Here is a 99,445-nt window from a genome sequence, read left to right on the forward strand (position 1 = left end):
AAATCATTTTATTGAGTTACAGGAGGATGAGGAGGGATATCTGGGTATTATGATACATTCCGGAAGCCGTAATTTCGGAAAACAGGTATGCGATGCTTTTCATCAGAAGGCCAGAGAGCTGAACCAGAAATGGCACAGCCAGGTACCCGATGAATACCGCCTGGCTTTTCTGCCGGTGGATACCAAGGAGGGCAGAGAATACATTAACTGGATGAATCTCGCATTGGATTTTGCGGAGGAAAATAGGCTCCACATGATGCTTACGGTAAAAGCGATAATAGATAAATGGATTAGCAAATACACCGACCTGCACCTTGAATATACAATGGAAATTGACTGCCACCACAACTATGCGGCGCTGGAAAGCCATTTCGGCAAAGAGGTATGGGTTCACCGGAAGGGTGCAACAAGGGCACAGAAAGGTGAACTGGCGGTTATACCGGGAGCAATGGGTTCTTATAGCTATGTGGTAGAAGGACTGGGAAATGATATGAGCTTTCATTCCTCTTCCCATGGTGCAGGCAGAAAATATTCCAGAAAAGGTGCCATGGAAAACTTCACAACAGAGGAAGTTATGGTTGACTTGCAAAAACAGGGAGTCACATTAGGAAAGCTCAAGAAAAGTGACGTAGCCGAGGAAAGCCGCTTTGCCTATAAGGATATAGACGAAGTAATGGAGAACCAGAAGGATCTGGTAAAACCGGTAAAAAGACTGAAAACAGTCGGTGTTGTCAAAGGATAACGAATGGTATTTCGGCGTAAGCCTTAATATAGCCTGTCTGTTTTAGCGTAGGATTATAGTTCCTTGCGGCGCAGTAAGTTCTAGCTTGACTGTGTACCGGACAGACAGGAAAATGGTGGTGTCGGAGGTTCGACTCCTCCACTCTGAAAAGAGTTAGCTCAGTGGTAGAGCATACCTCAAATTCATGGGTTCAACTCCCATACCCGCCCAAGGGTTAGCCAAGTGGTTAAGGCAAGATTTAGGATCTGTGGTTCAACTCCACACAAATGCACCTGCAAAGTGTATAACATCCGGAAAGAGTGTAAATATCCTGCCGGCAGATTTCATAATACGGTACAGAAACCCTGTACTGCAGAATGAAATTCATATGCAGCACCAGGAGTCCAGGCTTGCAGTAAGGCGGATACCGCATTAAAAGCTTTGTCCCATGTTCATAGGATCTATGAAAGCCGGATAAGATAATTTGATGCTAAAACCCTACTCCCCCAAGAGTCCTGCGGGTATTTACACAAATTCCAAGTGTTTGTCCTGGAAAGGGGTCAAGATGAAAATTATTATCAATGAAAATGAGAGAGGTTTCTTGTTTAAGAACGGAAGGTTTAAGAAAATGCTGATACCCGGAAAGCACAGTGTAAGTCCGGTATTAGGTGAGACCTTTTTTAAAACAACGATATTTCGAATGGTGAATATAAAAGAAGTGGATATGAGTGTTCTTTTAAAGGATAAGAATTTCGCGGACAGCGTGATAAAAGCGGAAGTGCCGGATTCTTATTTAGCCTTGCATTACGAAGACGGAAGAATATTGGATACTTTAAGACCGGGTACATATTATTTCTGGAAGATATTCCATGAGCATACTTTTAAACTGATTGATATCAGCACACCGGCTGTCAATTTACCGAATGAAATAATGTCTGTTGTTCCCGGCAGCCTTTTTACCCAGATAGCCGTAGCGGAAGGGGAAACGGGACTATTATTCTTTGACGGTAAGTATAAAGAACAAATATTCTCCGGTAATTACTGCTTTTGGAACACTACGGTCAGAATATCCTGTCAGCTTGTAGATATACGTACGCAGCAATTGGATGTAAACAGCCAGGAAATTCTGACTGCGGATAAGGTGACCCTGCGTCTGAACTTTGTCTGTAACTTTAGGGTTACGGATGCGGTCAGTATCATAAATGTGCTGAAGGATTACAAAACCCAGATTTATGTTACAACACAGCTGGCACTAAGGGAGTATGTAGGCCGCTTAAAATTTGATGAGCTGTTGGAACAAAAGGACAGCCTGGCAAGCTTTGTGCTTGAGAAGTTAAGAGAAAAGCAGGATAGCCTATTTGTAGAATTTACAGATGCAGGCTTAAAGGACATTATACTGCCCGGCGAAATCAGGGATATTATGAATACGGTCTTGATTGCTGAGAAAAATGCCCAGGCTAATGTCATATCCAGAAGGGAAGAGGTCGCCTCTACAAGAAGCCTTTTAAATACAGCAAAGCTCATGGAGGAAAACACGACGCTGTATAAGCTGAAGGAGCTTGAATACCTTGAGAAGATATGTGATAAGGTAGGCAGTATATCAATCGGAAACGTGAATCTGTTAGGTCAGTTAAGTGAACTGATTAATACAAGAAGAGTATAGTAAAGCATATGGAGAATAACAGAGCCTCAAAGCAGTTCAAACTTACAAAAACAAGACGTGCATTTAATCATTAAGCCATTTCATGAAATAGGTCATGAAGTGGCTTTTTATTATGAGCGTAAGAGGAATATTTGATATTTAGGATATTTTATGTTATATTTTGTGTTAATCAATTTACAATTTACTAATATTTAGCAGATTGTAGGTAAAGGGGCTTTAGCACCCTTTGAATATAGGTTGAAAAGTGGGGAAAAGCAAAGATGAAAGATTTTGTACTGGAAGTCTGTGCAGATTCGGTGGAGTCTGTTCTGGCAGGTGAGCACGGCGGTGCTACAAGAATTGAACTATGCGGAAATCTTGTGATTGGAGGGACAACTCCCAGTCCCAAATTGATTGAGGAGATTCGAAAACATAGTCATATCCCGATTCATGTATTAATCCGTCCGCGGTATGGGGATTTCTGTTATACCGCTTATGAATATTCCATAATGAAGGAAGAGGTCAGGATGTTTCGGGAGCTGGGTGCCGAAGGGGTTGTGATTGGTGTCCTGAAACCGGAGGGGACATTGAATATGGAAGCAGTATATGGACTGATGGAAGAGGCTGAAGGGATGTCCGTTACGCTGCACCGGGCATTTGATATGAGCGCGGAGCCCTATGAGACCATGGAACAGGCTATCAGCCTGGAAATGGACACAATTCTTACCTCGGGGCAGAAAAATATATGTACGGAAGGAGCTCCGCTTCTGAAAAGCCTGAGGGAAAAGAGCCGGGGGCGGATTTGCATCCAGGCGGGAGGCGGTGTAAATGCTGCAGTAATACCTGGTGTATATCGGACTTCCGGGGTGACTGCCTATCATATGTCAGGAAAGGCGGCTTTGGACAGTGCAATGACTTACAGGAAAGAGGAAGTGAACATGGGATTGCCGTCCCTTAGCGAATATACGATTTACCGTACCAGAGAGGAAAGTATCCGGCAGGCAAGGCAGGTACTGGAGGAGATTTAAAATCTAATCCCTGTGCTTGTGATACTAATCAACGGAAATTTAAAAATGCAATGCAAAATAAAAGCTGCATAGTATTTAAACTACTGTTTTTCAGGATAAATAAGGAGATAATAAATGGATGAGAATAAAATAAGCGGACAGAGACAGTATGAATTTGTAGAACGGTTTAATTATATCCGGGAAGCGGGAACTTCCGGAGAGAAGAGGGCGTCGGAGAAAATTCTGGAAGAGCTTCGCAATATGGGACTGGACGGCCGCTCAGAGGAGTTCAGATTCACTGCATATGAGATTGAGGAAGAGCGCCTGGTGGTTACGGAACCCTATGAAAAGGAATACCGTGTGACCGGATACAAAAAATGCGGTAATACTCCGTCCGAAGGGGTAGAGGCGCCCTTTCTTTATATTGAGAATGGAGATGATATCAGCCTTTCCTTTGCCAAGGGAAAGATTGTCATGGTAAACGGCCCGGTTAAAAATGATATGTACCAAAAGCTTGTAAACGCGCAGGCTGCAGGGTTTGTGACGGTATCGGGTACGCCTGTTGATACAGGAGAAGATTTAAACCCTGCCGGGTATACGTTAAGAGGTGTAGAGGAAACTCCTATCCAGGGAGTTAGTCTGCATTATAAGGATGCAGCAGAGCTGGTGGAAAGGGGAGCTGGACAGGTCAGGGTGACTCTGCGCCAGAAAAAGGTGACACGGATTTCCCAAAATATTGCGGCCAGAATAGAAGGAAGTGATAAGGCAGAGGAGATATTGACACTAAGTGCCCATTATGATTCGGTTCCTCAGGGGCCGGGGGCTTATGACAATATGGCAGGAGCTGCTATTATTATGGAACTTGCCAGATATTTTGCAGAGAATCTTCCGCGGCGGACTATGGAATTTATCTGGTTTGGTGCGGAGGAAACGGGACTTTGCGGAAGCCTGGCCTATGTAAAGGAGCATGAGAAGGAGCTTTCCAGGCACCGGTTCAACATGAATGTGGATCTAGCGGGACAGCTGATTGGAGGAACGGTTATTGGGGTAACAGCAGATGCTGCTGTTTGCCAGATGCTGTCCTATGTGCTCCATGAAGCAGGAATGGGAGTTTCCTTTATCAATGGGATATGGGGCAGTGATTCCAATACCTTTGCCTGGAAGGGGATTCCCTCCATGACGCTCAACCGGGATGGATTCGGAATGCATACACGCCATGATACCATTGCTTTAATCTCTCCCTGGTCCTTAAAGAGGAGTGCCAATGTGCTTGGGTGCATTGCTCAAGGTTTAGCCCAGGCTGAGGTTATGCCGTTTAAAAGAGAGGTGCCGGAGGAATTTGAGAAAAAGCTGGATGCCTATTTTATAGAAGCATAGAAATGGAGTAAAAGGCTGCCGCAGAAAGCATATGAACTTTTTGCGGCAGCCTTTTTGACTTTTATGAAGTAATCTGGTCAGCAGATTATATACCAGTTATTTTTCAGAATCTCCGGTAGAACCCCGGAAAATAACCTTGGAGGTTATATAGATGACTTCGTAGGGAGCACTGGGGTATTTAATCCGGTATAGTATCTGCAGAGCCAGGCGAGAACCAATATTCTGATTGAATACCTGAACCGTGGTCAGACTTTCAGCCAGGGGATTTTCCGTGTTAGCATCAAAGCCGGTGAGAGCGACATCTTCAGGTATCCGGATTCCGCGTTTAAACAGTAATTGCATCAAAATACAGGCTACATAGTCATTGGCGCAGACAAAAGCATCTGGCATAAAGGGAAGGGTATCGAGAAAAGCTCCGATTTCTTCTTTATAGGTATCGACTCCTATGGAGCTTGTCAGATTCAGTTCCGGATTAACGGACAGGCCGTGCTGAAGCAGGGTTCTGGAAAAGCCCTCAAAGCGTTCATGGTTTGATTTGGCATAGTTGATATCGCCGATAAAACCAAAGGACATCCTGCCTTTTTCAATTAAGTGCTCCGTAATATTGGAAACACTGGTAGAGTTTTCTGTCATAATCACATCGCCGTTCAATTGTGAAGGAGGTACAGCGGTGGAGGTATCTAAAAACACCTTGGGAACAGTGGAGGCTGCCAGCAGCCGGAGCAGCTGTTCGTTGTATACGTTCATAATAATAATGCCGTGGGTACTGCCATTGGTTAGAGAGGCAGGGAGTGTGTAATTTCCGCTGACGGAGGAAGGCAGATAAGTATAAACCAGATTTACATTATGAAGGGAAAGCTCCTTGGCAATCTGGTGAATGATAGCCATCCAGAAAATAGAAGTCTCCGGGCGGCATACGGCAACAGCAATATTTGTAGGAGGCTCGGAAGCGGAAGTTTGAGAAAAGTTAAAATTTTCCGGAAAATTATAATTCATTTCCTGTGCTTTGGCGATAATCTTATTTCTAAGATCTTCAGAAACGCCTTCTTGACCGCTGAATACCTTCCAGACCGTGGTACGGGAAACGCCGAGAGTACTTGCAATTTTTTGTAAAGTAATCTTTTTCATTTTTACACCAATCTGCACGCTATTGTGCTTATATATAGTAAATCGTGGAAAACCCCTGACTGTACGGAAAAGGCTTTCAATACTGCCGGTTATATACCGCTTAAAGATGGCAGGGAAATTCCTGTGGCAGTTACCGGACGGGAACAGGTTATCACCTGATTTGTTGCTGTTATTATACCATTTTATACAAATTTTTTCAAATGCTAAATGAACAGAATGAACATTTTGTTTTCATTTTTTAATATACTGCTTTAATGCTATTCCAGAGCCGTACGGTGATTTTGAAAGCTAATCCCCATGCAAATCCCAAGCTTGATTGGGATACTGTGTAAATAGAAAGATTAAAAATGCAACTCATTTTTTAATCTATCTCACTTCTGTTTTTCCATTCGAATAAATCAGAACTTCTTTGTTTCCATCAGAAGACGGACAGGAAATTTCAAATGTGTGGGAGGTCGTCTCAATCCGGTAGGGCAGCGGTTTTACCCTGCGGTTAGCATTAATGGGAGCGTATTTTTCCAGAATATCTGTTAACTCCTCCAAATGCCTGCTGTATTGACCGTTCAAGTCCAGAAAAATCTGCTGGGCATAGTAAAGCTTTCTTAATTCCCATTTACGGTATTCGTCTTCCGGGATGGCCCAGGAAGAGCTTTCTTTTTCCGTGCCGGTAAAGAATACGAAGGCCCATAATTCGGGATAGTGGATATTGATGACTCCCGTAGGTGCCCATACCCAGTTGTCTTCCGGAAGAAACTGCCCGGTGGAAGGGTCTGTCCTTTTCTGGTATCTGTCGTCTTTCACATCGGTTTTCCATTGAACACGGGAGAAATTTATACGGTAATATTCTCCTTCTTTGGGAGAGCGTTTCTGGGGCAGGCATTCTGTGAGGGCGGCAAAGGGAATGACTACCTCCACAGACCAGCTCCGGTTGGCAGCAGAGGGCTGGTTGACAGTACCGTCTACGAACACAGCCGTGCGTAAGCCGTGGATATCATAACCGCTAAGGCCGCTGCCGTTGTCCCGGTATGCTGCAGGCAGAAATAAATCCCACAGGGTATTCAGAACGTTCATTTCAAATTCATAATACTGCTGGGTATCGGAATCCGGATCGATAAAGATTTCAAAATCATTGTCCTGAAAGATAATATCGTCCCGTTTGTCCACATAGCCCCAGATTTCATTGCCGTCAAGCTGGGCGCCAATATACAGATTCTCATCGTCCCAGAGCATCTTGGCACGGGTCGGAAAACGGGGGCTTGGCATATGCTCTCCTTCAATATCCAAAAAGGCGCTGGTAAAAGGTGCATCTTCCCAAAAGGGCTTGTCAAGTCTTCCGTCCAAAAGAAAAGGCTTTGCGGCCCGGTGGCAAGGGTAAGCAGGTGGGTTAAAATCTACTGCAGGGATTGGAATTCTTATAGGATTCATGTCATGCCTCATTTCTTCATGGAATTTGAATTCTCAGGAACATTTCTGTTCCTTAATAGAGTGCTGCACACACAACGTGTCACAGATACTGATATAGAAGTGATATGCATAGGTTTAATTTGATTATAGCATTGTGTACACTTTTTTACAATGTAAACTTAACAAATGTGAACAAAAATTATACTCCTTGTGGACAAAATGATAAATTTAATAGAAGGAAATAAAGCTTCGGGTGTCATAGGTAAATCTCAGCTTTTGTCTATTTATATTTGGAATATTAAAATGCAGCGTAATTCCAGCAGGTGAATTCTGCTATCTTTCATATACTGGCAGAAAAGAATATGGAAACAAATGTTAAATATTGTACATATTATTGGGATGCAAATGAACAAAAGAAGAAACTTATCGAAAAAGTTGCGATAGTAGAGCAATGCGTTACTGCAAAAAAGAGTACTAAATATATCTATTTTTTAGTAATTTATAATAAAAATATAGCCCAAAACATTGTTTTAATAATATAAAATTGTGAAACACTTAAAAAAGAGAACATTTTTAGAAAACATATTGACATTATTGTGAACAGATGTTAAAATCTAACCATCAAAAACACGGGTAAGTAATAAAAAACAGTTAAATTATTATGAATAATAGACAAATAAATTCTGTTAAAAAAAATTATGTTAAAAATGTTCAAAATGTCAAAGGATAACAAAAAATAAGACAAGTAAAAACATCAATTGGAAGAATCGCGGAGGAGAGAAACATGAAATCTAAGACAAAAAAGAAGAAAGGCCGTATATTGCAGGTACTGAAAAGAGATATGTCACTCTGGATGTTCTGCCTTCCGGGCATTGTTTTGACATTCATCTTCAGTTATGTTCCTATGTACGGAATCCAGCTGGCTTTCAGAAGGTATAACGGCAGAGCGGGCATATGGGGCAGCCCCTGGGTGGGCTTGTACTACTTCAAGAGATTCTTTGAGTCTCCCTACTTTGATTCAACCATCAGGAACACATTGATTTTGAGTCTTTACGGATTAATCGTGTCATTTCCGATTCCGATTATCCTGGCATTGATGCTGAACTCTTTCAGACATAAGAGATACCGCAAGGTAATTCAGACAGTTACATATGCCCCGAATTTTATCTCTACGGTTGTTATGTGCGGTATGATTATCCTGTTTTTGTCACCTTCCGTAGGTGTTATCAATAATATCATGCACTTTCTTGGCCTGGACCCTCTTAATTTTATGGCGAAGAAAGAATATTGGAGGCACATATATGTGTGGACCGGTGTCTGGCAAACGACAGGATGGAGCTCGGTCATTTACTTCGCGGCTTTATCCGGTATCAGTCCGGAGCTCCATGAAGCGGGCCGCTGTGATGGTGCGACTAAGCTGCAGCTGATACGGCACATAGACCTTCCTTCCATTTTACCTACGGCGACCATCCTGTTGATTTTGAGCTGCGGAAGTATTCTTTCCGTGGGCTTCGAAAAATCCTACCTGCTGCAAAATAATCTGAACCTGACGGTATCTGAGATTATTTCAACCTATGTATATAAGGTGGGTCTGATTAACAACGACATATCCTATTCGACGGCAATTGGCCTTTTCAATACATTAATTAACCTGGTTATGCTTGTGGCTGTAAATAAAGCAGCTGATAAACTTTCAGGCAACAGCTTATGGTAGGAGGAAAGAGAAAATGAAAAAAGAAAGGTCAGTTCAATCTTTCAGAAAAAAAAGAACAAAGCGTTGCAGGGAAGATGTAATTTTTGATACTGTGACATTCCTTGTTCTGTCAGTTATTTTAATTATTGTGGCATATCCCCTGTACTGGGTGGTCATTTCATCCATCAGCAGTCCCAGTGCTGTGTCCAGTGGTGATGTTTTATGGAAACCGATTGGATTTACGCTGAAGGGCTATGTGGAAGTATTTAAGAACAGTGCGGTCATGAGGGGATTTTTGAACTCCGTTATTTATACCGTCTGCGGAGTTCTTATTAACCTGGTTGTAACCCTTCCTACGGCCTACGCCCTGTCCAGAAATGTATTTGGAGGAAAGAAACCAATTACAATATTTTATATGATAACCATGTTCTTTGGCGGCGGCCTTATCCCTACTTATTTAGTCGTTAAGAACTTACATATGCTGAATTCCATGTGGGCACTGATTCTTCCGGGCTGCTTAAGCGTGTATAACATGATCGTGGCCAGAACCTTCTTCAAGTCGAATATTTCAGAAGAACTGTATGAGGCGGCCGAGATTGACGGCTGTTCCCAGGGAAAGTTTTTCTTTAAAATTGCACTTCCACTGTCGAAGGCCATCATTGCCATTCTTGTACTGTACTATGGTGTAGGACATTGGAACTCATACTTCTCAGCCCTGGTATATATCTCTGACAAGGATCATTATCCGCTGCAGCTGGTACTGCGAAATATACTGATTACCAATGAGACGGCGCTGTCACAGACGGCAACTACAAAGGCTGCCAGAGAAGCCCTTCGTGAAAAGCAGCAATTGATAGATGTTATGAAATATTCACTGATTATTATCAGCAGCATTCCGGTGCTGGTTCTCTACCCCTTTATCCAGAAACATTTTGTCAAGGGAGTAATGATTGGCTCTGTAAAAGGCTGAGAGGAACTCCAAAAGGAATCGTTTATTTGCCGGCAGTTTTTAAAACCCGGTGTATAAATAAATAAAAAGAGGAGGAATTTATTATGAAAAGAAAAGTGATTGCACTTTTACTGGCTATGGCCATGTGCACAACAACTCTTGCAGGCTGCGGCAACAAAGGAAATAATGGGGCAGACAGCAGCAAAACATCGGCACCTGATGCTACGGCAGACACAACCGATGAAAACGGAAAGGTAAACGGCCTGATGAATAAAGAGGGACTTCCCCTTGTAGACGAAGGCGCTTACGGCTTCTCCATCTTTGTGGATGACTCCAGTGAAACGGGAGAATTCTACATGATGGATGAACTGAAGAAACAAACAAATGTAGATGTAACCCTGAAACTTTTCCCCTATGAAACAGCTACGGAAAGACTGAATCTGGATTTGAACTCCGGTGATTATGCAGATGTAATCGGAGGCTGGACCTTAAATGACAGTATGATTCTGACCTATGGAGTAAAGCAGGGAATATTCATTCCCCTGGAGGATTATTTTAAGAAATACTGCCCCAATATCTCCGCAATTCTGGATTTACCGGGTGTAAGGGAAAAAATGACGGCTCCTGACGGACATATTTACACAATACCCTATGTAACAGGTGACACAACCGTCGGCTATACACCTTATATCAATGGCAAATGGCTGAAAAATGTGGGTATGGAAATGCCTACCAACACAGATGAATTCGAGGCAGTATTAAAAGCCTTCAAGGAAAAGGATGCCAATGGAAATGGTGATGCCGACGATGAAATTCCTTTTTCTGCTGACCCGAACAATAAGCACATCGAGGCTATGGCCGGATGGTTTGGTATGCCCATGGACAAATATGGTGTTGCTGTAAAGGATGATAAAGTGGTTTACGGCGGTGCCAGCGATGCTTACAGAAAATTTTTAAGCTGGTTTAACGGTCTTTACAAAGAGGGTCTGGTAGATATGGAACTCTTCACCCAGGACAGCTCCACTTGGGAAGGCAAGGGCAATAAGGATATGTACGGTGTATCCATTGCTTACGGAAGCAGTGAATTTTCAGGTATTGTACAGACATCAGAAAAGAGCGAATTTGATGTTCTTCCTGTGCTGAATACGGATAAGGGCGGCGTATGGCTGAGAGATACCAATGGCTTCAGCGTATACAGAACACAAGCAGTTATTACAGATAAGGCAAAGAACCCGGAAATTATCTGCCGCTGGTTTGATAATGCATTTGCACTGGAAAATGGTATCGGATGCAGCAAAGGCCCCGTAGGTACCGTTGTATTAAAAGAAGGTGAGGGATACCGTGCCATCGATACGACCACCCTGCCGGCAGACCAGCAGGAAAAGGTCAGCTGGAACAATCTGTGGCCTCAGGCACTTCCTAAATATTTACCTGTAGGATTTAAGTTTGTTGAAGACAAACCTCTGTATGACGAGAAAAAGGCCATGGAGAAAGTCTATGAACCGAATTTGACGAAAGATGTGATTCCTACTAATTGGATTGCCCTTGATGACATTGACAGATATTCTGATATCAGTACTGCTCTTACAAATTATTTCAATCAACAGCAGGCATTGTTTGTAACAGGTGAGCAGGATATTAATGATGATGCGCAGTGGAAAGCATATGTAGACGGTCTCAACTCCTTAGGACTGGAAGACTGGGCTAAGATGCGCGGTATTGAAACAATAGCAGAATAGCAGGAAGAATTTTACACCGCAAGGCGCCAAGGCTGGTGCTGAAGCGGTACCGGAGAAAAGCATATTACAGTTTTGCATAGTAATATGCTTTTCTTACTTTCCGATAAGAGGGGGTTTTTCTATGATGCAGGAATGGTTCAGGCAGGCGAAGCTGGGTATTTTTATCCATTATGGCATTTATGCAGTGGGGGATGTGTCGGAATCCTGGTCATTCCACAACGGCAATATCTCTTATGAGGACTATATGAAGCAGTGTGAAGGCTTTACAGCTTCCAGGTATAATCCGGGCAAGTGGGCTGAACTGTTTAAAAAGGCAGGAGCACAGTATGTGGTTATGACTTCAAAGCACCATGACGGCATGGCGTTATTTGACACAAAGTACAGTGATCTGAGTGTGGTAAAGAAAACGCCGGCGTCCAGGGATTTGGTGAAGGAATATATGGATGCAATGAGCGAAGCCGGGCTGAAGGTGGGGATTTATTATTCCCTGATTGACTGGTCGGATTCCCGTTACCGCAGTATTTATCCGGAAGGACTGAAAAAAGAGGAATGCCTGGGAGATATCTATGGTTCGCCGGCAGGCGGCGTAGAGGATTACGGGAAGTGGGAAGAATTTCTCGAATTTAATAAGGATCAGCTGAAAGAGCTGATGACCGGTTATAAGACCGTAGACCTTCTGTGGTTCGACGGTGACTGGGAAAGAAGTGCCGCCCAGTGGAAGATGCCGGAATTCCGTGAATACCTTCATACTCTGAACCCTAATGTGGTTTTGAATTCACGGATGCAGGGGTATGGTGATTATGAGACACCGGAACAGGGAATCCCCCTTTACGGACCGGAAGGGGAATGGGAGTTTTGCACCACAATTAACGATTCCTGGGGTTACCGTCCCTCTGACAATGCTTACAAGACCAGCGGGCAGATTGTGCGGATGTTCTGTGACTGCATTACTCTTGGAGGCAGGATGCTGCTGGACGTTGGCCCGAAGGAGGATGGTACCCTGGATGAACGTCAGGAAAAGGTGCTCCTGGACCTGGGAGACTGGATACGGGACCATGCAGAAGCAGTATATGGAACGGTCAGGGGTTTAAGCTACCAACAGTTCCTGGGTGGCAGCACCTTATCCGCTGATAATAGAACAATCTATCTGTTCGTATATGACAAGCCGGTGGAAGCACTGTGCGTGAAAGGCATTAAAACACCGGTTAAAAGGGTCAGTGTCCTTCACAGCCGGGAGGAAGTGAAATTTACCTATACGGGAGCATTGCCCTGGAGCGGAATTCCGGGTACTCTCTGGATTTGGGCAGGAGATATGGAATTACATCCTTTTGCTACCGTACTGAAAGTGGAGCTGGAAGGTGAGATTACCTACAATCTGGGACACGGAGAGGTTGTGACCAGTAACGACTGAGGGAAAAATGATATTTAAAATGACAGTGGTATATAATGGATCAGTATAAAAATGTGCTGAATTTCTAAAATTGCTATTGAAGCAGTATCGAAAGCAAGCTTTTAGATATTCACAAATAAGTTTGAAAATTACAGCTTTTGCATGAAAGATAAATACTAAAAGAAAGGGATAGGGTGCCGGATATGGAAAATGACTTACTAGATTCCGTGAAAATGGATGAGACAGAGAAAATAACAGCAGAAAATGGAACGGAGCAACCCAGGGAAGGGGAACAGCCCAGGAAAAAGGAATTGCCCCAGAAAAATAAATTGCTCAGGAAAGAGGAATTGTTCCAGGAAAAGGAAGTGTCCCAAGAACAGAAATTGCTCCAGGAACAGGAATTGCTCCAAGAGCAGGAGTTGCTCCAAGAACAGGAGTTGCTCCAAGAACAGGAGGTGCTCCAAGAACAGGAGTTGCTCCAAGAACAGGAGGTGCTCCAAGAACAGGAGGTGCTCCAAGAACAGGAGCAGGAAGAAAAGATACAGCAGGGAGTGCACAATTATAGTGGAGCCGACGAATATGTATGGCCGACAGATGAGAAGGTCCTTCAAAAGCTGGAATGGTTCCAGGACCAGAAGCTGGCCCTGATGATGCATTGGGGACCCTATTCCCAGCTTGGAGTCGTGGAGTCCTGGGCCCTTTCGGATGCAGATGCGGAATGGTCCAGAACGGGAATTGACTGGGAGCTCAGCGGAAAAGAATTCAAAGAACAGTATTTTGGACTGAACAAGACCTTTAACCCTATCCGCTTTGAGCCGGAAAAATGGGCAGATGTTGCGGCGGAGGCAGGCATCCGTTACCTGGTATTTACTACAAAGCACCATGACGGTTTTTGTATGTGGGATACGCAGTATTCGGACTATAAAATTACGGGAGAGGACTGCCCTTACCATACAAATCAATATGCCGATATATGCGGGCATTTATTTGAAGCCTTCCGGAAGAAGGGAATCGGCATAGCCGCTTATTTTTCCAAGGCAGACTGGCATATTGACAGCTACTGGGCCAAGGGATATCCGAGAGGGGACTATATGTGGAGAGGTCCTTCCTATGTGCCGGCAGAGCACCCGGAGGAATGGGAGAAATTCGTCCGGTTTACGGGGAATCAGATTAAGGAACTGGCCTCCCGTTACGGGAAGCTGGATATCATGTGGTTTGATGCCGGCTGGGTATGTGAGCAGACAGGCCAGGATATCCGCCTTGGGGAAGTAATCGATGAAATCAGGACCTGGCAGCCGGGAATGCTGTGTGCGGACAGAACCATCGGCGGGCCCTATGAGAATTATATTACACCGGAACAGTGTGTGCCGGAAGAACCCCTGGGAGTACCCTGGGAAAGCTGCATCACGCTGGGTACATCATTTTCCTTTGCCTATGAGGATACCTATAAATCTCCCAGAGAGGTAATCCATCTGCTGACGGACATCGTGGCAAAGGGCGGGAACCTGGCGATTAATGTTGGCCCCCAGCCGGACGGACGCCTTCCGAAGGGGGCAGTGGCTGCCTTAAAGGGAATGGGAGCATGGCTGAACGTATTCGGTGAGGCTATCTATGGCACCAGAGTCTGCGCACCCTACAAAAAAGAAAATATCGCTTTTACTAAAAAAGGGGAAAACGTATATGCCCTGGAGATGTTTTCGGAGGAGGATACGGCCGTTCCCGGTGAGGTATGGATTCCCTATGAAGGAAAAGTAAAGAATGTGACCATGCTGGATACCGGCGAGAAGGTTTTGTTTACCAGCAGTACAGGAGGCTTAACGGTAAAGCCGCCCTGCTATGACAAAACAGCAGCGCCTATTGCCAGAGTATATCAGCTGGAGGTGTGAGCAGAGATTTTAACAGCGTATAATCAGGTTTATAAGTTGAGTTGAGTTTTCTGATCTCTTTCAGGTATAAAAGTGCTACCAGTTTTTTTAACTGAAAGAAAAATAGCTGGAATAAATAGTATTTTACCTGGAAGAGAAAAAGTCAATTTATAATAGGAGGGAGGAATAGGAGATGTTTACTGCACATTTGCAGGAATATGCTTTGAATAAATATCAGGGAAGAAAAAAGTATTACACGGCCCTGTGGGAGGAAATAGAAGAAGCATTAAAAGGCTGTACGGAGGAAGAGGCGGTCCTGATGCGCTTCCTTTATGGGACAATGCCGGTACGGGATGCAGGAGAATATGATTTTTCAGTATTCTTAAGCTATGTACGGCATTCCCTCTGGCTCCGCAGGAATATGGAATGGTGCAGGGAACTGCCGGAGGATATTTTTGTCCACCATGTGCTGTATTACCGTATTAATTCGGAAGATATCAGTGACTGCCGGAAATTCTTCTATGAGCAGCTGAAAGGCAGAATTCAGGGAAGGAGCCTTGAAGAGGCCGTACTTGAAATCAATTACTGGTGTGCGGAAAATGCCGTGTATGAAGCAACGGATGAACGTACGGCTTCTCCTGTGACAATGTTCCGGTGCGGAAAGGGCCGCTGCGGGGAAGAATCGACGTTCACAGTTACGGCATACCGGAGTGTGGGAATTCCGGCCCGTCAGGTCTACACACCCAGATGGGCCCACTGTGACGATAATCATGCCTGGGTGGAAGTATATCTTCATGGAAAATGGTATTTCCTTGGAGCCTGTGAGCCGGAGGAGGTATTGAATAAAGGATGGTTTACTGTACCTGCCAACCGGGCTATTTTGATACACAGCCGTACATTTTCCGATTTTATGCCTAGTCCCTCCGAGGAATGCATTGGAAAAGAAGACCTGCTGACCTATTACAATAATACGTCTTATTACGCTAAGACCAGAGAGCTTGCCGTGACAGTAAAGGACCCTGTGGGACAGCCGGCGGAAGGAGCCTTTGTGGCCTTGGAAATCCTTAACATGGCGGAATATTTTCCTGCGGTTACCTTAATAACGGACAGCAGGGGAGAAGTACATGTCTCAGCCGGCCTTGGGGATGTCAGGGTAAGAGCCTGGAAGGGGGATGCCTTTGGGGAAAAGAAGGTATCCTTAAAAGTAACGGGGAAAGCAGAGCTGTTACTGGAGTGCAGCAGGGAAAAAACGGACTGGGTGACTGATAAATGGGAACGGACAGAAGTATCCGCACCTGAAGAGTGCCCGCTGCATCTGGAGAAGGAAACCCGGGAACAGAAGGAACGGAAGGAAAAACGTTTAAAAGAAGCTGGACAGATTCGGGAACAGCGCTTTGCAGCTTACTATGATGAGGAACTGGCCCGGGCATATACAGCGGAAGCAGGAATGCTGAGGGTATCAGGTGAAAATATCGGTGAAATCCTTGCCTTTCTTACAAGGGACGAAAATCCCGACAGAAAACCAATGCTTCACAGTCTGGCAGTAAAAGATTACAAGGATCTGAAAGCAGACATCCTGGAAGACCACCTGTGCTGTGAGCAGGGAAGCTTAGCAAGGGAGCTATATGAGAAGTATCTGCTTTGCCCAAGAATACACCGGGAGGAGCTGACACCTTACCGGAGCTTTATAAAGAAATATTTCACGGAGGAAGAGAAGGAGCGCTTTGTGCAGAACCCGGAGCAGATTTGGAGCTATATCAAAGCTGCCATCCGCTATGACACAGTGGTGGATTATAAGACAATCTGCGCCACTCCCATTGGATGCCTGAAAATGAAACAGGGCAGCCCTCTGGCACAGAACATCCTCTTTGCAGCAATCTGCCGGAGCCTGAATATTCCGGCAAGACTGAATCAGGTCACACTGGCTCCGGAATATCTGAACCAGGGCACCTTTACCGTACCGGAAGGCTTTACAAATGGACAGAAAGTAAAAAGCACCGCAAAAGAGGATGGGGCATCCCTTCTTCTGAAAGCAGCGGAAGGAAGCAAATGGAATTATTTCCAGACCTGGACCATTGGCAGGCTGGAAGGCGCACATTTTGATACGCTGAACTACGAAGGAGTTCCCTTTGAAAATAATGCCCTGGAGCTTGTGCTGGAGCCTGGAATTTACCGCCTTGTCACTTCACTGCGAATGCCGGATGGAGGCCAGCAGGCCTCCCAGAGGGTATTTTATTTAAAGCCCGGGGAGCAAAAATCCATAGAAATGATACTTTGGGAAAACAAAGCAGAGGATATACTGGTGAATTACCCTCTGAAGGATTTTAAACTCCAGGATAACACCGGAAAGGAATACAATATTTCCGAACTTAGGACAGAGGAGCCGGGGATTCTGGCATTCCTTGGGGTAGGGGCGGAGCCTACGGAGCATGTATTGAATGAACTGCTGGCATCGGCAGTCCATTGGAACGGGATAACTGCCAGAATGATTATGGTCCTTCGGGAACCGGGAGAACAAAAGAATGGGACCCTGCACAGGGTTTTAGAGAATCTCACCGGAATAGAACTGTATTATGACAAAGAAAGAAGCTGTGAAAGAGCGGCCGCTGCGATGCATGTGGATGCGGACAAACTACCTGTCCTTATTCTATTGCAAAAAGAGCTGACCGGCATTTATGCCTGCTCGGGATATAATGTCGGCAGTGTGGAGCTTATGCTGAAACTTCTGGAACAGCAGCAAATTAAAAGGAGGAAAACAAATGAGTAAAATTATTGGAAATTCCCTGCCGTCCATTCCCTGGCAGGATAAACCTGAGGGGTATAAAAAGCCGGTTTGGCGCTATAACAGTAATCCGATTATAAAAAGGGATGCCACTTCAATCTCCAACAGTATCTTTAACAGTGCGGTAATCCCCTATAAAGAAGGCTTTGCAGGGGTGTTCCGCTGTGACAGCAGAGCGGTGAGCATGGACATTTTTACGGGCTTCAGTGAAGACGGCATCCACTGGAATATTGAGGAGAAGCCCATTACCTTTTTGGGGGATGACCAGGAAATCCTGAAAAGAGAATACCGTTATGACCCAAGGGTGTGCTTTATCGAAGACAGGTATTACATTACCTGGTGCAACGGCTACCATGGGCCTACCATCGGCGTAGGCTATACCTTTGATTTTAAGACCTTTTATCAGCTGGAAAATGCATTTCTGCCCTATAACCGCAACGGTGTCCTGTTTCCCAGGAAAATCAACGGGAAGTACGCCATGCTGAGCAGGCCCAGTGATACGGGGCACACTCCTTTCGGAGATATATTTTACAGCCAGAGCAGTGACCTGGAATACTGGGGACACCACAGACATGTTATGTCCTCTTACAAAGGGGATGCATCCGCATGGCAGGGGACTAAGATTGGACCTGGCCCCATTCCCATAGAGACGGACGAGGGCTGGCTGCTGATCTACCATGGCGTTATCAATACCTGCAACGGCTTTGTATACCGTGTGGGCTCCGCCATACTGGACCTGGAGGAACCCTGGAAGGTAAAATACCGCTCCAGGTATTATATTCTGGGACCGGAAGAATACTATGAGTGCGTAGGCGATGTGCCCAATGTAGTATTTCCCTGTGCTGCCTTAACGGATAAGGATACCGGAAGGATCGCGCTCTATTATGGCTGTGCCGATACGGTAACGGGCCTGGCTTTTACTACGGTGGATGAATTGATTCAATTTACGAAGGAACATACATTTTAATTGCCGGGAAGGTTTGGAGGAAGGCTGCCATGGATTTTTTAGATAAAAGAGTAAGTGTTATCTGCAATGAACTGAAAAAGTTATCCGTCGTAAAGGCGGTACCGGTGGAAAACTGGCTTTATAAGAAGGGAAATTACATACATCCGGAGGAGGTGCAGAAGGCATCCCCGGAATGGGAGAGCTTTGACAGCAATACCATGCACTGGTATGGACCCGATGAACACTACTGGTTCCGCAGTGATTTTATGGTGCCGGAAGGCCTTGAGGGCAAATCCATATGGCTCAAGGTGAAGACCCAGATTGAGGAGTGGGATGACGGAAAGAACCCTCAGTTCCTGCTGTTTGTAGATGGTGCCGCAACCCAGGGAATTGATATGAACCATCGTCAGGTACTTTTAACAAAGGAGGCTGTAAAAGGCCGTACTTACCAGCTTGACCTGCAAGCCTATACGGGAACCCTGCATTCGGAATTCAATCTGATAGCAGAGATTCAGGAAGTGGACCCGAAGCTTCAAAAGCTCTATTATGATATCAGTGTACCCTTAAGTGCCTTTGCCCGTATGGAAAAGGACGACAGGGTACGGATGGATATTGAAAGAGTACTGAACGAGACAGTCAACTTACTGGACCTTCGGACCCCCTATTCCGGGGAATTCTATGCTTCCCTGGATGAGGCCGAAAGCTATATTGCAAAGGCTTTATATGAGGACATGGCAGGCTTTCAGGATGTCATTGCCACCTGCATCGGGCATACCCATATTGATGTGGCCTGGTGGTGGACTGTAGAGCAGACCAGGGAGAAGGTGGCAAGAAGCTTTGCCACCGTATTGAAGCTGATGGAGGAATATCCAAATTATAAATTCATGTCCAGCCAGCCCCAGTTATATTACTTTTTGAAGGAACGTTATCCCGAGCTGTATGCAAGGCTGAAGGAAAGAGTAAAGGAAGGACGCTGGGAGCCGGAAGGCGGCATGTGGGTAGAGGCGGACTGCAACCTTACCTCCGGGGAATCCCTGGTTCGGCAGTTCCTCCATGGAAAGAGGTTTTTCAAGGAGGAATTTGGAGTGGATAACCGTGTGCTCTGGCTGCCGGACGTATTCGGATATTCCGGTGCGCTGCCCCAGATAATGAAAAAAAGCGGTATTGATTATTTCATGACAACAAAGCTTGCCTGGAACCAGTTCAATAAGATTCCTTTTGATACCTTTGAATGGAAGGGAATTGACGGTACCAGGGTTCTGACTCATTTGATCACCACACTGGGAGTGGGACAGAGCAATAAGGAATTTTTCACTACCTATAACGGAATGCTGCATCCCGATGCCATCATGGGCGGCTGGACGCGCTACCAGAATAAGGATATCAACGAGGATATTCTGATTTCCTATGGTTACGGTGACGGCGGCGGCGGTCCTACCAGAGAAATGCTGGAAACCTCCCTGCGTATGGAAAAGGGAGTGAAGGGGATTCCAAAAGTGCGCCAGGAATTTTCCGGAACCTATTTTAAGGAGCTGGAAGAGAGGGTGAAAGGAAATAAGCGCCTTCCTCTCTGGGAAGGGGAGCTGTATTTTGAATACCACAGGGGAACCTATACCTCCATGGCCAGAAATAAACGTTCCAACCGAAAGAGCGAGCTGATGCTTATGGATTTGGAGCTGCTTTCTCTGCTGGCCGATGAAAAATGTGCCTATCCGGCGAAGGAGCTGGACCGTATGTGGAAAACGGTTCTGATCAACCAGTTCCATGACATCCTTCCCGGTTCCTCCATTAAGGAGGTTTATGAAGTAACCAGACAGGAATATGCTGAATTGAAGGATAAGGGAGAAGCTCTTATCGGAGAACGTCTGAGGGCATTGACCGGTGAGGATGGAAAGGATTGTATTACCCTTTATAATACCTTGGGCTTTGAGAGGGATGATGTGATTAATCTGGGGGATTTTGACGGGACTGCCTTAATAGAGGAAGACGGTACCAGGTATCCGGTCCAGAAAACATCCGGAGGAGCCCTTGCCTTTGTAAAAGGCCTGCCCTCCAAGGGGTGGAAAGCCTTTCAGACGGACAGGGAGAAAGAGGACATTGCTCAGAAACCACCTGGAAAGGGTAATCTGCCTTTCCGCCTGGAGGAGAATTGTCTGGAAACACCTTACTACCGTATCTGCTTTAATAAAAAGGGCCTGATTGTCTCCCTTTACGATAAGGAAAATGACAGGGAAGTCATACAGCAGGGCAAAGAGGCAAATTTATTCTGCATGTATGAGGATAAGCCCATGTATTATGATAACTGGGATATCGATATTTATTATACGGAAAAGAGTTGGGAGGTAACCGATGTTACCAGGCTGGAATGGACTCAGCTGGGAGAGGTATGCACCGTGCTGGAAATCGACCGTAAAGTCAGCAATTCCCTGATAAAACAGCAGATCCGCTTCTATGCACAGAGCAGGAGGATTGATTTCTCCACCTATGTGGACTGGAAGGAGCACCAGCACCTGTTAAAGGTTCATTTTCCGGTGGATATCCATACGGATGAGGCGGCCTTTGATATACAGTTCGGTAATGTAACAAGAAAAGTCCATGCCAATACCAGCTGGGATGCGGCAAGATTTGAAAGCTGCGGACAGAAATGGATGGACCTTTCGGAAGGGCATTATGGTGTCAGCTTGCTAAATGACTGCAAATACGGCCACTCCGTAAAGGAAGGCAATATGGCCCTTACCTTGATTAAATCGGGCATTGAACCGAATCCGACTACGGACCAGGAAGAACATTTCTTTACCTATGCCCTTTATCCCCATGCAGAAACCTGGCGCAACAGCGAAACGGTGCAGGAAGCCTATCAATTAAACCAGCCGGCCTATGCAGTAGCCGGCGGGGAAAAGGGAAGCCGGTATTCCCTTGCCTCCGTGGATAAAAAGAATGTCATGCTGGAGACCATAAAAGAGGCGGAGGACGGCAATGGTATAATCCTCCGTGCATATGAGTTCGAAAATGCTGCGGTGAAGGCATTTATCCGGCTGGAGCTTGGAGGCAAAAAATTTAGGGTTGCAGAGTGCAGCCTGATGGAGGAAAATATAACGGAGGCAGAAGTACAGGAGGATGGTTTCCCTATTAATATTAAGCCTTATGAAATAAAAACATACCGCATTCAGATAGTGCAGTAAATGCCCTATATGGGCATGTATATCTATCCGAAGGTACAAAGCTTTGAGAGCAGGACAGAGAGCGGACGGGCTGATGGATAAATGCCAGCAGTCCGTCTTTTAGGGAGCCGGAAAGAAAGGTTGGGCATCATGCAAGCAGCAGAAGAAAGAGCAAGAGCACTATTGGCTAAGATGACTCTAAAGGAAAAGATAGGGCAGGTAAATCAGAGGCTGTATGGTTTTGGAATTTACCAGAGGGTTCCCAGAGAAGGACAGGAGGATGATATCCTTCTGTCAGAGGAATTCAAAAAGGAAGTTGAAAAATTCAGCGGACTTGGTGTGCTTTATGGCTTATACCGGGCTGACCCCTGGTCCGGCAAAAATTTTGACAACGGCCTGACAGGAGCCTATGCCGCTAAGGCATATAATTTGGTGCAGCGATATGTGATAGAGCATTCCAGACTGGGAATTCCCATGCTGCTGAGCTCGGAGTGCCCTCATGGGCATCAGGCACTGGACGGATATCTTCTTCCGGTAAATCTGGCAGCAGGTGCCACCTTCCATACAGAGCTTCTGGAAAGGGCCTACCGGGTCTGCGGCAGGCAGCTGAAGGAAATGGGAGTGGATATGGCATTGATTTCCACCCTGGATATTCTGAGAGACCCAAGATGGGGAAGAAGTGAAGAATGCTACGGTGAAGACCCTTATCTTGCCGGGGAATTAGCAAAAGCCGCCGTAAAGGGTATCCAGTGCGAAGGCGTGGACGCAGTAGTGAAACATTTCTGTGCCCAGGGAGAAGGAACCGGAGGAATTAATGCCAGCGCCGCAAGAATCGGGGAAAGGGAGCTTCGGGAAATCCACCTGCCGGTGATGAAGGCCTGTGCCAAGGTTCATGCAAGGGGAGTGATGGCAGCCTATAATGAAATAGACGGGATTCCCTGCCATGCCAACAAAAAGCTCCTAACAGACATCTTAAGGGGAGAGATGGGCTTTCAGGGAATCGTAATGGCGGACGGAGTTGCCATAGACCAGCTGGATGTCATGACGGGAGACAATGTACTTTCGGGAGCACTGGCCTTAAGGGCAGGTGTGGATGTCGGTTTATGGGACCAGGCCTTTGGAAGGCTGGAGGAAGCGGTAGAAAGAGATGCCACCCTTACGGAGGAGCTTGACCGGGCTGTTTTAAGGGTGCTTACCGTAAAGTTTGAGAGAGGACTGTTCGATAATCCCTATAGAGAGGAAAGCTCCCAGGGTTCGATCTATAGCTATGAGAAGAACACGGAAAGCCTGGATTTAGCCAGGGAATCCCTTGTCCTGCTGGAAAACCGGAATAATATCCTTCCCCTTTCCCTTGACTGTCTTCAGTCTGTGGCGGTAATTGGGCCCAACAGCGATGCCTTATATAACCAGCTGGGTGACTACACACCGCCTGTAAGGGAAGAAGAGGGTGTAACGGTACTGGAGGGAATAAGGCAGGCAGTCAGAGACTATGAAGGACGGACCGGGCGGAAAATCAGGATAGACCATGTAAAGGGCTGCGGCCTTCTGAGCACCTCGGAGGACGATATCAGCAGGGCGGTAAAGGCAGCAAAAGAATCGGAGGCAGTCATTCTGGTACTGGGAGGCTCCTCCAGCCGTTTTGGGGAAGTTGTCTTTGATTCCAACGGTGCTGCCATATCCGGAGGCAAAGCAGATATGGACTGCGGAGAGGGAATGGATGTGCACAGCCTGGAGCTTCCAGGGCTGCAGAACCGGCTGGTCAGGGAAGTGCTCTCTGCCGGCGTTCCGGTAATTGCTGTCTGCATACAGGGAAGACCCTATGCAATAACAGAGCTTTCACAGAAAGCAGATGGTCTTCTTTGCTGCTTTTATCCGGGAATGAAAGGGGGCCAGGCAGTAGCGGAGGCTATCTTTGGAAAGCTTTCTCCCTCCGGCTGCCTTCCGGTATCCATTCCAAGGCATTCAGGGCAGCTGCCGGTCTATTATAACTACAAAGCTTCCTACCGTGCCATGAGTTACCGGGATTTGGATAATACTCCTCTTTATACCTTTGGTTACGGAAAAAGCTATACCTCATTCTCCTTCGGCAATATCCGGCTGGAAGTCCCGGAGGAAGGAAAAAGGACGGAGGAAATGCCGGCTATAACCGGAGAACAGCTAAAGTCTTCCGGAATCCGGCTCCACTTTACGGTTACCAATACCGGTAAAATGGATGGCTTTTGCGTGCCCCAGCTTTATATCCGTCAGGAAGCCTCAGGCACCATCCGGAGAGTGAAGGAATTAAAGGACTTTTGTAAGGTATGGGTTCCCATGGGAGAGACCAGGGAAGGTATGCTGGCACTGGATGAGGAGAAGCTTTCCGTCTGGAACGGAGAGATGGAGTTTAAGGCCGAGCCCGGCACCTTCCGGCTGTTATTACAGGATGGGGAAGGCCCGGTATGGGAAGGCGCCTTAGAGGTCACTTCGAATAGTAAGTAAGAGAATAAATTAAATGCCTGAAGAATTGCTCAGAAAAGGAGAAAATCATGTATATTTTACCGGTACCCCAGCAATGGGAAGAAAAAGAAGGCGTATTTTTACTGGATTACCATAGCAGAATTTCAGTGGCTGCTGCGGTTACGGAGCATAGCCATTATTATGCAAAGCTTTTACAGGAGGATTTACAAAAGCAATTGGGCTACGTGCCTGCCATAACCAGGGGAGAAAGAGAGGCAGGTGATATTCTGCTGGGACTTGACGCCTCCCTCCCGGAAGAAGCGTATCATCTGGATATCCGCAGTGACGGGATTCAACTGGCGGCCGGAAGTGAAAGGGGACTTTTATACGGCATACAGACCCTGCGCCAGATGGTCTCCCAGGCAGGAGCCCTGCTTCCCTGCTGTGAAATTAAGGATTATCCGGAAATAGCCAACCGGGGATATTATTTTGATGTTACCAGAGGACGGATTCCCACCATGGAAAGCCTTAAGGCTCTGGCGGACAAATTAAGCTATTATAAAATGAACCAGCTGCAGCTGTACATCGAGCACAGTTATCTTTTCCGGAATCAAAGTGAGGTCTGGAGGGATGATACGCCTCTGACAGCCCAGGATATTCTGGAGCTGGATGCCTATTGCCGGCGCCTGAATATTGAGCTGGTGCCTTCCGTGTCCACTTTCGGGCATCTGTACAAGGTATTGAGTACGAAAACCTATGGAAACTACTGTGAAGCACCCGAACAGGCAAAAGAAGAATTTTCTTTCCATGACCGGATGCATCATCACACCCTGGATGTATCCAATGAGGGGAGCATTGCATTTGCAAAGAAGCAAATCGAGGAATTCCTGCCTTTGTTTACCTCAGGACAATTTAATATTTGTGCCGATGAAACCTTTGATCTGGGCAAGGGAAAGAGCAGGGAGCTGGCCGAAAAGAAGGGAATTCAAAGGCTTTACCTGGACTTTGTGAAAGAACTGTGTGAATTTGTAATAGAAAAAGGAAAACGCCCTATGTTCTGGGGGGATATTATCGCAGGATTTCCGGAAGCTGTCCGCGAACTTCCGGAGGAGGTAATCTGTCTGAACTGGGGATATTCACCGGAGCAGAAGGAGAATGAGACAAAGGCCCTCCATGATGCCGGAGCAGTGCAGTATGTATGCCCGGGGGTAGGAGGCTGGAACCAGTTCATCAACCTGATAGACAGCTCCTATCAGAATATATCGAAGATGTGCTCCTATGCCCATAAATATCAGGCCCTGGGTGTCCTGAATACGGACTGGGGTGATTTTGGACATATCAACCACCCGGAATTTTCAACAACAGGACTTATATACGGAGCTGCTTTTTCCTGGAACCGGGAGCAGCTGGAATTTTCGGAAATCAACCGACAGGTATCCTGCATAGAGTATGGTGACTGCAGCGGAAAATTTGTGGACAGGGTTGCCGCAGCCTCCCAGAAATCCGTATTTGACTGGTGGCATGTGGTAATGTATAAAGAATTCGGAAATACGGAGTTTACGGAAAAGGAAACACTGGAGAAAATTCCTGCTGCCAATGGGGAATTGACAAAATTAAAACAGGAATTTTATGAGGGGCTCGTTTTCATGAAACCGGAAAAGAGAAGCCTGATAAAGGCTTACCTGGTAGCAGTGGATGGAATGATACTCTTTAACAATATCGGGGCTGCCATTGCCTGCGGGAAATACAAAGCAGCAGGGGAAGCAAAGAAAGGACTTGCCAGGGAGCTGGAATACTGGTTCTATGATTACAAGGAAGTCTGGAGGACGGTCAGCAGGGAATCAGAGCTTTACCGGCTGCAGGATATTATTATATGGTATGCGGATTTACTGAGGTGTCTGGATTAAAAAGAAGGATGCTCGAGGGGCAAATATCCCCCTGGTATTAATCTGCCAGACAGTTGAGGTTAATTTAATATATATAGCAAGATAAGAAGACGGGAAACCGGGGAGGATAAGGAAACGGATAATGGGTAAGTTAATCGGATATGTCGGCACCGGGGATTTAAACGAGGTGACTGCGGAGGATGTAAATAATCTGGATGTGATCAATATAGCTTTTGGGCACATCCGGCAGGGCCGGGCGGAATGGAACCATCCGGAATGCAAAGCTGCTTTATCACGGATAAAGTCCCGGAATCCTGATATAAAAATTCTTTTGTCGATAGGAGGCTGGAGTGCCTCTGGATTCTCAGAAGCTGCTATGACAGAGAAAAACAGAAAGCAGCTGGCTGCCTCCGCCTTGGATATTATAAAAGAATACAATTTGGACGGAGTCGATATTGATTGGGAATATCCCTGCTTTCGTGTTGCGGGAATCGACGGAAGTGAAAAAGACAGGGAAAACTTCACTTTGCTTCTGGAAGCCTTAAGAAGGACCTTGGACGAAGCAGGGGATAGAACATATCTGTTAACCATTGCAGCAGGAGGCGGGGATTATTTTACCTCCTGCACCGAGATGGATAAAGTACAGGGGTATCTGGATTATGTCCAGCTGATGACTTACGATTTAAAGGGAGGTTTTCAGACCTTTACCGGTCACCATACCAGCCTGTATTCCAACAAAAGGGATTTGTTTCCGGCCAGTACGGACAGGGCGGTGGAATGCTTTATCCAGGCTGGGGTACCCAAAGAAAAATTAGTAATCGGCGGGGCCTTTTATTCCAGGGAATGGAGAAATGTACCGGATGTTGAGCATGGGCTCCACCAGATGGCAGGAACAACAGGAGGATACGGCCCGGCTTACCATAGTCTTATACGGGATTATGTGGATAAGAACGGATATGTCCGGTATTGGGACGAGGAGGCAAAAGCGCCTTACCTGTTTAATGGAGAGACCTTCATAAGCTATGATGATAAGGAATCCTTAAAAAGAAAAGCAGAATATGCAGAGGAGAAGGGCTTGTTCGGGCTGATGTATTGGGAATACGGCTGTGATAAGACCCATACCCTGACCGGCTGGATGAGAAAACAGCTGGATTTGGCAGAGGCAGACCGTAAAAAAATGAAAATTGGTTTGGAACAGCGGCAGATTTAGTGATAAAGGGGAGCCCGTTGTCCGGATATCTTATAAAAGGCTGGATTTTAAACACCAGTCTTTTTTGATGGAAGGATTTATTAGGATTTATTATTTATTAAAAAAATAAATGAAAAAGGTAGAAAATGGAAGATAATGAGACAAAATGAGTTAAATAATGTAAGATAAAGTAAAATAAGTGGCGTAATTCAACATATGTGGATTTGCATAACTTTTATAGAGGGAGTATAACATAGGAGTCATTATTTTAATTTTTAAAGGGGGTATACTATGAGAACTTTTTTTCAAGATTTAAGGGACAATCTGGTTGACCAGTACTTGACCTGTCCTGCCTACATGTACCTGTGCGATAGCCAGGGCTTCAATCCCACCATTCATTTGAATTCCATAGCTGATGTGGAAGAGGCACCTTTTATTGCTACCACAATGTTCAAGAAGTCGGCGCAGATGTTTACAAATTTATTAAGGGTACCGTTGGAGTCCGTTGACAAATGGACAGTCTCAAGCAGTACAAGCGGAGATCCAAGCATCGTGGGGAGACGGGCTTGTGACCTCTTACAATTGCAGAAGTTTAATGAACTGGATCGAAGCGTGTTTCGCCCGGATACGGAGCAGGACATTGTTTTCTATCCGGAACCGGAGGTAATGAAAAAGTACAGAAGTGAGGTAATATATGGAATACATACAGAATCCTTTATCGGAAACGTCCTGGATATATATCACTTCAAAGAAAACACCGTATTTGTTATCAAACCGGAGGGGGACGACCTGACTATTGATATGGAGGGATTTATCAAAGCCCTGAAAGAACATGACGGACTTGACCATTACCTGTCAATAAGAGGCTCGACACCTTTGCTTTACAGTGCGGTAAAAGCCTTAAAAGATACAATGAATCCCTTTCACCTTGGAAGCCATGTACTGGTCCACACAGGCGGCGGCGGATGGGATGGCAAGAAAGGAACCGTAAGTGTTGGAACGGACATAAAAAAACAGGACTTTGTGGAATGTGTTTCAGATTTCTTAGGTATACCCGAAGAAAATTTCATCGACTCCTATTCCTTTACGGAAAACTGCTTCCTTGTGACAGGACATTACTCAAAAGAATATAAAGATTACCTGTACCATATTCCAAGCTGGGGAAAAGTAATGATCAGGGATATGAAGACCTTAAAGCCCCTGAGTAATCCGGGTGACAAGGGCTTTATCCAGATGCTGAATGCTTATGGAACAAGTACCTATGCCGGAGCCTCTGTTTTAGTTGACGATATAGGGGAAATCCTATCTATGGATGAATGCCCGGACTGTAAGAGTAATCTCATGACGATAAAAATAATCGGAAGAGTAAAAGGGGCAGAAGCAAAGGGCTGCGGTGCAACTCTGAACGTAAATAATAAAGGCTGAAGAAGGGGAGGATGAGAGGATGAAGATTGAATATACCTGTGGAAATACAGCTTTAGCAAGGAATATAAATGATATTAGTCTTGACCTTTTTTGCTCGGAAGAGGATGAAATAATTGCTGAAATAGAAAGGCTGAGAGCCAACAGGGCAAAGGCACATGAGCTTCCTTTGCAGTATACCCTGGACTTACTGGACCAATGCGGCAGGAGGTGGCTGGACAGAGACTATTCCAGGACCCATGTTGAGATTCTTTCCCACATATTAAACCAGAGTATGGAATTGGTAACCTATGAACTGGAAAGCTCCATGCAAATGCTATTAAAGGAGAATCTGGAAAAGATAGTAACAGAAGAGCTTGGAAACAGTGATATATTAGACAGCTGGGTCAGGACAAGCTACGGGGAAGTGCACAGGCAGCCAAGGGGAATGATGTTCCACAATATTTCCGGCAATGCCTTTGTGGTAGTACCGGTCAGCATATCCATGGGGCTGCTGTCGAAGAATTGTAATCTGGTCAAGGTATCGGGGGATGAGCCGTACTTTGCCTATGCTTTTTATAACAGCTTATGTGAGATAGACCCAAGTATAAAGGAACGCCTGTCCGTTCTCTATTTTGACAGCAGCAAGCAGGAATTATATGACACCATTGTAAGAAGTTCAGACTGTGTCATACATTGGGGCGGGGAATATTCCGGCAGAATTATGGCTGAGCTCTGTGCGAAATATAACAGTCATTTGATTATGCACGGAGCAAAGATCAGCTTTGAAGTAATCGACCAGGTGGAAGATATGAAAGCCACGGCAGAAGCCATTACAAAGGATATTATCTGCTGGGAACAGAAAGCATGCCTGTCCCCCAGAATCATATTTGTAAATAACAAAATAGATACCGGTGTTCTTGCAAAAGCAATCGGAGATATCTTAAAGAAATATACGGTGATTCTTCCAAAGGCCTATTTAAATCCCTGGAGTTCCATGAAGGTAATACAGGACAGGCAATATTGCCTGCTGAAATATGGGGTAAAGGAAAAGCAGGATGTTAAATTATATTCCTCCTATAACGCCGACTATACGGTTATATTAAACAGTAAAATGCCGGATAAGGAAGATATCGACCGCTGCTTTAACCGTTTTATTTTTGTATGCCCCTATGAGAGCAGTGATGAGGTGCATGATTACATAGAGGAAAACCTGAAGGCCTATCTGCAGACAATGGGTTACGGCGGAGAGGATGAAGGCTTCATAGAAAAGATGACATTATTAGGTGTCAGTATTGTAACCAGGCCCGGAGAAATGGCATTGCATCATCCGGGAACCTCACATGACGGCATGTACAATCTGAATGAAATGACGGTTGTAGTAAGCCGGCAATTATAAGGGAGGTGCGGCTTGTGAAGATTGATGGAAAGAATATCGTTTTGACAGGAGCATCATCGGGAATTGGAAAAGAGATTCTGAAAAGACTGCAGCAGTATGATGTCAAAATAATAGCTGTTTCGAGAACGATATCCAAAATACCCTGTAATGAAAAGGTAATTCCTTATTCCTGTGACGTATCCAAAAAGGAGGAAGTGGATAAGCTGTTTGAATATGCACAGGAAAAGCTGGGCAATATTGATATTTTTTTTGCAAATGCAGGTTTCGCATTTTGCGAGCAGATCAGGGAAGCTGACTGGGAGCATATGGAAGAAATTTTTCGTACCAATGTGTTCTCACCGATATATTCTGTGGAAAAAATGAGAGTGGCAAACGGTAAGAGAAAATATGCCGTTGTGATAACCTGTTCCGCGGTAAGCGAGGTCCCGCTGCCCGGTTATTCCCTCTATTGCTCTACAAAGCATGCGATAAACGGCTTTGGAAGGGTATTTCAATATGAGACAAGGAAAAATGAATTAATTTCCTTTGTTTATCCCATTGCAACTAAAACAAATTTCTTTACAAATGCAGCCCAAAAGGCTCCCGTACCGTGGCCGGTTCAGGCCCCGGACAAGGTGGCAAAAAGTGTTGTAAGGGGAGTTGAGAAGGACAGGCATTTTATCTATCCTTCAAAAGCATATGCTGTTATCCGAACCTTAAACCGGATTTTCCCCTTTAACAGCTCTGTTTATGCGAAGATACAAAGCAATAAATTTCACAGGTGGGCTCATTCGGCTTATGATCTGCATTCATAAGGAGGATTGGGAAACAGTGCCATATTAAGGATAGAGCTTAATGAAGAGCTTATAGAACCTGTATATGGTTTGCATAAGAAATTATATGGTTTGTATAAGGAATTAGAGTTACGCTGCACGGCAATCAGGCTGTGCAGCGTTCTTTTATTGATACTAATTTTACGTTTACTTACTTGTAAAGTATACCTTATTATGGTAGCATATCATAGAAATATTGTATGGAATAATCAGGCAGAAAGGATAAAGACTTACTTAGGAGGCAAGATGGAGTACAGAATCGGAAGAAGCAAGAAGAACCAGGGAAAAGAGGCAGTGAAGGAAGCGGTGGAAGGGCTTAAAAATCCCAAGTTGATACTATTTTTTTCAGAGACGGATAATTTCACCGAATATACCATTGAAATGAAAAGATTATTTCCCGAAAGCATAATAATCGGTTCCACCACTTTTGTGGGATTATGCAGGGAGGGAGCATATAAGGATACACTTCTGGTCCTTGGTATCGAGGAAGGAATCGAATGCTATGGGGATGTACTGGAGGAAGTGGACAAATACCCCTTAAAATACATAGACCGTGTTATGAACTGCGTAAACCGGTTTAAAAATACGGAAAATACCGTATGCTTTGAAGTATCCTCGGCGCTGATCAGCAGCGAGGAACTGATTCTGTCCACCTTTAATTCCGTACTGATGGATAAAGGGATTCCTTTGTTCGGAGGTTCTGCCGGTGACCGCGGAAATGCGGAAAAGACGATGATATCCTTTAACGGAAAGGTAATGGAGAAAGCCTGCGCCTTTGTAGTTCTCAAGAACTTAGGCGGCGGCATCAGGCTGTACCGTGAAAATATCTACAAGCCCACAAATCATTATTTTACCGCTACAAAGGTGGATATCAGGAATCGCACTGTCTACGAATACGACTATGAGCCGGCAGCACAGGTTATGGCAAAGGCTTTAAATACGGACATCAAAAACCTGCCCCAGTATCTGGACAGCTATCCCCTGGGAAGATTAATCGGCAGTGATATGTACATAACTGCTAACCAGGGCATTACGGACCATGGCGGCATGGCTTACCATGCCAGGGTCTATAATAATTCCCACATGGTGCTGCTGGAGCCCGATGATTACAAAGAGGTATTAAGGAGAACCAGAGAGCAGGTAAAAAAGGATGTACCCAACCCCTCTCTTACCATTATGATACACTGCCTGGCCAGGTCCTTACTTTTTGAAAAGGATGGTTACCTGAATGATTTTGCCAAAGAAATGGGCGGTACCCTCGGCAATTACGTTGGTTTTGCAGGTTACGGAGAACAGCTGAACCAACAGCATTTCAACCAGACCATGGTTCTGGCTGTATTTGAATAAGGGAGGGGATCGGGATGAAATTATTTCAGAAGAACAGGAAAAGAGATGCTATAAACACTGAAATTATAAATACTGATATCATAAACACAGATATCATAAATATAAAAGCAGCACATGATAAAGCAGCGCAAGGTAAAATAGCGGATGCCGGATTTGATTATAATAAATATCTAAATTATGGTGTTCTGCATATTGAAAGAAAAGTGGAAGAATTCATGAAGGAGGAGGTTGAGGTATCCCGTAATCTGGGATATATCAATTCCAGTTTCACTGAGTTCGACAGTATCAATCATACCATAGCAAAAGTGAATTCGGATTTTGAGGAGTTCAGCAGGTATGCCGGCCAAATCAATGAAATCATGGAGAAATCCGATAAAGCCGTAGAGGAAGCGGAAAATAAAATGAATATACTGGCAGGGCAGATAGAAGGAACCTGCGGTAAGCTGAATTCCATAACGGAAACCTTTCTTATGCTGAAAAAGGATTTTGACAGGATAAAAGATATGTCAAAGAGCATTACGGGCATAGCAAACAGCACAAATCTTTTGGCCCTGAATGCTTCCATTGAAGCCGCCAGAGCTGGAGAGGCCGGCAAGGGCTTTTCTGTTGTGGCAGATAGGATAAGGGAATTGTCAGCCTCTACGGCAGGCCTTGTAAAAGGAATCGATGAAAGCGTAAATTCTCTGTATCAGAGCATTGAAGCATTAAGCCGTGAGATAGAGGTATCCAAAAGCTCCATACAGGAGAACCTTTTATACGCAGAAAATGTCCGTGAGAATTTCAAACAGGTTTCGGACTGTACCGATGAGGTAAAGAACTTTAGCAGGCAGATTACAACGGGCATTGAAAATACCAGTAAAGACATTAACGGAACGGCAAAGGGTGTTCATTCCATTGTGAGCCTTATAACCTCCTTTGGGGATAAGCTGGCTGAATTAAATATAAAAATGAGCAAAAAATCCATTATCATTAGCGAAATCATAGATTTCCTGCAGCAGCTGGAAAATATGCTGAAGGATACCCTGCAAAAAGAGAAGCCATTGTAAGCTGCCATATCAGGAAAGATAAAGCTATTTTATAGAAGAAATTACAAAATTCAGGAATTGGATTATTTTGCCGATATATTCATATAGAAAGGTATACGAAGAAGTATATCAGTATCTCCGGGAGTTGAACAGATAGTTAGATGGTATTTGTAAACTCGGTAACTCTCATAATTAAGTCATTAAGTGATGGTATGAAGCACCTTATACACGCAGCAGTGTAGTGGGAGCGGAAAAGAGGTAGGTATGAATATAAGCTTAAAACCCTATAAAGACTATAAATCAGCAGAAGTAAAAAGTTCCAGAAGCACTATAAAAGAGGCCTTGGACAAGTACCGGGAAACCTTACAGGCTTCTCAGGCCAAAACGAAAGAGGCGAACAAAGACTATGAAGACAGGATTTATCAAAAGCTCAATGCAGGTAAAAGGTTAACTTCAAATGAGTTGGATTATCTTAGGACCAACAATCCTGAAATGTATATGAAGGCTATACGGCTCCAGATGAAACGGGATGCGGTCGAAAGCTGCCTGAAAAATTGTAAATCCAAGAAGGAAGTAGAAGATGTAGCAGGCTTACAGCTGGGAGCGATCAGTGAGAAGGACCCAGACCGGGAAGCTATGATAAATACGGTGAACGAGGCCATAAAGGAATTTAAGAAAACCGATCAATATAAGCGCCTTCCGGAAGATATCAAAGAAGAGGAAAAGGGGCAGGATAAACAGAAATCGGATGGATATGATTATCAGGGCGGTTTACTGAACAGTAATATCAGGGATTTTGATATTAAGTTGTAAGAGGATACTGTAAATATCTGATTACCCTTCGGCTCAGGCGAAGGGGTACTTGTTTTCGGACCTTTTTCTAAACATTATGATTAATCAGGGTATTACCTTCAATTGACAAATTATTTAGGTGATTTGTTTATTGAAGGTTTTTTTATTTATAAAATGTTTATATAAAGATATTTATATACCAAAAGAGAATACCTTGACAGTGGAAAAATTGGACTTATAATATAGGCAAAGAGATTTCGCTAAGACTGTTAAATACAGCGCTTAACCGAATTTCTCCGTTCTATATAAAGGAGGAATGCCATTGGAGAAAAAGGGTAATGTAGGTGAGCAGGCAGCAGCAAAAAATCCACCGATAAAACCTGTAAACAAGAATAAGAAAAAGAATAAAAAGAAAAGAAGATTAATTTATGAATATTTTATCTGTGTCCTTGCATTAGTTGGAACCGGACTTGCAGTTATTGATATAACCAGAGGATTAACTTACTGGCAAAGTTGGATGGACTGGACAATTTTAGGTATCTTAACCGTCGATTATTTTGTACGGCTGGTTCTTGCCAAAGACAAAAAAGTATTTTTTCGGGAGAATATATTTCACTTAATAGCAATCATCCCTTTTCATTCTGCCTTTCGGATTTTCCGCGCCGCTTCTTTAGCGAAGCTTTTAAGTCTTAGCATTGTGGGGGCTTTTCCCCGTAAGGCTTTTCGGAAGGTTAAAGTTTTCATAAACACCAATGGGCTGAAGAATGTCATTATCCTTACTGCTCTGGCTATTTTTCTTGGTGCCGTTGGTATCATGTATACAGAAAAGATGTCCTTTGAGGACGGTTTGTGGTGGGCTTTCGTAACGGCCACTACGGTAGGGTACGGAGATTTGTCCCCCTCTACCGATCTGGGCAGAATTATTGCGGCGGTGCTGATGATATTTGGTATCGGCTTGATTGGTTCCATTACCAGTACCATAACCAGTTATTTTCTAAGAGCTAATAACAAAGGAGTAAAGGAAGAAACCCTGGAAATGATAAAGGGCAGGATTGATAACATATCAAGCTTGTCCGATGAGGAAATTGATTCTATCTGTAAGATATTAAAGACCTTAAATAAATAAATTCTGCCGGAACATTATTTAACTGGATACATGAAACAGACACAAAAGGGGAGTGGAAGATGGACAGAAGCGAAAGGGCCGTATTTACTAATATGTGCATGATTTACGATAATAATGGGAAGGTATTAGTCCAGGACAGAAAAGACCCGGAATGGGGCGGAATTACATTTCCGGGAGGACATGTTGAAAAAGAGGAATCCTTTACAGATGCTGTTATAAGGGAAGTTTATGAAGAAACAGGTTTAACGGTGTTTCATCCCCAGTTATGCGGCATTAAACAGTTTATGCAATCTGACGGCTCACGGTATGTTGTTTTGTTCTATAAGACAAATAAATATATGGGTGATATTGTTTCTTCGGAGGAAGGAGATATTTACTGGACCAGGCTGGAGGAATTAAAGGATAAAAAGCTGGCAGATGGAATGGATAGAATGTTACAGGTATTTCTGGAAGAGGATATCAGTGAGCTTTATTGGTATAAGGCTGACGGCCTTTGGAAGAATGAATTAAAATAGCTGAATTTAGAATAATGAATTAAAAATAAATGAATTAAAATAAAAGATATTAAAGGTGCAGGAGTCCCCTCTAAGGAGGGGATTTTCCTGCATTGCAATTCTTGGAATAAAATTATTGTACCAGTATAACTATTTCTTTATCTAGGCTATAATCATTTCCATAAACCGATAAGGTGACTGCATTCCCATTCTCATTTTTAATGGCTACCTTGGCTTTCGTAATGGTTACCTTCAGCAAGCTTTCCCTGAACTTGATCTTGAAGGAAAAAGACTTCCAGGTGTCCGGTATGATAGGGTCAAAGTGCAGCTTTTCCTTTACCACCCTCATTCCGCCAAAGCCTTCCACCACTGACATCCAGGTTCCGGCCATACTTGTTATATGGCAGCCGTCTTCCGTATCATTATTGTAATTGTCTAGGTCCAGCCGGGCAGTTTTCAGATACATTTCATAGGCTTTATCCTTATCTTTCAGCTTTGCCGCCAGGATTGCATGAATACAGGGAGAAAGGGAGGATTCATGAACGGTTCTCGGTTCATAGAAATTAAAATTCCTCCGCAGGGTATCCAGGTCATATTTATCCTGCAGGAAATACAGCCCCTGCAGAACATCGGCCTGTTTAATAAAACAAGAACGCAGGATTCTGTCCCAGGACCAATGCTGGTTTAAGGGAAGGTTCTCCTTCTTCAGCTCCTTTACCAGGCACTGTTCCTTATCTAAATATCCGTCCTGCTGCAGAAATATATTTCTTTCCTCATCCACCGGATAATACATGCGCTTTATGATATCCATCCACTTGCTTATTTCTGTTTCCCTTAAGCCTGATTTGTCTTCCAGGTTTTTATAAGCGGGATAGTCCTTTTCTTTCATCCAGCTGATCACTTCCAGGGTATATTCCAGGGTCCAGGAAGCTATGCGGTTGGTATACCAGTTGTTATTTACATTGTTTTCATATTCATTAGGGCCTGTTACGCCTAAGATTACATAGCTGTTCTTACTCTCTGAAAAATTGACTCTTTCTTCCCAGAACCTTGAAAGCTCCAGGAGGACCTTAAGACCATACTCCTTCAGATAGTCCCAATCCCCCGTATAATTTACGTAATTATAGACAGCATAGGCAATGGCACCGTTCCGGTGAATTTCCTCAAAGGTTATTTCCCATTCATTATGGCATTCTTCTCCGTTCATTGTGACCATTGGATATAAGGCTCCCTTTGAGAAGCCCAGCTTGGCAGCATTTTCTCTGGCCTTCTCCAGCTGCTTATAGCGGTAAATCAGTAGATTTCTGGAGATTTTCTGGTCTGCGGTACTTAAATAGAAGGGCAGGCAATAGGCTTCCGTATCCCAGTAGGTGCTTCCGCCGTACTTTTCTCCCGTAAACCCCTTGGGGCCGATGTTCAGCCTTGCATCTTCGCCCGTATAGGTCTGGTTTAACTGGAAGATGTTAAACCTTATGGCCTGCTGGGCTGATAGGTCTCCTTCAATAACAATATCGCTCTCCTTCCATTTCTTATGCCAGGCGGCTGAATGCTCCTGAAGCATGGCATCAAAGCCTTTTTGACTGATTTCCTCCAGCCGGGTCCTGCCATAGGGTATCAGCTCATCTCTGGCCTTATCCCGGGAGGTAACATTAATAACATATTTATATAATACGGTCTCTTCGGATTGTTTTAACCTTAAGCTTATGTTACAGCCCACATATTTGTCCTTTTCAACCGGCTCTGTGCTGCACTGGATTTTCTTACCACCCTGGAGGATGTCATATTTCATCAGGGAGCCTGCATGAAAGTCCAGCTTCCTGGTCTTCACGGTTAAGGCTGCACCGTCCACGCTGTTTTCCTTATATATCTCTTCCCAGAACTTTTCATCATAATTGGAGTCCGTATTTTTTATGTCTCCGTCCAGATAAGGTGTAATAAGGCATTCTCCGTCAAAATTCAGAGGGGTGACGGAATACCGGATAAGCCCGGCTTCCTTTACGGCCATACTGACAAATCTTTTGGCATCTATCCGGATTTCCTTTTGACCGGACAGTCTTGCAATTAAAGTCCTTTGAAGATAGCCGTCCTTCATATTTAACACACGGCGGAATTCCTTTACCTCACATTTTGCCAGATCCAGAGTTTCTCCGTCAATGATTACGTTAATGCCAATCCAATTGGCAGCATTCAGTACCTTTGCAAAATACTCCGGATATCCGTTTTTCCACCAGCCGACCTTGGTTTTGTCGGTATAGTAAACACCTGCCATATAACTGCCCTGAAGGGATTCTCCGCTATACTGCTCCTCAAAGTTGGCTCTTTGTCCCATGTGCCCGTTTCCAATACTGAAAATGCTTTCCGACAGCAGCTGGTCCTCCGGATGAAAGCCTTCCTCAATAATATTCCATTCGTCTGTTTTAATATACTGTTTCATATGAAGTCCCCTTGGTATGAAATAAGTTGTTTAATGTATCTATTGAGATGTCCTTTAGTGCAGGAACTACGATATCTGCCTGATTCAGCCAGGCGGGATTTCCGATTCCCACACTGTGCATGCCTGCCTTTACTGCGGCTGCTATACCGGCCCTGGCATCTTCAAATACCACACACTCCTCCGGTTTTACCTTAAGCTGGCTGGCCGCCAGCAGAAAGACCTGAGGGTCAGGCTTGGCCTTGGTTATATTATTGCCGTCCACAATGGCATCGAATTGTGAAAGCAGATTTGTGTTCCTTAATATCGTCTCTGCATTTTTACTGGCAGAGCCCAGGGCAGTCTTAATACCATTGCTTTTAAGCTCCTTTAAAAGACTGGCAGCTCCGGGAAGGATTTCATCAGCCGTCATTTTTTCGATATATTCGCAATACCAGCGGTTCTTTTTATCCGCCAGCTTAAGCTTGGCAGCCTCATCAAAGACCAGGCCGCCCTCCGCCAGAAGTATTTCAAGGGACTGCATTCTGCTGATACCCTTCAGCCCTTCATTCTGCTCCTGGGTAAAATCAAATCCAAGCTCCAGGGCAAGCCTTTTCCAGGCCATATAATGGTATACGGCCGTATCTACCAGTACGCCGTCCAAATCGAATATACATGCTTTTATTAAATTATTCAAAGTAACTCCTATCTATGCACACTGTAAGCCTGTTTACACTACTGTTTATAAAGTAAAAATCAGCGAAATACAGCAGGTGGCTTTATCTGTCAGCCCTTCACTCCGCCGGTGGTTATGCCTGTTACAAAATATTTCTGGAAGGAAATGAATACAATCAATATCGGAATAAGGCTTAAGGCCGATAAAGCAAAAACATATCCCCACTGGGTGAACTGATGCTCTCCAAAGAAGCCGGAAATGGCAATAGGCAGGGTACGCTTTATGTTATCGTTAATGACCGTATTGGCCCAGGGGAATTCTTCCCATGCCGTTAAAAAATTAAAAATGGAAATAGAGGCAATACCGGGCTTTGCCAAGGGAAGGATGATTTGAAAAAACACCGTCAGGATACTGCCGCCATCCATGTGGACCGCCTCATCAAATTCCCTGGGGATATTCTCCACAAAGCCTTTTATCATAAAGGTCGAGTAGGGAATTACCCAGGCTACATAAAAAGGAACCAGCCCCAGAAGCTTGTTGATCACATTCAATTTAACGGCAAGTTCGTATTGGGGTACGATTAAGGTCATACCGGGTACAATCATTGTCAGTATAATGAAGGAAAAGAGAACATTTCTCCCAAAGAACTGAAACCTGCCGATGCAAAAGCCCAAAGCGGAAGCCGCAATAGCCGCAATAGATACCGTCAAAATGGAAATCAGGACACTGTTGAGAAAATTCATATAAAATTTCCCCTGATTAATAATATAAACATAGTTCTCCAGTGTAATTGATTTTAAAGTTGGAAAAAATTTCGGAGGATATTCATACAATGCCCCGTTAGGCTTTAAAGAGGTACTGATCAGGTATATCATGGGCAGTGTAAACAGGATTGCAAATGCAATCAGAACCAGATACAGTACTATTTGTAATGCAGTATTCTTTTTCATTTGACATTCACCTCCGTCAATTATTGTTTTTCATCAGCCTGAACTGCACTACCGCAAGCAGGGCTAAAACAAATGCCGTTATAAAGGAAAGAGCGGCAGAATAGCCAAAATCTCCGGTACTAAAGGCCTTGTAGTACATCCAGGACAGTATGGTATCCGTCTGATGGCTTGGAGCTCCTCCCGTTATCATTTTGATAGAGGTATATACGTTAAATCCCCCGATTGTTAACATTACCAGAGCAAACAGAATTGTTCCCTTAATACTGGGAAGCGTAATTTTAAAGAACCGGACCAGAGAACCCGCTCCGTCAATGGAAGCTGCTTCATATAGATCCAGGGAAACCGTTTGAAGGGCTGCCAGGAATACAATCATATTCCAGCCGATTCCCTTCCAGGAGCCTAAGATCATAGCTACCCCAAGGCCGCTCCATCTGGAATCAAGCCACCGGATGTTATGGTCTGCCAAATGCACCACATCCTTCAGGAAATAATTAAACAGGCCTTCCGTATTGAAAATATATTTAAAGACCAGGGATGCGATTACCCAGGAGGTAATGACCGGCAGATAGTATAATACACGAAAGCCCACTTTAAAATGACTTACATTATGTATTAAAAGAGCTGCCATCAATCCGAGAAACATCTGGGCCGGCACGGTAACAAGGGTATATACCAGTGTATTAACAAAGGTTGTTTGAAAATAGCCGTCCTTTAAGACCGCCTTATAGTTATCAAATCCTGCAAAGGATTGATTTAAGATAGAGCTGAAATCCCAATGAAAAAAGCTGATAACAAGCAGCTTAATAATGGGATAAATGGTAAAGAGCCCAAAAATCAGCATCCCAGGTAACAGTAGAACGGTAATTTGTAATTTGTTTTTTAAGGTTTTATATTTCATAAGCTGCCTCCATAAGCCGCCAACATTATCTTGATTAATATAACCGGATTTGTTATACTATACTATATTTTTGAAATGTTTTTATTGTGGGCAAAACAGATGGCAGCTACCCTGCAGCATCTGTTTTGTCCATGCTGTTTCCGCCTTTTAGACGGGTTTTAGTAATGTCTGGCAGACAAGGTTCCTATAACAGTGGTTATTTTCCTGCCAGTAAGCCGTCCACCTTCACTGCCAGCTGGTCCATTGCTTCCTGTGCAGTCTTTTCTCCGTTTATAACGGATGTTACCGCAGCTGATAATTCGCTGTCAATTTCAGACCAGCTTGCAACCGTCGGTCTTGACTTTGCGGTTTTTATAGCTTCGATGAAGGGTGCGAAATCGGAATTTTTCACCGTATCGCTTTCCAATGCGGTTTTATTTACCGGTATTTGACCGCACTTGGCCATTTCGGTCTGTGCAAATTCACCGGTCATAAATTTAGCAAATTTCCAGGCAGCTTCTTTTGCAGCATCATTACCGGAGGTGTTAAACAAGGAGATGTCTTCACCGCCCAGTACGGAGACGGAGCCGCCGTCACCGGCAGGTATGGGAGCAGTTGCATATTCAAAATCCGGATAAGCGCCTTTCATTTCGGCAATTTTCCAGGGACCTTCTAATATCATGCTATAGCGACCTGTTCCGAAGCCGTCCGTCATGGGAATATCACCGCTGTTCCAGCCGGTAATGGCCTTATCCTTATACAGACCGGCAAACATTTGAACTGCCGCAACGGTCTTTTCGCTGTTTATATAACCGCTGGCCTTGGTCTGTTCCGGATTCAGCAAATCACCGCCGTAGCTCCAGATGAAAGGGCAAAGATTCCATCCAGCCAGTGCAGGTTCATCATAACCCCATATCTGCTGGCCGTTCTCGTTGGTGCCGGATAATTTCTTCGTATCATTTATGAATTCCTCCATGGTCTGAGGCGGGGTTATTCCTGCAGCCTTGAAGGCCTTTACATTATAAAATAAGATTTTGGTATTGGTATTAAGTGCAAGGCCGTAATAATGGTCACCTATTTTTGCAGTGCTCATGGCACTGTCAAGTAATGCATGGGATACATCCTTAAAGTCGGATGTTTTTTCATCCAGTGATGTCAGGATGTCCGCTGCCTGAAATTCAGGAATCCATGCTGCATCCAATCGGGCAACATCAGGCAAGGTGCCGGACTGGGCACTGACCAGAATCTTGTTATGCAAGTCTGCCCATTCATGGGAGACTGCATTTACCTTAATACCGGGATTTTCACTTTCGAACTTCGGTATCAATACCTTTGTCAGAGTATCGTTTTCAGCGGATTGAGCACTGTAATGATGCCAGAAGTTAATTGTTACCTCTTTTGAGCCGGATACATCAGTATCCCCAGCTCCTTTTGTTGCTGATTCCCCGCTTTTGCCGGGTTCAGATTCTACTGGTGATTTGCTACAAGCTGTGAGAGCTGCCAGGCACATAACGGCTGATAGCAGGATTGCCAGTAATTTTTTTGCTTTGTTCATAATTTTACCTCCTCAAATTTTATTATCTTAACGGAATAAGGTTCCAGTTTTATTGGAAGGCTGTCCCCATTTTCCGAAAAGTTCCTGTAGTTTTGCTCACCCAAAGGAATTTCCTTTTGTATTGCCCCATTACCGGTTGATAAGTTGATTTCTGCCGGTTTCTCTGAATTGTTTATTAGAATTTTAATATGTATATTATCAAGGCTTCGTTCAAAGCCATATACATTATTTTCTTTCTCTGCCAGTATGGTCTTATAACTGCCCTGGCGGATGGCAGGTTCCTGATGGCGGATTTCGGATAACCGCCGGTACCAGGAGAGCAGTTCCTGATCCTGTTCCTCTTCTTCCCAAGGCATCGTTCTTCTGCAGTCGGGATCATTATCACCTGTTAATCCTATCTCATCCCCATAATAGACAGCAGGGGCACCCGGCATTAAAAACTGAAAGGCTGCGGCAAGCTTTAATTTATTCTTGTCTTCTCCGCAGGAAAAGAGGAATCTTGCAGTGTCATGGGAATCAAGGAGATTGTACATTGCATGGTTATATTCTTCATAATAGCCTGCCATCATATGGTTGAGCCTTTCATCAAGCTCCACGGAGTCAATCTTTTTATAAGCAATGAAATCCAGCATGGCATCCCGGAATACATAATTCATCACGCTGTCCATCTGGTCGCCTGAGAGCATTTTTCTTCCAAAGCTCCAGGTTTCACCCACCAGTAAAATATCCGGGTACTTTTCCTTAAGATACACTCTTGCAGTTCTCCATACATAGGGGTCAACTTCATCCGCTACATCCAGCCTCCACCCGTCAATGCCCGCATAGCTGATCCAGTATTCCATGACCTGAAGGATAAACCGGCATACCTCCTGATTGGAGGTACATAGCTTAGGCATCCATTTATAGGCACCTACACATTCATAATCCCTGTGTGTGATTCCTGCTGGGAAGCTTGTAATATGGAACCAATCCTTATACTTTGAATTCTCCTGATGCTCCATCACATCCAGAAAGGGCTCAAAGGAAGTCCCGCAGTGATTGAATACACCATCTAAAATGATCTTCATCCCACGGGCATGGCATTCATCCGCCAGCTCCTTCAGATCTTCATTTGTGCCGAAGCTTTCATCTATCCGGTAATAATCCGTCGTGGCATACTTGTGATTAAAATCCCCTTTAAATACAGGATTCAGATAAATACAGTCCGTACCCAGGCTTTGGATGTAATCCAGTTTCTGCAGGATACCTCTTAAATCCCCGCCCATATAATTTTCCCTGGTCGGTTTTTCTCCCCAGCCGGCACAGCCCGCAGGGTCATTGGAGGAATCTCCGTTTCGGAAGCGTTCCGGGAAAATCTGATAAAAGACCTGCCCCCTGGCCCATTCCGGGATATGAAGGACATCACCGGGATTGGCATATAAATATTCAAAGTAGCCATCTGCCGGGTATTCTTCCGTAAAGTCATATTCGGTATAATAAAAGCGTTTACCCTCCTGATCAATCAGCTCGAAAAAATATTTTGTATATCGTGCTGTCTTTGAAAATTCCATTTCGGCATAATAGTAATCCAGCATATTATCCCGGTACTGCAGTTCCATTTTTCTGCTCTTGCGCTTACGGGTATCACTCTCTGTTCTGGCCCAATAGATTAGTCTGCATTCTTGAAAGCTGCCCTTGGCTGTCTCCAGTTTCAATACCAGTTTGTTCCTTGCTTTGACATAGACATAATCCAGGGTGTTCTTATGAAGCACCACCGTTCTTATCATTGTTTTCTCTGTCTCCTTTCATTGATGATTCCCTTACAATGAGATTGGTCGGAATGTACATATGATTTCTGTCATTTGAATTATCCTGGATTTTACGAATCAGCTCCTTCGCTACCTGAATTCCCATACCATAGGTATCAACATCAACCGCCGTCATGGGAGGGTCTGTATACTCTGCAACAGGATAGTTGTCAAATGTGACGATTCCGATATCATCAGGAATCCTGTAATTTCTATTTTTTAATGTTTTTAACACATTAAAAGCTATGATGTTGTTTCCGCATAAAAAGGCATCCGGATGTCCGCTGCTTAAAGCCAGCTCTTCTATACGTTTATTATCTGCCGTTATATCCTGTCCATACTCCAGTATGAATTCCTGGTTGATTGGGATAGCATGCTGCTTCAGACAGGCCAGGTATCCTGCCAGACGTTTTTGGGAAAATACCGTATTGGGCTTTTCCGTAACCAGTGCAATTCTTGTATATCCCTGCTGGATCAGGTGCTCTACCGCCATGTGGCTTCCCAGCTCATTATCCACATCAATCCATGTGGCTTCCGATTTATACTTTTTGGGCTCCCCCATTACAATGAAGGGAAATCCTGCCTGATTCAGCTCCTTGATCAATTCCGGACGCATAACGGAGGAGGGCATGATAAGCCCGTCCACCTTCTTTTCAAGCATAAGGTTTTCTACGGTGGATTTGGCTCCCTTTTTCCTGTCATTTGTTATGATAAGACTGTAGCCATACTCCTGGATGACCTTCTCTATGGCAAAAACACTTCGGTTAAAAAATGCATTGGCAAAGGTATTCTCATCCCTTGCATCGATGATCAGGCCAATACAATAGGTCAATCCATTGGCAAAGTTCCTCGCCAGGCTGTTGGGATGATAGTCAAGCTCCTCCATTGCTTCCTGAATTTTCTTCGTGGTAATATCAGATATTCTGGAATTGCCGTTCAATGCTCTGGATACGGTGGACGGCGATACCCCTACTTTCTTAGCAATATCCTTGATTGTTGCGGTCATGTTATCTCTCCTTGTTGTGCAAACGTTTGCACAAATTTATTATAAAGCCTACTCCTTAAAAAGTCAATACAGGTGTGTATTATTTCACTTGACATATTCTTTACATTATTATTTCCACAATTTACATTTGATGGTATTTATTTTTACTTACAGAGATTATAGTATGTTTGCAATCAAATGAAATTAATAAAAAATAACAGGTAAGGAGAAGTATTATGAAAAAGTTAGTATCATTGGTTTTATCTTTCGCATTAGCAATTTCTGTTTTTAACTACCCTGCCACTACGGTATCTGCTTCATCGGCTGCCAGCGGAAATGTCGTATTATCCGGTTCGACCTCCGTTAATCCGCTTGTACAGGCGCTTGCAGAAGCCTTTATGAAAAAGAACCCCAGCATCAAAATCGTAGAACAAAATGTTACCGGTTCCGGAGCAGGTATTGCAGATGCAAAAAATGCTCAGAGCAATGTTGATTTTGGTATGTCCAGCAGAAATCTGACAAGCGATGAAGCTGCTGTCTTAGAAAAAGTACAGATATGTATGGATGGACTTGCTGTTGTTGTAAATAAGAAGAATCCCCTTAATGAGATTTCTCCCTCATTACTTTATAAAATCTATACCAGAGATTCTTCCGCACTGAATTGGAATCAGATCAGCGATTCTTATAAAACAAGCGTTAAGGTTGCTCCTTTCGGACGTGAAGCAGGCTCCGGTACAAGAAGCTGCTTTGAAGATTTCTTCAAGGCTGATTATGGCACAGCACTTCCCAGCGGCTATGATGTAAAGCTGGATGGCTCTCTTGCAAGCACAGGTGTTGTACAGACCTCCGTTCAGAATAATATCGGCGCTATCGGTTATATGTCACTTGGTGATATGGATGACAAAAAGGTTAAGCCATTAAAAGTTGAAGGAGTTGAACCCTCCAAATATACAGTAGCAGACGGTACATATGCAATTAAAAGACCCTTCTTACTTGTTTATAATAAAACGACAAAAGTATCTCCCGCAGCACAGGCATTCTTAGATTTTATCTCCAGCGCAGACGGACAGAGCATCATCGACAAGATGGGCTTTGTTAAGAATAATCTTGTAAGAACAAAGGCAGACGGCCTTACCTTAAGCAGTACTTCCCTTAATGTAAAGCCCGGTTCCAGTGCAACCTTAAAGGCAACTGTTACACCTGCTGATACAGATAACAAGAAAGTAACCTATTCTTCCTCCAACAGCGCGGTTGCTACCGTTTCTTCAACAGGCGTAGTAAAGGGCATCAAGGCCGGAACAGCAGCCATTACCGTTAAGACAACTGATGGAACAGACATCAGCAAGACCTGCCTGGTTACAGTAGAAAATCCTGTTGCAAGCGTAAAACTGAATAAGACCACTGCCAGCGTTAAGGTTGGAAAGACCGTAGCATTAAAGGCAGCCATCAATCCTTCCACCGCTTCCAACAAAACAGTTATCTGGAGCTCATCCAATCCTTCCGTTGCAACTGTTTCCGTAACAGGTGTTGTGACAGGCAAGAAGGCAGGAAAGGTAAAGATTACGGTTACAACAGTAAGCGGCAAAAAGACAGCAAGCTGCAAGGTTACTGTTACCAAATAAAGCTTAGAAATATTCTTGAAATTCTTAATAGAGAGAACTGACCTTGTCACTGCAATTTTGCAGTGGCAATATCAGTTTAAAGGAGAAGGATGAAGACACAAAAAGTTTATATCTATAACAATATTTTTAAGGCAATTGTCTTTTTCTTTGCTTTTATTACTGTGCTATCCGTTATTTTAATCGGAGTGTTCATGGTCATAAACGGCGGTCCCAGTATTGCCAGGGTGGGACTGAAGGACTTCCTGTTAGGCAAGGTCTGGAATTCGGCAAATGAACCTCCCCAATACGGCATATTGGCATTTATATTATCTTCTTTCTATTCCACTTTTTTTACGGTCTTAATAGCGGTCCCAATCTCTATTCTGGTAGCTCTGGCCATCGGCCAGCTTATGCCAAAAGGACTTGGAACAATTATCAGGTCAGTTATCAGCCTGCTTGCAGGAATTCCCTCGGTTATCTACGGCTTTCTCGGAATTATTTTCATTGTTCCCATTGTGCAGATGCTGTTCAATCTTTCGTCGGGCCTGACCATGCTTTCTTCTGTCATCGTCCTGATCATTATGACCCTTCCGACCATTATCAGCGTCAGTGAGACCAGTATCAATGCCGTGGACAAAGGCTATATGGAAGCTGCTTTTGCCCTGGGTGTCCGTAAGGAATATGCGTTATTTACCATTGTTTTACCTGCGGCGAAATCGGGAATTATGGCTGCGGTATTACTTGGTGTGGGCAGGGCAATCGGAGAAACCATGGCAGTTATGATGGTGGCCGGAAACATCCCACAGATGCCCTCCATGCTAAAGCCTGCACGCTTCCTGACAACTGCAATTGTGACGGAAATGTCCTATGCCACAGAACAAACCAGAGGAGTATTGATTGGAATAGGTCTGGTCCTGTTTGTATTTATTTTTATTATCAATTCCATCTTCCATATTTTTATGAAAAGGGCTGGTGCTCAAAATGGCTAATACTACCTATGAAAAACGCATAAGGCCGGGAATTATAGCCGTCAGGGCCTTGATTTATACGGTGACTGCAATTGTGGTCGCTTTAGTTGTTGCAATAATTGCCTATTTGATTATAAAGGGCTTACCCTATATTAACCGGGATTTTTTGTTTAAGGCGCCTTCCCGTCTGGATGAGACCTACGGGATAGCACCTATGATTATAAATACCCTGTATATTGTCCTGCTTTCCCTGATTGTCTCCATACCCCTTGGTATCGGAACGGCAATATACCTTGCTGAATATTCAAAGCCCGGTAAGATAATATCCGCTATCCGGTTCTCTATTGAAATTCTCGCAGGAATTCCTTCCATCGTATACGGCTTGTTTGGACTGGCATTTTTTATTAATGCATTAAAGGCCGGAAGCAGCGGCGGTTCTATGATAGCGGGAGCCCTGACCTGTACGCTGATTGTTCTTCCCACAATGATTCGTACCACGGAAGAAGCCCTGCTGCAGGTAAATCCGACCTACCGTGAAGCGGCATTTTCCCTGGGAGCCTCCAAGCTTCATATTATTCGTACGGTTTTGCTGCCCTGCGCACTTCCGGGCATTGTTGTTGCCATTATTTTAAGCATCGGCCGAATTGTCAGTGAGTCGGCGGCACTTCTCTATACGGCAGGTGTGGATTATACCATGCCTTCCAATGTGGTAAAGCACATAACAGAGCCGGGGGCAGGCCTTACGGTACAGCTGTACTTATATGCGACAGAGGGCGGATCTCCTGACTGGGTGCCCTATGCCATGGCTGCCGTATTAATGATTCTGGTATTTGTCATTAACCTCACGGCCAATATTATTGCAGGACTATTCAAAAAGAAAGTGAGCATCAACTAATGGGTATTATTACAACAAAGGATTTAAACCTCTATTACGGGGATAAACAGGCAATAAACAGTATCAACATGGATATCGAAAAGAATAAGATTACGGCCTTGATCGGTCCCTCCGGCTGCGGTAAGACCACCTTTTTAAAGACCTTGAACCGTATGAATGATACAATACCGAACTGCAAAATTACAGGGGAAGTAATTTATGACGGTATCAATATTTATGACAGTAAAATTGACCCCATGCTGATACGCAAAAAGATTGGCATGGTATTTCAAAAGCCCAATCCCTTTCCTATGAGTATTTATGATAACATCGCCTATGCTCCCAAATACCACGGAAAAAAGAAAAGAGAGCTGGATGAAATCGTAGAAAGCAGCTTAAAGGCGGCGGCCCTTTGGGATGAGGTGGGGGACCGTCTTAAAAAAAGTGCCCTGTCTCTTTCCGGCGGGCAGCAGCAGCGGCTTTGCATAGCCAGGACCATTGCCCTTAACCCGGAAGTGATACTGATGGATGAGGCCACCAGTGCTCTGGACCCTATATCCACCTATAAAATCGAGGACTTAATGGGAGAACTGAAAAAAACCTATACCGTTGTTATTGTTACCCATAATATGCAGCAGGCATCACGTATAGCGGATAAGACCGCCTTCTTTTTGCTGGGCGATCTGGTTGAGTATGATACCACGGAAAATATCTTTGTAAACCCCAAGAATAAGAAAACCTTGGATTACGTGAGCGGACATTTTGGTTGATGAAAGGTTTGATTTTTATTAAATGAATGCGTTAAAGCAAAAAAGTGTAAGAAGGAATTGATATGCCATACATAATAATGTATAATTATGTATGAGCGAGGCCAGGGGCAACTAAATTCTTTTGTTACCCTTTTAATTTTATGCAATGATATGCAATCCGGCTTTTAAGCTTAGGATGTATGAAAATATGACAGAGAGGGCCACAGATTCTTCATACAGCCTTATAGTGGCGGTACCGCAAAGGGGCGGTAAACGAGGAAGAAGCATGGATTATATAAATGAAGTGATAGAAATGGTAATTCGTAAAAATCCTTCCGAATATGAATTTCATCAGGCAGTAAAGGAGGTATTGGAATCCTTACGTCCAGTGGTGGAAGCCAACGAAGAAAAATATCGCAGAGAAGCATTATTGGAAAGGCTGGTTGAACCGGACAGGCAGATTATTTTCAGGGTACCCTGGGTGGATGATACCGGAAGGGTGCAGGTAAATACCGGCTACCGTGTTCAGTTCAACAATGCCATCGGACCCTATAAGGGCGGATTGAGACTTCATCCGTCAGTCAACAAGGGAATAATTAAGTTTCTTGGCTTTGAGCAGATATTAAAAAATTCCCTGACCGGACTTCCCATTGGCGGAGCCAAGGGTGGAGCGGATTTTGACCCCAAGGGAAAGTCTGACCGTGAAGTATTGGCTTTCTGCAAAAGCTTCATGACAGAGCTGTACAAATATATTGGTGCCGATACGGATGTGCCTGCCGGAGATATTGGAACAGGCGCCAGGGAAATCGGCTACCTCTATGGACAGTATAAGAAGATCAGAGGTACTTATGAGGGTGTACTTACAGGAAAGGGCCTGACCTACGGCGGTTCCCTTGTCCGAACAGAAGCAACAGGATTTGGACTTATATACCTTACCGAAGAAATGCTGAAGGCCCATGGGCATTCTTTGGCAGGGAAGACAGTGGCTGTTTCCGGTGCAGGTAATGTGGCAATTTATGCCGTGCAGAAGGCAGCGGAGCTGGGTGCCAGGGTCGTAACCGTAAGTGATTCCAATGGATGGATATATGATAAGGACGGAATTGATCTGGAAGTCCTAAAAGAAATCAAGGAAGTAAGAAGGGAAAGGCTGACGGAGTACGTTAAATTCCGCCCGGATGCAAAGTACACCCAGGGAAAGGGCCTTTGGACAGTAAAGTGTGATATCGCACTTCCCTGTGCCACCCAAAATGAATTACTGCTGGAGGATGCAAAGGCTTTGGCAGCTAATGGCTGTATTGCAGTTGCTGAAGGAGCCAATATGCCTACGGATCTGGAAGCCACAAAATACCTCCAGGAAAACGGTATTCTCTTCGCTCCCGGTAAAGCGGCCAATGCCGGAGGTGTTGCAACTTCCGCACTGGAGATGTCACAAAACAGTGAAAGGCTCAGCTGGAGCTTTGAAGAAGTGGACGAAAAGTTAAAGCGGATAATGAAAAATATTTTCCATAACATGTCGGAAGCGGCAAAGGAGTACCACGCAGAAGGAAATTATGTGCTGGGAGCCAATATTGCAGGCTTTTTAAAGGTTTCAGAGGCCATGATGGCTCAGGGAATCTGGTAAATGGGAAGGGGATACAGGGTCTGGTAAGGCCTTGTATCCTCTTCTTTTATTTTGGGGATATTCTAACAGTTCTCCGGATAGCTTACCCTTCTCATTTTATCCAAAAGTATTTAAGCAGTTATTATCCGATTTAGCTGTATATGTTGAATTTAGCTTTTTCCATTTCCAGGTATAAAAAGGCTTGAATATTTGGCTTTTTTATACCTGGAAGCGTTTTAAAAAACTTATTTCAACTTATATATTTACATCGTTCTATCTTATCAAATATAATGATAAAACAGAGCAGGTGTATCATAGGAAATACAAAAACGGGAGATGTATGATGAGAATTGCATTTTGTGATGACGAGAAAAGCCAGTCTATCTTTCTGAAAGACCTGACAGATAAATGGGAAAAGCTATCGGGAAAGAGCTGTGACATTACCGTGTATACCAGCGCAGAGGAAATGCTCTTTGAAAATACAGGGTCCTTTTCCTTTGATTTTATCATTCTGGATATTGAGCTGGACAGGATGAACGGAATTGATCTGGCAAGAGAGATTCGAAACACGGACAAGCAGGTAACCATAGCTTTTTTATCAAACAGCAGGGAGTATGTATTTGAAGGCTATGAAGTAGGGGCCGTCAGATACCTCATGAAGCCTCTGACAAAGCAGCAGCTTTTTCCCCTGCTTACGATGGTACAAAAATCCCTGGAGGAGGAGAAAAGCTATATTATTGTTGGAAATGAAAGAGAGAAACATAAGCTTTTGGTGAAGGATATCAGCTATGTGGAAGCTCTCGGGCATTATATTATAATCCATATGGCGGACAGAAGCCTTGAGGTAAAGAAAAATATGAATGAGATAGCAAAGGAGTTTGGCGGGGACTTTATCACGACTCACAGAAGCTATCTGGTAAATATAAGCTGGATAGAGCGGATAACCAGGACGGACTGTTTCCTAAGCGGTGGAGAGAAGGTCCCAATCAGCAGAAACTCCTATGAGTCAGTGAATCAGGCCTTTATCAGCTATTACAAAGGAGGAGAATTTTGATTTCAGTTTGTCTTGAAGTTTTCCCGGTGGTTATGATGGCCCTATTTCTCTTCCTAAGGCAGCTCAGAAATAAAAAGACCCTGTCATCTGTTCCGGTTATAACAGCAGGGATATGGTGGGGAATTGCTTATCTTTACAGCAAGGGTATCGCAAGTATCCTGACCCTGGTTATTTTAGAGCTGTTTTCTTTTGAGGTGCATCAGGTAAGAAACCGTAAGATGTCTTTTTTATATCATGGGCTCTTCTTTCTGGTAACTGCGGTTATCACGGTGAATGGGCTATTTATTCCAGGCAGCAGGGTATTCAGTGAATACACCCTTCTGCTGCTGGTTTTTTTAACGGAAAGCAGTGGATATTATCTGAGAAAGACCTATGAAGAAAGTGCAGTCCAGTTTCAGAACCAGCTCTTAACAAAACAGGTAAACGAAGTGCAGAATATCTATATGACTATGAGAGGATGGCGGCACGACTATCATAATCACCTGCAGACCCTGAAGGCACTTTTAAAAGTAAATCAGGCAGAGGAAGCTAGAGGGTATCTTGACAGGCTGGAAAATGACCTGGACAGCATCAATTATCTGATAGAATCGGGCAATGTCAATCTGGATGCCATTCTGAATTCTAAGCTTTCCCTTGCCCTAAAGGATGAGATAGAAATTCATTATAAGGCAGAGGTGCCCAAAGACCTGACTGTGTCAGATATTGACCTGTGCGTACTGATTGGAAATCTGATAGACAATGCGGTGGAATCCTGCGGTAAAATGGCAGAACAGGATGGAAAAAAATTTATCCGGCTTTATGTCGGAGTGCTGAAAAAGCAGCTTTATATTTCCGTTACCAATGCCACCAATGAAGTGATAAGAAAGCTGGACGAAGACTACATTACAACAAAGCGGGGAAATCACGGACACGGACTTAAACGCATTAATAACATTGTGGAAAAATATGAGGGATATATAAACAGAAAAAATGAACCGGGAGTATTTGTGACAGAAATCATGCTTCCTCTCTAAAGAGTCTACCACTCGTGCACGGAATATTGCTATTCGTGCACTTTTTTTAAACAAAGCGGCAAAAGGTGATATATTACTGACATTGATTATTCAAAGAAATTTTACAGGGAGCAGATTTTTCCTGAATTCAAAGGATTAGTAAAAGGAGTGTGTATATGAAAAAGGGGAAAGAAGTGCCCTACTCTTTAGGGGACAACTTCCATTTTATCTATGCAAATATGTGGGCATATGATAAATCATTGATTTTTTATGGTTTTGCTGAAATCATTTTTAATGTAATTCTGCCTCTTTGCACGGTTATTCTTCCGTCTGTTGTGGTAGGACTTTTAGAGAGGCAGGCGGGGATAGAGAAGTTTATTCAGACCATGGTACTTGTATTTTTAGTATACAGTATAGTGTCGGCAGTCCAGACTTTTTTGACATCAAGAAACAGAAACCAGTACATTGATATCCGATTGAATTTCTTTTCCATCATCCTCTTTGAAAAATGCTTTAGCATGGATTATGGACAATTGGAAAAGGAGAAGACACGGGAGGAGTTAAAAAAGTCGGGAGACAGTGTTTATGGCAACTGGCAGGGACTTGAGGGCTTTATGCACAGAAATGTCAGCCTGCTTACCAATGTATTGGGGCTTTTAACTTATGCCCTTGTAGTTGGATGGATTAATCCGGTTTTTCTGCTGCTTTTGCTGGTACTCTCAGTAATTCAGATACTGGTATTTCACCGTGCCAAACTATATGAGCACAAGCAGAAGAATGAAATGTCCGGCATTAGAGTTACACAGGGCTATTTACAGGAACAGGCCTTCGACCTGAAGGCTGGCAAAGATATCAGGCTCTATCAGCTGGATAAGCTTATCGGCAGGGTATACGCGGCAGCGAATAACCGGCTTAAGAAAATCAAAGGAAAGATAAGAGGGGTTTATTATGTCAATGATATCGTAGAAATCCTGTTAAAATTTCTTAGGGACGGCTTATGTTATGGGTATTTGATTTATTTGCTGATGCATGGCCTTCCGGTATCTGACTTTGTTCTTTACCTGGGTATCGTAGGCGGGTTGGCTGGCTGGATGATGAAGATTACGGAGGACCTCTCGGAAATTGGAAGATGCCATTATATGATTTGTGACTTCCGAAAATTCTGTGATATAAAAGATACCTTTTCCCATAAGAGCGGAAGGGAGCTGGAAGAAGAGGACATGGCCCTTGATATTGTATTTGACCATGTATCCTACCAGTACGAAGGCTCCTCCGATTATGTGCTGAAAGATATCAGCTTTCACATGGGCAAAGGGGATAAATTTGCGCTGGTGGGAGTAAACGGTGCGGGAAAGACAACTCTTGTAAAGCTGATGTGCGGTTTCTATCAGCCAACAGGTGGGCGGATACTAATCAATGGGATAGATATCGGAGAACTTAATATAGAAAATTACTTTAAGCAAATCGCGGTCGTCTTCCAGGATGCAGCAGTACTGTCTTTCACAATCGGAGAGAATATCAGCGGTGTGCCGGGAAGTAAAATCAACAGGGAAGAGCTTGATCATGCAATAGAGCTGTCAGGGCTAAAGGAGAAGATTGACGGCCTGCCCAAAGGAACCGGCACTTACTTAAACAAGGATATGGAAGAAAGCGGCATACAACTGTCAGGCGGTGAGCTGCAAAAACTGCTGCTTGCCAGGGCTCTATATAAGAAGGCAAAGCTTCTTCTGTTTGATGAACCTACTGCTGCCATGGATGCCATAGCAGAAAGTGAGTTATATGAGCAGTATCAGGATTTGCTTCGCGGAAGGACTGCCTTATTTATCTCCCACAGGCTGGCATCAACAAGATACTGTGACAATATCCTGTTTCTGGAAAATGGTAAAATCGCAGAAACGGGCAGCCATGAAAGCCTTATGAAATTGAACGGAAGATATGCTGAGATGTTTCAGGTGCAGAGTAAATATTATAAGGAGGAAGAGGATGAAACTGAAGAAAGTATGGCATGAATCTGTTTCCTTTATAAAATTGATCAAAGCAGACCATCCGAATATAATATGGATTGTTGTGATAGGTGGATTGGCAGGAGCTGCGGGGCCTTTTGTACAGCTGTTCTTTTATGCAAGAGTTTTAAATAAGGTATTAAAAGGACAATACAAAGAGTGTATCCTTGATGTCCTGATATTACTGATTACAGCTTTGATACTGAACCTGATTAAGAAGGCCTGTGACCAGTCTGTCATAGTGCTAAGGGAAACCTGTGCGGACACGATATATCTAAAGACCGCAAACAGGGCATTTACCATGGAATATGAAGAATTCGAAAGAACAGAGACGATGGATGCCATCAGAAGAGTGCAGGGAGGAGAGAACAGTTCGGGAGGAATCGGAGACCAGATACAAAGTATCTATGTTCTCGTTGAAAAAGGTTTTTCCATCCTGTTTTCACTTGCCTTTGTGATATCCCTTTTTACCCGTGTAGATGCGGACAGCAGGAATTTCTTTTGTTCCCAATGGTCTTCTCTTTTGATAATTGCTGTGTTCGCAATCGTTTTTCTTCTGTGCCTTAAGCTATCTGCCATATCCTATCAAAAATTCTACGAGGTGGAAAAGAAAAATGAACATCTGAATTCCATTGGTGAGTACATGCTTGCTATTATGCACAACTACCAGCATGGCAAGGATATCCGTATATATTCCATGCAGGGACTCCTGAAACATTATTTTATAAGCGTCATGAAGCCTGTCAATAGTGTTTTTTTGAAATGGTCCGTTACTGACGGAAAATATACGGGAGCAATTGTATTTCTGACCCAGTTAACTTCCGGATTGGTATATGTGGTATTGGGAGGAAAGGCAGTCTATGGTATTATCAGTATCGGAGAAGTGTTTATGTACGCCGGAGCCATCCTTGAGTTTACCGGAGCTGTCCGGAGTGAAATCGTAGAATACAATAGTTTTTATTACAGGATGGAATATCTGAATAACTATAATGAGTTTATCAATAAGCCCAATACCCGCTATACCGGAACGCTTCCTGTTGAAAAGCGCTTAGATGGTGAATATGAATTCACCTTTGAAAATGTCAGCTTTCAGTATCCCGGAACGGATAACCAAATATTAGACCACCTCAATCTTAAATTTGAAATAGGAAAAAAATACGCTATTGTAGGAAAAAACGGAGCCGGAAAAACGACTTTGATAAAGCTTTTGTGCAGGCTCTATGACCCGTCGGAGGGAAGAATCCTGTTAAATGGCATTGATATAAGGTATTATGATTACGATGAATATACAAAGGTATTCTCTATTGTATTTCAGGATTTTAAACTGCTGGCACTGCCCCTTGCCGATAATTTGACTTTAGGTGATAAAGCAGATGATAAAAGGCTGTGGGAGGTCTTAAAGCAGGCAGGCATGAAGAACAGGGTAGAAAAAATGCCGGGTAAGTTGGAAACAAACCTTTATAAAAACAATGGAGAGGGTATAGAAATCTCCGGAGGGGAAGCGCAGAAGCTTGCCATTGCAAGAGCTTTGTATAAGGATGGACCCTTTGTAATCCTGGATGAACCGACAGCCGCTCTTGATCCCATAGCAGAGGCCGAAATTTATGAGAATTTCAATACCATGGTAGAGGGCAAGACAGCTATCTATATTTCCCACCGAATGAGCAGCTGTAAATTCTGCAATGATATTATCGTAATAGACGGCGGTAAGATTGCAGAACGCGGCAGCCATGATAAACTGTTAAGGGAAAATGGAATTTATGCATCGCTCTATACCACACAGGCCCGGTATTATGCATAGAGTGTCATGGATTAAAAATGTTACAGTTCAGTCAATAAAGAACGAATCCGATAAAAGGAAATACCCTCTGGCAGCAAGCAAATTTTTGCTCGCTGCCAGAGGGTATTTATCATATCTGGAAACAAAGAACCCTGCTATGGCACTTATGTTTCCCTGCCGGTTCTATTTTATTTTAAATTCCCGTAATGCCTTTGAAGCTACTTCCTTTACGCCTGCATCCGTTTCCTTGGATAACAGAAGCTGCAAAAAGCTTCTGGCCTGTTCGGTTCCGGAGTTGGCAAATGCAACAATTGCTGCTTTTCTGATTTCCGGATTTTCATTATCTATCAGCTTGCTCAGCAGGTTAAAAGCTAGTTCATCCTGAATGATGCCAAGGCCTGCTATTGCTGCTTTAACGACTTCTACATCCTTATCGTGAAGGAATTTTTCAACCTTTTCCGTTTTTTTCTTTTCCGTCAGCTTCTGGATTTTCTCAATTTCTTTTTCTTCACTCATAATGTTGCTCCTTCTTTCTTATAGTTTGTAATCTTACAAAATATAAATATTAAGCTATTTGTTACCGCTTAATATTGTAAGGTCGCAACTTAACTATAGTCCTATTTCCTCCGCAGTGCAAGCAAACAGGGTAATTATTTTTAATTCTGAGCTACAGTTCGACCTGGTGGGTGAGCTGCAGCTCAGAAACAGTACAGAATTGTTTTTGAACTTGATTTAAGCTGCCGTTATGATATACTGTAAAAGATATTAACATAACGAAACAGCGGTGTTTAACACCTTAGAAGGGAATCCTTATGAAAGCTTTAAAAGCAATTGATAAAAAACTCACCTCCGCGCAGAGACCACAATTTCAGTAGTCGGCGATGCTTTGCTCGGAGGTCCGGTATTTAAAGTAGTCGGTGATAAGATATGGCATTGTCTGACCTCAATAGTTTATGGAGGTTTTGTTTGCATACTCTTTTCACTTTTCCTATTTTAAAGATTTGGATAAGGATTTGATAAAAATCTTAACTGCAGCGGGTACGTCCGCTGCAGTTTTTTATGGTCTTTGCTTCATCTGAACAGTAATTATGAAATTATGATTAGAGGAGCAAAGTATATGAAATATAAAAAAGCACAGGACGTACTGCCGGAAGAACTAGTAAGATTGCTGCAGAATTATGTAAGCGGTGATTATCTGTATATACCTCGTAAGGAGGGGGAAAAGAAATCCTGGGGAGAAAAAAGCGGTACAAGGGATTTATTAAAAGCAAGAAATATTGAAATTTATGATAAATACAGGGAGGGAGCAACGGTAGAAAAGCTCTCGGAGAAATATTTTCTATCCGAGCAGAGTGTCCGGCGCATTATAAGCCAGGTAAGAAAATATGCGTAAAATCCATACAGAATCATTTGTGCAATAGATTTCATTTCCGATTTCCGATATAGTGATATCAGAAGGTATCCCAAAGGGATTATTTCAGGATATGTTATATAGAAAGGAATGAATCATATGGCATTAAAACCCCATAGAGGCAAAACATTAAGAACCTTGCCGTCACGGGGCAGAGGTACCTGCCCGGTATGTAATACCAAAAGAATTAAAGTGCTTTATCCTCTGATAACAGGTGACGGAAATAAACTGACCGTATGTAAAAGATGCAGGAATAGGAAGATAGCCGCTCTTTAGCTGCCGTTTAAGCCGGATTCTTAACTGTCCGGCTGGCTGCCAAATACGCGATGCTCTTTTTAAACGCTGTAGCCGCAGCCATGCTGTTTCACGGCATAACGGTCCATCTATTTGAATATAGATACAAATTAATACAGCCGCTGCCAAAAGCCTGGTATCCGCAAATATTTATCATTGGACCACTGCTTAATGGCAGTGGTTTTTTTGGACGGTTTTATAGAAATTGAAAAACTGGAAAAGAATTGAAATTGTGTATAAATTATAAATATGGTAAGACAACTTTTTTGAATGAATGAAACTTAAGAAAATCAATAGTTGTAATGGATTTATATATTCAAGGTATAGTACCGGATTTACAATTGAAACTGCTTCAGACTATAACTGTAAAAAAACAGAAAGAAAATGTTTAGTTTTTACGCAAAATTTAGTACATAAAATTTGACTTATGAGCAAATTTGTGTATAATCAAATATATAAATCGACACGATATGTTAAAAATCTGGAAGTTTTCTAACATTGTAAAGTTGATGAAATCCATATAGAACTTTGTTTCATAATTATACTAACTTAAAAAAGGCAAACTTATCGAAAGGTAAGGACGCAAAGCCACGAGTCTAAGGCATATGCTAGGATAGTCGGGTTACTGTAGTTAATGTAGCCATCTGTGGGCGACTGCATTTGGCTTTTTTTTATGCAATAAATACAGATATAATACATTAGGAGGTCTAGATGTGGAGAGTCATAACGAAAGAAAAGTAATAAGGGGTGTAATGAACACCAACCTTGCTGTAATGCTTGTCTGCTTTGTTGTTTTAACGGCAGGAGCATTTTTAAGAGTGCAGCCTCTGATATTTATAGCAGTGGTATTGGAATTAGCAGCCCTTTGCCTTACGTTCGTGCTGAATGCCAGGCTGAATAAGGCAGCTCAGGCAAATGATACGGCAGTAAGAGCAGAAAGTAATTCCGTCTACAGCGAAAATAAGCCGGCGGTCAATACGGAGGAGAACATTAATGAATTCATTCAGCATGTGAAGGAATCTGTAGAAGTTATTACGTATTCCTCCGAAGAAATGAAACATTCCTCCGGTGAAATGAGTGACATTTCAAGCAAAGTCACCCTGTCCATATCCCAATTGGCAGAGGGTGCAACCCAGCAGGCAGAGTCAACGGAAAAGGGCAGCACCAGAATAAACAACATAACCGAAATGATTATTTGCATCGGCGAGGATATGGCTGCTTCCGATAAGGTTTCCGATGAAGCGATGGCAGCCATGGCAGATGTAAAAGAGTCCATTCGCTTCCAGGAAGAGAAAATGACGGAAAACAAGGTCATTACGGAAAATATGGAAGTTGCCATTACAGACCTTATGGAAAAGTCGAAGGAAATCGGTAAGATATTAGAGGTTATAAAGGGTGTGGCGCAGCAGACCAACCTGCTTGCTTTAAATGCTGCTATTGAAGCAGCAAGAGCCGGAGAGCACGGAAGGGGCTTTGCCGTTGTATCCGAGGAAATCCGTAAATTGGCGGAACAGTCCGCTGAATCCGGCAAGCAGATAACGGAAATCATCAACGATGTCCAGCAGGGTATCGAAAACACCGTTATGCAGATTAAGACGGCTAATACCCTTTCCCAGGAGCAGGGAAAAGCTTTTGAGCAGACAGTAAGCTCCATTTCCGATATTTCCGAAAAAGTATCCTCTATCGGTGTAAAGGTAAAAGCGGCAGCCGGTGCCACCAAGACTCTGACAGATGATGCAAGGGAAGCCGAAGATATGATTGCTACCATTGCAAGTATATCGGAGGAAACGGCAGCAGGGACACAGGAAGCCTCTTCTTCGGTTGAGGAACAGAACAATCTGATTCAATTGGTTGCAGAGTGCTCCAATGAGATGTCTAACATTGCACAAGTCCTCAAAGAGAAACTGGAAGCTTTCAATCTGGAATAAGTCAGAACATCCGATTGTCTTGGAGGTTTACTCCATTTCAAAATAAATTTTACTTAGGAGGAATTTGTTATGATGATAACACATCCAAGGGGTCTGTATTCCATTAATTATGATCCTGACAAAAAACTAATATACGAGACACCTGTAGGTCTTTGGACAAAAGAGGATTATAACGAATACCACGAACAGTATGTAAACAAAATCGGACCCGCTATCGGTAAACAGCCTTGGGCAGCTATTACCGATGTAAGAAAATATAAGATGTCTGATCTTGGGGATGTAATGGCAAAGCATACCGACTGGCTGGTTGAAAATAATATTCAGTGTGCGGCTGTTATTGTAGACAGTGCTATTGTTAAAATGCAGATAAACAGGGCGGTTTCATCCAAATTCCCTCAGCAGGCCTTTTTAAATGAAGACGAGGCTGTGGCTTGGTTAAAAACAAAAGGCTTCTAAAATAAAATACTTAACAGTTGATATGCTCCCTTTCGGCAGGCAGGTAAAATTGTCTGCCCGGAAGAGAGCATATTTTGTTAAATTACCGCAACCCCTTCATTTCTCTTTATTTCGCTGCAATCTCAAATTCCTGCATTCCCATGCTTCCCGGGGCAATTTCATATTTATCGAAAACAATCACCGGATTCTTATTCTGATTAATATAAAATTTAGTATTTTGGTCGATGGTCTGAAAACCGCCTTCATCGGGCTTGAAATACATATTATCGGAATTTTCCTTGACCCTTTCCGCCATCTGCTCCCGGATGCCGGTATTTGCCCGTTGGACATAATCCTTTCCCAGCAGCTCCTCAAGGGTTATTTCGGTATCGGTACTCAGGTTGATGTTATAAAAGGTATTAAAGTCATAGGCACTTACCCAGGATTCCGCCCCGTAGAGCACAAAGGAAACCATGTTATCATCCTGGTATTTTACATCATAATTTACTTTTATCTCAATGTTTTTCTGCTTAAATTCCTCCTCGGTGCCTCCTGTATCCAGAAAGGCCTTTTTATACTCCTCAACCCTTTCCTTTGCCTCCTTTAAATATGCCTTGGACTTCTCCTCGATCATTTGGTTGACCTTTTGCGCAGTGGACTTCTCGGAGGTTACCTGTGGCAGAGTGACCTTCACGGTCTTATCCGCGTCTTTTTCTTCATAGCTGCGGAGAGTCAGAACCTTTGCGACCCAGCCGACGACCGGGAGATTTCCTGCATTCTGGGCAAAAGCTGCATTGGTGTTCAGGGCTGTAATCAGTAAGGCAGCACAGGCGGCAGCGGCAGTGAGAGTGAATTTCAGACGGATATGCGGCTTTTTAAGAGGGGGTTCCTCCAGGGAAGGAACTTTCCTAATGGCTATTTCCTTTTCAATCCGTTGACTTAAATCCGATGGAATCTTTAGGTTATCATATATGTTTTTTGCAGCATCAAATCGTAGGCTTTCCTTCATATGAGTTCTCCTTTCAGGGACTTTTGTAATTGCCGTATTCCGGCGTAAAGGCGTGTTTTTACGGTGCTTAAATTTATTCCCGTGATATCTGCGATTTCCTTTAACGTCATATCCTCATAATAATGAAGAAGAATGACGGTTTTGTATTTATCAGGCAGTTTGTTAACCTTATCGTATAATTCATAGCCTGCATCAAATTCCTTCTGGTAATAAAAATCTTCTTTTATGAACTCCTCCTCCAGAGGAAGCTCCCTGCGGTATTTTTTCCGGTAGGCCAGGCACTCATTTACCAGGACACGGTAGAACCAGGTCTTTAAATAGTCGGGATTACGAAGGGAAGGGTAGTTTTCCAGGGCCTTGCAGACTGCATTTTGCACGGCATCAAGGGCCGCCTCCTTATTGTTAAGATAACTGTAAGCCAGGCGGTAGAACTTATTCTGGTTACCGGTTATGTATTCTGTTAACTGTGTGTACACACTGTCTTTCACAAAGCTTCACCTTCTCTCTGTTTCATTTATCAGCTGATTGTAGAGCACTTGATTTTTTTGCCCTGCTATATAGTTAGATAGCCTGGAAGGGTAAAAAGTTTGAAAAATATTTGATTTGGTTGTCATAATTCAATGTCAAGTTAGTGAAGGTATACCTGGAGTATAAAAAAGCACTCAACTCCATGAAAGCCGCTTCACTGGATTTTTATACTCCAAATATACACAGATAAGATCTGAGAATAACTTAAGACACCCGAATCCTGCATGAAATTAAAAAGTATGAAAATGTTGGAAAAAATAAAAAATATCCCTTGACAATTTCAAAAGAATTCTATATTATAATAATAGTAATAATTACTGATATTAATTATTTAAAAGAAACCATAAATATAGTATAACAAAAATTATCAGGAGGTATTAATTATGTCATTAATCGGAACAGAAGTAAAAGCATTTAAGGCACAGGCCTATCGTGAAGGAAAATTTGTAGAGCTGACAGAGGAGGATTTCAAGGGAAAATGGAGCATTGTTTGCTTCTATCCGGCAGACTTTACCTTTGTGTGCCCCACAGAGCTTGAGGATTTGCAGAACAATTATGAAACCTTTAAAAAACTTGGTGCAGAGGTTTACTCCGTATCCACCGATACCCACTTCACCCATAAGGCATGGCATGACACATCGGAGGCTATCCGCAAGATAACCTATACTATGATTGGGGACCCTTCCCATACCCTTGCCAGAAATTTTGATGTATTAATTGAAGAGGATGGACTTGCGGACCGCGGAACCTTCCTCATTGATCCCGATGGTGTAATCAAGACTGTGGAGATTAATGCCGGAAATATCGGACGAAATGCTGACACGATGGTTGATAAGCTGAGAGCTGCCCAGTATGTGAGAAATAATCCCGGTGAGGTGTGCCCTGCAAAGTGGAAAGAAGGCGGAGCAACATTGAAGCCAAGTCTTGACCTGGTAGGGAAGATTTAAGGAGAATAGCAGGCGGGTGAAAGCGTTATACTTTCACACTTATTTGACAGTATCGCAGGTTTGCCTGCGATACTGTATGTATGTCAGCGGGAAACAAAAGTAGTTCACACTTGCTCCCATTGCATACCGCAGGCTTGTCTGCGGTACTGCCATAAATAAAGGAGTGTGAAAGTGTTTTTCTTTCACATTTGCTCCCATTGCATACCGCAGACCGGTCTGCGGTACTGCCATAAATAAAGGAGTGTGAAAGCACTTTTCTTTCACACTTCCTGTTCAGGTAAGACAGTAAACAAAGCTGTATATAAAGGTTTAGAAAGGAGGAAAATATGGCGCTGGAATTAGAAATCAAAAATCAATTGGCAGAATATTTAAATTTACTGGAAAGTGATATAGAGATTAAGGTAAGTGCAGGTTCTGACAGCATATCGGAGGATTTGGTAAGGTTCATAGAAGAAGTAAGCTCTCTGTCGGATAAAATCACCGTAGAGAAAGAGCTCTTACCCAGAACACCAAGCTTTCAGATCTGTAAAAAGGGTGAGGGAAAGGGCGTGACCTTTGCCGGTATTCCGCTGGGGCATGAGTTTAATTCCTTTGTACTTGCTCTTTTACAGGTCAGCGGAAGACCTCCCCGGATAGAAGAAAAGGTACAGGAGAAAATCAAGGCACTAAAGGGTGATTATCAATTTGAGACCTATATCAGCTTAAGCTGTCATAACTGTCCGGAGGTCGTACAGGCATTAAATGCCATAAGCGTATTGAATCCGGGCGTTACACATACCATGATTGACGGAGCTGCCTTCCAAAAGGAAGCAGAGGATAGGAATGTCCTGGCGGTGCCGGCAGTTTATCTGAACGGAGAATTTTTTGGCGGCGGACGGATGGACCTGGAGGAATTTCTTCAAAAGCTTGACGCCCCCGTGGAGGCAGAGGGAATCAATGAAAAAGAGCCCTTTGATGTTCTGGTGGTAGGCGGTGGCCCTGCCGGAGCCAGTGCAGCTATCTATTCCGCACGTAAAGGCATCCGCACCGGTATTGTTGCGGAACGTTTCGGCGGTCAGGTGCTTGAAACCCTGGGAATTGAGAATCTTATCGGTACAAAATATACGGAGGGTCCCAAGCTGGCCCAGAGCCTGGAAGAGCATGTAAATGCTTATGATGTGGATATTATAAAGGGCCAGCGGGCAAAGGGCCTTAAAAAGAAGGACCTTATTGAAGTGGAACTGGAAAGCGGCGGGACTCTGAAAAGCAGGACGGTAATCCTTAGCACCGGTGCCAGATGGCGGAAGGTCAATGTACCCGGCGAAGAGGAATTTAAGAACAAAGGCGTTGCTTATTGTCCTCATTGTGACGGTCCCTTATTTAAGGGAAAAAGGGTTGCAGTCATCGGCGGAGGTAATTCCGGCATTGAGGCTGCTATTGACCTGGCCGGAGTGGCAGAACATGTTACCGTTCTCGAGTTCATGCCGGAATTAAAGGCTGATGCCATCCTGCAGACACACCTTAGCAGCCTGCCCAATGTTACTGTTTATAAAAATGTACAGACAAAAGAGATAACCGGAACCAATAAGGTTAATGGAATTACCTTTTCCAACCGGGAAAATGGGGAAGAAAAGCATCTTGAGCTGGAGGGAGTATTTGTCCAGATCGGTCTGGTGCCTAACACGGATTGGCTGGGGGACACCCTTACCCGTAACCGGATAGGTGAGATAACCATTGATAATCACAACAATACAAGTGCTGCCGGTGTTTTTGCCGCAGGGGATTGCACGGACAGTCCGTACAAACAGATTATTATTTCCATGGGTTCCGGAGCGAATGCCGCATTAAGCGCTTTTGATTATCTGATAAGAAGTGAAGCATAGCAGCGGACTTGCATGGAGGTATATGGCTGACAGGATAGGGGTAGGATTATGCTGCCAGGGAGTGGAATCAGATGCTGCTGTGGAAATGCGGAGTAAGGAATTGTTGTATCAATAAGGCAATGGTTTTAATTAAATATTCAGAAGGGCATCCCATATGACAGCTTAGTCAGTTATGGGGTGCCCTCTTTTGGCATTGGATAAGTGCTGTTAGCAAGCTTGGAAGTTAGCTTTCTAACAGCACTTATTTCTGTTTATTGATACCTTTTTGCTGATTTTTATAATCCATAGCTTGATTTTAAAGGTGAAATTGCTATTTTTCAAAGCATGTTACAACTTCTTCTTAGTTTACTAATCGGCAGGGCGGATTAAAATGAAAACAGAACGAAGGAGAGAGGACATCAAGATATGAAGAGAAATAATACAGTCAAAAAAGAGAGCTTTTTTCGTGACGTGGCTAAGAATAAATTCTCTTATTTAATAGCCCTGCCAGCAATAATTTATGTTTTCCTGTTTAACTATATGGCATATCCTTACATGCTGATAGCCTTTCAGCGTTATGATTACAGAAATAATTCCATCGTAGATATTATTTTTAAAGGGAAATGGGTCGGATTCAAGAATTTTAATTTCTTCTTCTCCTCCCAGAACGCTTTCCGGGTAACCTGGAATACCATTTATCTCAACGTCCTGTTCATTATTACCGGTACGGTAATGGCAGTATTGCTGGCAATCCTGCTGAATGAGCTGCGGTGCAAATGGTTTATCAAGATAACACAGTCCGTTATGCTGTTTCCAAGTTATATTTCCTGGATTATGGTCAGCTATATTTTAATCAGTTTGTTCTCGACCCAGTACGGTATTGTCAATACGGCTCTAAGGTCCATGGGAATGAAAGCAGTCAACTGGTACACGGACCCCAATGTATGGCCGGGTATACTGGTAGTAATGAAGATTTGGAAGGGAGCGGGAATGAGCGCCATTATCTTCTTAGCCTCCATTACCGGTATTGACTCATCACTCTATGAGGCAGCAGCCATTGACGGAGCCGGCAGGTTCCAGATGATGAAGCGGATTACCCTTCCGTTAATCATGCCGACCATAGTAATTATGACTTTGCTATCCTTGGGAAAAATTATGTATGGTGATTTCGGTATGATATATGCACTGGTGGGCGATAATGGAACCTTATATAAGACAACGGATATTATTGATACTTATATATTCCGCTCCATGCGCCAGATTGGTGACATGTCCCAGTCTACCGCAATTGGTTTATTCCAGTCGGGAATTGGCTTTATCATGGTCTATGGTTCCAACTGGCTGGCAAGAAAATTCTACCCCGACGGGGCACTCTATTAAAAGTAATAAGCCGCTTACGGCGGCGGAAAGGATGTTACAGTATGAAAAAGTTTTCCTGGGGGAATTTCTTCATTGGTTTCTTTATTTTAGCATTTACTCTGCTTTGCCTGCTTCCAATGGTATTGACCTTTATGGTCTCGATAACAGATGAAACAACCATTATGCGGGACGGCTACAGCTTCTTTCCAAAGAAAATTTCCTTTTATGCCTATGAGCTGATGTTTCGGGACGGCTCCTCTGTAATACGGAGCTATATCATATCCATAGCTGTTACGGTGGTCGGTACCTTATCCGCAGTGGTGATTACCGGATTGGCAGCCTATACCCTGTCCAATAAAAATGTAAAGTACCGCAATGCGCTGGGAATGTATTTCTTTATCCCTATGGTATTTGGAGCAGGTATTGTTCCCTGGTATTTAATCTGCAATATGCTGCATCTGCGTAACAATATATTTGCACTCATTGTCCCGAGCTTATTGTTCAGTACCTTTAATATGTTTCTGGCACGTAATTTTATGAGCTCCCTGCCGGATTCCCTGCGGGAGTCGGCGACCATAGACGGGGCAAATGATATTGTAATTGCGCTAAAGATCTATTTTCCTTTAACAGTTCCGGCATTGGCGACCATTGGCCTCTTTTACGGTCTGGGCTATTGGAATGACTGGTGGAATGCCATTATGCTTGTGGATAATGAAAAGCTGTATCCGATCCAGTATTTGCTCCTTCAGCTTAAATCCCAGATTTCCATGCTAAAGGATTTACAATATCTGAGCGGTGCAACCAGTATGACAGTACCGTCGGAATCCATAAAGATGGCAACGGCCATTGTTACCATCGGTCCCATTGTCCTGTTATATCCGTTCCTGCAGAAGTATTATGTCAAAGGTCTGGTAGTTGGCTCTGTAAAGGGTTAAAATACATATAACAAAAAGGAGATTTTCTATGAAAAAAGTATTGGGTTTATTACTCATTGCAGTGATGATGATGTCACTGCTGGCCGGCTGTAAGCAATCGGCAGATAATGGAGGAAAGGACAGCGGGAAGACGAATGGTTCCTCAAATACCTCCGGTGACTCCAAAAACACAGATACCAGTTCAAGTGAACCTGTAAAGTTAATTTATGTTGTTCCCGGCGATGCACCGGCAGACCTGGAAAGAGGCCTGAAGGCAGTGAATGAAAAGCTTGCTGCCGACGGAGTCGGTGTGGAAATTGAGCTTAAGTATTATGCCTGGGATGTATGGGACCAGAAATTAAACATCATGCTTTCCACCGGTGAGGAATTTGACATGTTCCACGTTATGAATGACCGCGTTTCCCTTGCCAATTATGCATCCAGAGGCGCTTTGGCAGATCTTACCCCCTATATGGACCAGTATGGCTCTGCCATCAAAGCTGCCAATCCCGAGCTTGCAATGAAATCCGGACAGGTAGGCGGGAAGCAGTACGGTATTCCTGCTTACTGGGTGGAAAGTGCCCTGGATCATCAGGCAACCATCCGTACGGATATCCTTAAAAAATACAACCTGGATATGCCAACCACCTTTGAGGAGCTGACCAGTGCCTTTGAAACGGTCATGAAGAACTGGGACGGCGCACAAAAGCCTTTTATTCCCATGGTTGGAACCGAACAGGTCGGCGGATATTTCTTTAACAGTGATAACAATTACGTACTGTACGATAAGATGTTCTATGTAGGACAGGACGGCTCCGTAAAGAATTATTTTGAGACAGATGCCTTTAAGGAAAGCTGTAAAAAAGCCCGAATCTGGTACGAAAAGGGCTTGATTAATCCCGATGTTCTAACGGTGACCCAGGACCAGAAGGATAACCAGCTGACCAACGGCGACTGGTTCGTACATGCAGGAACCATCGGGGATATTACAGGTATGAAGAAGAGCTATCCGGATATTACCCCAGATGATTTTGCATGGCTGGATTTTGATACAGCAACACCGGAAATCCGTCCTTACGGAACACGTAACATCCAGGCGGTTCCTCTTTCCAGCAAGCATCCGGAAGCAGCAGTAAAATTTATTAACTGGTTATATTCCAGCCAGGAGAATTTTGATCTCTTTGTATACGGAACCGAAGGTACGGATTATAAGAAGCTGGATGACAGAAACTACGAAGCAATTACCGATGCGGCTTCCGGACAGGTGCCTTATTCCTTTGCAACCTGGATGATTGGAAATATCAACTTTGAATATACTAATTCCACAGCACCGAAGGTTACCAATGAGCATCTTTATAACATTGATAAAACTGCAGTGGAAGGATATGCTTCCCAGTTTACCTTTGACGGCTCCAATGTGCAGACCCAGCTTGCCGATGTAAATACTCAGATTGCGGCTGTAATAGCGCCTATGGCATGCGGTGTTGTAGATTATGATTCCAGTATCAAAGAAGCACTTAATCTTCTTAAAAAAGCCGGCATTGATGATCTGGTCAATGAATTCAAGAGCCAGCTGGAAACCAGCAGGCAGCAGTAAGGATGCCTGGACAGGTTTTGCGGAAACCAGGCTCTGAAGAACAAGGCTTTATGGAAGGTCTGTTTGTTAAAGCGCAAGAATGTAAAGCATTAATAGTCAGATAATATCAGAGGAAGGGCACTGCCGATTATTCTATCTGCTGATACAGCATTATACCAGGCAGCCTGGCTGCCTGAGGTACTGCTCCCGGCAGAGGGAATGAATCGGCAGTATGCGTTCACCGTATCGAAGTGTTTTGGTCTTGCCAGCATTGTGCTCTGGATGATATATTATTTAATAGGATGTGCTGTCCTTCGGATGCCATTGAAAAGGCCTTGACCAGTCAGCGGGGTGACATAAAAACGACATTACATAGGAACAGGAGACAGAGATATGTCAATTAAGGAAATAAAAGACCAGTTTGAACTGGAGAAAAATCAGAAGATATATGACAGCGCAGTACTGACCTTTCATGGAACAGAGGGCTTTGACGTTTATAACTGCTCACTGCCCTTTACCTGGGACGGAAAAGAATATATTTACGGAAGAGTGGAAAAAAGGGATGAATGGGCCCGCTCCTGGGCCAGGCTCTTTGAAAAGACGGGAAAAGATGAGTATACGCTGGTGAAGGACCATATGATCTATCAGTTGGAGGACCCTTATATCAGCGTTGTCCAGGGAGAAATAGTACTTGGGGGAACCCATGTGCGTAAGCGCGGCGGTGCAGTGGATACCTATTACGGCTATTTCTACCGGGGGAAGGACCTGAAGGACCTGGTGTACTTTACCACAGGTCCCGATTATATGAAGGATATCCGCCTGGTAGAGCTGGCCGACGGCAGAATCGGTGTTTTTTCAAGACCCAGAAACGAAGAAATTGAAAAGAAATACGGCAGCGCTTCCGTGATAGGCTTTGCCGTAATATCCTCACTGGAGGAGCTGACCAATGAGGTGATAGAATCTGCGGAGCCCATCCTTGGTATCTTTGATAAGGGAGAGTGGGGCGGCTGTAACCAGGTATACCTGCTGGCAGACGGCACGCTCGGTGTAATCGGGCACCAGTGCTATACCCAGCCGGTGGAAGGGGAGAAGGCACTGGCGGTCTATGTGAATATCTCCTTTGAATTTGACCCCCGGACCTTTGAGGTGAAGAACAGAAAAATTATCGGTACCCGTTCCTGCTATCCGGCAGGGCCGGCCAAGGTACCAAATCTGATTGACTGCACCTTTACCTCGGGAATTGTTATGAGAGGGGACGGAAAAGCAGATTTATACGCAGGTATCGGTGATACTATGGAAGGCCGGATTACCATTGAATATCCCTTTTGCATTCCGCTGAAATAGAATTTAAATGTGCTTAGTGTACACTGCACAGATTGGAGCTGGGGTTGAGAAAGTATTTTAAGAAACTGTTGTCCTATTCTGTGTACCGGAGGACACTGATTACTTATTCTATCAGTATTCTTGTTATTACTACCCTTATTTTGATGAGCTTGTACGGTGTCTTTATTGTCAGCATCAAACAAAACCAGATTGATTCAACCAAACAGCTTTTAGGCCAGTTAGTCAGAGAGGTAGATAACTTAAAGACAGATATTGATAATGTTGCGTCGGTAATTACAAGTGACAGCAGGACGTTGAAATTTGTTCAGAATAAAGAGGATAATAAAAAGGATAATTACTATTTATTCCTTAAGCTTCAGGAAATAAAAAGCGCTTATTCTTATATTGAGGATATTTCCATTGTCAATTTTAATAACGGAAAGTGTATACAGGCAATAGGAAACAATGGGGGCGGTAAGGCTAATATTGACTATGCCTTATCGATGCTGGAGCAAAAAAAATATATTGGTGTAAGAACAATCAAGCAAATACAGAAGACAAAGAATGTTGTGTCCTTTTTACAGTATCTGCCTTATTATAACGCAATGGTAATAGAGGATGTAAATGCCGACTGGTTCCAGTACAGTCTTAACGATAACCACAGGGCAGCCAGAAAGGTGTATATTATCGATGTTGACGGAAGCGCTGTTACCAGTAATACAAGGGCCGTGGTAAATAACCAGCCCCTGTCGGAGTACTTTTACTCTATTATAACCAGGTTAAATCCCAGGGAAAAAAGCTTTGTCTATGATGATAAAGTAAAGCGGCAGCTGGTCTTTTTCTCCGAATCCCCGGAATTTGGCTGGTGGTTTATTGATATGCAGGATTATTCCTATTTCAACAGCCGGTTTCAAAAAATAAGCATTACCTTTGTTGGAATAGCTCTGGCCCTGGTGTCCTTTTGCCTGCTTATCTCCGTTATATTCAACAGAAAGATCCAAAAGCCTCTGGTGGAGCTGGACATGGCCATTGCCAGGGGAACACATGAGAAATATTTAAAAGAAAATTATATTAAAACCCTGTATCTGTATAACCTTCTGACAGGGGAGCAGATGCCGCTGTTTGTACCACAAAAGGAGCTGAACTATCTGGAGGAGCACTACAGCGGAAATTATTACTGTGTAATGCTTTTAAAAATCCAGGATAAAAGTCCCCTTGACCCCTCTGTCCGTAAGGAGGAGTATAAGCTCTACCGCTATGCTGTCTGTAATCTTTCGGATGAAATCTTTGGAGATGATTTCCGCTGCAAGGCTGTGGATATGGGAGAGGATCAGGTAGGACTCCTCTTCTTTCTTGAGAAGAAGGCAGTTGAGGAGGAATATGCTTTATGCTTTCGGCAATTGAAGGAATTTGCAGAGAAGATGTTTCCTATCCTGGTCAGCGGCAGTCTGGGGATTGTGGTCGACAGCAGGAGGGATATCTATGCCTCCTATCATAAAGCAAGGCAGTATATGGAGATGAACCAGCTGATCAACCGGGAAGAGCTGATAGATGCCAATAACCAGGTCAGTGCAAATTATCAGGAAAAGAACAGGAAGCTGGTGGAATCCATCCTGGAATATACGGAATACAATTTCAATAATCCCGATCTGTCCTTAAAGAGTATCTCACAGGTGTTTGGATTATCCACGGCCTATCTGGGAAAGATATTCAAATCCGTTCAGGGGGAGGCATATTCATCCTATATTACAAGCTGCCGGTTGGAGAAGTCAAAGCTTGTTCTGCTTCAGACTGCAAAAACGGTCAATGATATCGCAGCAGAGGTCGGCTTTACGAATTCCACCTATTTTGCCACTCTTTTTAAAAATACCTACGGAATGACACCGACTGCCTTCAGGAGCCAATATCACAATTAGTATAGAAGATAGTACATTGTTCTGAATGGATGATACTGGTATACTGGAATTCAAGCGTTAAAAGCTGATTGGAGCATTTCACACACCTTATTTATTGCAGCAGCACAGGCAAGCCTGGGATATGCTGCCGGAACAAGGAGTGAAGGAGATTGTAAGGAAGGAAAGGATGCCGCTATGCAGTCCGGCTTACCGGTCTGGCGGTGGCAGGCAATGGTGTAAAAGATGTTGAAAGAAAATGGGGTAGTTCTATTTCAAGGTGACAGTGTGACCGACTGCGGCAGGAACAGGGAGGATGAAAAGGATATGGGAAACGGATATCCTTTATTGATCAGTTCCTGGTTTCAGGCCAGATATCCTGAGAAAAATATCCGTTTCATTAATAAGGGAATCAGCGGGAACAGGGTAACCGACCTTGAGTCAAGATGGGATACGGACTGCATAAACCTGGAACCTGCATTTGTTTCGATTCTTATTGGAATAAATGATACCTGGAGGCGCTATGACAACAATGACCCTACCTCCGTACAGGATTTTGAAAACACATACAGAAAGATTATTTTACAGGTAAAAGAAAAGACAAATGCAGAGATAATGCTGTGTGAGCCATTTGTTCTGCCTGTTCCGGAGGACAGAAAAGAGTGGAGGGAAGACCTGGATCCCAAGATTCATGCGGTAAGAAGCCTGGCCAGAGAATTTCATACATTGCTCCTGCCCCTTGATGGTCTGATTAACAGTGCGGCTGCTCAAAGAAGCCCCGAAACCTGGGCGGCGGACGGAGTACATCCCACCATGGCAGGTCATGCCCTGATAGCCCAGGAGTGGATCAGAAAAGCAGGGTTCTGATAGAAGGAAAACAGGATAGGAAAATATAAAAGAGGCTGCTTCAAAATGTGATGAAGATACCAGATGCCGTTGATAGTAAACGATATCAACGCCAATCTTTGGTATTAAGCATATGCATCGAGGTGCCTCTTTTTTTGCGCCCGGAGCGGGAGAAGCTTTGGCTTCTGGAAAGCCTGGCAGCATCCAAGCCTTTTCTACATAAAATCTTAATGGAAAATTAAGGCGGAAGAACTGGTCTTCATAAACAATAATATGGTAAGGTTATAGCATGACTTTCGGATAACAGGAAAGAATATGAATAACGGAGGCAGGAATGTTACTTTTATTTTCTTTATTATTTTTGATAGCCGGGATTATTTGCGGAGCATATACCTTAATTATAATAGCCTATTCTGGGGCAGGAACGGATTTCTTATGGTTCTGGATACTGGCTGGTGCGGGAGGATTTTTGGCATCCGCCCTTTTCTTTCTGCTGCATAAAAAGCACATCCTGTTCCACAGGGTATGGTATGGCGTATTCATACTTTTGATTCTATGTGCCGCAGGAGTATTTCTCCTGGTAGAGGGAAATATTTATTTCGCAAGCAGGAGCAAGGTTTCGGATAATGCGGATTATGTTATTGTACTGGGAGCACAGGTCAGAGGAAAGACCGTATCAAAAGCCCTTAAGAACCGCCTGGATACCGCTTATGAGTATCTTAAAAAGAATCCTCAGACAGTGGTAATTGTATCAGGAGGACAAGGAAAGGGAGAAGAGATATCGGAAGCTCAGGCTATGAAGATTTATCTGGAAGGCAAGGGGATTAATGAAGACCGGATACTGTCTGAGGATAAATCTACGAATACCTATGAAAATCTAAGAAACAGTAAAAAAGTAATAGACAGCAAAAAAATAACAGACAGCAGGGAAGATGAGAAGAAAAGTACCGTTGAATCCGAATCAAAGACAGAGAAGGTCGTTGTAGTTACAAATAAATTTCATGTTTTCAGAGCAAAGGGACTGGCAAAGACCCAGGGGCTTAGGAGCGTACAGGGACTTGGTGCGCCAAATGACGATGTGCTGACCTTGCATTATTATGTTCGGGAGTTCTTTGGAGTAGTAAAGGACGTACTGGCAGGAAATATGAAATGGTAGAAAGAAAAATCTGTATTAATTGGTAATAAAAATAGTAAAACAACATACTATTTATGCAAATTGCACAAAAATGAGTTCAAAACTTTTTCGAAATATTTCGAAATAATTATACTTAAAATACCTTTTCAATGATATGATAGGTTAGTGGATAGGAAAATAAAGGATTTCTTCCACAGGCTTGATTATAAGAAAAGGAGAAGGTATATGAAAGCAAAGCAGAAAGAAAAGAGATTAGTCAGTTTCGTCTTAATTGTTGCGCTGTTATTTACGATGGTTCCTTCTATGACAAAGGCACTGGCAGAAGGAAATACGCCCGTAAGAAGTGTAACAGATGATGTAAGCGGCCAAATTAGGGGACAAACCTTGCCGTTATCTCTTTACCAGGGAGGTAACTATGAAGGCACGGTAAATGCAGTTTCCGGTTCTGCACTTACCGTAGTTGTAAATGGCCGGGAAAAAGGAATTACAAGCTGGCTGGAGGGAAATTCAGGCAGTGTTCATGTGCGCTACAATTCCATAACCGGAGAAGTCAGCAATTCCGTTTCCAATCCGGATATTTTTAAAAGCTCCGCTACCTGGGCGGGAAGTCTTGATGTGCTTGGGACAGGCTTAAAGAGCTGGGCACCGGAGGATACGAACGGTGACCTTACCTATCTTGGGGGAGGAATCTATGCAAAGGCCTTTTCTTTCCCCGCCCTTGCAAGCGATACGGCCCTCAGCTATAAGGTAGCGTATAACCATGGCTGGAATCAGGGGGAAGCAGGCAGTAACATAGATATTACAATACCGGCGGGAAGTACCGGTATCACAATCTTTGCGGATACCAATACCGGCTACATAGCAGATTCCATTACTGCACCTGCACTATTTCAGACAATTTCGTTAATCGGAACCGTCAGGGAAGCAGGGGGAGATGATTGGAATACAGCTTATAACGGATTTGATTTCAAGCCAATAAGCCAGAATATCTGTCTGTTCGATAAGACCTTTCAGACAGCCGGGACCTATGAATACAAGTATTTTAACCGGTCACAGGATAAATTGGCAGACGGAGACAGTAAAACCCTTACCATCCAGACAAGTGGGCAAAGGGTCCTTTTCCTCTATGATAAAGCTAACGGAGCTTTATATGATACGGTAAATGACTATAACAGCATAGCCGGGCTTCTCTCTTTTCCGCTATCCGGGGAGACGGAAACTTTGCCGGATACTTTTACTGCCCAGCCGGGAGGAAGCAGTGTATGGCGGGTTACCGGAGCTCTTGGAAGCTATGACAGCTGGAATCCAGGCAATGCCAAAACCGTTATGAGCCATTTGGCTGGTGAGTATTATGCAAAGTCCTTTGTATTGCCGGCAGGTACCTATGAATTTAAATTTACGAAAAACGGTTCCTGGGACAATGCCATTGGCTCCGATGGAATCAATAATAATGCCAGGAATTTTACCATGACATTAACAGAAAAGTCCAAGGTTAATTTCTATCTGAACGACGAATTAGAGGGCAAGGATAAGGTTCGTACGAATATAACCTCCCTGGAAGAGCAGGGCATCAAGCAATATGTACCGGTACTTTCAGACAGCGCATGGCCAAGACTGACCGGGGATCTTCAGCAGGCACTGGGGGAGGGAGCTAATTGGGCTCCTGATAAAGCAAAGCAGATGTTTGTAGATTATTACTTTAATAATTCTGTCTATAAAATACAGAGGACTCTTCCAAAAGGAAATTATGAGTGCAAGGTGGTATTTGGAGATAGCTGGAACAGTCCGAATTACGGAGGACCGGATGACAGCAGCTCGAACCTTTCGGTAAAGGTACTGGATACTGCGGCGGATGTGACTTTTTCCACCGATACGTCTGCGGCCTCTAAGGTGCTCACACATAATTATAAACCGAAGGATTCCCTTTATGACGGAGTCATTAATAAAGCAGCTCTCTTTTTTGACAGCAGGGATATTACTTATAAAAAACCTTTTGGCGCTGTGAAGGAAAACAGTGAAGATGTTACCTTCCGTATTGCCGCCCAGGCGGGAGATGCACAGCTGGTCAAACTGGAATTAATAGATTATAACGGTATTTCCAGAGATTTTAACATGTCTGTGGCAACGGTTCTTAATGGAAAAGATTACTGGGAAGTAACCGTGCCCAAAGAAACCTTTCATGAAATCGGTATCTGGAGCTATAAATTTATTGTAATCGACGGAAGCACAAAATATGAATATGGTGATGATGGCTCAAGCGGCGGTACAGGGGCTGTATCGGAGGACGGACAGACCCCCTATAACTTAACAGTCTATGACAGCAGTTATAAGACCCCGGACTGGATGAAAAATGCAGTGGTATATCAGATATTCCCTGACCGTTTCTATGATGGGGATACCTCTAATAACCATGCAAAGGATAAGGATGGCAGCAGAGGAGATAAGGTTCAGCTCTTTGAGGGAGATAAGTGGTCTGCCCTTCCGGAAAATCCCAGACAGTCAGAAGAAGCCAATAAACCCTATTATCCCAATGCCGCAACCGACGGTGTTTGGAGCAATGAATTCTACGGCGGAGATATTAAGGGTATTGAAGAAAAGCTTTCTTATCTGAAAACTCTGGGTGTAACAGCAGTATACTTAAACCCTGTATCCTGGGCAGCTTCCAATCATAAATACGATGCAACGGATTACAAGCATCTGGACCCCATGTTTGGAGAGCCGGTATATAATATTGCAGGAGACGCCTCCTCCGGATTAAATTATGAGGCAACCAAGGCAGCTTCCGATAAGGTCTACGCAAATTTTTCAAAGGCTTGCAGGGAAGTGGGAATCCATCTGATCAGTGACGGTGTATTTAATCATGTGGGCGATGATTCCATTTACTTTGACCGTTATGAGAAATATCCGGAAATCGGTGCTTATGAGTACTGGAGCAGGGTATGGCAGAAGGTGGAGACTGATAAGCTGACCCAGGCAGAAGCAGAAAAGGCAGTTAAGGATTATTATAAGTCTTCCATAAATCCTGCCACCGGTAAGAAATATACGGATGCTGATTTCTGCTATATCAACTGGTTCAAGGTAGGACCCGAGAAGGTTTATGACGATAAGACCGGTAAATTTGTGAGATATGCTTACGAGGGATGGTGGGGCTATGATTCACTGCCGGTAATTACTGCTGTAGAAGCAGAGCAGACCAGCCTTACCAATGACGCTTATGCAACTATTGCAGGGGCTCATGAATACAACAATGTAAATTACAGAGAAAATGTTATCGGCTATGATTTGAACTCTTCCAACGTTGCGAATGTAACAGAAGCCATGAAGTCAGCCAATTCTCAGAGATGGCTCTATATGGGTTCTGGCGGCTGGAGGCTTGATGTGGCACCGGATGTATCCGATGATACCTGGAGGCAGTTCCGTACTGCGGTCAAGTCAGCCGCCGGAAAGACGGACATTAACGGGAACCAAATCGAGGATCCGGTAATATTAGGGGAGGAATGGAACACAGCCACCAAATATCTCTTGGGCGATATGTTTGATTCCGTTATGAACTATCAGTTCAGAGCCGCTTTACAGGGCTTTTTGGTAAATGGGGGCGATGCCCTGGACCTTAACAATGCCCTGGAGGTCATCCGGGAGAATTATCCCAGGGAAGCCTGGCAGGCAATGCTTAACCTGGTAGATTCCCATGATACCGTACGAAATATTACAAAGCTTGATAATCCGACCTGGGAAGAAGAAAATACAAAGAATGCACCGGATGCTTCCGATAGAGCTGTCAAGCTCCAAGCCTTAACGGCAATATTCCAGTTAAGCTATCCCGGTGCCCCTACCATTTATTACGGCGATGAAGTAGGAGTGACCGGCACGAAGGACCCGGATTCCAGAAGAACCTATCCATGGGAAAGGGTAACCGAGCAGTCAGATGGTTCCTATAAGATTTCGGATGCGTATGCAGGCACCTATGGAGACCTGTTTAACTCCTATGTAAAAGCAGCGCAGGTGAGAAATGCCCATCTGGACCTTTTTGCCACCGGAGAGATTAAAACTGCCTACGCGAAGGGAGAAGTTATTGCTTATGCCAGAAAGAGTGCGGATGAAGGCGGTCTGTCTTTGATTAACCGTTCTGAAAAGGATGCGGATATAACGGCAGATGTAAAGGATTTTCTTCCGGAAGGACTTACGCTTAAGGATGAACTTGGGAGCGGTATTACCGGTACGGTGGCAGACGGAAAAATCGTACTTCATGTACCTGGCCTTACCGGACTTATGATGGTATCTGCTACGAAGCTCACGGCACTTCCTTTGGCACCGGCAGGTGTTACGGCAACAGCTTCCCAAGGCACAACAGCAGCGGTAAATATCAAGTGGAGCAGCGTAGAGGGAGCGGAAGGCTACTATGTATACCGGACACTATTGGAAGGCACAGAGGCTGTATTGCTGAACAGCATTCCGGTTACTGGAACAGAATATACGGACAATACCGTAACAAACGGAACCAGGTATTACTACTATATTAAGAGTGTGAAAGACGGTATCTTAAGCATCAGCAGCAGCGTAGCTACGGCTATGCCAAGCTTTAAGATAACGGAAGTCACCGTTCCGACAGCGGTGCCGGAAGTTACGATCGGGGTTGGAAAAAAGACCGGGGCTATTGAGGTAAAGGTAACCGTACCGGGGCTTACGGATAATGCCGACTATAAGGTCAAGGACGCCTTGGGACTTACAGGGCTGCTGGGGTACTACAAGGAAGGCAGCAGCAGGAATTCTGCTTTATTTACAAGGCTGCGCTATGAAAAGGATGAAGGCAGTGCAAAGGTATACAGCGCCTCTTTTGAACCGACAGAAGAAGGCAGCTACCATTATTTCGCCAGGATAACGGTAAATAACGGTTATACCTATACCGAATCAGCGGAAAGCAGTATGACGGCGGTCAGCAATTTCACACAGCCGGCACCCGGTGCACCGGTATTGGAACAGCCGGTTCAGGAATCCAGCAGGGTAACACTGAAATGGAGTGCAGCTCCCGGTAACCAGACCGGCTTTGAGGTTTACCGTGCCAAGGCTTTGGCAGGCAATTCCTATGAAGAAAAGATTGCCGTATTGGATGGAAATGTAACCGGATATACGGACTTTCTGGTAAGCAACGATACAACCTATTCTTACCGTGTGGCTGCCTTTAACAGTGAATATAACAGAAGCAGCTCCAATACGGTAACCGTAACGCCAAAGCTTACCATGGTGGAGGTCACCATAAGACTGCATATTCCGGATAAGGTGGCACCTTCTGCTACGGATAATATTTATGTGGCTGGCGATGCAAACGGCTGGAATGTTTCCGGCTGGCTGCTAAAGAAGCCAAGCGGCGCGACGGACAACAGCATAGTGGAATACACCTTTAAGATGATGTCCGGTAAAAAGCTCCAGTACAAATATACCAGAGGCACCTGGGCCACAGAAGCCCTGACCAGTAAGATGGAAGGAGATACCACCTCACCAGGTAATTACGGCTACAGCTCCACCGACACCAATATCAGTGCAGCAGTTACCAATCAGGGCGGCAATAAGATGCTGATAAACGACTATGTCCTGCGCTGGGTTGATATGCCGATTATGATAACGGTGCCCAGAACATCCTATAACGGGCAGGATATCAAATATACAACTACTGACAGCAGCTTCAATCTCCAGGCCTGTGTTCCTTATGGCGGAATCTTTACAATAAACGGGAAAAACATTAATTCCATACAGGCAGGGGCACTGGATTCCTACGGTAATGTAAGGCTTAATAATATACCGCTGTCGGTGGGTGAGAATATATTTACACTGCACATTGAACCTACGGAAGCAACAAAAGCTCTCCCCTGGCTTACCGATACAGGAAGAATTACCAGCCAGATGACAGCCTCCGTAAATATTAAGATTACAAGAACCAAAGGTTCCGATAATGAGAATCCCGGCAACAACAATAACAATAATAATGGTTCCGGTAATAGCGGTAATTCCGGCAGCAATAATTCTTCCTCCTCCGATAAGAAAGAGCCTGGCATAAAAGATAGCAATGTTTCAGGCTGGGAAAATATCAAGAAGGAGTTAAAGGACCTTGCTGAGAGTATGACCGGCGGCACCGTGGCTGAACATAATGTTAATATTGCAATGAATAAGGAAGTGGCTGTACCGGGAGCTGCACTTTCTGCCATAAAAGGTAAGAACATTAATCTTATTTTGGATTATGGTACTTATACCTGGACTATTAACGGAAAATCCATACAGGATAAAACAGCCCTGGCGGAGGAATACAATCTGGCAGTATCAGATGTCACCAATGGGAATATCAGGTCAGATGTTACAAGTGCTGTAAACGCAGCCTTAAAGCACAGCGGATTAAAGAATAAGAATATTCAGCTGCGCCAGGTGGAATTTGCTCAGGACACAAACTTACCCTTTACTGCCTCTGTAACACTTACGGTACCAGTGAAATATGCAGGAAAATATCTCTTTTTAAATTATTACAACAAAAATACAAAAAAGATTGAGAATGCAGGCTATGGCCTGGGAGGAAAAGATGGTAAGGTGAACTTGACCATAAAACATCTTTCTTCCGTATATGTCCTGACAACGGTCAATCCGCTGCTGCCTGCCCTGGCAGCTGAAAAACAACTGAGTGTTGGAGAAACCCTTAAGCTTAAGCCGTCCAACCTTTTAGAAGGAGCAAAAGTAACCTTTAAGCTAAGCGGCAAGGGTGCGGCGGGCATTAGTAAATATGGTACGGTAAAGGGCCTTAAGAATGGAACCGCTATCATAACAACAAAGGTAGTCCAGGCAGGAGGGACCTATACGTATAAGACAAAGATAATTGTGAAAGCAAAGTAAGCTATTCGATTTTGAAATTGAGGGTATCGCTCCATCATACTATTTTATGATGGAGCGATACCCTCATTGTTTTAAACATCTTTATGGGAGGACTGTTAAATCCTTACTCTGTGCGTTCTTTTTTCCTTGAAAAAAGACGGAAGGCCGTAATAAAAGCTCCCACAAGACAGATAGCAAATGCCGTTAAATATACTATCCGCATGGCAAAAATAAAAGCAGGAGTTCCGGCTGCAGCGATATCGCTCACATGATGGCCGACCTTGGCGCTCATAGACTGGTACAGCAGGGTAGTGGCAAGAGTAATTCCCACAATCATGCCAAGATTACGGACAAGGGCGCTGATACTGCCTCCGATACCCAGCTTATTTCTCGGCAGAGTGGACATTACAAGGGAAGTATTCGGGGACTGGAACAAGGCATTGCCAAGAGACATGATTCCCACATAAATACCCATTGCCCAGTAATTGGGGCTGGCATCCAAGGTTGACATTAAAAGCAGGCCGGCGCTGATCAGGCAGAGTCCAATCAAGGTTAAAATTTCGGAGCCGATTTTATCGGAGATATAACCGCTTACCGGAGCTGCCAATGCCAGAACAAGAGGATAGATTGAAAGAAAGGCCCCGGCATTTTTAGGAGATAAGCCTAACGCGTCCTGCAGGTAAAAGGGCATGACAATATTGGAGCAAAAAATAGCCAAAAAGGTTATAAAGCTGCAGATTAAGCTGATGCTGAACCATTTGCTGTGAAAAAGTGAAAGCTCCAATAAAGGCATCTCTATTCGTTTCTCCCGTCTTATAAATAAGCAGAATAGTATGACAGAGACAAAAAGGCTGATTAAAACAGAGGGAGAGGAGAAGCCTAATTGCTGGACCTGTCCCAAACCGCCGAAAAGCAGTACAATAAAGACCAAAAAGAGAAGGGAACCGGGCAGGTCAACCTTTTCATCAAGCTTGTTTTTCGAACGGGGAAGTAATTTCAGAGAGAGAATAACAACGATAATGCCGATAGGAATGTTAATCCAGAAGATATATTCCCATTTGGTATAATCCACAATAAAGCCTCCGAGAGAGGGACCTACCAGAGAACCGAGGGCTACAAAGGCCCCGTTTATTCCCAAAGCCCTTCCTCTTTCGTTATCGGGAAATACCTGAGTGATGATACCCTGGCTGTTGGACATTAATCCGGCAGCACCCACAGCCTGTATTACTCTTGCTGTCAGCAGTATAATCAGAGAGTCTGAGATTCCGCATAGGAGGGAACCCAAGGTAAAAACGACCAGGCCAATTTGAAAGACAATGGCCTTTCCGTAAATATCACCCAGTCTTCCAAAGAGCAGCATCGTTGCGGAAACGGCAATGAGGTAAATACTTACGACCCAGGCAATGGCTCCTGAGGATACCGAGAGGCTCTTTGACATGGTCGGAAGTGCTACATTTACAATGCTGCTGTCCAGAGTGGACATAAAGACTGACAAAACAATAACAAACAAAATGCCCCACCGCACGCCCTTAGGCATGACAGCCTGCTGATGTTCTTTTTCATTCATTACAATATCCATAGTATAGATTCCTTTACTTTTCTTCTGCACGTACCAGAATAGTGTCCAATGTGCTGTATAATTCCTCTAGCTTATCATTCGGAATATCTGCTGTGATCTGCTCCAGCCAGTCATTCAAAGCTTTTCTTATGATGGGTACAGCCTCTTTTGCCTTGTCGGTCAGATAGAGCTTGCAGGCCCTTTGGTCCTTGCTGTCGGGGAGCTTCCTTATATAATCCAGTTTTATCAGTTTTTGCACGGTACGTGTAGACATAGCTTTATCCACATGGATCAGCCTGCTTAATTTTTCCAGGTTAATGCCTTCCTCATCACTTAAGGTCAAAATAAAAGGATAGGAACCGCTGCTTAGCTCCAGCGGCTTTAAAGCAATATCCATATGCTGCTGGGTACATTTGGAAATATGTCCTACTCGTCTGCTTAAAGAATTATTAATATTCATATGGTACCTTTTTCTGGTATTATTATTTTATTATGTCCGGGTAATTATACCTCTTATAAAATTGATTTGTCAACTTTATTGTCAAAAAAGAAACACACTGAAAAAAGGCTTTTATTCTTCGGGCATAGATGGTATAATAAGCAATACTAAAAGTACTTTCGTGCAATGATAAAGAGGATGAAGGAAATGAAAAAGAAAGTAAAAGTTAAAGGAGCCTTGCAGTCCTATCTTAGATGGCCCCTCTTTTTGTCCTTGCTGTTAATAGCCATGGATATCGGTATAAATCTGGCAGACAGAAAAGCCGGCATGATGATGAACGGCTTTGTTGTAGTGTATATCATCATAGCTATGGCCTTGTATTTCTTTAAAAGACCCAATATTCTGGGAGACATTGTGAGATACGCCGCTGATTATGGACAGGTCCAGAAGCAGCTTTTAAAAGATATGGCTCTGCCTTACGGTGTACTTGACTGTCAGGGGCGGCTTTTATGGGGAAATAACGAATTCCTGGAAGTCGTTGGCGATGAAAGGCTGGCGAAGAAATCCATAAGCCGGATATTTCCTGAAATTACGGAGGCGGTCCTTCCCACCGACATGCAGGACCAGATCGTACACCTGACGAAGGAAAACAGCTCTTACAAAATACTTCTTCGCAAAATCATAGCCAGGGGCTTTTTTGATGACCAGTCATGGGATATAGCGGAAGAAGGACATGGGGATGACACCAACAGCCTGATTGGCATGTACATCTACGATGAAACGGAAATTAAATCCCTTGCCAGGCTGAACCAGGAACAGAGGATGATAACAGGCCTTTTGTATATCGACAATTATGAAGAAGCCCTTGAGAGCATTGATGAAGTAAGAAGGTCCCTTCTGGTCGCACTGGTAGACCGTAAAATCAACAAATACATGCAAAGCATTGATGCCATTGTCAAAAAGGTGGAAAAGGATAAGTACATCTTTTTATTCAAGCAAAAATATCTGGCCCAGCTCCAGAGCAATAAATTTAATTTGCTGGAGGAAGTCAGAACCATTAATATAGGAAATGAAATGTCCGTTACCATTAGTATCGGACTTGGTGCAAATATAGATTCCTACCAGACCAGTTATGAATATGCCCGGGCTGCCATAGACCTTGCCCTGGGAAGGGGCGGAGACCAGGCCGTGGTAAAGGATGGGGACAAGATCTTCTATTACGGGGGAAAGAGTATCCAGCTGGAGAAGAGCACCCGTGTAAAGGCCCGTGTAAAAGCCCATGCCCTGAAGGAATTTGTGGAAGCGAAGGATAAGGTCGTAATCATGGGGCATGCCATTGGGGATGTGGATTCCTTTGGTGCAGGAATCGGAATTTACCGCATTGCAAAGACCCTCAATAAAAAAGCCCATATTGTCATTAATGAGGTAACTACCTCCGTAAGGCCGTTAATGACTAGATTTATTAATAACCCCGATTATGAAGACGATATGTTCCTAAAGAGTGAGCAGGCTATCGGAATTGTTGACAGCAATACGCTTTTGGTCATTGTAGATGTAAACAGGCCAAGCTATACGGAATGCAAGGAGCTGTTAGGCCTGACCAGGACCATTGTGATACTGGACCACCACAGGCAGACAGGGGAAGCAATCGAGAACCCTGTACTTTCCTATATAGAGCCCTATGCCTCCTCTTCCTGTGAGATGGTTGCGGAAATTCTGCAGTATATCGGTGACGGACTCAGATTAAAGCAGGTGGAAGCAGATGCCATGTATGCCGGCATTATGATTGACACCAATAACTTTCTTACAAAGACCGGCGTAAGAACCTTTGAAGCAGCAGCTTTCCTGAGAAGAAGCGGCGCAGATGTTACCCGCATCCGGAAAGCCCTTCGCAGTGATATGGATGAATATAAGGCAAAGGCGGAAGCAATCAGTGCCACGGAAGTCTATATGGAGCATTATGCCATAACGGTATGTACCAGTGCCGGTATCAACAGCCCTACCGTACTGGGGGCCCAGGTTGCCAATGAACTGTTGAATATCACGAATATCAGGGCATCCTTTGTTTTTACGGAGTTCAGTGAAAAGATTTATTTAAGTGCAAGGTCAATAGATGAAGTAAACGTACAGCTCATCATGGAGAAGCTGGGCGGCGGCGGGCATATGAGCGTTGCCGGTGCACAATTTACCGGCTGTACACAGTCAGAAGCTGTTTATAATTTAAAAACTACGCTTTCAGCGATGAAAAAAGAAGGCGAGCTGTAATAAGTTTGCCGGCAAAAGGAGTTTTTCAAAAAGGGACGGCAGTTTGCACAAAATAGAAAGCTTCCTGCTTCGATTCCAATGTATAAGAAGTCCTAATTCTCTGAAGATTTTGTGCCGGGCATATCCTCAAACAGATAACTCGCTACGCTCAAACAATCTGTTTGAGGATATAGCACAAAATCTTCAGAGAAAAGGACTTCTAATACATTTCCATAGGCGCTGGAAGCTTTCTATTTTATACAAACTGCCTGTTTATGGAAAAGGGCTTTTGGAGGTTGAAGCATTCTATTATTTAAGGTTGTACCGCGGAAAAGCCTGAGATATGTAATAAGAACAAGAGTGAAAGAAAATTTTAATAGGAAAGGATGCCACGCACAGATTCTTTTACTTGGTGATTTGTTTTACAGATTGCCAGTGGCCGTATTGCAGACTGGTCCCTTGGATAGCCTGCGATATGTAATGGGTGTAAACGATGCAGATTATATTAACACAGGACGTAAAGGCATTGGGTAAGAAGGGGGAAATGGTGAACGTAAGTGACGGTTACGCCAGAAACTTCATCCTGCCTAAGAAATTAGGGCTGGAAGCCAATGCAAAGAACCTGAATGATTTAAAATTACAAAAAGCAGCAGAAGAAAAAAGACAGAAGGAAATATTAGAAGAAGCCAGGGCCCTTGGGAAAGAATTAGAGAGCAAGACCCTGGAAGTTAAGATAAAGACAGGAGAAGGCGGAAGAACTTTCGGCTCCATTTCCTCCAAGGAAATCACACAGGAATTAAAAAGCCAGTATGCACTTGACATTGATAAGAAGAAGCTTCAGATAAATGATCCCATTAAGACTCTTGGTACTCATACTGTTCCTGTTAAGCTGCATCCTCAGGTGACGGCAGAATTAAAAGTAAAGGTAAGTGAACTGTAAGAGCAGGTTACGGGAATTAAGGGAGGAAATACCGTGGATGAGGCATTTATAAAAAAAGTTCTTCCTCATAATGGGGAGGCTGAACAGTCCGTAATAGGCTCGATGATAATGGATAAGGATGCCATTGCGGCTGCGGCAGAACTCGTTACCGGAGAGGACTTTTACGAGCAGCGTTTCGGGGTGCTCTTTGATGCCATTCTGGAGTTGTACAATGAAGGTAAGCCGGTAGATTTAATTACTCTGCAAAATAAATTAAAGGAATTAGAAGTGCCGGAAGAGCTGAGCAGCCTGGAATTCTTCCGGGATATCATAGCTTCGGTGCCCACTTCGGCAAATGTACGCTATTATGCCAGCATTGTAAAGGAGAAATCCACCTTACGGCAATTGATTAAGGTTTCGGAGTCCATTGCCAATGAATGTTATCTTGATAAGGAAAAGCTGGAGAATATCATGGAGGATTCCGAAAAGAAGATGTTCGACATTCTCCAAAAGAGGAATACCGGTGATTTCGTCGGTATCAGGGATATTGTATTCCAGTCCCTGGAGAGCATCGAGTCTGCGGCACGGAACAAAGGAAGTGTCACAGGTGTTGCCACCGGTTTTTATGATTTGGATTATAAGACAGCAGGGCTTCAGCCCTCTGATTTGATTTTGATCGCTGCCAGACCCTCTATGGGTAAGACAGCCTTTGTACTTAATATTGCAGAGCATGTGGTATTAAAGGGAAATACGACTACAGCCATTTTCAGCTTGGAAATGTCAAAGGACCAGCTGGTAAAGCGTATTATGTCCATGCATTCAAAAGTTAATTCCCAGTCCATCCGAACGGGAGAGCTATCCGATGAGGACTGGATCAAGCTGGTAGAGAGTGCCAGAGCAATCGGAAATTCCAATCTGATTATTGACGATACCTCCAGTATCTCAGTGGGTGAGCTGCGTTCAAAATGCAGAAAGTTCAAATTGGAATATAATCTTGGCCTGATAATTATCGATTACCTCCAGCTTATGACGGGCAGCAAGAAAAACGATTCCAGACAACAGGAAATTTCAGAAATATCAAGGTCATTAAAGGGGATTGCAAGGGAACTCAATGTTCCGGTAATTGCACTTTCCCAGTTAAGCCGTGCCGTTGAGCAGCGTCCCGATAAACGGCCCATGCTCTCAGACCTTCGTGAATCCGGTGCCATCGAGCAGGATGCCGATATTGTTATGTTCATATACAGGGATGATTATTATAATCACGATTCCGAAGAAGCGGGAATTTCAGAAATCATCATCGGCAAGCAGAGAAACGGTCCTACCGGTACCGTTAAGCTGGCATGGCAGTCCCAGTATACGAAGTTTGCCAATTTGGAAAGAAGTTAATGCCGGATACCTTTAAAATTTGACATTATGTAAAAATATACTGTAAAAAGAAGGCTTTTGAAAGGAGATTACTCCTTTTGAAAGTCTTTTTTGTTTTCAGGTGCGGTCTTTTCTTCTATGGTGTCGATGAGAACTGAAAGAAAATACCCGCTTTTTATTGCATTGGACAGGCTCTATGCTATAATAGGATTAATGTAAATAAATTACAAATATAAGAGGAGGATGAGGAATGCAGGAAGTGCGGTATATAATATCGGAGGCCTCAAAAAAAGTGGATGTGGAGCAGCATACGCTGCGTTATTGGGAAGAAGAGCTTGATTTACATATACCCCGGAACGAAATGGGACACAGATATTATAGGGAAGAGGACATAGAAATATTAAAAGCCGTCAGGATACTAAAGGAAAAGGGGTATCAGCTGAGGGCTATCAAAATCCTCTTGCCGGAGCTGAAAAAAGAAAAGAACCTGGATGAAAATGAAATTGGTAGGATGAAGGAAGAATGGGATAAGAAATATGTGGATGAGCTTGTAAAAGAGGAGGAAGAAGCCGCTGTCTCAGTTCCGGAGAAAAATTTACCCAAAAGGGAAGAAGGAAACGGATATACAAAAACGGAACAGAAATTAGGTCAGTTTAAAGCCATTATGCAAGGACTCTTTATAGACGCCTTAAGGGATAACAATGAGCTTATGGCAGACACAGTAAGCGAAAATGTAACAGACCATGTGATTAAGGAAATGGATTATTTGCTTCGGATTAAGGAGGAAAGGGAGGAAGAAAGATACAAGCAGTTCGACAGGACCTTAAGGGAACTGCAGCTGGGAAGATCCGAGGCGGCCGCAGGGCTTATGAAGAAACGGAAAAAAGCCTTTGGCAAGCCAAAAAAATTTTGAAAATAAAAAAAGACCGCAGCTTATCGGATTGATGAAGCAGGCAGTCTTTTTCTTTGAATATATTAAGCCTCAATAGCACCTGTAGGGCATGTAGCAGCACAAGCACCACAATCAAGACAGGCATCAGCATCGATTTCATAGTGGCTAGCACCCTCAGAAATTGCTCCAACAGGACATTCACCTGCGCAAGCGCCGCAGCTAATACATTCATCACTAATTTTATATGCCATAATTATGTACCTCCTTTTCAAATTTTTCATCTATTATTTTAATATAAACAGGCCTATAATACAAGTAAAATATACATAAACTTCGAAAAGAAATACTGCCTTGACGATAACATGCTCTTCGATTATAATGTAATATGTAACAATACAGAAAAATAAGTAAGCTTTTAATAAACAAGGAGGAATTCAAATGGCACAGGTATCTAAGGATATGACAATCGGTGAAATCATTACGGTTGATCAGGGTATTATTCCTATTCTTTTAGCGTCAGGGATGCACTGCATCGGCTGTCCTTCTTCACAGGGAGAGTCTTTGGAAGAAGCAGCTATGGTTCATGGAATGGATGCAGATGAATTAATGGAAACAATTAATGAATACTTGGATAATAAATAGATAAAAAAAGATTCTGTAACAGCTTTTGTTACAGAATCTTTTTTGTTTATTTGATACTTCAAAGCTTATAGTGTCAGAGGGTTTTCTTATAACTGGGATAAGACCTGCACAGCCTTCCCTTTTATAATTTGCTCAAAGTGTTCGTCGTAGTAGTAGGTACTTGCATAAGTGGTAGGTTCAAGCTTACCGTATTCTGATACGATATTGCATATCTTATTAAATTCCTCCGGCGTATGCTCGGATTTGGAAATCACAAGGTAATAAACAGAATTCAAAGGATTTTTATACAGTGTATTATAGCCGCTGTAGCAATGCCTGATTACTGCCGACAGCTTTTCGACCTCATCCAATGTTTTAAAGGAATATACTTTCATCAGATTGGTCTGATAGGATACGGATTTTGTTTCTGCCAGCTGTTCGGAAGGTTCTTCCTTATTAATGGATAAGGCCTCTGCCAGAGGTATAAAGTCCTCGTTATCCTCCGATGTGCCATCGGAGAGCAAGTCATCTATTTGTCCAAAGGAACTGATAATCTCATCGGCATAAGAATCCTCATTATCTTCCTCATATAAATTGTCACTGTCATGATCGTCAGGTGAGAACTTAGAGAATCTTGTATCCAGTTCGTCAGGGTCTTCAACCTTTGTTATGACCAAAATCAAACATTCAGGAGAAACAGGTATTGCTTCTATCATCAACGGTATATCTTCTGCTTCAAATCCAAACTCGTAATTAGCCTGCTGCATCATATCACGGAACAAGGCTTTTGCTTTCTCACTACCATAGGCTAGCTCGCTGATACGTAATTCCCGATCCACTAAATCATCTCTGCTCAAAGTACAGCGAATCTGACGTTCGCTAATTTTCTCTATCTTCATAGAATCACATCCTTTTCTATGTGCTGTCCTGCATTAGGATTTGGCAGCCGTGCAGGCATTCTATTGCTGTAATAGACTATGAGTGCTGCAACATTGATATAGTACTAGGTATTAAAGATAGCTATAGTGATGTTGTATTCAAAGTATAATTTATTAATATTACTTAGTCAAGTGATTTTTTCCGCCAAATTCTTGGATTTTCGTACATATACAGTTTCTCCAAAATCGGGTTTTGATACACGAAAGACGCTATAGGAATATCTTTTTTGTTAATTATAATATATGCTTTAAGATAACAAACATTTACTTTTTTTTATCTTAGTCATATTGACGAAGATATATAGAAAAATTTGTGAATTACAATGAATAAAAAAGGATTGTGAATAACTGGGGATGCCGTTATAATAAAAGAGGAGTCCCTGGTATTTTTTTCCGTCATGAAACTGATAAGAAAGGAGAAAATGAACAAGCCGGTTTGGTTTGATAAATATCGTATTATAAAAGCCCTGGGAAAGGGCGGAAGCGCAGAAGTGTTTTTAGCAGAGCATAGAAAGCTGGCTTCTCTCTGCGCAATCAAAAGAATTCACAAGGGGAACCCCCTTCACCAACAGCTCCTTCAGGAAGCTGTTATCTTAAAAAGTCTGTCACATCCATGTATTCCAGTAATTTATGATTTTGAAGAAGATAAAGAATATTCCTATATTATAGAACAATATATGGAAGGTATTCTGTTAAAAGACTTCCTGAAAGAAGAAGGCCGGCTAAAAGAAAGCCTGGTAGTTTCTATCGGCACTTCTATCTGCAGCCTGTTTCTATATTTATATTCTTTGGACAATCCGGTCCTCTATCTGGACTTAAATCCCGGAAATATTATTCTTAATAAGCTGGAAGTGAAACTGATTGATTTTGGCGCCTGTGTCTACAAGGAAAAAGCGGAAGAACGGAAATTTTCACTGGGGACCAGAGGCTTTTTTGCGCCTGAATTAAAGACCGGCTCACCGGATGAGAGAAGTGATGTATATGCCATCGGAGCTCTTTTGTACTATTTGATCATGGGAGGAGTGTCCTTTAAATCAGGATATTTTCAGCCCGATGCCGCTGCCAGGAAACTGTATTCGGCCGGACTCCTGCGTATTATTCAAAGAGCGTCAAGGTACCATTCTGCTTTCCGCTACCTTTCGGTTGCCCAATTAAATAAGAAATTATTATCAGAACAAAATCGGAAATTAAAGGGCGGTCATGCAATATCAGGGGAATCCATAAAAGTAGCAATCGCAGGAGTGCAGAGCAGAATAGGGGTTACACATCTGGCCCTGCTCCTTGCCGGGTATCTTAACAGCAAAGGAGTAAAATGCCTGTATATGGAGAAAAATCCGACGGGACATTTAAGGGCAATTTTAAACAGCCGGAAGGGCGAATTAAGAGCGGATGGTATCTGGCATCTGAAGGAAGGCTTCTTTCTCCCCTTTTCCCAGTTATCCACCACACCGTTGACAGAAGGCTTCCAGATTATCTTATATGACTTTGGGACAGCTTTTCAGGAAGGGAGGGATGAATTTAACAAAGCGGATATCAGGCTGCTGGTGGCAGGGACAAAGGACTGGGAAGTAGAAAGCTGGAAGGAGGCAGAGGATAACCTGAAGCCTGGCAGCAGTAAGATACTGCTTAACTTCTTAAGCGGAAAGCAGTTCAGGGATTTTTGCAGGGAAGAAAAGGACAACCCGTATTACCGGCAGTATAATTGCAGGTATTACCGCATACCCTATGAACCGGATCCTTTTTCGGATAATCTGTCCCAGGAGATGAAGGATTTTTTGGAGGAATTACTGGACAAAGAATAACAGCCTGCCCCGGGGAGGTGGTAAATTGCACATATTCAAAGAAAGCAAAAAGGAATACAGGAGCCTTGGCAGGCTGGTCATTGGCATAGCCGGCACACATGAAGGAGTTGGCGTGACCCATCTGGGGCTTATGCTGACCTCCTGCATCAGTGAGGGAATCGGGCTGAGCACCGCATTTCTTCACTGGCCGGACAGCAGGGACATCTGCCTGCTAAGAAACCACTTCTTTTCTGAGGATGAAGGCATATCCGGGAATAAGAACATTCCCGGGAAGGAAGGCATATGCAGAAGTGGACACTTGTTTAATAGTGAACAAAGAGAAGAGTTTACAGTGTCGAAGGCTTCCTTTTATCCGGGAGTGGGAAAAGAAAGAATGGCAGAGATACTGGCTAAGGGCTATGACTGCATTGTGATGGATTTTGGAAATGCCTTCAAAGAGCATAGGGAGGAATTCCTGCGCTGTGACAAAAAGATAGTAGTCGGAAGCCTTACTCCCTGGAAACGATACTGTCTGGAGGATTTCATTGCAGAATCTGAAATGATAACCGGAAGCTCCGACTGGATTTATGCCATAAATTTCGCTGCTGAAAGGGAGGTGGCTGTGGCGGCAAGAAGCCTTAACCGAAGAGTTCTTCCTGTTCCTTATGAGAGGGACCCGTTTTTTCTGTCACCGGGTGCCATGAACTTTACAAAGAACATTATATAAACATACTGCCCTTGGGTTAAGTATAACATATCACAAATGACCTGCTTATCCAAAAAAGGCAATAAAAACTGATACGGGAATAAAGGTCTGCATCGGGTATCCTCAGTACATAAGCAGACAAATGGAAGGGACTGTCTAAGAATGGCAGTCCCTGTTCCTTTTATGGTATAATAGGCAGGACTTTTTATAAAAAAGTCGAATTTCATAATGACGTTAGGAGAATTCAATGCTATAATAGTATCAGTTTAAACGCACTTACAGGAAGGAACTGCTGCAATGGCCGGTTAACAGTCTTTTCATGCCGTATTTGGGGTATGGAATACCATCTGGCTTACTACAGGACAATTATGCCGCAGTCCCAATTCAGGAAAGAGGTAATATGAGAAAACAAAGGAATATGACGGTGGCTGGAATAGCAATTGCACTGGTAATATTACTGATTATTATACTATCTGCCGTTGTAAGAAAATTCACTCCCAGCAACGAGCATATGGCATTGAAGGATTACTATCATGTAAAGGGTAATAACGTCCAGGTGGTGCTTCAGGATACGTTATATGAAAAACAAGGCATATTAAAGGACGGCCAGGTATATCTTGATTATCAAACAGTAGCAGATGTCTTTAATAAAAGATTCTATTGGGATTCCAATGAAAATATTCTAAGCTATACAACCCCGACGGAAATTATAAGAGCAGAGATCGGCAACAGTTATTACAATGAGAATAACAGCCAGGTCAAGACAGATTACCAGCCGGTTATAATAGAAGATCAGACGGCATACGTAGCTCTTGATTTCGTGAAGCAGTACTCTGATTTGAATTATACTTTATATAAAGACCCTTCCCGTGTGGTAATTCAGTACAAGTGGGGAGATGCTCTTGGAACGAAGGTAAAGAAGAAGACCCAGCTAAGAGTGAAAGCAAGCATCAAGAGTGATATTCTGAAGAATTTAAAAGAAGGAGAAGAGCTTGCTTTAGTTGATACCAGTGAAGTAACAAGCGGAAAATTTTATAAAGCCATGACCGTGGACGGTGTTATCGGATATGTGAAGGCAAACCATGTAGTAAAGCCATATTATACGGAGAAAAAGAGCAGCTTTAAGGCTCCCTCCTATTCCCACATAACACAAAACGGGAAGGTTAATCTGGTATGGCATCAGGTTACCGTTGCAGATGCGAATAATAATTTGATTCCTTTATTGGAAGATACCAAGGGAGTAACCTGTGTTTCACCCACCTGGTTTAAGCTTTCGGATAACAAGGGAGGAATTACCTCCCTGGCAAGTGAAACCTATGTGGAACGGGCACACAATCTTGGAGTGCAGGTCTGGGCTCTGGTAGATGACTTTAACAGGGACGTGGATAAGAAAAAAGTCCTTTCTTCCACCTCCACCAGAAAGAAGCTGGTGAATGAGCTTATTGCAGAGACTATCAAATATGGAATTGACGGAATTAACATTGATTTTGAAAATATCCCCAAGGAAGCAGGAGAGGATTATATCCAGTTCATCCGTGAATTATCTGTAAAATGCAGAAGCAACGGGATTGTTCTTTCTATTGACAATTATGTCCCTGCCAGCTATAACTCTCATTATGACTGGGAGGAACAGGGAGCAGTGGCGGATTATGTAATTATTATGGCCTATGATGAACACCACAGCAACTCAGAAGAAAGCGGCTCCGTATCTTCTGTGGGATTTGTAGAGAATGCCCTGAGTGAGATAATTAAGTCCGTGCCAAAGGAGAGGGTAGTCATTGGTCTGCCCTTCTATACCAGGTTATGGAAGGAAGCCAAGAACGATAGCGGTACTGTAAAAATCACTTCGGAAGCCTATGGAATGAAGGCAGCCGAAAACCTGCTTACCGATAACGGAGTCACCGCAAAATGGGATGACAAGACCGGACAGTACTACGGCGAATTTAAAAAAGAGGGTGCTCTGTTTAAGATTTGGTTAGAGGAAGAGGACTCTTTTGAAGCAAAATTAAAGGCAGTGGCAAATGGGGATGTTGCAGGTATTGCAGGCTGGAAACTGGGCCTTGAAAAGCATAATATCTGGAATGTCATTGCGAAATATATAAATTAAACGGTAACTACCGCAATGTGATTCATAGGGCAGGGCTTTTACTCATAGAATATAGTAAAACAACCTGAATGGATTTATATTGTGAAAAACCACAGAAAGCTCTACAGGAATTATTTCCACATACTGTTTTTATGCTTTGTCTGCCTGGCAGTTTATACCTTGAATGATCCTTCCGTTGATGTTATGCAGAGGGAAACGAAATCTGGTAAAACTGACGGGCAGATAACTGTTATTCTGGATCCCGGTCATGGAGGGTTTGATCCCGGAAAGGTTGGGGTTAACGGAGCCCTGGAAAAGGACATTAATCTTTCGATAGCCTTAAAATTAAAAAAGCTGCTGGAGCAGAACGATATTAAGGTAATTTTGACCAGGGATAGTGACAGCGGACTTTATAGCAGCAGCGACAATAATAAAAAAGCGGCTGACATGCGAAAACGGGTCGATATTATTAATAACAGCAGCGCTGTATTGGCTGTCAGTGTTCATCAGAACAGCTACACCAGTGAGGCAATCAAGGGTGCCCAGGTATTTTATTATACGAAATCCGGACCGGGCCAGGAATTTGCCAAGATAATGCAGAGCCAGTTAAAGGCAACCTTAAACGACGGAAACAGAAGAGAAGCGAAGTCAAATGATTCCTATTATATGCTGAGAAAAACAGAATGCCCCATTATAATTGTAGAATGCGGCTATCTATCCAACAGCATGGAGGCAAACCTTTTATTGGAGGAGGCTTATCAGGAAAAGCTGGCTTGGGCCATTCATCTTGGAATATTCCGTTATCTTAATACCATGGAGGGGAAAGAGTGAAAGAAAAGCACTTTCACACACATTATTTATAGCAGTACCGCAGACTTATCTGCGGTATGCAAAGGGAGTAGAGTGAAAGAATAAAAACATGGTATTTAAAGGTATATGGTGTTATAATGTAGCTGTTACGAATAAATATGAATTATTTGCATAAGAAGACCGGCAGTAAGAATGGAATTTCCGGTTTGGGAAAGCGTATGGATACAAAAATTATAAAAATAGACAACGACCATATCGACAGCACAAAGTTAAAGGAAGCCGTTGATATATTAAAAAATGGAGGATTAGTGGCTTTTCCCACAGAAACGGTGTATGGATTGGGAGCAGATGGATTAAACAAGGATGCTTCCATGAAAATATACGCTGCCAAGGGAAGGCCCTCTGATAATCCTTTGATTCTTCATATAAGCTCTATGAAGGCTCTTGATGATTTGACAAAGGGAGATTCTTCCCTTGGAAGAAAGCTGGCACAGGCCTTCTGGCCGGGACCGCTGACCCTTATATTTAACAAAAGTGAAAAGGTGCCTTTGACAACAACGGGAGGACTTGATACGGTAGCCGTCCGTATGCCTTCCCATCCCATTGCCTATGAGCTTATCAGGCAGTCAGGTGTTTATGTAGCCGCACCCAGTGCCAATACCTCAGGAAGACCCAGCCCTACCACAGCGGGCCATGTAATTGAGGACATGGATGGAAGAATAGACATGATAATCGACGGAGGCAAGGCGGATATCGGACTGGAATCCACCATTGTGGACGTTACCGGAGAGATTCCGGTAATTCTTAGACCGGGATTTATCACACTGGAAGATATTGAGAGGGTTACAGGAGAGGCGGAATACGACAGGAGCCTCTTTCAAAAGCCGTCAACAGAAAATTTCAAGCCCAAGGCTCCTGGTATGAAATACAGGCACTATGCACCCAAGGGCCAGCTTACGATTTATGAAGGTGAAAGCAGGAATGTTATACAGGCAATCAATAAAGAAGCGGCGAAAAAGCAGTCGGAAGGATTTAAGGTTGGAATCATAGCAACGGATGAGACCCTGTCTTCCTATGAGAACGGTATTATTAAAACCATAGGCACGAGAAAAGATGAAAAAACCATAGCCAGCGGCCTGTTCCGGTTATTGAGGGAATTTGATACAGAGCAGGCGGATTATATCTATTCTGAAAGTTTTTATGATAATCCTCTCGGACAGGCTATCATGAACCGTCTTCTAAAAGCAGCCGGTTATCATATAGAGAAAATCTAGGAGAAAAGAAAATATATTTTGAATGAAAGGACGCCATGCAGGAATTCTTCCGGCCTGCTAATTTATGGCAATACCGCAAAAGTGGTATGTGACGGGTATATATATGATAAAATATGAAAAAATTATATTTGTCTGCACTGGAAATACCTGTAGAAGTCCCATGGCAGAGACCATATATAGGAGTATGGAAACCAACAGTGATATTACAGTGACTTCCAGAGGGCTAGTGGTTCTCTTTTCAGAGCCCTTTAATCCAAAGGCAGATACGGTACTGAAAAATCATAATCTGGAATTGGAGGGACATTTCTCAAAGCCCCTTAAGAATTCCGATATTGACGAAAATACACTGATACTGACCATGACAGAAAAGCAAAAGCAGAGTGTTATAGAAGATTTTAAGGATACGGGAAATATTTATACAATCAAGGAATTTGTCGGTGAAAGCGGTGATGTGACAGACCCTTACGGGGGAACTCTCATTGATTATGAGGATTGCTATGTGGAGCTGGCAAGGCTTGTGAAAAAGACTGTTTATAAACTCAACGAGGAGGAAAATGCATGATAGCATTAGGCTGTGACCACGGAGGATTTGAATTAAAGCAGGAAATAATAAAGCACCTTAAGGACAAGGGAGTACCCTACAAGGATTATGGAACCTATACGGAGGATTCCTGTGACTACCCTGTATATGCAAAGAAAGTTGCCGAAGCGGTATTAAGTAAGGAATGTGAATTCGGCATACTGATCTGCGGAACAGGAATCGGAATTTCCATTGCCGCCAACAGGATGAAAGGCATTCGTGCGGCACTTTGCCATGACTGCTTTAGTGCGGAGGCTACCAGATTGCATAATGATGCAAATATCCTTGCAATGGGAGGCAGAGTAATCGGGCCCGGACACGCGCTCAAGATTGTGGACACTTTCCTGAATACTCCTTTTTCAAAGGATGAAAGGCATGTAAGAAGAATCAATCTCATCGAAGACTAGCAGGAAAAAGGGAAATGTATTGCAGTTTTCCAATTCCCCGCTCATGCATTGGAATATTAATGAATAACCTCCGCTTAATGGGCAAAAATACCATATAGGAACAATGGTATTTTTACATTAGGCGGAGGTGTTTTATGGTTTCAAAACAAAGTATTTACAAGCAGCTGGGAGAGGTGTTATTCAAACGAAAGCAGAAGGTCTGGCTGTATGTCCTGGGAATATTATGGATGGCGGTAGCTGTACAGGTGGGAGTAAATCATCTGCTGCTTCCAAAGACAAGTCTTTTACAGGCTTTCGTAAGCACCAATACCAATGTTTCCGCTTTTGAACTGGAAATGTGCGCAAGCTATGGAAAAGGTTATTTAAGTGATAAGGAGAAGGAGAACCTTGTCCGTTATCTGGCGGACAGCATAGGCCTTAAGGTGGAGGGCACTCCGGTTATTTCAGATAATGGGCAGGAAACAGAAGTTACCGTTGAAAAAAACGGAAAAAATGCAGATACCTCAATCAAGGTCGCTACCCTAAGCCAGCAGGAGGAGGGTGTGGCTAACTTCCATCATTATATCCTGGTCCGGCTAAAGCTTTATGAAAATACAGAGAGCCTAATGGATTACCGCAATCTGCTGGAAAAAGCGATGAAGGAATTAAAGGCGGAAAATATACAGACAACCATGCAGCTTTCCAGCACCTATAAAGGGCATTTAAACCTGGATAGTATGAATAAGATTGCAAATGGCATGATTGAAAGCCTGGGAGGGAAAATAGCATATGCAAACAGAGAAGAAGAACTTTTTACTGTTTATGCTTACAGCGGTCTTTTAAAGGAATATGTAACCTCCATGGGCACAAAAATAAATATTCATATTGCAATACAATACGATAAAGATACGGATACCACCATTGTTTATCTTGGAACACCGGTAATAAATGGAGGATATTAAACCGCTGTTCACTTCTTAGCTGCCTGTCAGGGAGTTAAGAGGTGAAACAACGGTTTTTCTGTTTTTAAGAAGTATGAATCAGCGTTTTCTTAAAACCAGCGTTTTCTGCCTCTGTAGCGTTTCCGGCGTTCAAGCATTTCATTATATAGGAGTATTTCTGTCATGTCTCTCATCCATCCGATGCTGTCAGAGGCTGTAATGCCGTCAGAAATACTGGATTCTTTTACGGTATCCAGGTTATTATAGATTTTATCGACGAGCCTTCCTAAATAAACCCTATCCGGATATTCGTCAAACATACAGCTGCCGTCGTATTCCAGCTTATCACATTCTTCCTCTATTAAGGAGAGAATCAGCTTTGCTTTCTTCGGATACAGCTGCTTCATGTAGTCAAAATCCTTTGTTGCATCCTCACAGTTATCATAGCCGTATAAAGGCATCATGGGAACAGCAAGGGGAACGTGATAAGGAGATATATCGGTCATATAGATATTGCTTGCTGTATAACCTTGCATGTAGTCATAATCATATTCGCCCCTATGATTTGCTTCACTGTCGGAATAATCCTGCGCTCTGGGGATAAAACCGGGCGTCGGAGGATTCGTTGGAAGTATGGTTCCAGGGAAGGAGCTGGAAGGATTGGGAAGGGTCGAAATGGTATTTCCTATATTACCAGGCATCGTGTTATTTCCCGGAGCAGAAGGAATATCTGGGATGGAGGGAATAGCCGGCAGTACAGGAAGGGTATAAGCGGGCCTTGCAGGAGCTGTCATTGGTGCAGAAGGCAAGGTGGGAATCAGGTTGCCAAATGGAACAGTCGGCATGGTGGGGGTTGTAAACCCTGGAATATTCGGTGCTGTTGGTGAGGTGCTTCCAGGAGCTGCTGGCATAACTGGCCTTACCGGTGCTGTGGGAATTCCGGGCATGGTAGGCATCGTGGGCCTTGCGGGCATTGTGCTCATGCCTGGCATAGTAGGCATCATAGGCCTTGCGGGCAAGGTGCTCATGCCTGGCATAGTAGG

79 protein-coding genes, 1 tRNA gene and 1 riboswitch (1 of these 81 running past the window's edge) are annotated in these 99,445 nt (G+C 43.6%); of the genes, 61 read left to right on the plus strand and 19 right to left on the minus strand.

Annotated elements, in window-relative coordinates; translation table 11 throughout:
- The 5 genes from BUB77_RS16050 to BUB77_RS16070 form a co-directional block, all read left to right on the plus strand.
- Positions 1–742, plus strand: the 3' portion of a protein-coding gene (locus BUB77_RS16050) for an RtcB family protein (RefSeq protein ID WP_073277740.1). The gene continues 491 nt to the left of window position 1, outside the view; only the last 742 of its 1,233 coding nucleotides appear in the window; the start codon falls outside the window, past its left edge; its stop codon occupies positions 740–742.
- Positions 743–894: 152 nt separating this feature from the next.
- Positions 895–952, plus strand: a tRNA-OTHER gene (locus BUB77_RS29955).
- A gap of 334 nt (positions 953–1,286) precedes the next feature.
- Entirely contained in the window at positions 1,287–2,384 is a 1,098-nt protein-coding gene (locus tag BUB77_RS16060) for a slipin family protein (RefSeq protein ID WP_073277744.1), read from the plus strand.
- A gap of 260 nt (positions 2,385–2,644) precedes the next feature.
- Positions 2,645–3,391 carry a copper homeostasis protein CutC gene (locus BUB77_RS16065; RefSeq protein ID WP_073277746.1) on the plus strand — a complete coding sequence of 249 codons (747 nt, stop codon included), beginning with the start codon at positions 2,645–2,647 and terminating at the stop codon, positions 3,389–3,391.
- Between the two features lie 114 nt (positions 3,392–3,505).
- Positions 3,506–4,747, plus strand: coding sequence for a M28 family metallopeptidase (locus BUB77_RS16070; RefSeq protein WP_073277748.1), 1,242 nt, complete (start codon positions 3,506–3,508; stop codon positions 4,745–4,747).
- 96 nt (positions 4,748–4,843) lie between these two features.
- Here the strand turns inward: BUB77_RS16070 and BUB77_RS16075 are convergent, their stop codons facing one another.
- Both BUB77_RS16075 and BUB77_RS16080 read right to left on the minus strand, forming a co-directional pair.
- Positions 4,844–5,875 (minus strand): LacI family DNA-binding transcriptional regulator, encoded by a 1,032-nt coding sequence (locus tag BUB77_RS16075; RefSeq protein WP_073277750.1) that lies wholly within the window; start codon positions 5,873–5,875, stop codon positions 4,844–4,846.
- A gap of 366 nt (positions 5,876–6,241) precedes the next feature.
- On the minus strand, positions 6,242–7,300 hold the full coding sequence (locus tag BUB77_RS16080; RefSeq protein ID WP_073277752.1) for a carbohydrate-binding family 9-like protein: 1,059 nt from the start codon (positions 7,298–7,300) through the stop codon (positions 6,242–6,244).
- Between the two features lie 341 nt (positions 7,301–7,641).
- Here BUB77_RS16080 and BUB77_RS16085 point away from each other — a divergent pair, with 341 nt between their 5' ends.
- The 20 genes from BUB77_RS16085 to BUB77_RS16180 all read left to right on the plus strand — a co-directional run bounded on the left by BUB77_RS16085 (position 7,642) and on the right by BUB77_RS16180 (position 35,732).
- Complete coding sequence (locus BUB77_RS16085; RefSeq protein ID WP_073277754.1) at positions 7,642–7,821, plus strand: hypothetical protein; 180 nt, start codon at positions 7,642–7,644, stop codon at positions 7,819–7,821.
- A 242-nt stretch (positions 7,822–8,063) separates the two neighbouring features.
- Complete coding sequence (locus tag BUB77_RS16090) at positions 8,064–8,993, plus strand: ABC transporter permease (RefSeq protein ID WP_073277756.1); 930 nt, start codon at positions 8,064–8,066, stop codon at positions 8,991–8,993.
- Between the two features lie 13 nt (positions 8,994–9,006).
- Entirely contained in the window at positions 9,007–9,942 is a 936-nt protein-coding gene (locus BUB77_RS16095) for a carbohydrate ABC transporter permease (protein ID WP_073277758.1), read from the plus strand.
- Between the two features lie 83 nt (positions 9,943–10,025).
- Complete coding sequence (locus tag BUB77_RS16100) at positions 10,026–11,660, plus strand: extracellular solute-binding protein (RefSeq protein WP_073277760.1); 1,635 nt, start codon at positions 10,026–10,028, stop codon at positions 11,658–11,660.
- Between the two features lie 121 nt (positions 11,661–11,781).
- Entirely contained in the window at positions 11,782–13,071 is a 1,290-nt protein-coding gene (locus BUB77_RS16105) for an alpha-L-fucosidase (RefSeq protein WP_073277762.1), read from the plus strand.
- Positions 13,072–13,253: 182 nt separating this feature from the next.
- Entirely contained in the window at positions 13,254–14,936 is a 1,683-nt protein-coding gene (locus BUB77_RS16110) for an alpha-L-fucosidase (protein WP_242962531.1), read from the plus strand.
- 172 nt (positions 14,937–15,108) lie between these two features.
- Positions 15,109–17,682 (plus strand): transglutaminase domain-containing protein, encoded by a 2,574-nt coding sequence (locus BUB77_RS16115; protein ID WP_073277764.1) that lies wholly within the window; start codon positions 15,109–15,111, stop codon positions 17,680–17,682.
- The gene (locus BUB77_RS16120) at positions 17,675–18,664 is read left to right on the plus strand and encodes a glycoside hydrolase family 130 protein (protein WP_073277766.1); all 990 of its coding nucleotides are present in this window, start codon (positions 17,675–17,677) and stop codon (positions 18,662–18,664) included. Before BUB77_RS16115 ends, BUB77_RS16120 begins: the two co-directional genes overlap by 8 nt.
- 29 nt (positions 18,665–18,693) lie before the next feature.
- Positions 18,694–21,825, plus strand: a complete 3,132-nt coding sequence (locus tag BUB77_RS16125) for an alpha-mannosidase (RefSeq protein ID WP_073277768.1) — start codon at positions 18,694–18,696, stop codon at positions 21,823–21,825.
- 129 nt (positions 21,826–21,954) lie between these two features.
- On the plus strand, positions 21,955–24,282 hold the full coding sequence (locus BUB77_RS16130; RefSeq protein WP_139241207.1) for a glycoside hydrolase family 3 N-terminal domain-containing protein: 2,328 nt from the start codon (positions 21,955–21,957) through the stop codon (positions 24,280–24,282).
- 47 nt (positions 24,283–24,329) lie between these two features.
- Complete coding sequence (locus BUB77_RS16135; protein WP_073277770.1) at positions 24,330–26,147, plus strand: glycoside hydrolase family 20 zincin-like fold domain-containing protein; 1,818 nt, start codon at positions 24,330–24,332, stop codon at positions 26,145–26,147.
- Positions 26,148–26,268: 121 nt separating this feature from the next.
- Positions 26,269–27,336 (plus strand): glycoside hydrolase family 18 protein, encoded by a 1,068-nt coding sequence (locus BUB77_RS16140; protein ID WP_073277772.1) that lies wholly within the window; start codon positions 26,269–26,271, stop codon positions 27,334–27,336.
- Positions 27,337–27,606: 270 nt separating this feature from the next.
- A complete protein-coding gene (locus BUB77_RS16145) occupies positions 27,607–28,740 on the plus strand; it encodes a LuxE/PaaK family acyltransferase (protein ID WP_073277774.1) in 1,134 nt (377 codons plus the stop codon).
- A 19-nt stretch (positions 28,741–28,759) separates the two neighbouring features.
- On the plus strand, positions 28,760–30,115 hold the full coding sequence (locus BUB77_RS16150; RefSeq protein WP_073277776.1) for an acyl-CoA reductase: 1,356 nt from the start codon (positions 28,760–28,762) through the stop codon (positions 30,113–30,115).
- 14 nt (positions 30,116–30,129) lie between these two features.
- A complete protein-coding gene (locus tag BUB77_RS16155; protein WP_073277778.1) occupies positions 30,130–30,909 on the plus strand; it encodes an SDR family NAD(P)-dependent oxidoreductase in 780 nt (259 codons plus the stop codon).
- A 264-nt stretch (positions 30,910–31,173) separates the two neighbouring features.
- The gene (locus BUB77_RS16160) at positions 31,174–32,274 is read left to right on the plus strand and encodes an FIST signal transduction protein (protein ID WP_073277890.1); all 1,101 of its coding nucleotides are present in this window, start codon (positions 31,174–31,176) and stop codon (positions 32,272–32,274) included.
- A 14-nt stretch (positions 32,275–32,288) separates the two neighbouring features.
- Positions 32,289–33,320 carry a methyl-accepting chemotaxis protein gene (locus BUB77_RS16165; protein ID WP_073277780.1) on the plus strand — a complete coding sequence of 344 codons (1,032 nt, stop codon included), beginning with the start codon at positions 32,289–32,291 and terminating at the stop codon, positions 33,318–33,320.
- 243 nt (positions 33,321–33,563) lie between these two features.
- Complete coding sequence (locus BUB77_RS16170) at positions 33,564–34,112, plus strand: hypothetical protein (RefSeq protein ID WP_073277782.1); 549 nt, start codon at positions 33,564–33,566, stop codon at positions 34,110–34,112.
- A gap of 301 nt (positions 34,113–34,413) precedes the next feature.
- Entirely contained in the window at positions 34,414–35,217 is an 804-nt protein-coding gene (locus BUB77_RS16175; RefSeq protein ID WP_170866669.1) for a potassium channel family protein, read from the plus strand.
- A 59-nt stretch (positions 35,218–35,276) separates the two neighbouring features.
- Positions 35,277–35,732 (plus strand): 8-oxo-dGTP diphosphatase, encoded by a 456-nt coding sequence (locus BUB77_RS16180; RefSeq protein WP_073277784.1) that lies wholly within the window; start codon positions 35,277–35,279, stop codon positions 35,730–35,732.
- 112 nt (positions 35,733–35,844) lie between these two features.
- Here the strand turns inward: BUB77_RS16180 and BUB77_RS16185 are convergent, their stop codons facing one another.
- The 7 genes from BUB77_RS16185 to BUB77_RS16215 all read right to left on the minus strand — a co-directional run bounded on the left by BUB77_RS16185 (position 35,845) and on the right by BUB77_RS16215 (position 44,972).
- A complete protein-coding gene (locus tag BUB77_RS16185; protein ID WP_073277786.1) occupies positions 35,845–38,145 on the minus strand; it encodes a glycoside hydrolase family 65 protein in 2,301 nt (766 codons plus the stop codon).
- The gene (pgmB, locus tag BUB77_RS16190; RefSeq protein ID WP_073277788.1) at positions 38,129–38,818 is read right to left on the minus strand and encodes a beta-phosphoglucomutase; all 690 of its coding nucleotides are present in this window, start codon (positions 38,816–38,818) and stop codon (positions 38,129–38,131) included. Before pgmB ends, BUB77_RS16185 begins: the two co-directional genes overlap by 17 nt.
- 89 nt (positions 38,819–38,907) lie before the next feature.
- Positions 38,908–39,747: a carbohydrate ABC transporter permease gene (locus tag BUB77_RS16195; protein ID WP_073277790.1), complete on the minus strand. Its 840-nt coding sequence runs from the start codon at positions 39,745–39,747 to the stop codon at positions 38,908–38,910.
- A 16-nt stretch (positions 39,748–39,763) separates the two neighbouring features.
- Positions 39,764–40,645: a carbohydrate ABC transporter permease gene (locus tag BUB77_RS16200; RefSeq protein WP_073277792.1), complete on the minus strand. Its 882-nt coding sequence runs from the start codon at positions 40,643–40,645 to the stop codon at positions 39,764–39,766.
- A gap of 196 nt (positions 40,646–40,841) precedes the next feature.
- Positions 40,842–42,179 (minus strand): extracellular solute-binding protein, encoded by a 1,338-nt coding sequence (locus tag BUB77_RS16205; RefSeq protein ID WP_073277794.1) that lies wholly within the window; start codon positions 42,177–42,179, stop codon positions 40,842–40,844.
- Positions 42,176–43,945: a glycoside hydrolase family 13 protein gene (locus tag BUB77_RS16210; protein WP_073277795.1), complete on the minus strand. Its 1,770-nt coding sequence runs from the start codon at positions 43,943–43,945 to the stop codon at positions 42,176–42,178. Before BUB77_RS16210 ends, BUB77_RS16205 begins: the two co-directional genes overlap by 4 nt.
- Positions 43,920–44,972: a LacI family DNA-binding transcriptional regulator gene (locus BUB77_RS16215; protein ID WP_073277797.1), complete on the minus strand. Its 1,053-nt coding sequence runs from the start codon at positions 44,970–44,972 to the stop codon at positions 43,920–43,922. The genes BUB77_RS16210 and BUB77_RS16215 overlap by 26 nt, the downstream gene beginning before the upstream one ends.
- Positions 44,973–45,187: 215 nt before the next feature.
- Between BUB77_RS16215 and BUB77_RS16220 the strand changes: the two genes are divergently transcribed.
- From BUB77_RS16220 to BUB77_RS16260, 9 genes are all read left to right on the plus strand, one after another.
- Positions 45,188–46,573 carry a substrate-binding domain-containing protein gene (locus tag BUB77_RS16220; protein ID WP_073277799.1) on the plus strand — a complete coding sequence of 462 codons (1,386 nt, stop codon included), beginning with the start codon at positions 45,188–45,190 and terminating at the stop codon, positions 46,571–46,573.
- A gap of 89 nt (positions 46,574–46,662) precedes the next feature.
- Complete coding sequence (pstC, locus tag BUB77_RS16225) at positions 46,663–47,541, plus strand: phosphate ABC transporter permease subunit PstC (protein ID WP_073277801.1); 879 nt, start codon at positions 46,663–46,665, stop codon at positions 47,539–47,541.
- Entirely contained in the window at positions 47,534–48,415 is an 882-nt protein-coding gene (gene pstA / locus BUB77_RS16230; protein WP_073277803.1) for a phosphate ABC transporter permease PstA, read from the plus strand. The genes pstC and pstA overlap by 8 nt, the downstream gene beginning before the upstream one ends.
- Entirely contained in the window at positions 48,415–49,164 is a 750-nt protein-coding gene (pstB, locus tag BUB77_RS16235; RefSeq protein WP_073277805.1) for a phosphate ABC transporter ATP-binding protein PstB, read from the plus strand. Before pstA ends, pstB begins: the two co-directional genes overlap by 1 nt.
- Positions 49,165–49,429: 265 nt before the next feature.
- Positions 49,430–50,764 carry an NADP-specific glutamate dehydrogenase gene (gene gdhA, locus BUB77_RS16240; protein WP_073277893.1) on the plus strand — a complete coding sequence of 445 codons (1,335 nt, stop codon included), beginning with the start codon at positions 49,430–49,432 and terminating at the stop codon, positions 50,762–50,764.
- 322 nt (positions 50,765–51,086) lie between these two features.
- Complete coding sequence (locus tag BUB77_RS16245) at positions 51,087–51,797, plus strand: LytR/AlgR family response regulator transcription factor (protein WP_073277807.1); 711 nt, start codon at positions 51,087–51,089, stop codon at positions 51,795–51,797.
- On the plus strand, positions 51,794–52,810 hold the full coding sequence (locus BUB77_RS16250; protein ID WP_242962532.1) for a sensor histidine kinase: 1,017 nt from the start codon (positions 51,794–51,796) through the stop codon (positions 52,808–52,810). Before BUB77_RS16245 ends, BUB77_RS16250 begins: the two co-directional genes overlap by 4 nt.
- A gap of 155 nt (positions 52,811–52,965) precedes the next feature.
- On the plus strand, positions 52,966–54,798 hold the full coding sequence (locus tag BUB77_RS16255) for an ABC transporter ATP-binding protein (protein WP_073277809.1): 1,833 nt from the start codon (positions 52,966–52,968) through the stop codon (positions 54,796–54,798).
- On the plus strand, positions 54,773–56,593 hold the full coding sequence (locus BUB77_RS16260; RefSeq protein ID WP_073277811.1) for an ABC transporter ATP-binding protein: 1,821 nt from the start codon (positions 54,773–54,775) through the stop codon (positions 56,591–56,593). Before BUB77_RS16255 ends, BUB77_RS16260 begins: the two co-directional genes overlap by 26 nt.
- 162 nt (positions 56,594–56,755) lie before the next feature.
- On the opposite strand, the gene BUB77_RS16265 is transcribed toward BUB77_RS16260, so the two are convergent.
- Positions 56,756–57,088, minus strand: coding sequence for a HEAT repeat domain-containing protein (locus tag BUB77_RS16265; RefSeq protein WP_073277813.1), 333 nt, complete (start codon positions 57,086–57,088; stop codon positions 56,756–56,758).
- Between the two features lie 601 nt (positions 57,089–57,689).
- Here BUB77_RS16265 and BUB77_RS16270 point away from each other — a divergent pair.
- The 3 genes from BUB77_RS16270 (at position 57,690) to BUB77_RS16280 (ending at position 60,661) form a co-directional block, all read left to right on the plus strand.
- Positions 57,690–57,965 (plus strand): CD3324 family protein, encoded by a 276-nt coding sequence (locus tag BUB77_RS16270; protein ID WP_073277815.1) that lies wholly within the window; start codon positions 57,690–57,692, stop codon positions 57,963–57,965.
- An 859-nt stretch (positions 57,966–58,824) separates the two neighbouring features.
- Positions 58,825–58,907, plus strand: a riboswitch (cyclic di-GMP riboswitch).
- Positions 58,908–58,990: 83 nt separating this feature from the next.
- Entirely contained in the window at positions 58,991–60,205 is a 1,215-nt protein-coding gene (locus BUB77_RS16275; RefSeq protein ID WP_073277817.1) for a methyl-accepting chemotaxis protein, read from the plus strand.
- Between the two features lie 69 nt (positions 60,206–60,274).
- Entirely contained in the window at positions 60,275–60,661 is a 387-nt protein-coding gene (locus BUB77_RS16280) for a hypothetical protein (protein WP_073277819.1), read from the plus strand.
- Positions 60,662–60,767: 106 nt separating this feature from the next.
- Here BUB77_RS16280 and BUB77_RS16285 read toward each other — a convergent pair whose 3' ends face one another.
- Both BUB77_RS16285 and BUB77_RS16290 read right to left on the minus strand, forming a co-directional pair.
- On the minus strand, positions 60,768–61,649 hold the full coding sequence (locus tag BUB77_RS16285) for a DUF3298 and DUF4163 domain-containing protein (protein WP_073277821.1): 882 nt from the start codon (positions 61,647–61,649) through the stop codon (positions 60,768–60,770).
- Positions 61,646–62,137, minus strand: coding sequence for an RNA polymerase sigma factor (locus BUB77_RS16290; protein ID WP_073277823.1), 492 nt, complete (start codon positions 62,135–62,137; stop codon positions 61,646–61,648). The genes BUB77_RS16285 and BUB77_RS16290 overlap by 4 nt, the downstream gene beginning before the upstream one ends.
- A 423-nt stretch (positions 62,138–62,560) precedes the next feature.
- On the opposite strand from BUB77_RS16290, the gene ahpC reads away from it, so the two are divergent.
- Positions 62,561–63,124, plus strand: coding sequence for an alkyl hydroperoxide reductase subunit C (ahpC, locus tag BUB77_RS16295; protein ID WP_073277825.1), 564 nt, complete (start codon positions 62,561–62,563; stop codon positions 63,122–63,124).
- A gap of 39 nt (positions 63,125–63,163) precedes the next feature.
- Here ahpC and BUB77_RS29475 read toward each other — a convergent pair whose 3' ends face one another.
- Complete coding sequence (locus BUB77_RS29475; protein WP_139241208.1) at positions 63,164–63,388, minus strand: hypothetical protein; 225 nt, start codon at positions 63,386–63,388, stop codon at positions 63,164–63,166.
- A gap of 62 nt (positions 63,389–63,450) precedes the next feature.
- Between BUB77_RS29475 and ahpF the strand changes: the two genes are divergently transcribed.
- From ahpF to BUB77_RS16340, 10 genes are all read left to right on the plus strand, one after another.
- Positions 63,451–64,986, plus strand: coding sequence for an alkyl hydroperoxide reductase subunit F (ahpF, locus tag BUB77_RS16300; RefSeq protein WP_073277827.1), 1,536 nt, complete (start codon positions 63,451–63,453; stop codon positions 64,984–64,986).
- A 405-nt stretch (positions 64,987–65,391) separates the two neighbouring features.
- Entirely contained in the window at positions 65,392–66,345 is a 954-nt protein-coding gene (locus BUB77_RS16305; RefSeq protein ID WP_073277829.1) for an ABC transporter permease, read from the plus strand.
- Between the two features lie 41 nt (positions 66,346–66,386).
- Positions 66,387–67,259, plus strand: a complete 873-nt coding sequence (locus BUB77_RS16310) for a carbohydrate ABC transporter permease (protein ID WP_073277831.1) — start codon at positions 66,387–66,389, stop codon at positions 67,257–67,259.
- Positions 67,260–67,287: 28 nt separating this feature from the next.
- Complete coding sequence (locus tag BUB77_RS16315) at positions 67,288–68,835, plus strand: extracellular solute-binding protein (RefSeq protein WP_073277833.1); 1,548 nt, start codon at positions 67,288–67,290, stop codon at positions 68,833–68,835.
- A gap of 372 nt (positions 68,836–69,207) precedes the next feature.
- Complete coding sequence (locus tag BUB77_RS16320; RefSeq protein WP_073277835.1) at positions 69,208–70,158, plus strand: DUF1861 family protein; 951 nt, start codon at positions 69,208–69,210, stop codon at positions 70,156–70,158.
- A 44-nt stretch (positions 70,159–70,202) separates the two neighbouring features.
- Positions 70,203–72,053 (plus strand): helix-turn-helix transcriptional regulator, encoded by a 1,851-nt coding sequence (locus BUB77_RS16325; protein WP_073277837.1) that lies wholly within the window; start codon positions 70,203–70,205, stop codon positions 72,051–72,053.
- Positions 72,054–72,275: 222 nt separating this feature from the next.
- A complete protein-coding gene (locus BUB77_RS16330; RefSeq protein ID WP_073277841.1) occupies positions 72,276–72,896 on the plus strand; it encodes an SGNH/GDSL hydrolase family protein in 621 nt (206 codons plus the stop codon).
- Positions 72,897–72,943: 47 nt separating this feature from the next.
- Entirely contained in the window at positions 72,944–73,117 is a 174-nt protein-coding gene (locus BUB77_RS29960; RefSeq protein WP_170866670.1) for a hypothetical protein, read from the plus strand.
- Between the two features lie 92 nt (positions 73,118–73,209).
- Positions 73,210–74,031, plus strand: a complete 822-nt coding sequence (locus tag BUB77_RS16335; RefSeq protein WP_073277843.1) for a YdcF family protein — start codon at positions 73,210–73,212, stop codon at positions 74,029–74,031.
- A 204-nt stretch (positions 74,032–74,235) separates the two neighbouring features.
- Positions 74,236–80,883 (plus strand): pullulanase X25 domain-containing protein, encoded by a 6,648-nt coding sequence (locus tag BUB77_RS16340; RefSeq protein WP_073277846.1) that lies wholly within the window; start codon positions 74,236–74,238, stop codon positions 80,881–80,883.
- A 103-nt stretch (positions 80,884–80,986) separates the two neighbouring features.
- Here BUB77_RS16340 and BUB77_RS16345 read toward each other — a convergent pair whose 3' ends face one another.
- Positions 80,987–82,441, minus strand: coding sequence for an MFS transporter (locus BUB77_RS16345; RefSeq protein ID WP_139241209.1), 1,455 nt, complete (start codon positions 82,439–82,441; stop codon positions 80,987–80,989).
- Between the two features lie 13 nt (positions 82,442–82,454).
- Complete coding sequence (locus BUB77_RS16350; RefSeq protein WP_073277848.1) at positions 82,455–82,880, minus strand: MarR family winged helix-turn-helix transcriptional regulator; 426 nt, start codon at positions 82,878–82,880, stop codon at positions 82,455–82,457.
- A 186-nt stretch (positions 82,881–83,066) separates the two neighbouring features.
- Here BUB77_RS16350 and BUB77_RS16355 point away from each other — a divergent pair, with 186 nt between their 5' ends.
- The 4 genes from BUB77_RS16355 to BUB77_RS16370 all read left to right on the plus strand — a co-directional run bounded on the left by BUB77_RS16355 (position 83,067) and on the right by BUB77_RS16370 (position 88,300).
- The gene (locus BUB77_RS16355; protein WP_073277850.1) at positions 83,067–85,124 is read left to right on the plus strand and encodes a DHH family phosphoesterase; all 2,058 of its coding nucleotides are present in this window, start codon (positions 83,067–83,069) and stop codon (positions 85,122–85,124) included.
- 472 nt (positions 85,125–85,596) lie between these two features.
- Complete coding sequence (gene rplI / locus BUB77_RS16360; protein ID WP_073277852.1) at positions 85,597–86,043, plus strand: 50S ribosomal protein L9; 447 nt, start codon at positions 85,597–85,599, stop codon at positions 86,041–86,043.
- Between the two features lie 33 nt (positions 86,044–86,076).
- Entirely contained in the window at positions 86,077–87,408 is a 1,332-nt protein-coding gene (dnaB, locus tag BUB77_RS16365; RefSeq protein WP_073277854.1) for a replicative DNA helicase, read from the plus strand.
- Between the two features lie 229 nt (positions 87,409–87,637).
- Complete coding sequence (locus tag BUB77_RS16370; protein ID WP_073277856.1) at positions 87,638–88,300, plus strand: helix-turn-helix domain-containing protein; 663 nt, start codon at positions 87,638–87,640, stop codon at positions 88,298–88,300.
- A gap of 62 nt (positions 88,301–88,362) precedes the next feature.
- Here the strand turns inward: BUB77_RS16370 and BUB77_RS16375 are convergent, their stop codons facing one another.
- On the minus strand, positions 88,363–88,530 hold the full coding sequence (locus tag BUB77_RS16375) for a DUF362 domain-containing protein (protein WP_073277858.1): 168 nt from the start codon (positions 88,528–88,530) through the stop codon (positions 88,363–88,365).
- Positions 88,531–88,717: 187 nt separating this feature from the next.
- On the opposite strand from BUB77_RS16375, the gene BUB77_RS16380 reads away from it, so the two are divergent.
- Complete coding sequence (locus BUB77_RS16380; RefSeq protein ID WP_073277860.1) at positions 88,718–88,921, plus strand: DUF1858 domain-containing protein; 204 nt, start codon at positions 88,718–88,720, stop codon at positions 88,919–88,921.
- A gap of 86 nt (positions 88,922–89,007) precedes the next feature.
- On the opposite strand, the gene BUB77_RS16385 is transcribed toward BUB77_RS16380, so the two are convergent.
- Positions 89,008–89,799: an adaptor protein MecA gene (locus tag BUB77_RS16385; protein ID WP_073277862.1), complete on the minus strand. Its 792-nt coding sequence runs from the start codon at positions 89,797–89,799 to the stop codon at positions 89,008–89,010.
- A 461-nt stretch (positions 89,800–90,260) separates the two neighbouring features.
- Between BUB77_RS16385 and BUB77_RS16390 the strand changes: the two genes are divergently transcribed.
- From BUB77_RS16390 to BUB77_RS16425, 8 genes are all read left to right on the plus strand, one after another.
- Positions 90,261–91,640 carry a serine/threonine protein kinase gene (locus tag BUB77_RS16390; RefSeq protein ID WP_170866671.1) on the plus strand — a complete coding sequence of 460 codons (1,380 nt, stop codon included), beginning with the start codon at positions 90,261–90,263 and terminating at the stop codon, positions 91,638–91,640.
- Positions 91,641–91,665: 25 nt separating this feature from the next.
- Positions 91,666–92,346 (plus strand): hypothetical protein, encoded by a 681-nt coding sequence (locus BUB77_RS16395; RefSeq protein WP_073277865.1) that lies wholly within the window; start codon positions 91,666–91,668, stop codon positions 92,344–92,346.
- Positions 92,347–92,725: 379 nt separating this feature from the next.
- The gene (locus BUB77_RS16400) at positions 92,726–94,432 is read left to right on the plus strand and encodes a glycosyl hydrolase family 18 protein (protein WP_073277867.1); all 1,707 of its coding nucleotides are present in this window, start codon (positions 92,726–92,728) and stop codon (positions 94,430–94,432) included.
- A gap of 81 nt (positions 94,433–94,513) precedes the next feature.
- The gene (locus tag BUB77_RS16405) at positions 94,514–95,242 is read left to right on the plus strand and encodes an N-acetylmuramoyl-L-alanine amidase (protein WP_073277869.1); all 729 of its coding nucleotides are present in this window, start codon (positions 94,514–94,516) and stop codon (positions 95,240–95,242) included.
- A 197-nt stretch (positions 95,243–95,439) separates the two neighbouring features.
- Entirely contained in the window at positions 95,440–96,495 is a 1,056-nt protein-coding gene (locus BUB77_RS16410; protein ID WP_073277899.1) for an L-threonylcarbamoyladenylate synthase, read from the plus strand.
- Between the two features lie 103 nt (positions 96,496–96,598).
- Positions 96,599–97,057 carry a low molecular weight protein arginine phosphatase gene (locus BUB77_RS16415; protein WP_278277721.1) on the plus strand — a complete coding sequence of 153 codons (459 nt, stop codon included), beginning with the start codon at positions 96,599–96,601 and terminating at the stop codon, positions 97,055–97,057.
- A complete protein-coding gene (gene rpiB, locus BUB77_RS16420; RefSeq protein WP_073277872.1) occupies positions 97,054–97,482 on the plus strand; it encodes a ribose 5-phosphate isomerase B in 429 nt (142 codons plus the stop codon). Before BUB77_RS16415 ends, rpiB begins: the two co-directional genes overlap by 4 nt.
- Positions 97,483–97,616: 134 nt before the next feature.
- Positions 97,617–98,423, plus strand: a complete 807-nt coding sequence (locus tag BUB77_RS16425; RefSeq protein WP_073277874.1) for a YwmB family TATA-box binding protein — start codon at positions 97,617–97,619, stop codon at positions 98,421–98,423.
- Positions 98,424–98,512: 89 nt separating this feature from the next.
- On the opposite strand, the gene BUB77_RS16430 is transcribed toward BUB77_RS16425, so the two are convergent.
- Both BUB77_RS16430 and BUB77_RS29965 read right to left on the minus strand, forming a co-directional pair.
- Complete coding sequence (locus BUB77_RS16430) at positions 98,513–99,103, minus strand: hypothetical protein (RefSeq protein WP_073277876.1); 591 nt, start codon at positions 99,101–99,103, stop codon at positions 98,513–98,515.
- Positions 99,104–99,107: 4 nt separating this feature from the next.
- The coding region (locus BUB77_RS29965; protein WP_170866673.1) for a hypothetical protein at positions 99,108–99,445 on the minus strand (338 nt) is incomplete at its 5' end.

Origin of the sequence: Anaerocolumna jejuensis DSM 15929, assembly GCF_900142215.1 — a bacterium.
GTDB lineage: Bacteria > Bacillota > Clostridia > Lachnospirales > Lachnospiraceae > Anaerocolumna > Anaerocolumna jejuensis.

What these genes read in the sequence shown, in the direction of transcription:
- BUB77_RS16060 (WP_073277744.1), top strand. Translation starts at nt 1,287, where the DNA reads ATGAAAATTATTATCAATGAAAATGAGAGAGGTTTCTTGTTTAAGAAC.
- BUB77_RS16065 (WP_073277746.1), top strand. Translation starts at nt 2,645, where the DNA reads ATGAAAGATTTTGTACTGGAAGTCTGTGCAGATTCGGTGGAGTCTGTT.
- BUB77_RS16070 (WP_073277748.1), top strand. Translation starts at nt 3,506, where the DNA reads ATGGATGAGAATAAAATAAGCGGACAGAGACAGTATGAATTTGTAGAA.
- BUB77_RS16075 (WP_073277750.1), bottom strand. Translation starts at nt 5,875, where the DNA reads ATGAAAAAGATTACTTTACAAAAAATTGCAAGTACTCTCGGCGTTTCC.
- BUB77_RS16080 (WP_073277752.1), bottom strand. Translation starts at nt 7,300, where the DNA reads ATGAATCCTATAAGAATTCCAATCCCTGCAGTAGATTTTAACCCACCT.
- BUB77_RS16085 (WP_073277754.1), top strand. Translation starts at nt 7,642, where the DNA reads ATGGAAACAAATGTTAAATATTGTACATATTATTGGGATGCAAATGAA.
- BUB77_RS16090 (WP_073277756.1), top strand. Translation starts at nt 8,064, where the DNA reads ATGAAATCTAAGACAAAAAAGAAGAAAGGCCGTATATTGCAGGTACTG.
- BUB77_RS16095 (WP_073277758.1), top strand. Translation starts at nt 9,007, where the DNA reads ATGAAAAAAGAAAGGTCAGTTCAATCTTTCAGAAAAAAAAGAACAAAG.
- BUB77_RS16100 (WP_073277760.1), top strand. Translation starts at nt 10,026, where the DNA reads ATGAAAAGAAAAGTGATTGCACTTTTACTGGCTATGGCCATGTGCACA.
- BUB77_RS16105 (WP_073277762.1), top strand. Translation starts at nt 11,782, where the DNA reads ATGATGCAGGAATGGTTCAGGCAGGCGAAGCTGGGTATTTTTATCCAT.
- BUB77_RS16110 (WP_242962531.1), top strand. Translation starts at nt 13,254, where the DNA reads ATGGAAAATGACTTACTAGATTCCGTGAAAATGGATGAGACAGAGAAA.
- BUB77_RS16115 (WP_073277764.1), top strand. Translation starts at nt 15,109, where the DNA reads ATGTTTACTGCACATTTGCAGGAATATGCTTTGAATAAATATCAGGGA.
- BUB77_RS16120 (WP_073277766.1), top strand. Translation starts at nt 17,675, where the DNA reads ATGAGTAAAATTATTGGAAATTCCCTGCCGTCCATTCCCTGGCAGGAT.
- BUB77_RS16125 (WP_073277768.1), top strand. Translation starts at nt 18,694, where the DNA reads ATGGATTTTTTAGATAAAAGAGTAAGTGTTATCTGCAATGAACTGAAA.
- BUB77_RS16130 (WP_139241207.1), top strand. Translation starts at nt 21,955, where the DNA reads ATGCAAGCAGCAGAAGAAAGAGCAAGAGCACTATTGGCTAAGATGACT.
- BUB77_RS16135 (WP_073277770.1), top strand. Translation starts at nt 24,330, where the DNA reads ATGTATATTTTACCGGTACCCCAGCAATGGGAAGAAAAAGAAGGCGTA.
- BUB77_RS16140 (WP_073277772.1), top strand. Translation starts at nt 26,269, where the DNA reads ATGGGTAAGTTAATCGGATATGTCGGCACCGGGGATTTAAACGAGGTG.
- BUB77_RS16145 (WP_073277774.1), top strand. Translation starts at nt 27,607, where the DNA reads ATGAGAACTTTTTTTCAAGATTTAAGGGACAATCTGGTTGACCAGTAC.
- BUB77_RS16150 (WP_073277776.1), top strand. Translation starts at nt 28,760, where the DNA reads ATGAAGATTGAATATACCTGTGGAAATACAGCTTTAGCAAGGAATATA.
- BUB77_RS16160 (WP_073277890.1), top strand. Translation starts at nt 31,174, where the DNA reads ATGGAGTACAGAATCGGAAGAAGCAAGAAGAACCAGGGAAAAGAGGCA.
- BUB77_RS16165 (WP_073277780.1), top strand. Translation starts at nt 32,289, where the DNA reads ATGAAATTATTTCAGAAGAACAGGAAAAGAGATGCTATAAACACTGAA.
- BUB77_RS16170 (WP_073277782.1), top strand. Translation starts at nt 33,564, where the DNA reads ATGAATATAAGCTTAAAACCCTATAAAGACTATAAATCAGCAGAAGTA.
- BUB77_RS16180 (WP_073277784.1), top strand. Translation starts at nt 35,277, where the DNA reads ATGGACAGAAGCGAAAGGGCCGTATTTACTAATATGTGCATGATTTAC.
- BUB77_RS16185 (WP_073277786.1), bottom strand. Translation starts at nt 38,145, where the DNA reads ATGAAACAGTATATTAAAACAGACGAATGGAATATTATTGAGGAAGGC.
- BUB77_RS16195 (WP_073277790.1), bottom strand. Translation starts at nt 39,747, where the DNA reads ATGAAAAAGAATACTGCATTACAAATAGTACTGTATCTGGTTCTGATT.
- BUB77_RS16200 (WP_073277792.1), bottom strand. Translation starts at nt 40,645, where the DNA reads ATGAAATATAAAACCTTAAAAAACAAATTACAAATTACCGTTCTACTG.
- BUB77_RS16205 (WP_073277794.1), bottom strand. Translation starts at nt 42,179, where the DNA reads ATGAACAAAGCAAAAAAATTACTGGCAATCCTGCTATCAGCCGTTATG.
- BUB77_RS16210 (WP_073277795.1), bottom strand. Translation starts at nt 43,945, where the DNA reads ATGATAAGAACGGTGGTGCTTCATAAGAACACCCTGGATTATGTCTAT.
- BUB77_RS16215 (WP_073277797.1), bottom strand. Translation starts at nt 44,972, where the DNA reads ATGACCGCAACAATCAAGGATATTGCTAAGAAAGTAGGGGTATCGCCG.
- BUB77_RS16220 (WP_073277799.1), top strand. Translation starts at nt 45,188, where the DNA reads ATGAAAAAGTTAGTATCATTGGTTTTATCTTTCGCATTAGCAATTTCT.
- pstC (WP_073277801.1), top strand. Translation starts at nt 46,663, where the DNA reads ATGAAGACACAAAAAGTTTATATCTATAACAATATTTTTAAGGCAATT.
- pstA (WP_073277803.1), top strand. Translation starts at nt 47,534, where the DNA reads ATGGCTAATACTACCTATGAAAAACGCATAAGGCCGGGAATTATAGCC.
- pstB (WP_073277805.1), top strand. Translation starts at nt 48,415, where the DNA reads ATGGGTATTATTACAACAAAGGATTTAAACCTCTATTACGGGGATAAA.
- gdhA (WP_073277893.1), top strand. Translation starts at nt 49,430, where the DNA reads ATGGATTATATAAATGAAGTGATAGAAATGGTAATTCGTAAAAATCCT.
- BUB77_RS16245 (WP_073277807.1), top strand. Translation starts at nt 51,087, where the DNA reads ATGAGAATTGCATTTTGTGATGACGAGAAAAGCCAGTCTATCTTTCTG.
- BUB77_RS16255 (WP_073277809.1), top strand. Translation starts at nt 52,966, where the DNA reads ATGAAAAAGGGGAAAGAAGTGCCCTACTCTTTAGGGGACAACTTCCAT.
- BUB77_RS16260 (WP_073277811.1), top strand. Translation starts at nt 54,773, where the DNA reads ATGAAACTGAAGAAAGTATGGCATGAATCTGTTTCCTTTATAAAATTG.
- BUB77_RS16265 (WP_073277813.1), bottom strand. Translation starts at nt 57,088, where the DNA reads ATGAGTGAAGAAAAAGAAATTGAGAAAATCCAGAAGCTGACGGAAAAG.
- BUB77_RS16270 (WP_073277815.1), top strand. Translation starts at nt 57,690, where the DNA reads ATGAAATATAAAAAAGCACAGGACGTACTGCCGGAAGAACTAGTAAGA.
- BUB77_RS16280 (WP_073277819.1), top strand. Translation starts at nt 60,275, where the DNA reads ATGATGATAACACATCCAAGGGGTCTGTATTCCATTAATTATGATCCT.
- BUB77_RS16285 (WP_073277821.1), bottom strand. Translation starts at nt 61,649, where the DNA reads ATGAAGGAAAGCCTACGATTTGATGCTGCAAAAAACATATATGATAAC.
- ahpC (WP_073277825.1), top strand. Translation starts at nt 62,561, where the DNA reads ATGTCATTAATCGGAACAGAAGTAAAAGCATTTAAGGCACAGGCCTAT.
- ahpF (WP_073277827.1), top strand. Translation starts at nt 63,451, where the DNA reads ATGGCGCTGGAATTAGAAATCAAAAATCAATTGGCAGAATATTTAAAT.
- BUB77_RS16305 (WP_073277829.1), top strand. Translation starts at nt 65,392, where the DNA reads ATGAAGAGAAATAATACAGTCAAAAAAGAGAGCTTTTTTCGTGACGTG.
- BUB77_RS16310 (WP_073277831.1), top strand. Translation starts at nt 66,387, where the DNA reads ATGAAAAAGTTTTCCTGGGGGAATTTCTTCATTGGTTTCTTTATTTTA.
- BUB77_RS16315 (WP_073277833.1), top strand. Translation starts at nt 67,288, where the DNA reads ATGAAAAAAGTATTGGGTTTATTACTCATTGCAGTGATGATGATGTCA.
- BUB77_RS16320 (WP_073277835.1), top strand. Translation starts at nt 69,208, where the DNA reads ATGTCAATTAAGGAAATAAAAGACCAGTTTGAACTGGAGAAAAATCAG.
- BUB77_RS16330 (WP_073277841.1), top strand. Translation starts at nt 72,276, where the DNA reads ATGTTGAAAGAAAATGGGGTAGTTCTATTTCAAGGTGACAGTGTGACC.
- BUB77_RS16335 (WP_073277843.1), top strand. Translation starts at nt 73,210, where the DNA reads ATGTTACTTTTATTTTCTTTATTATTTTTGATAGCCGGGATTATTTGC.
- BUB77_RS16340 (WP_073277846.1), top strand. Translation starts at nt 74,236, where the DNA reads ATGAAAGCAAAGCAGAAAGAAAAGAGATTAGTCAGTTTCGTCTTAATT.
- BUB77_RS16345 (WP_139241209.1), bottom strand. Translation starts at nt 82,441, where the DNA reads ATGGATATTGTAATGAATGAAAAAGAACATCAGCAGGCTGTCATGCCT.
- BUB77_RS16350 (WP_073277848.1), bottom strand. Translation starts at nt 82,880, where the DNA reads ATGAATATTAATAATTCTTTAAGCAGACGAGTAGGACATATTTCCAAA.
- BUB77_RS16355 (WP_073277850.1), top strand. Translation starts at nt 83,067, where the DNA reads ATGAAAAAGAAAGTAAAAGTTAAAGGAGCCTTGCAGTCCTATCTTAGA.
- rplI (WP_073277852.1), top strand. Translation starts at nt 85,597, where the DNA reads ATGCAGATTATATTAACACAGGACGTAAAGGCATTGGGTAAGAAGGGG.
- BUB77_RS16370 (WP_073277856.1), top strand. Translation starts at nt 87,638, where the DNA reads ATGCAGGAAGTGCGGTATATAATATCGGAGGCCTCAAAAAAAGTGGAT.
- BUB77_RS16375 (WP_073277858.1), bottom strand. Translation starts at nt 88,530, where the DNA reads ATGGCATATAAAATTAGTGATGAATGTATTAGCTGCGGCGCTTGCGCA.
- BUB77_RS16380 (WP_073277860.1), top strand. Translation starts at nt 88,718, where the DNA reads ATGGCACAGGTATCTAAGGATATGACAATCGGTGAAATCATTACGGTT.
- BUB77_RS16385 (WP_073277862.1), bottom strand. Translation starts at nt 89,799, where the DNA reads ATGAAGATAGAGAAAATTAGCGAACGTCAGATTCGCTGTACTTTGAGC.
- BUB77_RS16390 (WP_170866671.1), top strand. Translation starts at nt 90,261, where the DNA reads ATGAACAAGCCGGTTTGGTTTGATAAATATCGTATTATAAAAGCCCTG.
- BUB77_RS16400 (WP_073277867.1), top strand. Translation starts at nt 92,726, where the DNA reads ATGAGAAAACAAAGGAATATGACGGTGGCTGGAATAGCAATTGCACTG.
- BUB77_RS16410 (WP_073277899.1), top strand. Translation starts at nt 95,440, where the DNA reads ATGGATACAAAAATTATAAAAATAGACAACGACCATATCGACAGCACA.
- BUB77_RS16415 (WP_278277721.1), top strand. Translation starts at nt 96,599, where the DNA reads ATGATAAAATATGAAAAAATTATATTTGTCTGCACTGGAAATACCTGT.
- rpiB (WP_073277872.1), top strand. Translation starts at nt 97,054, where the DNA reads ATGATAGCATTAGGCTGTGACCACGGAGGATTTGAATTAAAGCAGGAA.
- BUB77_RS16425 (WP_073277874.1), top strand. Translation starts at nt 97,617, where the DNA reads ATGGTTTCAAAACAAAGTATTTACAAGCAGCTGGGAGAGGTGTTATTC.
- BUB77_RS16430 (WP_073277876.1), bottom strand. Translation starts at nt 99,103, where the DNA reads ATGCCTGGTAATATAGGAAATACCATTTCGACCCTTCCCAATCCTTCC.